The sequence below is a fragment of the Synechococcus sp. MIT S1220 genome, from assembly GCF_047303025.1.
In the GTDB taxonomy this organism is placed as follows: Bacteria; Cyanobacteriota; Cyanobacteriia; order PCC-6307; family Cyanobiaceae; genus Parasynechococcus.
The window spans coordinates 2,825,882-2,941,224 of sequence record NZ_CP138939.1; the positions used below are offsets into that span (position 1 = coordinate 2,825,882).

122 protein-coding genes and 2 pseudogenes (2 of these 124 running past the window's edge) are annotated in these 115,343 nt (G+C 54.7%); 71 read left to right on the forward strand and 53 right to left on the reverse strand.

The window, feature by feature from the left end; translation table 11 throughout:
• The 5 genes and pseudogenes from SIB64_RS14315 to rsmD all read left to right on the forward strand — a co-directional run.
• A protein-coding gene (locus tag SIB64_RS14315; protein ID WP_413440865.1) for a CAAD domain-containing protein crosses the window boundary here: on the forward strand, positions 1-55 show its 3' portion. The gene continues 581 nt to the left of window position 1, outside the view; the window shows 55 of its 636 coding nt (coding positions 582-636); its start codon lies beyond the left edge, outside the window; the stop codon is at positions 53-55.
• 53 nt (positions 56-108) lie between these two features.
• Positions 109-1,272 carry a GuaB3 family IMP dehydrogenase-related protein gene (locus tag SIB64_RS14320; RefSeq protein ID WP_413440866.1) on the forward strand — a complete coding sequence of 388 codons (1,164 nt, stop codon included), beginning with the start codon at positions 109-111 and terminating at the stop codon, positions 1,270-1,272.
• A gap of 177 nt (positions 1,273-1,449) precedes the next feature.
• Positions 1,450-1,773: a thioredoxin gene (gene trxA, locus SIB64_RS14325; protein ID WP_413440867.1), complete on the forward strand. Its 324-nt coding sequence runs from the start codon at positions 1,450-1,452 to the stop codon at positions 1,771-1,773.
• 11 nt (positions 1,774-1,784) lie between these two features.
• The gene (gene hisH, locus SIB64_RS14330; protein ID WP_413440868.1) at positions 1,785-2,435 is read left to right on the forward strand and encodes an imidazole glycerol phosphate synthase subunit HisH; all 651 of its coding nucleotides are present in this window, start codon (positions 1,785-1,787) and stop codon (positions 2,433-2,435) included.
• Position 2,436: 1 nt separating this feature from the next.
• Positions 2,437-2,919, forward strand: a pseudogene (rsmD, locus tag SIB64_RS14335) (16S rRNA (guanine(966)-N(2))-methyltransferase RsmD); the annotation flags it as partial.
• Positions 2,920-2,977: 58 nt separating this feature from the next.
• Here the strand turns inward: rsmD and petG are convergent.
• Complete coding sequence (gene petG, locus SIB64_RS14340; protein ID WP_071823076.1) at positions 2,978-3,094, reverse strand: cytochrome b6-f complex subunit V; 117 nt, start codon at positions 3,092-3,094, stop codon at positions 2,978-2,980.
• Between the two features lie 54 nt (positions 3,095-3,148).
• Between petG and SIB64_RS14345 the strand changes: the two genes are divergently transcribed.
• From SIB64_RS14345 to SIB64_RS14425, 17 genes are all read left to right on the forward strand, one after another.
• Entirely contained in the window at positions 3,149-3,556 is a 408-nt protein-coding gene (locus SIB64_RS14345) for a c-type cytochrome (RefSeq protein WP_413440869.1), read from the forward strand.
• Between the two features lie 47 nt (positions 3,557-3,603).
• Positions 3,604-4,356 (forward strand): RNA methyltransferase, encoded by a 753-nt coding sequence (locus SIB64_RS14350; protein ID WP_413440870.1) that lies wholly within the window; start codon positions 3,604-3,606, stop codon positions 4,354-4,356.
• 29 nt (positions 4,357-4,385) lie between these two features.
• The gene (locus SIB64_RS14355; RefSeq protein ID WP_413440871.1) at positions 4,386-5,609 is read left to right on the forward strand and encodes a serine hydrolase; all 1,224 of its coding nucleotides are present in this window, start codon (positions 4,386-4,388) and stop codon (positions 5,607-5,609) included.
• Positions 5,606-6,991: a DUF3370 domain-containing protein gene (locus tag SIB64_RS14360; protein WP_413440872.1), complete on the forward strand. Its 1,386-nt coding sequence runs from the start codon at positions 5,606-5,608 to the stop codon at positions 6,989-6,991. Before SIB64_RS14355 ends, SIB64_RS14360 begins: the two co-directional genes overlap by 4 nt.
• Complete coding sequence (gene bchI, locus SIB64_RS14365; protein ID WP_413440873.1) at positions 6,988-8,076, forward strand: magnesium chelatase ATPase subunit I; 1,089 nt, start codon at positions 6,988-6,990, stop codon at positions 8,074-8,076. Before SIB64_RS14360 ends, bchI begins: the two co-directional genes overlap by 4 nt.
• Positions 8,077-8,201: 125 nt before the next feature.
• Complete coding sequence (gene ruvC, locus SIB64_RS14370) at positions 8,202-8,666, forward strand: crossover junction endodeoxyribonuclease RuvC (protein ID WP_413440874.1); 465 nt, start codon at positions 8,202-8,204, stop codon at positions 8,664-8,666.
• A gap of 659 nt (positions 8,667-9,325) precedes the next feature.
• On the forward strand, positions 9,326-9,526 hold the full coding sequence (locus SIB64_RS14375) for a hypothetical protein (RefSeq protein WP_413440875.1): 201 nt from the start codon (positions 9,326-9,328) through the stop codon (positions 9,524-9,526).
• A 305-nt stretch (positions 9,527-9,831) separates the two neighbouring features.
• The gene (locus SIB64_RS14380; protein WP_413440876.1) at positions 9,832-10,077 is read left to right on the forward strand and encodes a hypothetical protein; all 246 of its coding nucleotides are present in this window, start codon (positions 9,832-9,834) and stop codon (positions 10,075-10,077) included.
• Positions 10,078-10,935: 858 nt separating this feature from the next.
• Positions 10,936-11,130, forward strand: coding sequence for a hypothetical protein (locus SIB64_RS14385; protein ID WP_413440877.1), 195 nt, complete (start codon positions 10,936-10,938; stop codon positions 11,128-11,130).
• A gap of 1,671 nt (positions 11,131-12,801) precedes the next feature.
• Positions 12,802-13,170, forward strand: a complete 369-nt coding sequence (locus SIB64_RS14390; protein WP_413440878.1) for an AbrB family transcriptional regulator — start codon at positions 12,802-12,804, stop codon at positions 13,168-13,170.
• A 311-nt stretch (positions 13,171-13,481) separates the two neighbouring features.
• On the forward strand, positions 13,482-14,090 hold the full coding sequence (locus tag SIB64_RS14395) for a 5-formyltetrahydrofolate cyclo-ligase (protein WP_413440879.1): 609 nt from the start codon (positions 13,482-13,484) through the stop codon (positions 14,088-14,090).
• Positions 14,091-14,109: 19 nt separating this feature from the next.
• Entirely contained in the window at positions 14,110-14,514 is a 405-nt protein-coding gene (locus SIB64_RS14400; RefSeq protein WP_413440880.1) for a hypothetical protein, read from the forward strand.
• Between the two features lie 8 nt (positions 14,515-14,522).
• Positions 14,523-14,945 (forward strand): SufE family protein, encoded by a 423-nt coding sequence (locus SIB64_RS14405; RefSeq protein WP_413440881.1) that lies wholly within the window; start codon positions 14,523-14,525, stop codon positions 14,943-14,945.
• A 60-nt stretch (positions 14,946-15,005) separates the two neighbouring features.
• The gene (locus tag SIB64_RS14410) at positions 15,006-16,322 is read left to right on the forward strand and encodes a homoserine dehydrogenase (protein WP_413440882.1); all 1,317 of its coding nucleotides are present in this window, start codon (positions 15,006-15,008) and stop codon (positions 16,320-16,322) included.
• Positions 16,323-16,445: 123 nt separating this feature from the next.
• Positions 16,446-16,673: a hypothetical protein gene (locus SIB64_RS14415; protein WP_413440883.1), complete on the forward strand. Its 228-nt coding sequence runs from the start codon at positions 16,446-16,448 to the stop codon at positions 16,671-16,673.
• A gap of 42 nt (positions 16,674-16,715) precedes the next feature.
• Positions 16,716-18,290, forward strand: coding sequence for an ABC transporter substrate-binding protein (locus tag SIB64_RS14420; RefSeq protein WP_413443040.1), 1,575 nt, complete (start codon positions 16,716-16,718; stop codon positions 18,288-18,290).
• The gene (locus SIB64_RS14425) at positions 18,290-19,309 is read left to right on the forward strand and encodes an ABC transporter permease (protein ID WP_413440885.1); all 1,020 of its coding nucleotides are present in this window, start codon (positions 18,290-18,292) and stop codon (positions 19,307-19,309) included. The genes SIB64_RS14420 and SIB64_RS14425 overlap by 1 nt, the downstream gene beginning before the upstream one ends.
• On the opposite strand, the gene SIB64_RS14430 is transcribed toward SIB64_RS14425, so the two are convergent.
• Positions 19,303-20,937: an alpha/beta hydrolase gene (locus SIB64_RS14430; protein ID WP_413440886.1), complete on the reverse strand. Its 1,635-nt coding sequence runs from the start codon at positions 20,935-20,937 to the stop codon at positions 19,303-19,305. The genes SIB64_RS14425 and SIB64_RS14430 overlap by 7 nt on opposite strands.
• A 65-nt stretch (positions 20,938-21,002) precedes the next feature.
• Between SIB64_RS14430 and SIB64_RS14435 the strand changes: the two genes are divergently transcribed.
• On the forward strand, positions 21,003-22,223 hold the full coding sequence (locus SIB64_RS14435; protein ID WP_413443041.1) for an MFS transporter: 1,221 nt from the start codon (positions 21,003-21,005) through the stop codon (positions 22,221-22,223).
• Between the two features lie 362 nt (positions 22,224-22,585).
• A complete protein-coding gene (locus tag SIB64_RS14440; protein ID WP_413440887.1) occupies positions 22,586-23,710 on the forward strand; it encodes a hypothetical protein in 1,125 nt (374 codons plus the stop codon).
• A gap of 345 nt (positions 23,711-24,055) precedes the next feature.
• Here SIB64_RS14440 and ychF read toward each other — a convergent pair whose 3' ends face one another.
• Positions 24,056-25,147 carry a redox-regulated ATPase YchF gene (gene ychF / locus SIB64_RS14445; protein WP_413440888.1) on the reverse strand — a complete coding sequence of 364 codons (1,092 nt, stop codon included), beginning with the start codon at positions 25,145-25,147 and terminating at the stop codon, positions 24,056-24,058.
• A 109-nt stretch (positions 25,148-25,256) separates the two neighbouring features.
• Here ychF and SIB64_RS14450 point away from each other — a divergent pair, with 109 nt between their 5' ends.
• Genes SIB64_RS14450 through polA form a run of 3 tightly spaced genes read left to right on the forward strand, consistent with a single transcriptional unit; the run spans position 25,257 to position 29,543 of the window.
• Positions 25,257-26,378, forward strand: coding sequence for an efflux RND transporter periplasmic adaptor subunit (locus SIB64_RS14450; protein ID WP_413443042.1), 1,122 nt, complete (start codon positions 25,257-25,259; stop codon positions 26,376-26,378).
• A gap of 14 nt (positions 26,379-26,392) precedes the next feature.
• Entirely contained in the window at positions 26,393-26,590 is a 198-nt protein-coding gene (locus SIB64_RS14455) for a hypothetical protein (RefSeq protein WP_413440889.1), read from the forward strand.
• Positions 26,535-29,543, forward strand: a complete 3,009-nt coding sequence (polA, locus tag SIB64_RS14460; RefSeq protein WP_413440890.1) for a DNA polymerase I — start codon at positions 26,535-26,537, stop codon at positions 29,541-29,543. The genes SIB64_RS14455 and polA overlap by 56 nt, the downstream gene beginning before the upstream one ends.
• Positions 29,544-29,807: 264 nt before the next feature.
• Here the strand turns inward: polA and SIB64_RS14465 are convergent, their stop codons facing one another.
• Together SIB64_RS14465 and SIB64_RS14470 are read right to left on the reverse strand one after the other, a co-directional pair.
• On the reverse strand, positions 29,808-31,025 hold the full coding sequence (locus SIB64_RS14465) for a hypothetical protein (RefSeq protein ID WP_413440891.1): 1,218 nt from the start codon (positions 31,023-31,025) through the stop codon (positions 29,808-29,810).
• An 11-nt stretch (positions 31,026-31,036) separates the two neighbouring features.
• Complete coding sequence (locus tag SIB64_RS14470; protein ID WP_413440892.1) at positions 31,037-31,306, reverse strand: hypothetical protein; 270 nt, start codon at positions 31,304-31,306, stop codon at positions 31,037-31,039.
• Here SIB64_RS14470 and SIB64_RS14475 point away from each other — a divergent pair.
• A complete protein-coding gene (locus SIB64_RS14475) occupies positions 31,283-31,720 on the forward strand; it encodes a hypothetical protein (RefSeq protein ID WP_413440893.1) in 438 nt (145 codons plus the stop codon). The genes SIB64_RS14470 and SIB64_RS14475 overlap by 24 nt on opposite strands.
• A gap of 127 nt (positions 31,721-31,847) precedes the next feature.
• Here the strand turns inward: SIB64_RS14475 and SIB64_RS14480 are convergent, their stop codons facing one another.
• Positions 31,848-32,066 carry a hypothetical protein gene (locus SIB64_RS14480; RefSeq protein WP_413440894.1) on the reverse strand — a complete coding sequence of 73 codons (219 nt, stop codon included), beginning with the start codon at positions 32,064-32,066 and terminating at the stop codon, positions 31,848-31,850.
• 16 nt (positions 32,067-32,082) lie between these two features.
• On the opposite strand from SIB64_RS14480, the gene cysS reads away from it, so the two are divergent.
• Positions 32,083-33,579: a cysteine--tRNA ligase gene (cysS, locus tag SIB64_RS14485; RefSeq protein WP_413440895.1), complete on the forward strand. Its 1,497-nt coding sequence runs from the start codon at positions 32,083-32,085 to the stop codon at positions 33,577-33,579.
• A gap of 23 nt (positions 33,580-33,602) precedes the next feature.
• Complete coding sequence (locus tag SIB64_RS14490) at positions 33,603-33,845, forward strand: hypothetical protein (protein ID WP_413440896.1); 243 nt, start codon at positions 33,603-33,605, stop codon at positions 33,843-33,845.
• Positions 33,846-33,858: 13 nt separating this feature from the next.
• Here SIB64_RS14490 and SIB64_RS14495 read toward each other — a convergent pair whose 3' ends face one another.
• Complete coding sequence (locus SIB64_RS14495) at positions 33,859-35,181, reverse strand: sodium-dependent transporter (RefSeq protein ID WP_413443043.1); 1,323 nt, start codon at positions 35,179-35,181, stop codon at positions 33,859-33,861.
• 84 nt (positions 35,182-35,265) lie between these two features.
• Between SIB64_RS14495 and SIB64_RS14500 the strand changes: the two genes are divergently transcribed.
• Together SIB64_RS14500 and SIB64_RS14505 are read left to right on the forward strand one after the other, a co-directional pair.
• Complete coding sequence (locus SIB64_RS14500; RefSeq protein ID WP_413440897.1) at positions 35,266-36,522, forward strand: 1-deoxy-D-xylulose-5-phosphate reductoisomerase; 1,257 nt, start codon at positions 35,266-35,268, stop codon at positions 36,520-36,522.
• Entirely contained in the window at positions 36,519-36,869 is a 351-nt protein-coding gene (locus tag SIB64_RS14505; RefSeq protein ID WP_413440898.1) for a (2Fe-2S) ferredoxin domain-containing protein, read from the forward strand. The genes SIB64_RS14500 and SIB64_RS14505 overlap by 4 nt, the downstream gene beginning before the upstream one ends.
• A 151-nt stretch (positions 36,870-37,020) precedes the next feature.
• Here SIB64_RS14505 and SIB64_RS14510 read toward each other — a convergent pair whose 3' ends face one another.
• From SIB64_RS14510 to SIB64_RS14530, 5 genes are all read right to left on the reverse strand, one after another.
• Positions 37,021-37,179: a hypothetical protein gene (locus SIB64_RS14510; protein WP_413440899.1), complete on the reverse strand. Its 159-nt coding sequence runs from the start codon at positions 37,177-37,179 to the stop codon at positions 37,021-37,023.
• Positions 37,180-37,311: 132 nt separating this feature from the next.
• On the reverse strand, positions 37,312-38,364 hold the full coding sequence (locus tag SIB64_RS14515; protein ID WP_413440901.1) for an alpha/beta fold hydrolase: 1,053 nt from the start codon (positions 38,362-38,364) through the stop codon (positions 37,312-37,314).
• The gene (locus SIB64_RS14520; protein ID WP_413440902.1) at positions 38,361-39,788 is read right to left on the reverse strand and encodes an NAD(P)(+) transhydrogenase (Re/Si-specific) subunit beta; all 1,428 of its coding nucleotides are present in this window, start codon (positions 39,786-39,788) and stop codon (positions 38,361-38,363) included. The genes SIB64_RS14515 and SIB64_RS14520 overlap by 4 nt, the downstream gene beginning before the upstream one ends.
• A complete protein-coding gene (locus SIB64_RS14525; RefSeq protein ID WP_413440903.1) occupies positions 39,788-40,093 on the reverse strand; it encodes an NAD(P) transhydrogenase subunit alpha in 306 nt (101 codons plus the stop codon). Before SIB64_RS14525 ends, SIB64_RS14520 begins: the two co-directional genes overlap by 1 nt.
• Positions 40,093-41,232 carry a Re/Si-specific NAD(P)(+) transhydrogenase subunit alpha gene (locus SIB64_RS14530; protein ID WP_413440905.1) on the reverse strand — a complete coding sequence of 380 codons (1,140 nt, stop codon included), beginning with the start codon at positions 41,230-41,232 and terminating at the stop codon, positions 40,093-40,095. Before SIB64_RS14530 ends, SIB64_RS14525 begins: the two co-directional genes overlap by 1 nt.
• Positions 41,233-41,356: 124 nt before the next feature.
• Here SIB64_RS14530 and SIB64_RS14535 point away from each other — a divergent pair, with 124 nt between their 5' ends.
• The gene (locus tag SIB64_RS14535; protein WP_413443044.1) at positions 41,357-41,935 is read left to right on the forward strand and encodes an EF-1 guanine nucleotide exchange domain-containing protein; all 579 of its coding nucleotides are present in this window, start codon (positions 41,357-41,359) and stop codon (positions 41,933-41,935) included.
• Between the two features lie 134 nt (positions 41,936-42,069).
• Here SIB64_RS14535 and SIB64_RS14540 read toward each other — a convergent pair whose 3' ends face one another.
• On the reverse strand, positions 42,070-42,246 hold the full coding sequence (locus SIB64_RS14540; protein WP_413440906.1) for a hypothetical protein: 177 nt from the start codon (positions 42,244-42,246) through the stop codon (positions 42,070-42,072).
• 150 nt (positions 42,247-42,396) lie between these two features.
• On the opposite strand from SIB64_RS14540, the gene SIB64_RS14545 reads away from it, so the two are divergent.
• The 3 genes from SIB64_RS14545 to trxB all read left to right on the forward strand — a co-directional run bounded on the left by SIB64_RS14545 (position 42,397) and on the right by trxB (position 45,641).
• Positions 42,397-43,788, forward strand: a complete 1,392-nt coding sequence (locus SIB64_RS14545) for a DEAD/DEAH box helicase (protein ID WP_413443045.1) — start codon at positions 42,397-42,399, stop codon at positions 43,786-43,788.
• Between the two features lie 96 nt (positions 43,789-43,884).
• Positions 43,885-44,127, forward strand: a complete 243-nt coding sequence (locus SIB64_RS14550) for a hypothetical protein (protein ID WP_413443046.1) — start codon at positions 43,885-43,887, stop codon at positions 44,125-44,127.
• Positions 44,128-44,246: 119 nt separating this feature from the next.
• Complete coding sequence (trxB, locus tag SIB64_RS14555) at positions 44,247-45,641, forward strand: thioredoxin-disulfide reductase (RefSeq protein WP_413440907.1); 1,395 nt, start codon at positions 44,247-44,249, stop codon at positions 45,639-45,641.
• Between the two features lie 15 nt (positions 45,642-45,656).
• Here the strand turns inward: trxB and infA are convergent, their stop codons facing one another.
• Both infA and SIB64_RS14565 read right to left on the reverse strand, forming a co-directional pair.
• The gene (gene infA, locus SIB64_RS14560) at positions 45,657-45,926 is read right to left on the reverse strand and encodes a translation initiation factor IF-1 (RefSeq protein WP_028952574.1); all 270 of its coding nucleotides are present in this window, start codon (positions 45,924-45,926) and stop codon (positions 45,657-45,659) included.
• Positions 45,927-46,231: 305 nt separating this feature from the next.
• On the reverse strand, positions 46,232-47,755 hold the full coding sequence (locus tag SIB64_RS14565; protein ID WP_413440908.1) for a hypothetical protein: 1,524 nt from the start codon (positions 47,753-47,755) through the stop codon (positions 46,232-46,234).
• Between the two features lie 185 nt (positions 47,756-47,940).
• Between SIB64_RS14565 and SIB64_RS14570 the strand changes: the two genes are divergently transcribed.
• Together SIB64_RS14570 and SIB64_RS14575 are read left to right on the forward strand one after the other, a co-directional pair.
• The gene (locus SIB64_RS14570; RefSeq protein WP_413440909.1) at positions 47,941-48,156 is read left to right on the forward strand and encodes a hypothetical protein; all 216 of its coding nucleotides are present in this window, start codon (positions 47,941-47,943) and stop codon (positions 48,154-48,156) included.
• 62 nt (positions 48,157-48,218) lie between these two features.
• Entirely contained in the window at positions 48,219-48,896 is a 678-nt protein-coding gene (locus tag SIB64_RS14575) for a pseudouridine synthase (protein ID WP_413440910.1), read from the forward strand.
• On the opposite strand, the gene SIB64_RS14580 is transcribed toward SIB64_RS14575, so the two are convergent.
• From SIB64_RS14580 to SIB64_RS14600, 5 genes and pseudogenes are all read right to left on the reverse strand, one after another.
• Positions 48,829-49,614, reverse strand: a complete 786-nt coding sequence (locus SIB64_RS14580; RefSeq protein WP_413440911.1) for a methyltransferase domain-containing protein — start codon at positions 49,612-49,614, stop codon at positions 48,829-48,831. The genes SIB64_RS14575 and SIB64_RS14580 overlap by 68 nt on opposite strands.
• On the reverse strand, positions 49,614-49,829 hold the full coding sequence (locus tag SIB64_RS14585) for a hypothetical protein (RefSeq protein WP_413440912.1): 216 nt from the start codon (positions 49,827-49,829) through the stop codon (positions 49,614-49,616). Before SIB64_RS14585 ends, SIB64_RS14580 begins: the two co-directional genes overlap by 1 nt.
• A gap of 47 nt (positions 49,830-49,876) precedes the next feature.
• Positions 49,877-50,840: pseudogene (locus SIB64_RS14590) on the reverse strand (NAD(P)H-binding protein).
• A 53-nt stretch (positions 50,841-50,893) separates the two neighbouring features.
• Entirely contained in the window at positions 50,894-50,992 is a 99-nt protein-coding gene (gene petM, locus SIB64_RS14595) for a cytochrome b6-f complex subunit PetM (protein ID WP_413443047.1), read from the reverse strand.
• 29 nt (positions 50,993-51,021) lie between these two features.
• Entirely contained in the window at positions 51,022-52,191 is a 1,170-nt protein-coding gene (locus SIB64_RS14600; protein WP_413440913.1) for a N2,N2-dimethylguanosine tRNA methyltransferase, read from the reverse strand.
• Between SIB64_RS14600 and SIB64_RS14605 the strand changes: the two genes are divergently transcribed.
• On the forward strand, positions 52,190-53,149 hold the full coding sequence (locus tag SIB64_RS14605) for an alpha/beta fold hydrolase (protein WP_413440914.1): 960 nt from the start codon (positions 52,190-52,192) through the stop codon (positions 53,147-53,149). The two genes, SIB64_RS14600 and SIB64_RS14605, sit on opposite strands and share 2 nt — an antisense overlap.
• Positions 53,146-53,676, forward strand: a complete 531-nt coding sequence (gene ilvN, locus SIB64_RS14610) for an acetolactate synthase small subunit (RefSeq protein WP_413440915.1) — start codon at positions 53,146-53,148, stop codon at positions 53,674-53,676. Before SIB64_RS14605 ends, ilvN begins: the two co-directional genes overlap by 4 nt.
• A gap of 20 nt (positions 53,677-53,696) precedes the next feature.
• On the opposite strand, the gene SIB64_RS14615 is transcribed toward ilvN, so the two are convergent.
• The 3 genes from SIB64_RS14615 to SIB64_RS14625 all read right to left on the reverse strand — a co-directional run bounded on the left by SIB64_RS14615 (position 53,697) and on the right by SIB64_RS14625 (position 55,705).
• Positions 53,697-54,410, reverse strand: coding sequence for a CAP domain-containing protein (locus SIB64_RS14615; RefSeq protein ID WP_413440916.1), 714 nt, complete (start codon positions 54,408-54,410; stop codon positions 53,697-53,699).
• Between the two features lie 63 nt (positions 54,411-54,473).
• Positions 54,474-55,163, reverse strand: a complete 690-nt coding sequence (locus tag SIB64_RS14620; RefSeq protein WP_413440917.1) for a peptidylprolyl isomerase — start codon at positions 55,161-55,163, stop codon at positions 54,474-54,476.
• Positions 55,164-55,168: 5 nt separating this feature from the next.
• Positions 55,169-55,705: a photosystem I assembly protein Ycf4 gene (locus tag SIB64_RS14625; protein ID WP_413443048.1), complete on the reverse strand. Its 537-nt coding sequence runs from the start codon at positions 55,703-55,705 to the stop codon at positions 55,169-55,171.
• A 189-nt stretch (positions 55,706-55,894) separates the two neighbouring features.
• On the opposite strand from SIB64_RS14625, the gene psbD reads away from it, so the two are divergent.
• The 8 genes from psbD to SIB64_RS14665 all read left to right on the forward strand — a co-directional run bounded on the left by psbD (position 55,895) and on the right by SIB64_RS14665 (position 64,255).
• Positions 55,895-56,950 carry a photosystem II D2 protein (photosystem q(a) protein) gene (psbD, locus tag SIB64_RS14630; RefSeq protein WP_413441370.1) on the forward strand — a complete coding sequence of 352 codons (1,056 nt, stop codon included), beginning with the start codon at positions 55,895-55,897 and terminating at the stop codon, positions 56,948-56,950.
• On the forward strand, positions 56,934-58,322 hold the full coding sequence (gene psbC / locus SIB64_RS14635; protein ID WP_413440918.1) for a photosystem II reaction center protein CP43: 1,389 nt from the start codon (positions 56,934-56,936) through the stop codon (positions 58,320-58,322). The genes psbD and psbC overlap by 17 nt, the downstream gene beginning before the upstream one ends.
• Before the next feature lie 155 nt (positions 58,323-58,477).
• A complete protein-coding gene (locus SIB64_RS14640) occupies positions 58,478-59,620 on the forward strand; it encodes a trans-sulfuration enzyme family protein (protein WP_413440919.1) in 1,143 nt (380 codons plus the stop codon).
• On the forward strand, positions 59,617-61,071 hold the full coding sequence (locus tag SIB64_RS14645; protein ID WP_413440920.1) for a PLP-dependent transferase: 1,455 nt from the start codon (positions 59,617-59,619) through the stop codon (positions 61,069-61,071). The genes SIB64_RS14640 and SIB64_RS14645 overlap by 4 nt, the downstream gene beginning before the upstream one ends.
• A 253-nt stretch (positions 61,072-61,324) precedes the next feature.
• Positions 61,325-62,311 carry a cysteine synthase A gene (gene cysK / locus SIB64_RS14650; protein ID WP_413440921.1) on the forward strand — a complete coding sequence of 329 codons (987 nt, stop codon included), beginning with the start codon at positions 61,325-61,327 and terminating at the stop codon, positions 62,309-62,311.
• A gap of 343 nt (positions 62,312-62,654) precedes the next feature.
• Complete coding sequence (locus SIB64_RS14655) at positions 62,655-63,170, forward strand: hypothetical protein (protein WP_413440922.1); 516 nt, start codon at positions 62,655-62,657, stop codon at positions 63,168-63,170.
• An 87-nt stretch (positions 63,171-63,257) separates the two neighbouring features.
• Positions 63,258-63,869, forward strand: a complete 612-nt coding sequence (locus SIB64_RS14660; protein ID WP_413440923.1) for a TMEM165/GDT1 family protein — start codon at positions 63,258-63,260, stop codon at positions 63,867-63,869.
• A 101-nt stretch (positions 63,870-63,970) separates the two neighbouring features.
• Positions 63,971-64,255, forward strand: a complete 285-nt coding sequence (locus tag SIB64_RS14665; RefSeq protein WP_413440924.1) for a hypothetical protein — start codon at positions 63,971-63,973, stop codon at positions 64,253-64,255.
• Between the two features lie 244 nt (positions 64,256-64,499).
• On the opposite strand, the gene SIB64_RS14670 is transcribed toward SIB64_RS14665, so the two are convergent.
• Positions 64,500-67,025 (reverse strand): heavy metal translocating P-type ATPase, encoded by a 2,526-nt coding sequence (locus tag SIB64_RS14670; protein WP_413440925.1) that lies wholly within the window; start codon positions 67,023-67,025, stop codon positions 64,500-64,502.
• Between the two features lie 39 nt (positions 67,026-67,064).
• Positions 67,065-67,418: a hypothetical protein gene (locus SIB64_RS14675; RefSeq protein WP_413440926.1), complete on the reverse strand. Its 354-nt coding sequence runs from the start codon at positions 67,416-67,418 to the stop codon at positions 67,065-67,067.
• Positions 67,419-67,508: 90 nt separating this feature from the next.
• Between SIB64_RS14675 and SIB64_RS14680 the strand changes: the two genes are divergently transcribed.
• The gene (locus SIB64_RS14680) at positions 67,509-68,564 is read left to right on the forward strand and encodes a hypothetical protein (protein ID WP_413440928.1); all 1,056 of its coding nucleotides are present in this window, start codon (positions 67,509-67,511) and stop codon (positions 68,562-68,564) included.
• On the opposite strand, the gene SIB64_RS14685 is transcribed toward SIB64_RS14680, so the two are convergent.
• The 3 genes from SIB64_RS14685 to SIB64_RS14695 form a co-directional block, all read right to left on the reverse strand.
• The gene (locus tag SIB64_RS14685) at positions 68,561-68,974 is read right to left on the reverse strand and encodes a hypothetical protein (protein WP_413440929.1); all 414 of its coding nucleotides are present in this window, start codon (positions 68,972-68,974) and stop codon (positions 68,561-68,563) included. The two genes, SIB64_RS14680 and SIB64_RS14685, sit on opposite strands and share 4 nt — an antisense overlap.
• 40 nt (positions 68,975-69,014) lie before the next feature.
• Positions 69,015-69,320 (reverse strand): hypothetical protein, encoded by a 306-nt coding sequence (locus SIB64_RS14690; RefSeq protein WP_413440930.1) that lies wholly within the window; start codon positions 69,318-69,320, stop codon positions 69,015-69,017.
• Positions 69,321-69,431: 111 nt separating this feature from the next.
• Positions 69,432-70,076 (reverse strand): DUF1345 domain-containing protein, encoded by a 645-nt coding sequence (locus SIB64_RS14695; RefSeq protein WP_413440931.1) that lies wholly within the window; start codon positions 70,074-70,076, stop codon positions 69,432-69,434.
• Between the two features lie 1,024 nt (positions 70,077-71,100).
• On the opposite strand from SIB64_RS14695, the gene SIB64_RS14700 reads away from it, so the two are divergent.
• Positions 71,101-71,751, forward strand: coding sequence for a carbonic anhydrase (locus SIB64_RS14700; RefSeq protein ID WP_413440933.1), 651 nt, complete (start codon positions 71,101-71,103; stop codon positions 71,749-71,751).
• Between the two features lie 72 nt (positions 71,752-71,823).
• Here SIB64_RS14700 and queA read toward each other — a convergent pair whose 3' ends face one another.
• From queA to lipB, 5 genes are all read right to left on the reverse strand, one after another.
• Entirely contained in the window at positions 71,824-72,924 is a 1,101-nt protein-coding gene (gene queA, locus SIB64_RS14705) for a tRNA preQ1(34) S-adenosylmethionine ribosyltransferase-isomerase QueA (protein WP_413440934.1), read from the reverse strand.
• Positions 72,925-72,931: 7 nt separating this feature from the next.
• The gene (locus SIB64_RS14710) at positions 72,932-74,290 is read right to left on the reverse strand and encodes a dihydrolipoamide acetyltransferase family protein (RefSeq protein WP_413440935.1); all 1,359 of its coding nucleotides are present in this window, start codon (positions 74,288-74,290) and stop codon (positions 72,932-72,934) included.
• A gap of 55 nt (positions 74,291-74,345) precedes the next feature.
• Positions 74,346-74,786: a YlqD family protein gene (locus tag SIB64_RS14715; RefSeq protein ID WP_413440936.1), complete on the reverse strand. Its 441-nt coding sequence runs from the start codon at positions 74,784-74,786 to the stop codon at positions 74,346-74,348.
• Positions 74,787-74,858: 72 nt separating this feature from the next.
• Positions 74,859-76,796 (reverse strand): AMP-binding protein, encoded by a 1,938-nt coding sequence (locus SIB64_RS14720; protein ID WP_413440937.1) that lies wholly within the window; start codon positions 76,794-76,796, stop codon positions 74,859-74,861.
• Between the two features lie 31 nt (positions 76,797-76,827).
• Complete coding sequence (gene lipB / locus SIB64_RS14725; RefSeq protein WP_413440938.1) at positions 76,828-77,523, reverse strand: lipoyl(octanoyl) transferase LipB; 696 nt, start codon at positions 77,521-77,523, stop codon at positions 76,828-76,830.
• A 10-nt stretch (positions 77,524-77,533) separates the two neighbouring features.
• Between lipB and hpf the strand changes: the two genes are divergently transcribed.
• The 6 genes from hpf to SIB64_RS14755 are packed head-to-tail and all read left to right on the forward strand — an operon-like array spanning position 77,534 to position 82,534.
• Positions 77,534-78,121: a ribosome hibernation-promoting factor, HPF/YfiA family gene (hpf, locus tag SIB64_RS14730; protein ID WP_413440939.1), complete on the forward strand. Its 588-nt coding sequence runs from the start codon at positions 77,534-77,536 to the stop codon at positions 78,119-78,121.
• A gap of 13 nt (positions 78,122-78,134) precedes the next feature.
• The gene (deoC, locus tag SIB64_RS14735; RefSeq protein ID WP_413440940.1) at positions 78,135-78,839 is read left to right on the forward strand and encodes a deoxyribose-phosphate aldolase; all 705 of its coding nucleotides are present in this window, start codon (positions 78,135-78,137) and stop codon (positions 78,837-78,839) included.
• Between the two features lie 50 nt (positions 78,840-78,889).
• Positions 78,890-79,141 carry a hypothetical protein gene (locus tag SIB64_RS14740; RefSeq protein ID WP_413440941.1) on the forward strand — a complete coding sequence of 84 codons (252 nt, stop codon included), beginning with the start codon at positions 78,890-78,892 and terminating at the stop codon, positions 79,139-79,141.
• A 5-nt stretch (positions 79,142-79,146) separates the two neighbouring features.
• Entirely contained in the window at positions 79,147-79,956 is an 810-nt protein-coding gene (gene recO, locus SIB64_RS14745; protein ID WP_413440942.1) for a DNA repair protein RecO, read from the forward strand.
• Complete coding sequence (locus SIB64_RS14750; RefSeq protein WP_413440943.1) at positions 79,953-81,332, forward strand: MFS transporter; 1,380 nt, start codon at positions 79,953-79,955, stop codon at positions 81,330-81,332. The genes recO and SIB64_RS14750 overlap by 4 nt, the downstream gene beginning before the upstream one ends.
• Positions 81,333-81,364: 32 nt before the next feature.
• Entirely contained in the window at positions 81,365-82,534 is a 1,170-nt protein-coding gene (locus SIB64_RS14755) for a glycosyltransferase family 4 protein (RefSeq protein ID WP_413440944.1), read from the forward strand.
• 17 nt (positions 82,535-82,551) lie between these two features.
• Here SIB64_RS14755 and proC read toward each other — a convergent pair whose 3' ends face one another.
• The 6 genes from proC to der form a co-directional block, all read right to left on the reverse strand.
• On the reverse strand, positions 82,552-83,328 hold the full coding sequence (gene proC / locus SIB64_RS14760) for a pyrroline-5-carboxylate reductase (protein WP_413443049.1): 777 nt from the start codon (positions 83,326-83,328) through the stop codon (positions 82,552-82,554).
• Positions 83,329-83,360: 32 nt separating this feature from the next.
• Complete coding sequence (locus SIB64_RS14765; protein ID WP_413440945.1) at positions 83,361-83,924, reverse strand: cell division protein SepF; 564 nt, start codon at positions 83,922-83,924, stop codon at positions 83,361-83,363.
• A gap of 78 nt (positions 83,925-84,002) precedes the next feature.
• Positions 84,003-84,659 (reverse strand): YggS family pyridoxal phosphate-dependent enzyme, encoded by a 657-nt coding sequence (locus SIB64_RS14770; protein WP_413440946.1) that lies wholly within the window; start codon positions 84,657-84,659, stop codon positions 84,003-84,005.
• A 5-nt stretch (positions 84,660-84,664) separates the two neighbouring features.
• A complete protein-coding gene (locus tag SIB64_RS14775; protein WP_413440947.1) occupies positions 84,665-84,931 on the reverse strand; it encodes a PipX family protein in 267 nt (88 codons plus the stop codon).
• Positions 84,932-84,946: 15 nt separating this feature from the next.
• A complete protein-coding gene (locus SIB64_RS14780; protein WP_413440948.1) occupies positions 84,947-85,855 on the reverse strand; it encodes an energy-coupling factor transporter transmembrane component T family protein in 909 nt (302 codons plus the stop codon).
• Between the two features lie 3 nt (positions 85,856-85,858).
• On the reverse strand, positions 85,859-87,226 hold the full coding sequence (der, locus tag SIB64_RS14785; protein WP_413443050.1) for a ribosome biogenesis GTPase Der: 1,368 nt from the start codon (positions 87,224-87,226) through the stop codon (positions 85,859-85,861).
• Between the two features lie 121 nt (positions 87,227-87,347).
• Between der and SIB64_RS14790 the strand changes: the two genes are divergently transcribed.
• Positions 87,348-87,731 carry a L,D-transpeptidase gene (locus SIB64_RS14790; RefSeq protein ID WP_413440949.1) on the forward strand — a complete coding sequence of 128 codons (384 nt, stop codon included), beginning with the start codon at positions 87,348-87,350 and terminating at the stop codon, positions 87,729-87,731.
• Positions 87,732-87,744: 13 nt separating this feature from the next.
• Here the strand turns inward: SIB64_RS14790 and SIB64_RS14795 are convergent, their stop codons facing one another.
• Positions 87,745-88,212 carry a DUF1823 family protein gene (locus tag SIB64_RS14795; protein WP_413440950.1) on the reverse strand — a complete coding sequence of 156 codons (468 nt, stop codon included), beginning with the start codon at positions 88,210-88,212 and terminating at the stop codon, positions 87,745-87,747.
• A gap of 6 nt (positions 88,213-88,218) precedes the next feature.
• Between SIB64_RS14795 and dusB the strand changes: the two genes are divergently transcribed.
• Positions 88,219-89,226, forward strand: a complete 1,008-nt coding sequence (gene dusB, locus SIB64_RS14800) for a tRNA dihydrouridine synthase DusB (RefSeq protein ID WP_413440951.1) — start codon at positions 88,219-88,221, stop codon at positions 89,224-89,226.
• Between the two features lie 12 nt (positions 89,227-89,238).
• Here dusB and cobI read toward each other — a convergent pair whose 3' ends face one another.
• Positions 89,239-89,970 (reverse strand): precorrin-2 C(20)-methyltransferase, encoded by a 732-nt coding sequence (gene cobI, locus SIB64_RS14805; protein WP_413443051.1) that lies wholly within the window; start codon positions 89,968-89,970, stop codon positions 89,239-89,241.
• Between the two features lie 47 nt (positions 89,971-90,017).
• Between cobI and SIB64_RS14810 the strand changes: the two genes are divergently transcribed.
• The 9 genes from SIB64_RS14810 to SIB64_RS14850 all read left to right on the forward strand — a co-directional run bounded on the left by SIB64_RS14810 (position 90,018) and on the right by SIB64_RS14850 (position 98,326).
• Entirely contained in the window at positions 90,018-90,602 is a 585-nt protein-coding gene (locus SIB64_RS14810; RefSeq protein ID WP_413440952.1) for a 1,2-dihydroxy-3-keto-5-methylthiopentene dioxygenase, read from the forward strand.
• Positions 90,599-90,997 carry a hypothetical protein gene (locus tag SIB64_RS14815; RefSeq protein WP_413440953.1) on the forward strand — a complete coding sequence of 133 codons (399 nt, stop codon included), beginning with the start codon at positions 90,599-90,601 and terminating at the stop codon, positions 90,995-90,997. Before SIB64_RS14810 ends, SIB64_RS14815 begins: the two co-directional genes overlap by 4 nt.
• Positions 90,998-91,103: 106 nt before the next feature.
• Complete coding sequence (locus tag SIB64_RS14820; protein WP_413440955.1) at positions 91,104-91,634, forward strand: hypothetical protein; 531 nt, start codon at positions 91,104-91,106, stop codon at positions 91,632-91,634.
• Complete coding sequence (locus tag SIB64_RS14825) at positions 91,634-92,155, forward strand: methyltransferase family protein (RefSeq protein WP_413440956.1); 522 nt, start codon at positions 91,634-91,636, stop codon at positions 92,153-92,155. The genes SIB64_RS14820 and SIB64_RS14825 overlap by 1 nt, the downstream gene beginning before the upstream one ends.
• A 59-nt stretch (positions 92,156-92,214) precedes the next feature.
• Complete coding sequence (rfbA, locus tag SIB64_RS14830; protein WP_413440957.1) at positions 92,215-93,156, forward strand: glucose-1-phosphate thymidylyltransferase RfbA; 942 nt, start codon at positions 92,215-92,217, stop codon at positions 93,154-93,156.
• A complete protein-coding gene (gene rfbC, locus SIB64_RS14835; RefSeq protein WP_413440958.1) occupies positions 93,146-93,736 on the forward strand; it encodes a dTDP-4-dehydrorhamnose 3,5-epimerase in 591 nt (196 codons plus the stop codon). The genes rfbA and rfbC overlap by 11 nt, the downstream gene beginning before the upstream one ends.
• Entirely contained in the window at positions 93,733-94,629 is an 897-nt protein-coding gene (gene rfbD, locus SIB64_RS14840; RefSeq protein WP_413440959.1) for a dTDP-4-dehydrorhamnose reductase, read from the forward strand. Before rfbC ends, rfbD begins: the two co-directional genes overlap by 4 nt.
• On the forward strand, positions 94,626-95,741 hold the full coding sequence (gene rfbB, locus SIB64_RS14845; protein ID WP_413440960.1) for a dTDP-glucose 4,6-dehydratase: 1,116 nt from the start codon (positions 94,626-94,628) through the stop codon (positions 95,739-95,741). The genes rfbD and rfbB overlap by 4 nt, the downstream gene beginning before the upstream one ends.
• The gene (locus SIB64_RS14850; protein ID WP_413440961.1) at positions 95,738-98,326 is read left to right on the forward strand and encodes a glycosyltransferase; all 2,589 of its coding nucleotides are present in this window, start codon (positions 95,738-95,740) and stop codon (positions 98,324-98,326) included. Before rfbB ends, SIB64_RS14850 begins: the two co-directional genes overlap by 4 nt.
• Here SIB64_RS14850 and SIB64_RS14855 read toward each other — a convergent pair.
• On the reverse strand, positions 98,298-99,572 hold the full coding sequence (locus SIB64_RS14855; protein WP_413440962.1) for a sulfotransferase family protein: 1,275 nt from the start codon (positions 99,570-99,572) through the stop codon (positions 98,298-98,300). The genes SIB64_RS14850 and SIB64_RS14855 overlap by 29 nt on opposite strands.
• A complete protein-coding gene (locus SIB64_RS14860; RefSeq protein ID WP_413440963.1) occupies positions 99,569-100,573 on the reverse strand; it encodes a hypothetical protein in 1,005 nt (334 codons plus the stop codon). Before SIB64_RS14860 ends, SIB64_RS14855 begins: the two co-directional genes overlap by 4 nt.
• Before the next feature lie 32 nt (positions 100,574-100,605).
• On the opposite strand from SIB64_RS14860, the gene SIB64_RS14865 reads away from it, so the two are divergent.
• Positions 100,606-101,325 carry a hypothetical protein gene (locus SIB64_RS14865; protein WP_413440964.1) on the forward strand — a complete coding sequence of 240 codons (720 nt, stop codon included), beginning with the start codon at positions 100,606-100,608 and terminating at the stop codon, positions 101,323-101,325.
• Positions 101,325-103,433 carry a rhamnan synthesis F family protein gene (locus SIB64_RS14870; RefSeq protein ID WP_413440965.1) on the forward strand — a complete coding sequence of 703 codons (2,109 nt, stop codon included), beginning with the start codon at positions 101,325-101,327 and terminating at the stop codon, positions 103,431-103,433. The genes SIB64_RS14865 and SIB64_RS14870 overlap by 1 nt, the downstream gene beginning before the upstream one ends.
• Here the strand turns inward: SIB64_RS14870 and SIB64_RS14875 are convergent.
• From SIB64_RS14875 to SIB64_RS14885, 3 genes are all read right to left on the reverse strand, one after another.
• Positions 103,409-104,329, reverse strand: coding sequence for a hypothetical protein (locus SIB64_RS14875; protein WP_413440966.1), 921 nt, complete (start codon positions 104,327-104,329; stop codon positions 103,409-103,411). The genes SIB64_RS14870 and SIB64_RS14875 overlap by 25 nt on opposite strands.
• 67 nt (positions 104,330-104,396) lie before the next feature.
• Entirely contained in the window at positions 104,397-104,576 is a 180-nt protein-coding gene (locus SIB64_RS14880) for a hypothetical protein (RefSeq protein ID WP_413440967.1), read from the reverse strand.
• The gene (locus SIB64_RS14885; RefSeq protein WP_413440968.1) at positions 104,549-105,313 is read right to left on the reverse strand and encodes a hypothetical protein; all 765 of its coding nucleotides are present in this window, start codon (positions 105,311-105,313) and stop codon (positions 104,549-104,551) included. Before SIB64_RS14885 ends, SIB64_RS14880 begins: the two co-directional genes overlap by 28 nt.
• A gap of 15 nt (positions 105,314-105,328) precedes the next feature.
• On the opposite strand from SIB64_RS14885, the gene SIB64_RS14890 reads away from it, so the two are divergent.
• Entirely contained in the window at positions 105,329-107,206 is a 1,878-nt protein-coding gene (locus SIB64_RS14890; RefSeq protein ID WP_413440969.1) for a rhamnan synthesis F family protein, read from the forward strand.
• 28 nt (positions 107,207-107,234) lie between these two features.
• On the opposite strand, the gene SIB64_RS14895 is transcribed toward SIB64_RS14890, so the two are convergent.
• From SIB64_RS14895 to SIB64_RS14920, 6 genes are all read right to left on the reverse strand, one after another.
• Positions 107,235-108,485: a sugar ABC transporter gene (locus SIB64_RS14895; protein WP_413440970.1), complete on the reverse strand. Its 1,251-nt coding sequence runs from the start codon at positions 108,483-108,485 to the stop codon at positions 107,235-107,237.
• A complete protein-coding gene (locus tag SIB64_RS14900) occupies positions 108,478-109,326 on the reverse strand; it encodes an ABC transporter permease (RefSeq protein WP_413440971.1) in 849 nt (282 codons plus the stop codon). The genes SIB64_RS14895 and SIB64_RS14900 overlap by 8 nt, the downstream gene beginning before the upstream one ends.
• 6 nt (positions 109,327-109,332) lie before the next feature.
• Positions 109,333-110,139: a hypothetical protein gene (locus SIB64_RS14905; protein WP_413440972.1), complete on the reverse strand. Its 807-nt coding sequence runs from the start codon at positions 110,137-110,139 to the stop codon at positions 109,333-109,335.
• Positions 110,140-110,188: 49 nt separating this feature from the next.
• Positions 110,189-110,719, reverse strand: coding sequence for a DUF1997 domain-containing protein (locus SIB64_RS14910; protein WP_413440973.1), 531 nt, complete (start codon positions 110,717-110,719; stop codon positions 110,189-110,191).
• Positions 110,719-113,496 (reverse strand): DEAD/DEAH box helicase, encoded by a 2,778-nt coding sequence (locus tag SIB64_RS14915; RefSeq protein ID WP_413440974.1) that lies wholly within the window; start codon positions 113,494-113,496, stop codon positions 110,719-110,721. The genes SIB64_RS14910 and SIB64_RS14915 overlap by 1 nt, the downstream gene beginning before the upstream one ends.
• Before the next feature lie 197 nt (positions 113,497-113,693).
• Entirely contained in the window at positions 113,694-114,716 is a 1,023-nt protein-coding gene (locus SIB64_RS14920) for a hypothetical protein (protein ID WP_413440975.1), read from the reverse strand.
• A 194-nt stretch (positions 114,717-114,910) separates the two neighbouring features.
• Here SIB64_RS14920 and SIB64_RS14925 point away from each other — a divergent pair, with 194 nt between their 5' ends.
• Complete coding sequence (locus tag SIB64_RS14925) at positions 114,911-115,231, forward strand: DUF3303 domain-containing protein (RefSeq protein WP_413440976.1); 321 nt, start codon at positions 114,911-114,913, stop codon at positions 115,229-115,231.
• Positions 115,232-115,239: 8 nt separating this feature from the next.
• On the opposite strand, the gene SIB64_RS14930 is transcribed toward SIB64_RS14925, so the two are convergent.
• A protein-coding gene (locus tag SIB64_RS14930) for a bile acid:sodium symporter family protein (RefSeq protein WP_413443052.1) crosses the window boundary here: on the reverse strand, positions 115,240-115,343 show its end. Its footprint extends 865 nt past the window's final position; the window shows 104 of its 969 coding nt (coding positions 866-969); its start codon lies off the right edge, out of view — the gene reads right to left on this strand; the stop codon is at positions 115,240-115,242.

Sequence of the window (115,343 nt, forward strand, 5' to 3'; positions counted from 1 at the left end):
CAAGAAAGTGTTTGATCAGATCCGCAGCAGCTGGAAAAGCGTGACTGGACGTTGATACCGAGCTCCTAAGGCCGGTTGTTAGTTTGTTTTGAATTAAACCAGTGTGCGGTGGACATTCAGCTCGGACGCTCTAAATCTGTTCGCCGGGCCTACGGAATCGACGAAATCGCTCTTGTCCCTGGTGGTCGGACAGTTGATCCGCAAGTCACCGATACCAGCTGGTCACTCGGAGGCATTGAACGCAGCATCCCGATCATCGCCAGTGCCATGGATGGTGTTGTCGATGTCGGGATGGCTGTGGAACTCTCCAAGCTGGGCGCTCTAGGCGTTCTCAACCTTGAAGGAGTTCAGACCCGGTACGACGACCCCAACCCGGTGCTTGATCGCATCACAGCGGTGGGAAAGGAATCCTTTGTTCCTCTGATGCAGGAGCTGTACAGCCAGCCCGTCAAAGAGGAGTTGATCCGGCGCCGGATTCAGGAGATCAAGCAGGGCGGAGGCATCGCCGCCGTCAGCGGTACACCCTTAGCAGCACTCAAGTACAGAACCACCATTGCCGAAGCAGGTGCCGATCTGTTCTTCGTGCAGGCCACGGTTGTTTCCACTGAACACATCGGTCCAGAAGGCCAGGAAACTCTCAATCTTGAACTGCTCTGCCGGGAGATGGGCATGCCAGTTGTGATCGGAAACTGCGTGACCTATGACGTTGCCCTGCAGTTGATGCGTGCAGGGGCTGCCGGAGTTCTGGTTGGCATCGGCCCTGGTGCAGCCTGCACATCCAGAGGTGTTCTTGGTGTAGGAATCCCCCAGGCCACCGCAGTTTCAGACTGCGCTGCTGCTCGTGAGGAGTATCAAAAAGAATCTGGAAAGTACGTTCCAATCGTTGCCGATGGTGGCATCGTCACCGGTGGCGACATCTGTAAATGCATCGCCTGCGGAGCCGATGCCGTCATGATCGGGTCTCCCATTGCCCGCGCATATGAGGCACCCGGTAGGGGATTTCACTGGGGAATGGCGACCCCCAGCCCGGTTCTGCCCCGTGGAACGCGAATTAATGTTGGCAGCACCGGCAGCCTGGAGCGCATCCTGAAAGGTCCAGCCCTGCTTGACGACGGGACCCACAACCTGCTGGGCGCCCTTAAGACATCAATGGGAACGCTGGGTGCACGGACAATTGCGGATATGCAACGGGTTGAGGTTGTTGTTGCACCCTCTTTGCTTACAGAAGGAAAGGTGTACCAGAAAGCTCAGCAACTGGGGATGGGAAAGTAAGTGAGCGTTAGGGTGAGGTGTGTGTTGGGCCAGCGCCCACACACTCCTCACACCCCCAAGCCCGAGGAATTCGGGCTTTCATTCTTCCTTTCCGACATCACAGTTCTCATCGGAAGCCCTTTCATGGGGGACTCTGAGGAAAGCTGTTGCTAAGTTCTCCCAAAATCATCAAGGCATATGTCTAGCGCCGCTGCTGTAACCGACTCCTCCTTCGAGCAGGACGTTCTGCAGAGTGACGTTCCCGTTCTCGTGGACTTCTGGGCACCGTGGTGCGGCCCTTGCCGCATGGTTGCACCGATTGTCGAAGAAATCGCCAAGGAGTTTGAAGGCCAAATCAAGGTCTACAAACTCAACACCGATGAGAATCCAAATGTTGCCAGTCAGTACGGAATCCGCAGCATTCCAACTCTCATGGTGTTTAAGGGAGGCCAAAAAGTGGATACTGTGGTTGGTGCTGTTCCCAAAGCGACTCTCTCGGGAACGATTTCCAAATACCTCTAATTCCGCAAGGTTTGACAACCCTGCAGCATCCAAAACTTGGTTTAATTGATTACGGAATGGGAAATCTCCATTCCGTAAGAAGAGCTTTTGAACGCTTTGGGTATTCGATCGTTGATATTCATCAACCCGAAGATCTTCAAACGCTTGATGCTCTCGTCTTACCCGGGGTTGGGTCGTTTGACCCAGCCATGGAGAATCTGATGGCGACAGGCCTGATCCCTGACCTCAAGGATTGGGTGAAGAACGGTCGCCCTTTGCTCGGAATTTGTCTGGGGCTTCAGTTGCTCTTTGAAAACAGCGAGGAAGGAAAGAGTGATGGCCTCGGCCTCCTTCCTGGGCGCATTGAAAAACTTCCAGCCCAAAACGATGAACGTCTCCCACATATGGGCTGGGCGCCTCTGAAAGTGGTTCACAACTCTCCGCTTCTTCATCACGATGATCCGGAAGCATGGGTGTATTTCGTGCATTCCTACGCAGCACATCCTTCCGACTCCGAAACATTGGCTGCCACGACCTCCTACGGGAACGTCGACATCACGGCCATGGTCTGGCGAGGCAATGTTGGAGCCTGCCAGTTCCATCCTGAAAAGTCATCGGATGCAGGAGCACTGCTCCTAAAACGCTGGCTGAATTGGCTTAGCGTCACGACCAATCCCGATTGACGTGCAGGGCCATCTCCGCTTGATCAGTGGCCGGAAACTCCTGAGTCCAAAAGGGCAGACGACCAGACCGACGACAGCCCGGGTCCGCGAAGCGATCATGAACATCCTGGCTCCACGCCTTCAGGGTTGCAGCTGGCTCGATCTCTTCAGTGGCAGCGGGGTCATGGGCTGCGAAGCCCTTGAGAGGGGGGCACAGCGCATCGTGGCCGTAGAGAACAATCTGCATGCAGCAGACCTTTGCAAACGCAACCTAGATAGCGTCAAAGAGAGCTGCGCATCCAAGGCATCTGTGGAGGTGATTAGGCGCGATTGCCCGAGCTGGTTAAGGCAGAAAAAAGGGGAATGTTTTGACTTGGTCTATTTGGATCCGCCTTATCAAAAGGCTCTTTACAAACCAGTTCTTGCAAACCTGGCAGTAGCAAATCTGATTTCTACATCAAGCCTTGTCATCTGCGAATACGCTTCCAAACGGGATCTGAAAGCTGATGATGCATGGGTCACCGTTGACAGGCGCCGCTATGGCACAACTGGGGTTCTCTTTCTCAGCCTCCGAGAGCGCTGCCACCACGGCGGTACTGATTCCATGCCGCCACAAAGAGACCCATGAGGGTCACAGGAATCAAACCCAGAACGATGCCGCACAGCAGAGGCTCAATCATCTCGTCACTCAGCAGAATTGATTGCCACAATTCTTCCATGCATCACCCGCTGCCGTGGCAGAGCCGACATCAACTGCTGCAACTCAGGCTGATTTGGACAGTCCTGTGGATGGAGGCCGCGGTCTAATCGCAGCCCTCGTGGTTCTCGCAGCTGCAGCCTGCGTCGTCCTTCTGATCTGGGTGATCGGAAATGCCCAGCAGGATCCCTACCTCAAGGCGACGTTGAGCCTTGAGGGGTCAGCAGACCACGGGGGGCAGCTGTTCCGCATCAACTGCGCCGGCTGTCATGGACTTGCAGGCCAGGGGTTGCTGGGCCCACAACTGACAGCGATCACCGATCATTACACCGATCAACAACTGGTCCACCAAATCGTGAGCGGAGAGACGCCCCCGATGCCAAGATTTGAGATGGAGCCTGGAGCCATGGCCGATCTCCTGGCCTACCTGCAGTCACTCCATTGACTCGCGTTCGGCCCATACGGTCGCAGTTGACAGATGGGTACTTGGACTTGGATTCACCGCTCGTGGTGGTTCTGGTTGAACCAACGGGTCCAATCAATGTGGGCAGCGTCGCAAGGTTGTGCGCCAACTTTGCGGTTTCAGAGCTTCGTCTCGTTGCTCCGCGATGTGATCCACACGCTGAAGATGCTGTAAAGATGGCGGTTCACGGCAAGAACCTGCTGACTCAGGCAAGCATTCATCCATCTCTGCTCGACGCCGTACAGGACTGCCGCCGCACGATCGCCACCTGCGGACGACTCGATCATGGAGAGATCCCATTGCATTCCCCTGAGGTCGGCCTGACCTGGTTGAACACGCCACCACTCGACAGGACTCTGAGTCAGAGCCCCATTGCCGTGGTTTTTGGACGCGAAGATCGAGGACTCACCAACGATGAACTACGTCTCTGCCAACGCGTGGTGACCTTGTACAGCGATCCCACCTATCCATCGCTGAACCTCAGCCACGCCGTCGCTGTGATCCTTCATGAACTCAAGCGCCTGCAAGCGACAGATCACAACAAAGGTCACGTGGCAGAGGTTGTTGCGGATCCAGCCCCAGCCGCAGACATGCAGGGCTTTCTCGAGGATGCACAAGACCTGCTTCTGGAGATCGGCTTTTTGCTCGAGCACACCGTTTCAGCTCGAATGGCGAAGCTGCAGAATCTGCTCCAACGAGCCAGTGCCCGGCGCGAGGAGGTGGCATTGCTTCGAGGGATGATTCGTCAGGTGCGATGGGCCATCCGAACCCATCGCACCTAACCTCATGCGAACGTCAGGACCCGACCAGGTTGACGAGCAGCCGACCATCACGACGCCCAGGGGGCTGGGGACGACCGCTGCGCCTGATGCTGCGGTTGATCCTTTTGGGCATTGGACTTGGTGTCTTGACTGGATCTGCACTCAAGGTGCTAGCCCCTCAGGTCCAGAAGCAGGACATTACCCTTCCCGAGTGGATCACTAATCAACCCTGGCTTGCCGAACAGCCCTGGTTGAAGTCGTTGAAAAGCACAACCCCTGAGAAAGATTCGGGGACTGCCGATTCCAGCAACACAACAATTCTCTCCAGCGATCGCAGGGGATTACCGCCAGGGCGATTTGAACCGAAACAGGAAATCAAAGCGCTCTCCACCAATTGGAAACAGCTCGCCGCCCCCTATGACGACCTCCAGGCAAGCGCCTACATGCTGCTTCTAGACGACGGACGTTTTGCCGAATTGGATGCACAACGTCCGATGCCTGCCGCCAGCTCCATCAAGACCCCAGTTCTTCTGGCAGCGCTGGAGCTCATCGACAACGGTGATCTGCAATGGAATGAGCCCCTCATCCTCACCAAGGAGTTGGTGGGAGGTGGTGCCGGATGGATGGCATCCAGGCCCTTGGGCAGTCGATTCCCCACCTATGAAGTTGCAACCGAAATGATCCGGGTGAGCGACAACTCGGCCACCAATCTGCTGATCGATCGCGTGGGTGGAAAAAAAGTAATCAATGCCCGTTTCCAGGCACTCGATCTCCCAGCCACGGAGGTGAACAACTGGTTACCCGATCTCAAGGGGACGAACACAACGAGTGCCCGCGACCTCAGCCGATCAATCGCCATGGTTGATATCGGGGAACGCCTGGGGCCCCGCAGCCGGGATCTCTTCCGTGAAGTAATGGCGACCTCTGTCACGAACACACTCCTGCCAAAAGGGTTACTTCAAGGACTCGGTGGAGCGCAGGGTGTTCCCGATGAGAGCCTGGCCCGAAAGGGCTACCGCGTTTACAACAAAACCGGCGACATCGGAATTGCTTACGCCGATGCCGGTCTGATTGAACTGCCAGATGGCCGCAGAGCCGTTGCCGCGTTCCTGGTGAAAGGCCCATTCAACGACCCCCGTTCAACAAACCTGATCCGAGCGATGGCAGCAGCGATGGCACCCCACCTCAAGGCCAAGCCAGCCCCTCCGCGTCCCAAACCGGTTCAACCAAATCCATCGCCCAAAGAACAAGCCGCTGCAACGACCTCGCCATGAGACCTTCTGCTGTGTTCACGGCAGCCCTGCTCAGTTTGATCACGAGCATTGCCATCCCTGCCGTTGCGGAAGAGCTGATCAATCGCCCCCAACAGGTGCGACCTCTGCCTGGTCAGCTGGACAACGTGCTGATGGTCAACGACAACAACCCAGAGTTGATCAAGGATGAAGGCATCCTGTTGTCCACCTTTCCCAACTCCGTTGAGGTTGGTCTGAACGTACCGCTCAGCGGTCGCTTCGATTTATTCAGCCACCATGTCTACGCGGGGAACGAAGACAGTCTCGATTCAACGCTGTGGATCGCTGTTCTCGCTGCACCGCTTGGCGACGGCAACGAGGACCTTCATCTACTGAGTGGCAGTACGGCCCTCTCCCAGGCCACTAAACCGGGACAAACGGCTGCACCGTTTCTCCCCCTCCCGCCGTTGATGCGCGAATCCACAGACGTGATCGCCGCTGGACCTGGCAGCCGGGTTGCCGGCGATCTGCTGAGTGGTCGCCGTGCCAAGGAACTGTCCAGGGAGCATTGGCCCCTCAAGCCAGGCGAGCCGACTGTTCTGATGGCACTGCCTATTCCCGTGCAAGGGCTGGATCCTTTGCTGAACGGCCGGAACCTGCAGCTTCGGTTTCAGAGTTCGGGGCCGGTGGCCATTGCAACCATTGCCGCCATTGGCTCGTTGGATCGTCCTCCAACAACCGAACGATGGATCACATTTCTGCGCAGCGGCAGGCTGAGTTCGAAGGAACATCAGCCGACCCCCAGAGGAGCCAAAGGGAAGATGATTTACTCCCGTGTCAGCGGGGTGCAGATTGGAAGCACTTGGCGGAGTCGTCTCGCCGATTCCGCCAGCGACATGCTTGAGGTTCCCCTTGAGCCGGTGTCTTGGCCAATCAGCAGCCTCGAGCGGGGCACACTCGGCACCGATCAGATACAAACAGCCGAACTGGATGGCTTCTATCCGGGCACGGCCTGGGCTGCCCATGGCAATTACGGCGTGAGCTATGACCTCACCCTGCCTTTGAAGAACACCCAGAAAGGGGTCATCAGCATCGAACTGGCCCTGGAATCACCAGTGAAGTCCGATGAAAATAGGGACAGCCTCAGTTTTCGTACGGCCCTCACAGGCCCAGTGATGTTCCGAGGACCCATCGAAGTGAGTGGCTTGGATGATCCTCAGGGTCAACCGCTCGGTCGGCAAAAGCTTCATCTGGTGCTTCGACAGGGACAACAGGGACCGGCCCTTGGACAACTCAGGCTCGCTCCCGGCCAAACGAGAAACGTCCGCGTGCGTTTCATTTATCCAGCGGATGCCACCCCTCCGCAGGTCCTGACGATTCGACCTGTGAAACAATCCAGGGCATCTTCAGGTCAGAGTCCGTGAGTGCACCCCGGAAGCGCAGGGTCTTCCCTTTCACGGCCGTGATCGGTCAGGAAGAGATGAAGCTGGCGCTCCTGCTCAACGTGATTGATCCACGCATCGGTGGCGTGATGATCATGGGAGACCGAGGCACAGGGAAATCCACAACCATTCGTGCTCTTGCCGACCTTCTTCCAGACATCGATGTGGTGGCGGGAGATCCATACAACAGCTCCCTCACCGATCCAGACCTCCAGAGCAGTGACGTGCGTCAGCGCCTCGAACAGGGCGAGGCCTTGACGAGTGAACCGCTCCAGGTCCCGATGGTGGATCTTCCACTGGGGGCGACAGAAGATCGTCTATGCGGGACCATCGACATCGAAAAAGCACTGAGTGAGGGTGTTCGTGCGTTCGAGCCGGGGCTGCTGGCCAAGGCAAACCGTGGCCTGCTCTACGTTGACGAAGTCAATCTTCTCGATGACCACCTCGTGGATGTTCTGCTCGATTCGGCAGCATCGGGATGGAACACCGTGGAGCGCGAAGGGGTCTCAGTGCGACACCCAGCCCGTTTCGTCCTGATCGGTTCCGGCAATCCCGAGGAAGGCGAACTTCGCCCTCAACTGCTTGACCGTTTTGGAATGAGCGTGGAGGTGCGAACGGTTCGCGACCCTGAGCTACGTGTACAAGTCGTGGACCAACGAACGACATTCGACAGCGATCCAGACGGATTCAGCACGGCGGTTGAAGCGAATCAAACGGCTCTCCAGCAGCGCGTTGTTGAAGCACAACAACGCTTGAACCAGGTCAGCATTGACGAAGACCTACGCCTGCGGATCTCGGCAGTCTGCGGCGAACTGGACGTCGATGGTCTGCGCGGCGACATCGTTACGAATAGGGCTGCCCGGGCCCTAGCAGCCTTCGAAGGTCGCACTGAAGTCAGCGAGGAGGACGTGGCCAGGGTTGCGTCCTGCTGCCTGCGCCACCGGCTTCGCAAAGACCCCTTGGAGCAGGTCGATTCAGGAAATCGCGTGGTGAAAGTGTTCTGCAAGGTGTTTGAACGAAGCGAAAGCGGGGACAAGAGTGAGTTCGAATTAGCGGTGGCGGCCTGATTGCAAGATCAAGACGAGGCAACAATCAGCCGTTGAAGTGCGAGTGAAGCTGAAGCAGAGTGAGATTCAAGCGTTAAGGAGAGAAGAATTCAGCATGCATCTAGCCAATTTTCCGGCCACAGTGAATGATTATTCTTGGAATTGACCCTGGCCTCGCCAGGGTTGGCTATGGAGTTATTGACACAGCTGGTGGCCGTCAACGCATGCTGGACTGTGGAATCATCAGGACAGATTCAGGCCAGAGCGACGGAGACCGTATGGTCGAAATTGCTCGCGACATGCGCCTGTTAATTCGAAATTGGAAACCCGAACTTGCTGCTGTTGAAAAATTCTTTTTTTATCGATCAAGTAACACAATCAGTGTTGTCCAGGCAAGAGGTGTCGTGATGATGACATTGGCACGATTTAAAATACCTACCGTGGAATTTCCTCCGATGCAGATCAAGCTGGCCCTAGCGGGCTTTGGCCATGCTGAAAAGGTCGAAGTTCTGGAAGCCGTGATGCGCGAACTGAATCTGAATGATCCACCAAGGCCTGACGACGCAGCTGACGCTTTGGCAGTGGCACTGACGGGTTGGTTCCAGCGCTAATCCGGAACGCAACAATGAAAGGAATCCCCCTCCAAGACTCCACAAATCATGCCCTGACGACTAAAAAGAGACCTTAAGAACCTCGAACCCCTCATGCATGCAACGCTGCCAAAACAGTGCAGGGGATCAAAATTGAAACTGCGAGCCGCCTCCACATGATTTTCGAAGCGGCAGTCGCTTTCAATTTGATGACAACGCTAATCCTCAAGATTTGGGGACTTGAGGTCTGAGGCATCAGTTCAAGCGATCCAGACCCCCGACGTGAGAGATCACTCGTTGCAGAATTGGCGTTGCAGCGAATTGTTCAGGAGCCAAAAGTCCATGCACTACCAGCTCGGGCAGCGAAACCGCTGAGCTGACTTGCATTCGTTCGTCTGACAAAGAATCATCGAGCCAGGCTGCTTTGCTGGTGTCGCCGAGATGCCTTACGACGAATACGGAGAAAACGATGGCTGGGAAGAGAGCGACGCAACCACTCCAGACTGCAGGTTGCGCTGGTCAACATGCAGCCATGGTGGATTAGGGAGGGCTAAAGCAAGCAGTCCAGAACTTCATAGAGCCATTTCCTCTCGAAATGATATACAGTGGCGAAGACTTAAAGGCGGAATTAGAGGAGAGGAAGCCAATAAGTCTTTCAACTGACAAGCACCAACGTTCCGATGACCTACGAACAGACTACAGCCGACCACTTAACACAGGCTGCTGAATACTATGGCCAAGCCAAAGCTCAGTCCGAGAAGAATGGCGATTATAATTTGGCTGGCACGCTTATTCTGAAAGCATTGCGAGAGGAGCGCCTTGCAAAAAGCACTGGGCCTCAAGTGATGGAGGTCATCAAAAAGAACTGGACGAGGAGCTAGAAAAACCAGCACAATTTTCGATACAGCGCATGCAAATATTTCGTTCGAATTAATAACATCAACACTTATTTAGCGATGCCGGAATACTCAAATATCTGAATTTCTTCATTGATTCCATCCTACAATTGATCATATTGCAACAAATATTTTCAGTATTTTAATACCTATCTTTCTTTGCAAGACCTCCTTTTCAACTGCCAACCTGGGATAGAACAAGGCATTACGAATAAAAACTGATCGACCTCTTCAAAGATGTCGATCAGTCTAGGATTCCTACACAATGCATTGATCATTGCCCTTAATTCATGCGTTATCAGCAATCCAAATTAATCATTGCTGTATGTTGCTCACAACAAATCTGCCCAATGGTCGGATTAAGTCAAGCCATTAGACACAAACAATTAGATCCGATACTTAATTATTTTGATTTCACGCCAACAACAAAGACCTTCCTTGCAACGACAGGAGATTCGTTGCAGGCAATCAGCATTTGCCCAGAAAAGTGGTACAAGATCACTATTTACAACAACTTCGGAAAAGAAAAAAAATGAGCAGAGGCAAGGCGTTTCTCCTAAAGACAACTAAAATTAATATTTTCCCTTTGTTGATGAATTGGTCAAGCTGTCAACTCCACAATTTTTTAAACAGCCTTGTATCAAATATAGGCGACTAAAAAACAACCTCAGCACAGCACGTCAGCGCAAAGATCCTCTGATTAGTTCCCTTAATCACTACAAGCACACTTGCCAATCAGTGCGATATTAAATGTCCCAATATGTAATAATACACCAACCGCAGGGACTGGGAAGCCTGTGGATGTTGTTGGAAAGAGCGTGCCGCTACGGCACGCTCTTTTTCTTTGACAAGAATCTTATACCCCGCTGGATAACAAGATCGTTGAACGAAACTTCTCGAATCGATCAGCTTCTTGGATCCAATCATAATTAAATGAGGAGGAGGAAGAGATCAGGTGTGACCTATAAGGGTACAAAGGCAATCGCACCGACCATCACTTAAAAGACGATTTGATTTCTGTTGCATAGCAAATAAAGATTGGGGTTCGTTCACGTCAAAAGCTGGTGTTGTCAAATTTGACTATGGCCAACCACAACAATCAAGCTGATCAAGGATCAATCGAAAAAGTTTGCTTCTACGAAGCACCAAGAGCTTAATAAAAAAGCTACGAAAGACATTCCAGCCATAGCAATAGCCCAGAACAGAGCTCAACCCTGACCAACCTCGATCGGTCGATCGAGTTAAAGCTAATACCAGAACTTTAAAGCTCCTCTTAAATTGCTTGATTCGAGAACGAATTGGATACTTTTTGTATTGCATGATACTTACAGGACATAACAGTCTGGGTGGGAACAAAACATTCACTTAGATTGATGTTAAGTGAAAGGGCAAGCATGAATTCTTCTCCCAACAAAGACGATTGGGTGAAAACACAGCGACGCAAATACAACCAGCCGATTGACATGGATTCTTTGATTTGGGTGCGAAATCACTTGATGCGTCTTGAAGCTGAGAAGCGCTGGGCAGACAGAATCTGCGTATTCGAAGAATTCTTTCCTAATGACGCGATGATTCCACGTATTGAATAGTCATCGCTATCCATTATTATCGCAGACTCAATACACTTGTCAAACGCAAATCTGCTTGAACAATACACTAATTCTATCAAATCACAGCTCAAAGAGAGAATCAAATCGCAAAAAAATTAAACGCACCTTAGCTCGAAGCAAAAGAATAAAGCCAAAAAATATGTACTCTTTCAACTTTGATCAAAATATTTGAATATTCGACCAACTAAAACGCCTCAAATCTTCGGCCAAAAATAAAGCTTCAACGAATTCAGAAGCACAGAACACGTCATTTTATGGCCATGCTTCGAGGACCTGGCAGGTGGCTTATCCTCTTCACAATGTTTCGCTTGAAAATAAAATAATTACTTACTACCTTCGCTTTTACCAAGCATTTAAGCTCCATAGGCTACAACACTCTTATGCTCAATAAATACGTAGAGGGCAATATGACGACTTTATCTTTAAAAATAAAGTCCCTCGATTATGCCTTTCACATACGCGGCAAACAATTACACGAAAGGTCGTACAATCTTCCATCGCACGCAACCTTTACAGCCTAATACCAATGAAACCAAAGGTCGCCAATTGATATCAAATCCCAGGACATGTACGAGAATAAATCGCAAAAAATTACCCGCAGACGCCGAGCACACTGGCATTCCGCTGGTTTTGCTTAAGCGCAGAAATAGACCCATGGACGTTGATCTGACATTTAATCCTGCTCGTCGCCAAGAGAGTCATATGGTGCTTTTCTCGCGAATGACGCCGTTTGGGAAGGCGAACATCATGGAAAATCAATCACCTTTCCATCCAAATCCTTCTACACACACACATTTAAAAAGTGGCACTTGATTGACTGCCTGACGCGACAATCAATTTCAAGCAGTCAAGTCATCACACAGCTTGAGACGAACCAAACCCGTTGACCGTCCACAAAACAATCATTCTGTATATTGACTGGATTCAGTCAAGAATGAGCTTGATCAGCGAAAGCTCGAAGCAAGCAGTTGCTTTCAGTTTTTGACTAAGGTGTTCTAAACACCTCTGGTGTACGTGGTAAGCCACGAAGGAATGTCTCTCAACCCTCTGTTTGATTGATCTATGTAGGGATCGTGGATGAGGGCGGGATGTGATAGTCATCCTCACGGAATCGCTCATAGATATCTAGGTCTCTGCCGCGATGAAAGGGAGTCATCCCATAGCCAGGTGAAGATTCGAGTGATGCATTCTCAGCCAACCATTAGGGACAAGCCTGTCGATCACACCCAGAGGAGCATGCGCTTGCAGCCGGCGATCCGCACAACTGATTTGGAAGAAAACCACGGCTCGAACGGAGCCCCTTCATAACCATTGATTTTTGAAGATCCTTGACTCCGTATCGACTCAGCCAAGCATTCAAGCGTCAAAAGCCACCTGTACGGCAAATCCAACTATGGCCAAATATTTTGAATGAGAAGGTAGTGGCTCGTTTTTGATTCAATGAGAACCACTGCGAATAAAGGGATTTGACGATATTTGTAACGGTGACGCCAGCAGTCAGTCAGCCAGCTGAACGCATATTTGAAGCCCTGCACCCAGCGACAGAAACCAGTCTTTGAAAGTTGGCAGGCTGTTCATTTAATGGGATTAATCGTTGACAGCATGCTCAGCAATCCGCTATGAATTAGACATCCATTGGGGATTTAATCAATGCTGACTGGTGCCGACCTCCTCGCAAAGGTGAAGGACTTGGGTGACGTCTCTAAGTCCGACCTTGTTCGGGCTTGTGGATACGTCTCGTCCAAGAAAGATGGTGGCGATCGTCTGAACTTCACAGCGTTCTATGAAGCTCTACTGGAAGCCAAAGGCGTTAACTTGGCTTCAGGTGGAGCGGCCATTGGTAAGGGTGGTCGCAAGCTCAGCTATACAGCCACGGTCCAGGGAAATGGCAATCTGCTGGTTGGCAAGGCCTACACAGCGATGTTGGACCTCAGCCCTGGCGATGAGTTTCAGATCAAATTGGGTAAAAAAGCTATTCGTCTGATTCCAGTTGGTGCTGAAGACGACGCTGAGGATTGATCACCCACTGATTCGGGAGGGTAGATCCAATGATTTTCCTCTAATTCAAAAATAAGTTCCATCCGACCCTGTCACCCTCGTGACAGGGTTTTTTGATGCTCAAGTCACGCCGTTTTCCCTGAAATCCATCAAGCTCCTAAATCTGCCTTCAGGGTGGGATCGAAAAACGCTTCCGTTCCATTGTCGACTTCAGCCAAGCTTGGAATCATTCGCTAAGCCCACCCCGGAAAAGCACAACAACACAACAACGCTTCACTGCAAAGTTTTGATGTTTCCACCCACGGAACAGTGTGATTTGAACTCACTTGTCCATGGCCTCTGAACAGACCCCTCTTATCTGCAATGACAGTTCCGTGATGATCAAGAAGGAGCTGCGCAAGCAGTACCGCGACCAACGACACAAACAGCCCTACCGAATCAATGCTCTTGATCGGCTCGTTCTTGACCAGGTTGGTCACTGGGCTTTGTCTGCCTCCTCTGAGGCTTGGCTTGGGCTGTATTGGCCATTAGCGGGGGAGATTGACCTTCGATTCCTCCGAAATCACTACAACATCGCTCTTCCCTTTTCCGGTCAGGACGGATCCATGGTTTTTCGTGAGTGGGGCCAATCAGCGTTGAAACCCGATGGTTGTGGCATCCCTGCTCCCTGCGGCGATCGAGATCTCTCCGCATCAGACCTCTTTTTGATGCTTGTTCCTGCGCTTGCGGTGGATCGCTATGGCATTCGTTTGGGGTATGGCGGCGGTTTTTATGACCGTCTACGCGCTCAACCTGACTGGCGAGCTGTACCAGCGATTGTTGTAATCGAAGCGGCTTTTTTGAGAGACACAGCGCTTCCCCGTGATGCGTGGGATGTGGCTTTTGATGGGTGGATCACGGAACAGGGAGCTGGCAGGCCCGGAATCCCCGCCGCATCATGAGCATTCAAACTGCCTTGCGATGCGATCCGTTCTTGCGACATTGCTGATATCAGCAGCTATCGGGGCACCATCCCAGGCCCACCAAATTGAAACTGCTCTGGGGTATTTGGAGGGTGAACTCGAGCTGAAAAGCGAATTCTCCAACGGAAAACCTGCCACCGGCGCTGTTATCAGATTGCTGAATGACGACGGAAGTCCTGGTCCTGAACTCGGACGCACTGACACCAATGGGCTGCTCCGGCTTGACCTCAGCGACGTGAAAGACGGACGCCATGAGCTTCAGGTCGATGGTGGCCCAGGCCATCGTGACTACTTGGAAATCCCAGTTAGCTCAGGACGTGTCCGAATCGATGAAGTCGTACAAGGTCCATTCATCATGGCGATGGTCGGCTTGCTGGTTAGCGTGCGACGTCGACGCATCTGATCAAAGCCATGGCCACCCAGACCGGCAGTGAGGCTTTGGACAAGATGGTGGAACGACTGGGCAGCACTGCAGACCCAAAACGACGCTACGAGTACGTTCTCTGGCTCGCCAAAAAACTCAAGCCCCTACCGACGGAGGAACAGACGGATGACATACGCGTCAGAGGATGCGTCTCCCAAGTGTTTGTTCGTGGAGAACTTGAGAATGGCGTTATGCACTGGCGCGGCGATTCCGATGCCCTGATCACCAAGGGTTTACTGGCACTCCTTATTCAAGGTCTGGACGGGCTCACTCCCGAGCAAGTTCAGGCCGTCGATCCGGCTTTCATTGAAGCGACAGGGCTACAGGCAAGTTTGACGCCATCAAGGGCCAATGGGTTCCTCAATATCCTGCGGATGATGCAAGCTCAGGCCCGAGCCCAGACCAGCTGACGATCGAGAGCCCACCGATTCATAGAGTCGGTGGGCTGTCAACAGTGCGGATCAACGGGAATGGTTTCAAGGATCGGCGTCGGGCTGCTGGGTCTGGGCACTGTCGGTGGTGGTGTGGCGTCAATCCTGTTGTCTCCCCAGGAGCGTCACCCTCTGGTGGCTGACCTTGAACTCAGACGCATTGCAGTGAGGGATCTCAGCCGCCCCAGACCGATCGAACTGCCTGCGGGACTCCTGACAACTGACCCCCAGGCGGTGGTTTTAGACCCCTCCGTTGATGTTGTAGTTGAAGTGATTGGTGGGATCGAACCAGCACGCAGCTTGATCATGCAAGCGATCAAAACAGGCAAATCAGTTGTAACGGCCAACAAAGCGGTGATCGCACGACACGGCCAGGAGATTGCGCAAGCGGCTGCAGAAGCCGGTGTCTACGTTCTGATCGAAGCAGCCGTCGGCGGAGGCATCCCGATCATTGAGCCGCTCAAGCAATCCCTTGGTGGGAACAGGATTGATCGCGTCAGCGGGATCATCAATGGCACAACCAATTACATCCTGACCCGCATGGCCAACGAGGGAGTGGCTTACGCAGAGGTTCTGGCCGAAGCGCAGCGTCTGGGGTATGCCGAAGCGGATCCGGCGGCTGATGTCGACGGCCTGGACGCTGCGGACAAGATCGCCATCCTTTCAACCCTGGCCTTCGGGGGAGCCGTTGACCGCAGCGCCGTACCAACAGATGGGATCAGCCAACTGCAGGGCAGGGATGTGGAATACGCAAACCAATTGGGATATGGGGTGAAATTATTGGCCGTTGCAGAACGGATGGAAGGTGCCTCCTCAGATGCGCCTCTGCCGCTGTCTCTGCGCGTGCAACCCACCCTGGTTCCCAAAGACCATCCTCTCGCCGGGGTGCATGGCGTGAACAACGCCATTCTTGTGGAAGGTGACCCGATCGGTCGGGTGATGTTCTACGGGCCAGGAGCCGGTGAAGGGCCAACGGCCTCTGCCGTTGTGGCCGATATCCTCAACATCGCGGGAATCAAACAGGCCAGTGCCGACGGCAGAGGCAGCCTTGATCCACTGCTTGCTGCGGGAAGCTGGCGCAATTGTGAACTGGTCGATTCCGACAAGATCCGCCAGAGGCATTACGTGCGTTTCAACACATCCGATACTCCCGGCGTCATTGGACGGATCGGAAGCTGTTTCGGCGATCGAAACGTCTCAATCCAGTCAATCGTGCAGTTCAACGCAACGGATGCCGGGGCTGAAATCGTGGTGATCACCCATGAAGTCAGTCAGGGTCGAATGAATGATGCTCTACAGATGATCAGAGAAATGCCGGAGGTCTCCGGACTGGCCGCTCATCTCGGGTGCCTTTGAACTCAACAGCCCTGCGCAGAAGGTCTGAAATGAACTCCAACCGAGCGATCAAAGTGTCAAGATCGATCAAGGTGCAGGTCTGTTGATTCAGAACTGTGCATTCAACGGTTCATACCGAACGCCATGCCGACGGTCGTCATTCAAGGCTGCAGCCTTTCGGACCAGCCTCCGATCATGAATCTGCATCAAGGTGACTGTGTCAACCTGCGCAGCGATGAAGGGACCTTTCAGGTGATCGGAATCGACGATCAACACGACCGTTGCTGGGTGCGTCGATGGCCAATCGACCCGAAGGGGGGTTCTCCCGTGTTCGAGATTCCGTTGGAGCAGATTGACCTAATCAGCTGTTAAATATCCTCTGTTTACTCGGACGGAGATTTGAAGTCCGATCAGATCCAATTTCAATGCGGCCTTCTGCGAGTTGCATCGACTCTTTTATTTGCTTTTGCCCAGGTGGCTTGCCAGCCGCCCGCTAATCAATCGAGGTTGACCGTCGCTTCCTCGGGAAAAATCAGTTCCCTCGATCCTGCACAGGCGAGCACGCTTGGGACCACTCAGCTGCTGAGTGCACTTGGGGACACCCTCTACAGACTTGATCAACAAGGAGAGTTAACACCACGTCTCGCCTCTTCTGCCCCGGAGATCAGCGACAACGGTCTCACCATCTCCATTCCTCTGCGCCGGGACGTTCTCTTCCACGACGGCAGCCATTTCGATGCTGAGGCAATGGCCTTCAGCATCCGCCGCTTTCTGGACATCGGAACCCTCAGTTATGTCGTGGGTGATCGGATTGCAGCGGTTGAAGTTGCTAGCCGCTATCGGCTGGTGTTGAAGCTGAATCGTCCATCCACTTCTTTAGAAGGCTTGCTCACTTCGGTGAATCTCACCCCAATTTCTCCGAAGGCTTATCTCAATTACAAAGATCGATTTCTGCACGATCGTTTCGTTGGGACTGGGCCCTACAAACTGACCAGTTTCAGCGAGCATCAACAACGCCTGGAGCCTTTTCAGAACTACTGGGACACGCAACCGAGTAACGACGGACTGGATCTGATCACCCTCAGCAACTCCACCGCTCTGTTCGGTGCCTTGACCAGTGGCGAAGTTGATGTGTTGTTGTCGGCCTCCATTGATGAAGACCAGCGGCACGCCCTGCACAACATGGCTCAGCGAGGGCAACTGCATGAAGGCCGGGGTCCGGCGATGGGAATTGGGTACGTGACTCTGCTTAGCAATGTTGAACCGCTGAACGATCGCAAGCTGCGGCAGGCATTGGCCCTCAGCCTCGATCGCCTGGAAATCAGCAAGCGTGTGAGTTATGGCCTGCGTCAACCCCTGCAATCGCTAGTGCCCCCCAGCCTTCCCGGCGGCAACCGCCCCAGCTGGCCCAGTCATAACCCCGAAGCAGCACGCAGCCTGCTGCGTGAAAGCGGCTACTGCAACGGCCGTGTCCTCAGCATCCCGCTCACATTCCGCACCAATGTTCCAGCCGACAAACTCTTCGCACTGACCTGGCAAGCACAGGTGCAACGAGACCTACCGGATTGCATGAACATCACATTGGACGGTGTGGAATCAACAACGGTGTACAGGCAGCTGGGAGAGGGGGCCTTCAAAGCCGTCATGCTCGATTGGCGAGGCAGTTATCCCGATCCAGAGGCTTACCTCACACCGTTACTGAGTTGCTTGAAGGCGAATGGCGAGATCTGCCTGGAGGGAGAAGCCGCAATCAGCGGAAGTTTCTGGTCGACCCCTGGACTGCAGAACACCCTGCGCAGCAGTGACGTCTTAAGGGGTAAGGCGCGCTTGGATCCCCTGCACCGTTTGGAAGATCTCACGGCCGAAGGATCGGCGTACATTCCAGTTTGGTTGGAGACACCCCGCGCCTGGAGCCAAACCTCGATCAGCCAACCCCGTTTTGATGGCAGCGGGCGAGTTCGCCTGAACCAGTTGAGAAGGATGGATTGATGGGACGCGCTCGCGAATTGGTGCGTTACAGCGCCACAAGGCTCGGTCTTGCGCCTCTGATGCTTTGGCTGATCGCCACCCTGGTCTTTCTGCTGCTGCGGGTCGCGCCCGGAGACCCGGTGGATGCCGTTCTTGGAAGCCGTGCTCCTGCTGACGCAAAAGCAGAGATGAGGGCCAGACTGGGCCTGGATCAGTCCCTCTTCGACCAATACTGGCACTACTTGCAGGGCCTTTTTCAGGGTGATCTTGGTCAGGCGCTGATCAACCAGGAGCCGGTGCGCTCGATCATCAATCGCACCCTCCCTGCGAGCCTTGAACTCAGCGTGATCGCCCTGATCGCTGCAGCCATCATCGGTCTGAGCATTGGCTTTAGCGGCATTGCACGTCCGGAGGGGAAGATCGATCTCAGTGGCCGGCTCTATGGCCTCGGGACCTATGCACTTCCCCCTTTCTGGGTAGCGATGCTTCTGCAACTCCTGTTTGCAGTGAGTCTTGGCTGGTTGCCTGTGGGTGGTCGCTTCCCACCGAGCCTTCTTCCGCCTGATGGAAGCGGTTTTTACCTCTTCGACTGCCTACGCAGTGGCGATTGGACAGGACTTCGAGGCACCATTCGCCACCTCATCCTTCCAGCAGGCACTCTGGCGCTGCTCTTGAGTGGGACCTTCACCACGGCACTCCGCCTGAACCTCAGAAGAACCCTGCGTAACGATTACGTCGAAGCGGCACGCAGCCGCGGCCTGACCGAACGTCAGGTCATTCTTCGGCACGGGCTACCCAATGCGCTCCTACCTGTATTGACCATTGCGGGAATCACTGTGGCGTCTCTTATCGGGGGAGCGCTGCTGATCGAGGTGACGTTCTCATGGCCAGGCATTGCGCTGCGGCTGCAAGAGGCGATCAACCAACGTGATTACCCTGTGGTGCAGGGAATTGTCGTGGTGATTGCCGCGCTCGTTGTGTTGGTGAGTGTGGCGGTGGACTTGCTTGTGGCAGCCCTTGATCCTCGGATCCGTTATTGATTTTCCCGAACCAGACGGGCGGCGTCTCGCCGATTGAGCCGGTGCCAGCGGATCGAGCCGGAACGCAAATGCCGGGAAGAACCCATCGGCTCAGCCGCTTCAACCTGCTGAAGAAAAAGGATCAGCTCCTCTGACAGCAACCGTTGAACCTCAAGAGGCTGGACACCGACCAGTTCCTCGCTCAACCGAAACAGATCATTGCCCGACCCTCCAGCCGATTGGCCTTCAACACGGATCGGGGAAAAATGGCTTGCGCCTTCGACAATCACAGCGCGACTGGCGGGATGCCCCCCTAGTGCTGACAACAATGCGAGTTGCTCACTGAGCGGAGGGGTGATCAGGTCCAACGTTCCACCCATCAGAAGCAAAGGCTGCTCAAGGTGTCCTGCCTGGAACATTGGCCAAACAAGACTTCCAAAACTGTTGATTCCGACGACAGCCCGCAACGAGGAGGTCAGGGGTTGAGCGGTCAACACCCCACTTGCCGCCAACTCGCACTGGAGCAATTGCGACAGGTTGGTGAGGGGCAAATCCTCCAAAGCGAGGTTGCAGCGCTCTCTGAGGCCATCCACCGGACTGACTCCACCAGCGAGAAGAGCCGTGAGAGCACCAAGTGAATGACCGATCAGGACCACCTGATCCCCCTCGACCGGCAGCTGACCGGAACGCTGAGCATGCAGCGCGATCTCCAGGTCCTTGATGCGTTCCAAAAGAGCCTGCTTACCAACGAATGGGCGACGTCCTTCCAGCAGCGCCTGAACGGCAGCCGCATCACTGCCGGGATGATCGAGCACTGCCACAGACCAACCCTTTGCCGCGATGGCGTGCGCCAACCAATGGAAATGCTCAGGGTCACCGCCCAGGCCTGGCATCAGAAGAACCCAGGAGCTCTGATCAGGCGACTCTGGGGAGCCGGGCCAGATCTGGACTCGCAATCCTTGCGGGCGATGGGGGGCGGAGAGCACCACCGTCCGCATGGCAGTGGTGTCCAGTTGCTCTCCAGCGGACGCTTTTGGCAAGAGCTGGGCCTTCGAGCGGGCCAGGCTCGCCGTTAGGCCCTGATGCCGTCTCATCTGACGTCGCCAACGACTGGCAGCCAGCACCAGAGCATCCAAATCCAAACGGACTTTCTCACTGGGCAACGCTTCAAGCACATCCAACACGGAAACACTCGGCTTGCTGCGCAGCAGATGCTCGAGAACAGCAAGCACCTGCTCGCTGCTGACCCGTTGGACATCTTCCACGCGCAGAAGATCTCCGAATGCATCCAGAAGCGGGACTGCCGCCCAGCTTCTCAACATCTGTTGTCCGAGGCTTCCCTGCGTCAGAACCGGGGCCTCTAGCAATCGAATCAAACCCTGCCGGCTCTCAGCATCCAAAAGCATCAACCAAGAGGTGAGCTCGGAGCGAGTTCGTCCGCCGGAGCGGACCCAGCGACCAAGCTCAGCGACGGTGATCGGGAGAACAACGCCATCGATTTCAACTTCCAGGCTCTCTGCTGCACGTAGAGGCCACAGTCCAAGGCTGAAGAGCAGCAGACTGCTCATCAATCCCATTGCGAGTCGTCGTCCTGTCGAGCGCCCGCGTAACAACGCTGAATCCTCTGCAGTGGTGGAACCAGTTTCCACCAGCTCTGAGAAATGTGACACAGCTTCGGCTTCTGGCGTCGATCGGAGCCGGTGGAGTGGTGTTCATGACACCGATGGTGTTCCACGCGATTGATTTCTCTGCAAGCCAGGTCGGTAGTGGCCTGGCGATATCAGCATTGGTGGGAACGGTCGTTCGTTTCCTAAGCGGGGCCTTGCTGGACCGTGGATTGCGGTGCTCTTGGCCGGTTCGTGCCACAACCCTCCTGGCTGTGATCGCCGACATCACACTGTTCCAATCGAGCAACTACAGCAGCTTCGTTGTCGGAGAAATCCTCTTGGGAGCTGCTGCGGGTCTGTACTGGCCCGCCATCGAACTTTCGGTTCCGCTCAGCTGTGGAGCCATGCCATCAGGACGGGGGTACGCCCTGGTCAGGAGTGCTGATGCACTTGGCTTCGGAATCGGCGCCCTCCTTGGCACCCTTGCAGCTGCAGCAGGTCATCTCCGCCTGATTTACGGAGTTGAAGCCGTCTGCATGATGTTGTTGCTGGTGTTGGTGAGCATCAAGCCTTTGGCCGATCAACGAACCTTTCAGAGGAATCAGAGCCGTCAATCCTCGCTTGAGCTTCGTCAGATCTTTTCTTGGCTGACACCTTTGCTGCCTGTTCTGGCCATCAGCATCGTGGCCACAGGCATCCTCTCGCTTGAGCAAAGCGCCCTGCCCATCGACCTGGTCCGGGGAGCTTTGGACCGACCAGGTCTATCAGAAAGTGTCAGCGGGGCCTTGATCGCTTTCCAACTCACCCTGCTTGTGTTTCTGCAGTGGCCGATTGGTCGTTGGCTGGCTGAGCGGAGTGTGCGTTTCGGCCTCAGTTTGAGCCTGAGTTGTTTCAGCCTGGCAAGTGTGCTCCTTGGGCTATCAGCTTTAACGAGGCATGGTGCCGTGCTGGTGATGCTGGCCCTGCTTCCCATGGCTCTGGCCCAAGCGGCTTTCCTGCCAACGGCTACGGAAGCGGTGATCGAGGAAACGCCTGCCGAACATCGCGGACTGGCCATGGCGCTGTTTTCTCAGTGCTTTGCGATTAGTGCTGTGGTGGCACCCCTCCTCGGAGGGAAACTGCTTGATCAACAGGGGCACGGTGTCCTGCTTTGGTTGCTGATGGCTCTGGCCTGCGTATTAATCCTGCCCACGGCCTACCGCCTGAGACCGCGTTTCGATGCCAGCGGACACGCTGCGATCCGACTTCAGAATCAGACTGCGCCTTCAGGGATCGACGTACAGGGTATCGATACTGTGGCAAGGGATCCAAGCCTGTTCAGGTCTTAGAGGTTTGGATTCACGGTCGAACAGGCGATAGAGACAGAAATCATTTTGTTGATCCAGTGATGGGCCCTCAACAAGAACATCAAGAGCTTTCAGGTCAAGGCGATCGCCTGCTTTATAGGTTGGCCTTTTTGACAACACCGATCCAGGACGCAAGGTGAACATCACAGCTTCTGCGGGATGAACGACCAGCAAAGAGAAAACTGAGCAGCCCAAGAGGACCAGAGCGGACACGCCATTGCGAGGCATGATCAAAGATCCATTCTTGAGAGGGCAACATAAAGCAAGGACCACGCTGCTTTAGACCCAGCCAGTCCAGGCGTGCTAAACCCAAACTGGTGACCTTTTCAGCGCGAAACCATCAGATGAAACGACGCTTGGTTATCCATGCTGGAACACACAAAACCGCATCAACTTACATTCAAGAACGCCTTCACAAAAACAGGCATCTACTCAGCGAACAGAATTACATTTATCGATATCCGTCGGATCACGTCACAACCTTCAAGAGCCTCGTCAAAGATATCTGCAATGAACGATGGAAAAAATTTAAAGATTACATCGACAAAAGCAGCGAAAGTGATAAGCACCTTCTTCTCAGCGCTGAACAATTTTCAGTCCCGCTGAACGACGCCAACACCCTAAAAAAGATCAAAGACATCGCCTCAAAAAAAGGATACGATCTAAAAATCGTGATCTTTATTCGCTCTCAACTCGATTACATCAATTCGCGCTATACCTATTCCTTACGACGCTTCTACCATCATTTAAGCTTCAATGATTTCCTTGATACCATCAAGGAGGGAAAGCTAGCAGGCGATGGGAAACAACGCGGTCTCATCCGCAAACGCGATCACATTTTTGACTTTTGGTCCCATTTTGGACCCCTCCTCGAAGCTAAACAAGCAGGGATTAACACAATTTTTCTTCCCTTTAAACAGAATCAACAAGATCCATTTGATCAATTTCTGGAAGCGATTGAGCTGCCGACGGAACTCAACTGGGCCCATTGCAGCAATCGCTATCTCAATCAAAGCCCAGGCATCCGAGGCGTATGGCTTTCCCGCCTACTCAGCGAACGCTTAAAGCAGGAAGGCATTGACCATCGAATGATCGAAGGGTCTTCAAAAATCATCCTCAAAGAAGAATCCTGGCGAGGCTGGAAAGATCAATCGTTCTGGGGATTCAACAAGCATTTAGCCAAATCAACCTACAAATTTTTCGAGAAACACAACGAATTATTTGCCCAGCAAGCATGGGGCAGCCCATGGCCTGACAATTTTCCAAATGACCCTGAATTAATCAAACGAAAACGATGCACCTACAGACCTCAGTCGATCCACGAAGAGATCGAAATGCACACAATCGCCGATCAACTTGTACGGAGGATTAACCATCAAATCAATCCAAAATCATGGTATTTTTTCACAGACAGCCTTGAACGCATAGCGTCAAGAATCAATCCCAGACTAGCACCAAAGACTGTTTAACCATATCAAAACCACCCAATACAGACGACTTTACCGGAACCTTAACGCGCGAAAGATGGACTCCAATCACGCATTGCTACATGTTCAGCACATCAATCAATCTTGACAGCTTTTACACGAAAATCATACATACCAACCAACGTAACAACACATTCAGAACATATCTTCAGGTCCAAACCATGGATGATGAACAGAACTACTGAAGTTCTATGGATCAAACAAATACCGGCCTGATAATATCCCTGATCCACTGAGATCATTGGTCTTTGATTGCGAGAATAACCAAAGGATCATTGGTTCAAAATGGTGCACTCGGCAAGAAAACCCAGCCGAAGTTCAGCCCTCTCAAACGTTAAACAGGAACTCCATGACGTCCCCTTCCTTCACCAGATAATCCTTACCCTCACTACGCAACCATCCTTTGGTGCGCGCTTCTGCAATTGAACCAGCATCAATCAGCTTCTCCCAACCGATGGTTTGAGCTCGTATGAAACCACGTTCAAAATCGGTATGGATCACTCCCGCAGCCTGCGGAGCTGACATCCCAGCTTTGAAAGTCCAAGCCCTGGTCTCTTTCTCTCCTGTTGTGAAGTATGTGCGCAATCCAAGCAGTCTGTAGGTGGCGCGAATCAAACTCCGCAACCCCCCTTCCTCGACCCCTAACCCCTGGAGGTAATCCTGGCGTTCGTCATCGCCGAGCTCGATCAGTTCGGCTTCCACCTGAGCGGAAATTCGAACCGTCTCGGCTCCCTCCTGAGCGGCCAAAGTGACAACTTCCTCACAGAACCCATTGCCCCCAGCCAGTTCCTCCTCGCTCACATTGGTGGCATAGATGATCGGTTTTGAAGTGAGCAGACCCAGTGGCTTGATCAGAGCGATCTCCTCATCATTAAGTTCAACAGATCGCGCGGACCCACCCTGCTCAAGAACTTCCTGAATTCGTTCGAGAGCAGCATCCTCCAGCTGAGCTTCCTTACTGGTTCGCGCCTGTTTCTTCAGACGTTCACGACGTTTTTCGATCTGGGACAGATCAGCAAGTCCAAGTTCAAGATTAATGACTTCAGCATCACGAGCTGGCCCAATTGAACCAGATACATGAATGACGTCATCGTCTTCAAAGCAACGAACCACATGAACGATGGCATCCACTTCCCGGATGTTGGCCAGAAATTTATTGCCCAGGCCTTCACCCTGACTGGCCCCCTTCACCAATCCCGCGATATCAACAAACTCCATCCGCGTTGGAATCGTCTCCTTGCTCTTGCTGAGGTCAGTGAGCTGTTCGAGGCGTTCATCAGGAACAGCAACCGTGCCGACATTCGGCTCAATCGTGCAGAAGGGGAAGTTCGCAGCCTGGGCCTGGGCATTGGCCACGAGCGCGTTGAACAGGGTGGACTTGCCAACATTGGGCAGTCCGACAATTCCGGCTTTAAGCATGCGCCGGAATCTACCGAGCGGGCGCGAGAATGTTGTGAAGTTTTGTGGGCCCATGGTGCTGATCGAAGAACGACCCACCAACACACCAACCCATGCCGCTCAATCGACCATGCCCACGGCCCTGCCTGCCCAGAAACCACGGAGGCGGTACCGGCTTCTGCTTCTGACGGCAGTGCTGGCGGCCTTTGGTGGAGTGATCTGGCGTTTCGGCTTCGCCCAAGGGAGCATGAAAGATCTAACCCCCTACACCGTGGAAGCCACGCAGGGGTCTCTCTCTGGAATCGTCACTGCGAGCGGCGAGCTGAAAGCGGTGCGTCGCGTGAATGTCAGCCCCCGTAATGGAGGACTGTTAGAGCAACTGCTGGTGGAGGAGGGCGACGACATCCAGGCAGATCAGGTGATTGCCGTAATGGATCGCGGCGATTTCCGTGATCGATTGGAGGAACGCCAGGCGCAGCTGCGTGATGCCGAGGCCCAGTACACAGCCAGTGCAGATATTTTCAAACGCCGGGAAAACCTTTATCGCCAGGGAGTTGTCAGCGCTGATGAATTCAGCCAATTCAGAAGCGACATGGTCTCGGCCCAGGCTCGCCTGCATGCAGCGCGAGAACGAATTCAGCAACTCCAGCAAGAGGGTCGACAGCTTGTGATCCGAGCACCTTTCAATGGAACCGTCACAGCGCGTTATGCAGAACCGGGTGCTTACGTAACCCCGACTACCTCAGCATCCACCAATGCCGGTGCAACCAGTTCATCGGTGATTGAGTTGTCGCAGGGTCTTGAGGCGGTGGCTCGGGTACCGGAAAGCGACATTGGACGAATCGCGATCGGTCAGAAAGCCGAAGTCCGGGTGGATGCCTACCCAGACGAACGCTTTCTGGCAGAAGTGAAAGAGATCGCACCCAGAGCGCAGAAACAGAACAATGTCACCTCATTTGAGGTGGAGTTAACCCTGATTAACCCCCCGAGCAAATTGTTGATCGGAATGACTGCTGATATCGACTTCGAAACAGGCCGAAGTGCGACGCGCACCCTTGTTCCCACCGTTGCAATCGTGACCGAGCTGGGACAACCCGGTGTTTTGCTCGTGGGACCAGAGCAACAACCCAGTTTCCAAGCTGTTGATCTGGGCAGCAGCAGCGGTGATCAGACCGCGATTTTGAAAGGGGTTGAACCGGGGACGAGTGTGTTCATCGACCTCCCTCCCTGGGCAGACCAGCAACGGGACTGAATCACCCTCATCCTGTGCCCCATCCACGCCCCCCTGGACCAAAGCAGCACGCGACCATGGAGCGGTTTCAGCCTGTCGCAACTGCCCGGATTCCGGCCGTGCTCCGTTCCGGCGTTCCGATTCCGAGCCGTCCTCCCCATCACGCCACCCCTCTGAATGACCGATCCGGCGATTCCCTCCAAGGTGTCCAATCCCGATGGTGGTGGGCCTGAACCGCTTCTGCTCCTGGTAGACGGCCATTCTCTGGCATTCCGTAGCTTCTACGCATTCAGCAAGGGAGGAGAGGGTGGCTTGACGACCAAAGACGGCCGACCAACCAGCGTCACCTATGGCTTTTTGAAATCTCTGCTGGATGTTGGAAAAAGCCTCAAGCCCCAGGGTGTGGCCATCGCCTTCGATACGGCCGAACCCACATTCCGCCACAAAGCCGACGCAAACTACAAGGCGCACCGAGACGTTGCGCCGGAGATCTTCTTCCAGGATTTGGACCAGCTTCAGCAGATCCTCAACGCACAACTGCAACTGCCGTTGTGCATGGCTCCTGGGTTTGAGGCGGACGACGTACTTGGAACCCTGGCCAACCGGGCCGCGGATCAGGGCTGGCGCGTGCGGATTCTCTCAGGTGACCGTGACCTGTTCCAGTTGGTGGATGACCAACGGGACATCGCCGTGCTTTACATGGGCGGTGGTCCCTATGCCAGAAACAGCGGACCAACCTTGATCAACGAAGAGGGTGTCCTGGGGAAGCTTGGCGTCATGCCCGAGAAGGTGGTGGACCTGAAGGCCCTCACAGGCGACAGCTCCGACAACATCCCGGGAGTGAGAGGTGTTGGCCCAAAAACTGCGATCAACCTGTTGAAGGACAACAACGATCTTGATGCGGTGTACGCCACTCTCGAGCAAGTGGAAGCTGAGGGTCCAAAAGCAAGTCGTGGCGCGATCAAGGGAGCGCTCAAAGGAAAACTTCGCAACGACAAAGACAACGCCTATCTCTCCCGCAAGCTGGCCGAGATCCTCGTGGACATCCCCTTGCCCCTGGAGCCGTCACTTCCGTTAAAAGCGGTTGATGCCGATGGGTTGAGCGAACGACTCAAAGATCTGGAACTGAACAGCTTGCTTCGGCAGGTCGGCGGGTTTGTTGCAGCATTTTCCGAAGGTGGATACGGCGCGAACACTGAACAATCACCTCCAGCCACACACAGCAGCACTGCTGACAGGGCATCGCAGCGCAACGCATCAGCAGCTGTTGGGCCTGGAGAACCCTCGCAGGTTTCATCAGACACAACTCCTGCACTGCGTCCTCAATTGATCCAAAGCACAGCTGAGCTGGATGGTCTGGTATCGCGGTTGATGGCCAGCACCAACACCTCCAGCCCAGTGGCGGTGGACACCGAAACCACAGACCTCAATCCGTTCAAAGCTGAACTGGTGGGCATCGGCGTCTGCTGGGGAGAGGCCCTGGACGATCTGGCTTACATCCCCATCGGACACAAGACGAAAGATGACAGCAGTCCTGAGCAGCTGCCTTTGGAAACCGTGCTCGGGGCTCTCGCGCCATGGCTGGCCAGCAACCACCACCCCAAAACGCTTCAGAACGCCAAGTACGACCGCTTGATCCTGTTCCGTCACGGCGTTGCCCTTGAGGGTGTCGTGATCGACACCCTGCTGGCGGATTACCTGCGCGATGCAGCCGCCAAACATGGTCTGGAGCTGATGTCCGAACGCGAATTCGGGTTCCAGCCCACCCCCTTTACGGATCTGGTGGGCAAGAAACAAACCTTCGCCGATGTACCGCTGAAGCCCGCCAGCCTGTACTGCGGCATGGACGTTCATGTCACCCGGCGGCTGGCTCTGCTGCTGCGCAGTCAGCTGGAGGCAATGGGTCCCCAGCTGCTGCCGTTGCTTGAACAGGTGGAGCAGCCGCTGGAACCGGTGCTGGCCCGGATGGAGGCCACCGGCATCCGCATCGATGTGCCCTATCTCCAGGGCCTCTCGGAGGAGATGGGCAGCACCCTGCAACGACTGGAATCCGACGCCAAAGCAGCCGCAGGGGTGGAGTTCAACCTGGCCTCGCCCAAGCAGCTGGGAGAACTGCTCTTCGACACCCTTGGCCTGGATCGAAAGAAATCCCGCCGCACCAAAACCGGTTTCAGCACCGACGCCACCGTGCTGGAAAAACTGGGCAACGACCATCCGGTGGTGCCCCTGGTGCTGGAACATCGGGTGCTCAGCAAGCTCAAGAGCACCTACATCGACGCCCTGCCGCAGCTGGTGGAAGCGGAAACCGGGCGGGTCCACACCGATTTCAACCAAGCCGTGACGGCAACGGGACGGCTGAGCAGCAGCAACCCCAATCTGCAGAACATCCCAGTGCGAACCGAGTACAGCCGACGCATCCGCAAGGCCTTCCTGCCGCAGGAGGGCTGGACCCTGCTCAGCGCCGACTACTCCCAGATCGAGCTGCGCATCCTCACCCACCTCTCGGGCGAAGAGGTGCTGCAGGAGGCATACCGCACTGGCGATGACGTGCATGCGCTGACCGCTCGGTTGCTCCTGGACAAAGACGAGGTGAGTGCCGATGAACGTCGACTGGGCAAGACCATCAACTTCGGCGTCATCTACGGCATGGGGGCCCAGCGCTTCGCGCGGGAAACCGGCGTAAGCCAGACCGAGGCCAAGGAGTTCCTGGCCAAATACAAGCAGCGCTACCCGAAGGTGTTCGCCTTCCTGGAGTTGCAGGAACGACTCGCGTTAAGCCGCGGCTACGTGGAAACCATCCTCGGCCGCAGGCGACCGTTCCATTTCGACCGCAACGGCCTGGGCCGACTGCTGGGCAAAGACCCCTTGGCGATCGAACTGGATGTGGCCCGCCGCGGCGGCATGGAGGCGCAGCAACTGCGGGCCGCCGCCAACGCGCCGATTCAGGGATCCAGCGCCGACATCATCAAGGTGGCGATGGTGCAGCTGCAAGCAGCCCTGCAGAACCAAGGGCTTCCAGCCCAACTGCTGCTGCAGGTGCACGATGAGTTGGTGCTGGAAGTGGCACCCGATGCCCTGAAGAGCACCCGAGATCTTGTGGTGCAGACCATGGAGAACGCCGTGAAGCTCAGCGTGCCTCTGGTGGCGGAAACTGGGGTGGGGGCGAATTGGATGGAAGCCAAATAAGATTTTCAGAAAAACCGTGAAAACGAGCCATATCAAATATTTAGCCTTGAACGAAACAAACCTTATAATCAAATTCTTTGACAACAAGGCAGAAGACAATTTTTGCGATTAGATCACTTTTTACATCGCAAGAACTATCTGATTATGAGATCTTAGACGCCATACAAAAACGTCAGCATCTGAGAATTGCCTATGTCCAACGAGACGCGGATCCCTCCGATCATGCCTATTATCTTATTCCAATTAAAGAGCCAACCTTTCAGCCTATGCAGAATGGGTGCCGTCGTCATGGACGGGATCAAACTCATTATCATTGGCAAGATGTTCAGCCAATGTATGCAGATGCCCAGGAGCTAACATCAACGGCAGAGAAGCGATAACGTGAAAATGGCTATAATTATGATTGTGCAAAACATCCGTAGCACGGTCATCATTACCATGCTCATGCTCATATTGATGATTATGTCGCAACAACATTGCCAAACCTAATTCAGGAGCGCTGAATGCACCGGAATGAGTGCCATCGTCATGAATGGGATCAAAAGATTGATCCTCACTCAAATGCCTTCCGATCAGATGATCATGCCCAAAAATACCTCCAGGATAGCGGTGTTTGTGGTCATAATTATGCTCATGCAACACTGGAGCCCCGCCATCCGGGCCACCATGCGTATGCTCATAGGTGTGATTATGGTTCCGATTAATAATCTTTGTTAGGCCTAACCCCAGCTCAAAATCACTGCTGTCATCCCCAGAATGGGTTCCATCATCATGATCAGGATCATAACCAAGGTCATTCGCCAAATGTCTGTCTAAATCATGATCGTGATCTTCCCCTTTGAACATCACATGTGAATGGAAATAGCGATGGTCATGCTCCTGAGGAGAACCACCGTCATCATCCCCATGGGTGTGGGTATAGGCGTGTTCATGCTCAACAGCGGCAAGCTGTCCTGGGCGCAGGCCAAGTACAGACAGCTTTGAACGCGACAAGCCCTCCAGAAAACGCTCAGGCAACAAACTGACGCTGTCTTGGCTTAGCTTGGACAGCTGCTTTCGTGTGACTCCTTTCGCCTGCGCCTTTCCGCAGCCGGACAGAAATCCTTGATCCAGTTCACTGAACACATCAGGATCGATGGCAGTGATCTGCTTACGATTGAGACGTCCCACAACGCTGGGGGAGAAGGCATTGATTTGATCCTCCGACATGGATTTCAACATCGAAGGATTGAGCCCTCTGACCTGCTTTTCATTCATTCCAGAGAATGCTTCAGGCTGAATAGCCTCGATCTGATCACGATCCAATTTCCTTAAAACTTTCGGTCTCAAATTTCCGAACTGTGTGGCATCAAGAGCCCCGATCGCATCATCTTCAAGATGGACAATCTGCTTGGCACCCAAACCCCTAATCGCATCAGGGTTGATGTGTCTGACGTGGGAAGATTTTAAAGCCCCAATGTGATCAGAGTGAAGCTCACCCATCTGAGCCGAATTCACATTTTGCAGCTGCTTTTTATTTTTGAAGAAAGAGTTTCCTCCAAAATTTTCATCTCGAGATCCGCCGCCGCCTCCCTGCGGTCCCTGGCCGCCAGGCTGTGGGCCATGACCGCCAGGGCCATGTTCATGCCCTCCTTGGCCTCCAGGCGGACGACCTCCAACTCCGTGCTCAGGCTTTTCGCCGCCTCCTGCTTGATCGGGCCCTCGGCCGCCTCCTCCCTTCGGTCCCTGGCCGCCAGGCTGTGGGCCATGACCACCAGGGCCATGTTCATGCCCTCCTTGGCCTCCAGGCGGACGACCTCCAACTCCGTGCTCAGGCTTGTCGCCGCCTCCTGCTTGATCGGGCCCTCGGCCGCCTCCTCCCTGCGGTCCCTGGCCGCCGGGCTCTTGACCATGCCCACCAGGGCCATGTTCATGCCCTTCTTGGCCTCCAGGCGGACGACCTCCTCCCCCGTGCTCAGGCTTGTCGCCGCCTCCTCCCTTCGGTCCCTGGCCGCCTCCTCCCTTCGGTCCCTGGCCGCCAGGCTCTTGACCATGCCCACCAGGGCCATGTTCATGCCCTTCTTGGCCTCCAGGCGGACGACCTCCACCTCCGTGCTCAGGCTTGTCGCCGCCTCCGCCTTGCGGACCTCGGCCACCTCCTCCTCCTTCTTGAAGCTGCTTTGGATCAGGCTGGTTAGAAGGAGGCATGGGGACAGGGAATGTCAATTGCTAAAAACTCAGTCCCAGTGCCCCATCCGGCCCCAAAAGCAAGGGACTAAGAGCATGGCAAAAGGTCTACTTGTCGTATCGATAACAAAAACAAGCTCAATCGAAATCTTCACCGCAAAGAACTAAATTATTTCTTCGCATATCGACAACATTGCTGGAAGCAAAAGCGTTTTCATTTATGTGAACAATTTTTGAAGGCATTCGATCCACTGAAAATCCGTGAACCGGCTCAAATACACGCAACAGGCTTCCTGCATAGCGAGCAAGTGGATCAAAACGAAGAGGGACTTTTTGCAAGGCCGTAACCTCCTTCAAGAGCCTGATCAGACCTTTGCCCCTGCGCCTCACGAACAGCCTGAGCAATCGCACCGAAGACTTCGTGCCACTGGAGGCCGGAAAGGCGATGATCTATTGCTGTGGGGTCACGGTTTACGACCTTTGCCACCTTGGCCATGCACGCAGCTATATCAACTGGGATGTCTTACGGCGTTATCTGATCTGGCGTGATTACGACGTCACATTTGTGCAAAACTATACAGATATCGACGACAAAATACTAAAGAAGGCAAACTCCGAAGGGTCCACAATGCAAGAGGTAAGTGAAAAAAATATCAAGGCCTTTGAAATCGACATGGCTCGCCTTCATATTCTGCCCGCAGACAAAATGCCTCGGGCAACATGTTGCATCCCAGGCATTCAAACTCTGATCGGGGAACTTGAAAATAAGGGAGCTGCCTACAGCTCTGATGGCGACGTGTATTTCGATATTTCCAAAGCAAAGAATTATGGTCAGCTTAGTGGGAGAGACCCTTATGAACAACAGAAGGGAGCCAGTGGTCGCACCAATGAAGGAGAAGAAGAACGCAAGCGACATCCTTTTGACTTCGCACTCTGGAAAAAAACCAAGGACGGAGAACCTGGCTGGGAATCACCCTGGGGCCGCGGGCGCCCCGGCTGGCACATCGAATGCTCAGCCATGGTTCGAGAGGAATTTGGAAAAACAATCGATATTCATCTCGGTGGAGGAGATCTTGTCTTCCCGCACCATGAAAATGAGATTGCACAATCCGAAACAGCCAATGAAGCGCAGCTAGCCCGCATCTGGATGCACAACGGCATGGTGAATGTGGGTGGCACAAAAATGTCAAAGTCCCTTGGCAACTTCACAACAATCCGTGCACTCCTCGATAGCGGCGTCTCAGCAATGACGCTGAGACTCTTTGTGCTCCAGGCGCACTACCGGAAACCGCTGGATTTCACAGCTGAAGCTCTCGAGGCCGCAAGCACAGGATGGAAAGGCCTGAACACTGCTCTCGGCCTTGGCAGTCAATTTTTTGAAGTCTTGAACTGGCCCAAACCTCAATCTCTGCCATCAGGAGCCATGAATGCCCTGAACTCGGCTGTGGATGAGGTCTTACTTGGCGCGCGCGACCGTTTCACCGATGCCATGGATCAGGACCTCAACAGCTCTGGTGCCCTCGCGGTTCTTTTTGAACTGGCCAAACCACTGAGGTCCCTCGCCAACCGACTGGAACGAGGAGATCAACTGAATCAAAAGGATGAGCTCACCGCTTTTCATCAGCGCTGGCAGTTGTTTCGCGAGCTCGCAGCGGTTCTGGGGCTGCGACATGAGCCTTCGACACCGATGGAAGAGGCCCACGCGGGGACAGAGGACACCGACGCCATCGAAGCAGCGATCTCTGCGCGCAAGGCCGCAAAACAAGCCAAGAATTTTGCAGCAGCTGACCGGATTCGTGAACAACTGCTCACTCAAGGGATTGAACTGATCGACAAACCTGGAGGAGTCACGGACTGGATTCGCACCTGATCCAGTCAGACTGCCGCCACTTCGTGCCTTATCGGATGCTCTGGCTCAAGCGCTTCAACTTCATGGAGACGGCGAAGCTGGAGATGGAGCTGATGAAAGCCTTCGAGGCAGGGGAAAATCTGGACGCCAAATTGGCTGATCAGGCCGAACTGGCCTCTGGCGGTGATGCCGAACAGATCTGGAAACTTGAGGTGTGGCAAAAAATGCTGATCCGGATCCGGAAGATGCAAACGCTGATGCAAGACAAACCGGATCCAAAAGCCTGATGAGGAGATGGATTCAGCCTTTAAGCAGATCCGCAACGCTGATAGCCAGACCAATCGCAACAACCGGCGGCGACACCCAGCGGAGCATGACGAGTAGAAGTTGGCCGAGTTGAGGTGATGTGCCTGAGTTCTTGAGGTCTTGCCGGAAGCGATCCGGTACAACCCAGCCCAAGAGCACTGCCAAGAGCAGGCCACCGAGAATCAGCAACAATCCGCCGAACACCGAATCCATCCAGCCCAGAACGTCGGTTGACGTGGCAGCGGGCAAGCCAGCCACGAAAATCAATACCGTAGAAACCCAAACTGCACGCGTTCTGCTCCAGCCGAGACGGTCAATCAGACAGGCCACCGGCACCTCCAGAAGAGACACTGCTGAGGTGATTGCAGCAATCAAAGCCAGACCAAAGAAGAGAATTGCAACCAGCTGACCTGCCGATCCGAGCGATGCCAAGCCCGTTGGCAAAGCAATGAAGATCGTCCCAAGCGTGGACGCACTAATAAGTCCCTGAAGATCAAAACTCATCACAACGGGGAAAGTGACCATGCCAGCGAGGACGCCAACGGCCGTATCCATCCCGACAACGGCGACCGCTTCCCTTGGAAGGCGAGCATTGCTATCCAGATAGGCCGCATAGGCAAGGATGCAACCGATTCCGGTTCCAATCGAGAAGAACGCCTGGGTAAAGGCATTGCGAATGGTGGTGAGATTTGTGAACTGAGAACTGTCCCAGCGCAGCAGGAACGTTCGATATCCCTCACCAGCACCGTCTAGTCCCGCGGCCCAAATCGCGAGGCCGACCAAAAGCACGAAGAGAAGGGGCAGCCCCCAGCGAGAGAGTCGCTCGATGCCACCCCGAACTCCTGCCGCGACGACTGTGGCCGTTGCAATCAAGCTGAGAGATTGTCCGATCAGGGCAGACCTACCTCCACTCAGCCCCTCGAAGAACTCCTTCGCCGCCAGTTTGTCTGCGGGTAAGCCCTGGCTCAGGGTTTGTACGAGCGTGGCACCAGTCCAGCCCATCAGAACGGCATAAAACGCCAAGATTCCCGAAGCTGCCAGCACGAATAGCCAACCGAGTGGCATCCAGGTGCGACCAGCGGCCTGAACCGGCGCCAGGAGAGGGCTCTTCCCGGTACTGCGGCCCAGCACCATCTCTGCAACAAGCACCGGCAGGCAGACCACCAACACGATCAGGACGTAAAGAACCAGAAACGCACCACCGCCTCCCTGGGAGGCGCGATAAGCGAAGCCCCAGAGATTGCCCAGACCCACTGCGCTGCCCGCTGCGGCGAGAACAAACCCAAGCCCCGAGCGCCATTGCTCCCGTGCCGCCATCGCAATCCACCAACCAATCCTGGAGGGCAGCTTGCCAGTGATCGTCATTCTTGATGGGAGACTGTTGCGACTTGCCGTTCCCCTGTGAAAGCCATCAGCGTGCTGGGGTCCACCGGTTCCATCGGAACCCAGACACTCCAGATCGCCGAGGAATTCCCAGAACAGTTCCGCGTGGTGGCTCTTACGGCAGGTCGCAACCTGCCGCTCCTCGTTGAACAAATTCAGCGGCATGAGCCGGAACTTGTAGCGCTGGCAGACGACAGTCTTCTTCCTGAACTAAGGCAAAGGCTGAAGCATCTGGCAGGGGATCAGAAACCTGCACGTGAACCACACCTTGTTGGTGGAGCTGAGGGCCTCAACATCGCCGCCTCCTGGGACACCGCCGACCTCGTCGTCACCGGCATCGTTGGATGTGCCGGGCTTCTGCCGACCTTGGCGGCAATCCGGGCCGGCAAAGATCTCGCCCTGGCCAACAAAGAAACCCTGATCGCAGCAGGGCCGGTTGTGCTGCCAGAACTGAAGAAGAGCGGCAGCCGGCTACTGCCTGCGGATTCGGAGCACTCCGCAATCTTCCAGTGCCTGCAGGGCACCCCGTGGGCCGAAAATGCACGCCTTTCCACCGGTGTACCAACACCAGGACTGCGACGCATTCAGCTCACCGCATCCGGAGGAGCCTTCCGCGACTGGGATGCGACGGCCCTTGAGCGAGCCACGGTGGCCGATGCCACCAGCCATCCGAACTGGAGCATGGGACGGAAGATCACCGTGGATTCAGCGACCCTGATGAACAAGGGCTTGGAAGTCATCGAGGCGCACTATTTGTTTGGCCTGGACTACGACCACATCGAGATCGTGATCCACCCGCAAAGCATTATTCATTCCATGATTGAGCTGGCCGATTCCTCGGTGCTGGCTCAACTGGGGTGGCCGGATATGAAACTACCGATCCTGTATTGCCTCTCCTGGCCATCGCGGCTGGAAACACCATGGCCACGCCTTGATCTCACCCAGGTGGGACAGCTCACATTTAGATCGCCCGATACAGCGAAATATCCCTGCATGGAATTGGCCTACGCCGCTGGTCGGGCCGGTGGAACAATGCCCGCCGTTCTGAATGCAGCCAATGAAGAAGCGGTGGCGCAGTTCCTTGAGGAACGCATCCATTTCCTCGATATTCCCGATGTGATTGAAGCAACCTGCGACAAACACAAACAGGAGCTGATCAATCATCCACAGCTTGATGATGTGCTCGCTGTCGATCAGTGGGCGCGGACCACAGTTCGGGAAAAGGTGAGGCAAGGAACCAGCCGAACCAGCGCCCTCCCAGCAATGGCAGCATGATTGGCCTGAAGGTCAGCCATCATTTACTTCTTTGTGCAACCCCTACAAAAGCCAAATGCTGCGACCCGACTGTAGGCGCAGAAAGCTGGTCAGAATTAAAAAGGATGGTGAAAGAACTTGGTCTTGAAAAGCCTGATCGTCCCGAAGGGATTGTCTTAAGAAGCAAAGCTGATTGCCTACGCATCTGTGAACGAGGACCCATTCTTCTCATCTGGCCGGAGGGCGTCTGGTATTCAGATGTAACACCCAATAAAATTCAAGTCATCCTCAACGAACACATAATCAATCAAAATCCGGTTCAAGAATGGGTTCACAAAGAAACTCCATTTAGGCACAGAAACGCCTAAAGCCCATAATTTAGCCAACTTTATGATCGCCACATTTAATTAAATTCAGAGGAATTCTTTCATCCAAACCAGACCCCCCAAAGCTTTTAACGAAAAGTCGTCGAAGAGATCCAGAAATGATGCATCCAAGCTTCTATCAACAAACAGCAACTCAAGGATCGTCTTCCTTTCTAGGATTTAAAATTGTTGGAGCCCAGCCAAGACCCTCAAAATACTTCACAGCGATACAATCTAGTGACACCTTGAGAATCTGCAGATCATCAACAGCCATCAACACACAACTCTCCTGCGGATCACTTTCAACCCCCATAATTAGAAGGGACTTCGAATATTTAAATTATGACTTTTTAGCCTCTCTTCTCAATAAGCAACATGTGAATACTGCCTGAAAGGATGATGAACGTCCCTGTTTTGGATGCATTCGCAATCACACGAGGCACCCTCAAGCTGAATCAAGGACCAGTGAAGACAACCACCCCGCCGCCAGCTGATCTCCCCAGCATCCACCGCGGCCATGGAAACCGTTATGTCCCCCCTTCGACGTAATCACCACCTGCACTTGTGATCGCTCCGGCAGAGACTCAGCCAAACCCATCGCTGCTGTCGCTGGAACCCATGGATCATCCAGAGCCTGCAACAGGAGGGTGAGAGGGAATCTTCCTGCGGCCCCTCGCAACCGCGTTAGGGGCGAAGCGGATTGGTAGTAGTCCTCAACATCGCCATATCCCCAGCGTGGTGCCGTGATCGCAGTGTCGAAGGCACGGATCGTGTCGGGGGGAGCGTCCCCGCAGAGGCAACCTCGTTCCGTCGTGGAAATACCGAATGGATCTGAAGCGGTTTGCCGCACCAGCCGCTGCAGCAACCAACGCTGATAGATCCGATTGCGAGGTCGTTGGATAGAGCCACTGCAAGCAGCCAGATCCAGGGGGCTGCTGGCGCAGAACAATCCATCAAGGGCACCTTGCTCCTGCAGGCAGGCATTGAGCAACATCGTGCCCCCCAAAGAAATCCCCGCCCCAAGCAGTGGTTTCCCAGAGGCCAGAGCACGGGCCTTGGCGATCACCGGCAGCAGATCGCTGTTGCAGGAGGCGGCGTAGGTTCCTCCTGAAAGATGACGACCGGGATCAGCACCGCGCAGGTTGAGACGAAGAACGGAAAAACCAACGTTTTGAAGCGCCAAACCCATACGTCGCAGGCCCTCACGCGAGCTGGAGCCACCCAGACCATGCAGCAACAAAACCAAGCCCTGCGACGGGCCTTCGGGATGATCGAGCAGGGCCAGCAGCTGACCAGCCTCAGCGGCTCCACTGGTTAGCGCTGGTACATCGATCAAAACCGGCTCCCCGGTCTCTGGCGGCAACTGAACCGGTCGAAGTGTGTCCCGCAAGGTCTGCAGGTCACCACCCAGCCATGGCAAGCGCTCTTCAAACGATGAAACCCCCAGCCGCTTCAGCAGCTGGGGGTGACCGGAAACGCTGTTACCGCGTTGACTCACTTTTTCCCAAGGCCAAGATCCTTCAGTTCTGTCAGCAGGTCACCAAGCACCTTTTTCGCGTCACCAAACACCATCGACGTATTGGCCAGATCGAACAGGTCGTTTTTGATGCCTGAATAACCGGCGCTCATCCCACGCTTCACCACAAAGACAGTGCGCGCCTCCTGCACATCCAAAACAGGCATCCCGTAAAGAGGTGAGGTCGTGTCGTTCTTGGCTTGAGGATTCACCACATCGTTCGCGCCCAGCACCAGAACCACATCGGTTGCTGGGAACTCCGGATTGATCTGATCCATCTCTTTGAGCTGCTCGTAGGGCACATCCGCTTCCGCCAGAAGCACATTCATGTGTCCAGGCATTCGGCCTGCCACAGGGTGGATCGCGTAGGCCACATCAATTCCAGCTGTTTCCAGAACCCGTGTCACTTCCCGCAGCGTGTGCTGGGCCTGTGCAACGGCGAGGCCATAACCAGGAACGATTACCACCCGTTCCGCTGCTTCCAGGGTGAGAGCACACTCCTCCGGGCTGCAACTTGTGATGTTGGTGTATTCACCGCCACCACCGCCGCCGGACGCAGAGGCTCCGAGGGCACCTCCGAACAGAACGGAGACAAGCGAACGGTTCATGCCGTCGCACATCACCTGGGTCAGGATGAGTCCAGCTGCACCGACCATGGCACCGGCCACAATCAGCAGCTGGCTGCCAACAACGAATCCAGCTGCAGCTGCAGCCACGCCTGAGTAGCTGTTCAGCAACGAGATCACAACAGGCATATCAGCACCACCAATCGGCAGCGTGACCCCTATACCCAGCAAGCCGGAGGCTACCACCAGTAACCAAAGGCCCGTTGCTCCGCCGGACGTGCGCAACATCTCGATTGCACCGACGAGGGCCGCCACGGCCAGGGCAATGTTCACAGCGTGACGCAACTTGCTCTGCATCCAATCGGGCGTGGAGAGCCAGCCCTGCAACTTGGCCATCGCCACAATCGACCCAGTAAATGTGATCGAACCCACAAACACCGAGACAACAATTGATACCAACGCCACTGCACCGGACGCCTCGAGGGCGGCGGGGTAAAGGGCTGCAGCGAGGGCAACAAGAAGCGATGACATGCCGCCGCACCCGTTGAAGAGCGCCACGGTCTCCGGCATCGACGTCATCGGAACCCTTTGGGCCGTGATTGCACCCAACACACCACCGACCGCAGTTCCCAGCAGGATCCAAAGCCAGGCACCAGCAGCAATGCCAGTGGTCCCGAGGTAATTGATCAATAAACCAATCACGGCCAGCCCCATCGCCACCGCCGCCAACTGATTCGCCCCACGAGCGGAGCGAACCTTCGACAGGCCCTTGATGCCCAAGGCAAGCAGCAGAACAGCGATCAGTTCGATCGCGTATTTCGTAATCAGGGAAGCGGTCATCAGCGGTTTTCTTTGCGGGCAGGCTTGCGGCTGAACATGGCCAGCATCCGATCGGTGACAAGAAAGCCACCGATCACATTGAACAGAGCGAATCCAAGCGACACCGAGCCCAAGACGAGCAAAACGACGTTGTCGCCAGCTTTGATGATGGCGGTGAGCGCCGCCAGAACCGTGATCCCCGACACGGCGTTAGCACCACTCATTAGAGGGGTATGCAGCGTTGGAGGGACCTTCCCGATCAGTTCCAGCCCGAGCAGGCTGCCCAGCAGCAGAACCCAGAGAAATTCAACAAAGGTGGAATCCATCACTTCACTCCTGGAGTGAGAACATCACTTCGGCGAATGCTGCCGTCCTGACTGATCAAACAGCCGGCGATCAGTTCATCCTCGGTATCCAGATTGATAGCACCCTCCTTGAGGACAGGTTCCAGCAAGGCAATCAGATTGCGGGCATACAGGGCACTGGCATGGTTCGGCACCGAGCAGGGAAGATCATTGCCCGCAATCAATTTCACACCCTTGCGATCCACGGTCTGATCCACAACGGTGCCAGCGCAGTTGCCCCCCTGGGCCACGGCCAAATCGACCACCACAGCCCCTGGTCGCATGCGATCGAGCATGTCCTCACTGATCAGCCGAGGCGCCTGGCGGCCAGGAACCTGAGCAGTGCAGATGGCCACATCGGCCTCGGCCAGCTGATCGGAAAGCTGCTGTCGCTGCGCAGCGAGGAAGGCATCAGAAGCCTGCTTGGCGTATCCCCCGGATTCGGCGGGTTTGTCATCCATCTCCGGTGGGTCGATGAAACGCGCCCCAAGGGATTCGACCTGTTCCTTCACCGCCGGACGGATATCGCTGACATACACCACCGCTCCAAGACGACGCGCCGTTGCCACAGCCTGGAGTCCTGCAACACCTGCTCCCAGGATCACGACTCTGGCGGGTTGAACGGTGCCAGCCGCCGTCATTAGCATGGGGAAGTAGCGGTCTAGAGCGGATGACGCGAGCAAGACCGCCTTGTATCCGGCGATGTTGGCCTGTGATGAAAGCGCATCTGCCGACTGAGCCCGACTGATCCTTGGCAGAAGCTCGAGAGCCATGGCAGACAATCCACCGGCTTGCAGGCTGTTGGCCAAGTTCTCGTTGCTGTAAGGAGAGAGAAGACCGGCCAGCACCGCCTGACGCTTCATGCTGGAGAGCATTGCTGGTGCCGGTGTCTGCACACAGAGCACCAGATCAGCCTGACGCCAGACGCCCGGATCACCGGGGCTGCTGAGCTCAGCACCAACGTCGGCATAGGCCTGGTCGAGGTAACCGGACGAGGTGCCCGCACTTCGCTCGACAACCACCGAGCAACCGAGAGACAGAAATTTCTTCACGGTATCCGGTGTCGCTGCGACGCGGGTTTCCCCCGGCAACGCCTCCACCGGTATGAGAAGTCTTGGCAAGGTGCAACAACCTCCGACGAAGCGAGATTACGGGGTCGCCTGCAACGGTTCAGGAAGTTTTCTGAAGAACGACTGGCAAAAAGGATCCATCTGGCTACGTCAGATACAACCCGTTTCGATCCCCATGGGTCTTACTGCGATTGAGTGTCCTGATGGCGTATGCCACAGCCACCACGGAGGGCATGCCGTGGAGCGCTCCACGATGCAGGCTTCTCTTCAGAACCACGGCAGGGATTGGTGTGAACGCCTCGCGGAACGGATCTATGAGATGTCGGTCGACACGTTCTCCCAGAGTGTGATGCCAAGCCTGCACGCAGCGGGATGGCAACGGCGCCATTTGGATTGGGAGTTCAAGCTCAACGACCTGGAATCCGAACCAGACCGCACCCTTGTGGACGGCATCATCAATGCCACTGAGAGCTTCCTCCGCAGTAGCGAGGTGCACCGACTCTTCATCCAGGAGCTGGTGCAAGGCACCTTCGATGAAGCAGCCGCGGATGACCTGCGGACACAAGCGGTGCGAAACCTGGTGGAGAAGGAAATCGTTGCGATGTTGGAAGACAAGCGCCAGGAGATCCTGGACAGGCTTGCTCAAAGTCTTCTCGTTACAGCCAAAGGAAATGCCGAAGCTGCCAAAAAGGCATCAGAGGATGCCTTGATGGAGGTGGAACGCTTGGTGGTGAATCACGCTGAAGCGCTCTAATCCAAAACCTTTTTGGGAAACCTCCAAACAGGTGGGAGCCATCGCCTCCACCTGTTTGGTGATTAGTTGGACTCACATCGCATCTGAGCTTCCTGTGCGAACACAGAAGGAGATGCCTCGCAACCGGCAGGATTTCAAATGACCGGTTGCATTTCCTGCTCAATCCCTCTGGCTTGATGCAGACGGCCCTGGCGGTTCAACAGACGTCTGCGAAGGATGAGCGGATCGATATCGCATTCCATGGTCCAGCATCGATCGAGGCGACGTCTCCACGTCACCAGTACATCGTTATGGGATCGGCCTTTGTCCATGACGGAAGGCGGGTTTAAGCCCGAATTGGGCTGATGGCCGGACGGTAGAGATGACTGAGCGCAAATGAATGGTTAAAAAGACTCATCTTCGATCGTTGCATCATCGAGGCTCCTTCCTTCAACCTGCCTGAAACACGCCGCCTGGCAGACATCAGACCGCGTGAGTGGCAGCGACATTTGATTCAGATGCTGCGTCGACGCCTGGCGCCATCCCCCTCGAGTAGCCGGGATGTGTTGGTCTTCGCAGGACCTGGAGCCGGAAAGACCCTTGGAGCTTTACTCGCTTACAGGAGCCTGAAACAGCAAGGGGAACTCAACCGTTTGGTGGTGTTCTGCCACCGCATGTCGATCCAGGAACAATGGAAAAAGACTGCCGAGTTGCTGGAGATCAAGCTGCGGGAGTGGCCGAACGACGCGACCGAGATCGCCGATGCTGAAGGCCTCTTGGTCACCTATCAGGGAGCAGGACGCCAGCTGCAGCGCTTCATTCACACGTTGGATCGGTGGGATCTCAATCGCTGCATGGCGATTGCCGATGAAGCGCACCATCTCGGCGTTGCCCCGGATGAACCGGAGTCCCCTGCGTGGGGGCAGACGTTTCAGCTGGCCAGCGCAAACGTTCGCCTGCGTCTTGGACTGACAGGCACTCCATTCCGCGCCGACAACCTGGCGTTCTGCTCAGCACGTCGGATACGTCGTCTTCAAGACGGCGTTCCCATTGAGCAGATCGTCCCCGATCTCTGCGTCGAGCCGAGGGCGTTGATCGAAGCCGGTGATGTACGTCCGCTGGAATTCCACTTTCAGGACGGCTGGGTCGAACACAGCAGGGAAGGACTCCCGGACAGGGATGTTTCGCCCTTGTCATCGGAACAACGAGAGAGTTGGCGTGCTCGCAATCTCAGGCGTGCCATCCGATTGGCCGATGGCAGCAGCATCGGTCAGCAGGTGCTGCTGAAGGCGCAACAGAAGCTGAACGACATCCGAGCCAAGCACCCTGGAGCAGCAGGTCTGGTCATCGCCAGGGACATTAACCATGCCGAGTCAATTACGCGGATCCTGCAGGAAGACGGCAACCGCGTTGACCTTGTGCATTCCCAGGACAGGGATGCAACGCAACGATTGCACGGCTTTCAGTCGGGAAAGGCGCAGTGGCTGGTCAGCATCGACATGTGCTCCGAAGGGTTCGACGCTCCGCGACTTCGTGTCGTGGCTTACATGACCACTGTTGTGACACGGAGTCGATTTCTGCAGGGGATCACCCGCGCAGTACGGATGACACCAAGCCTTGCCCAAACCGAACCGATACCCCGCCGTCCCTCATACGTCTTTGCACCGGCTGACCCTTTGCTGATGCAATACGCCCAAAGCTGGTCCACCGCTGAACCCTATGTGATCCGAACAAGCGCAGAAGAGGCAGAGGACGCCCCCGCAACATCCTCGAGCTGGCGTGGTCTCAGCCTCCCCCTGGAAGCAATCAACGATGGAGCTAGCGACATTATCGAGCTGAAAGCGCCGGAACTTCCCTCTTTTTTGCAGCGCTGACAACATCTTTTTTGGTAGAAAAATGCGAACTTCTGCAAATCGACGCCGTAATTGGCACCTCGAACCCCCAACCTGATGCGCAATGGAGGAGAAGCTATGGACGCTGCGATGGAACGACGAGTGACCGTTGCAACAGGCTGGGCTTCCACGAGGATTGCAGTCCTCGACAGTGATGAGCGTTACGAGGACAGTTACGCGATAGCCCAGGAATTTCAGGAATGGATTACGTGTATCGGCGAAAACCAAAACATGCTTGAAAACAGCATTCAGGCTGTGCCACGGATGTCGAAACGATGGCTGCACCTCAGGCGGGACATGGCCAAAGATTCACAAGCCTGAATCTAAAAACTTTATTAAACTCGAATGTATTGATTGCGACATCATTTGGAGCATTCCAACGCAACAGCTGATACGAGACCGCTTTAGATTTAATTCATAGTCAATCCGCATTAAATCCCATGTCACATGGTGCGACGGCTTCGCACGAGCAGGGATCTGTTGAAAATCTCGTAATCGTTGGCTCTGGACCTGCCGGATACACCGCAGCCCTCTATGCAGCCCGCGCCAACCTTCAACCACTGCTCATTACTGGTTTTCAGCGCGGCGGCATCCCTGGAGGCCAGCTGATGACCACAACCCATGTGGAGAATTTTCCCGGCTTCCCCGACGGCGTGCTTGGACCAGATCTGATGGATCTAATGAAGGCACAGGCTGTTCGCTGGGGCACCCACCTACTCGAAGCCGATGCTGACGCCATCGACCTGAGTCAGGCCCCATACAAGATTCAGGCCGATGGGCAGACCATCCACACCCATGCCGTGGTGATCGCCACAGGTGCCAGTGCAAACAGGCTGGGGCTTCCCAGTGAAAATCGGTTCTGGAGCCTCGGCATCAGTGCCTGCGCCATCTGCGATGGCGCTACGCCTCAATTCCGCAACGCCGAACTGGCGGTTGTGGGGGGAGGTGATTCGGCCTGTGAAGAAGCGGTTTATCTCACCAAATACGGAAGTCATGTCCATCTGATCGTTCGCGCCGACAAGCTGCGTGCCAGTGCGGCGATGGCGGATCGCGTTCAGGCCAACCCATCCATCACGGTCCATTGGAGCAGCACCGTTCAGGATGTCGACGGTGATGCGTGGCTGGAAGGCTTAACCCTTAAGGATCTGAATTCGGGAGAGACCAACAGGTTGGCCGTGAAGGGCTTGTTTTATGCGATCGGGCACACTCCCAACACCGAACTCCTGCGTGGCCAACTCAATCTTGATGCCAAGGGATATCTTCTAACCGAGAGCGGCCGTCCGGAGACCAGTCTTGAAGGTGTTTTCGCAGCCGGAGATGTGGCGGACGCCGAATGGCGGCAGGGAATCACTGCAGCCGGCAGCGGTTGCAAAGCAGCCCTGGCTGCCGAGCGTTGGCTCACCGAAAAGGATTTAGCGCAGCGGATCCAACGCACCAGCGTCGAACCCGACAGGGCTGATGTGCCGACAAACATTGAGACAACCACCGAGGAGACCTACGACCCCGAGGCGCTCTGGCAACGGGGAAGTTACGCCCTACGCCGCCTATATCACGACAGCCGCAAGCCCATTCTGGTGATCTACACCTCGCCCAGCTGTGGACCGTGCCATGTGCTCAAACCTCAATTACGGCGAGTCATTGAAGAGCTCGGTGGAGAGGCGCAGGCCGTGGTGATCGACATCGAGGCCGATCAAGAGATCGCCGAACAGGCCGGCGTGAATGGAACGCCCACTGTTCAGCTGTTTCACAACAAGGCCATGGTGAAGCAATGGCGAGGCGTGAAACAACGCAGCGAGTTCAAAGAGGCGATCGAAGCGCTGAAACTGCCAGCCTGAACGACCCACCCAGGCTCAGCGACGCCTCGGGCCTCCGGGGCGGTTGCCGCCTGGGCGTCCACCCGGTGATCCGGCATTCCGTTCCCTGTAGGTGATCCGCCCACGGGTCAGATCGTAAGGGCTGATTTCAACGAGAACCTTGTCCCCAGCGAGCAATTTGATCCGAAACTTCGTGAGCTTGCCCGCAGCCCTGCACAGGCACTGGTGCCCAGCTGGCTGCTCAAGGGTGACCAGATAGAAGCCATTGCCCTGTTCCTTTTCGATCACTCCCGAAGTTTCGATCATGGGGTGTTTTTTCTTCGCGGAATTGAACAGATTTCATTTTACGAGCCTGGCAGCTGGGGCTCCTCGCTCCTGGGTCAAAGCACCTAGGCTCTGATTCATCTTATGGCTATGATGATTTTCCCCTCTCTCTCCATGAACATCGGCCTGCTCTTGATATCGATCGGCGTCGTGAATCTTTGGAGAACCCGTCAGAACCAGACTTAATTAAGCCAGGAGAATCAACAGGCTCCAGATCTCTTGAATTCAATGAAAAACTTAGCTCAAGGGGAGATTATTAAATCTCCCCTTGAGCTAAGTTTTCTTATTTACGAGAGAGGATCCACTAGAGAGGCCATATCGATCGGTTCAGCCTCTCTTCCAACGGCTCGAAAGCTTGGTCCTCCTCGAGGTCCTTCTCGATCATTACATCCAATATTTTTGTTGTTATCGAAATCAAAATCGATTTTCTCTTCGTAGGAGCAGAGTTTTTTGGCTCTGCGAGGTTTACCAAAAGATCTGAAAGTTCCACGTCTTTCCCTGAAGCCCAGTTTTGTAAGACGCCCATCAGCCTGCTGTTCCAGCAAGGCGAAGCCCCTCTTGATTGGATAAATTCCTACAACTTTCCCACCAGGGTAAGGCTGTCCTGAACGATCAAGAATTGCTTCCTCTTCGAACGGAGTTTCCCCAGGGCGAAGATCCCTTTCCGCAAGAATCAAACTATTATCATTCTTGATTTCATACAAACCCTCAAATTCATCGTTGCCAGGGAAGATCGTTCTCTTGACCTCGATATCCACATCAGTGTCGACGTCACCAATCAATTGATCACCATTGAAATCTTGATCAGCTTCAATTTCATAATCACCAATTTTTTTTGTGATGTCATATGTTTTGCCATAGGCCTTGGGACTCCTGCTCCCCCACTTGAATTTCTGCATGGTGAATGATTCACCCTGCTTCATGATCGCTGCAAACCCACGCCGCATCCCCATCAATCCAACAACGTCTGTCGCGTCAAAGGGCTTACCGTCAGAAGCTTTCAATGGGTCGACATCCATGGCAGGCAGCCCAACATCAGCCTTTCGTTCGCAAAGAACAAAAGCTCCGTTGGTTAATCTGCAAAGGGAGCGATCAAAACCATCTCTCGACCCTTTCACGAGAATTTGAGACACCTCAAGATCTTCAAAGCCGTCCTCCCCAATCTTTCCATCACCATCAACATCTTTACTCAAACGGTCTTCAATTTTGTACTTCTGTTTGGTGACATTCCTAAGTGAACCTTTGGCCCTTGGCCCACGGTTACCCCAGGAGAAGGCTTGCTGCTCCACAACGCCATTGTTGGCATAAACAATGGCAAACCCATCACGAATTCCGTACAAACCTGCAAGATTGACGGTTTCAATCGGGTTGCCATCCTTGCCACTAAGAACATCACCCTCCATGGGCACATCGTTGACGTCAAGACCCTGCTCAGCAAGCCAAACCTCACCGCCTTTCATTTTATAAATTGACCGATCCATCTCTCCATCTAAGTTGTCGTAGACGACAGATTCAATAACAGCTTCTTCTTCAAGTTTTTCTGGCTCTCCAATGAAACCATCATTGTTGAGATCATCATCGGCCATATTTTCGATCGCCCCAATCTGATTCGTTACATCCTGCGTAGAGGCAGACATCACAGGCCCTTGATTCCCCCAGGCATATTGCTGCTGCTTGAACAACGCTCCCTCTTGGATGATGAAAGCTCCACCCATTCTCGTATGAATATGACCCTTCACACCAGCAGGCGCCTTGTAATAGCCCCCACCCTGAAGTCTGATTTCCTCGTAATCAATCGGCGTTTGTCCCACTGACAATCCCTTGTTGGCAAAGGCCGTATGGCCATTGGACAAGGTGTAGAGAGCACGATCCCAATCCTTGTTGCCGGCCCACGCAACAGAGGAAATCGTGACGTTTTCAAAAATGGGATCTTCCCAGACAGGCTCCTGGGGGCCCATGTCCTGAGGGGGCTCCGGATCCGGCGGCGGGGGCGGTGATGACCACCCACCATCCGGCGGTGGCGGTGGGGGCGGTGGAGTGGAGGAACCGCCATCCGGTGGCGGGGGCGGCGGTGGAAGCTGACTGCCGCTGTCCATCGGAGGAGAAGGTTGGGGTGGCCGTGGTGGTGGAGGCGGTTCTGTATCAAATGCGATATCGAATCCAAACGATGGCTGGACCAAGCTCAAATCTCCTTGAATTAAATTCAATGTAGCTTCACCAGTCAGTACTCACAGATTGTGTTGCAACAGTGCAGTTAAACGAAGCAACACAAGTTTGACCCTCGTTCTCCTCCACAAACCCTTTGGAGTGTTGAGCCAGTTCACCGCCGAAGCCGGCAGTCGTTGGCGAACTCTTTCCGAACTGATCGATCTGCCCAAGATCTACCCAGCAGGGCGGCTGGATGCTGATAGCGAAGGCCTCCTGCTGCTCACCGATAACGGCCTGCTGCAACAACGCATCACCGACCCACGCTTCGGCCATTGGCGCAGTTACTGGGTGCAGGTGGAAGGGACTCCAACATCGCAAGCATTGGAACTGCTTCGCTGCGGGGTGATGGTGCAGGGCAAACGGACCCTCCCCGCTCGCGTCCGCTGGTTTCGAGGCAATGCACAACCAAACCTGCCGGAGCGTGATCCACCGATTCGCTTTCGCAAAACCATCCCAACCCATTGGCTGGAGATCGCATTGCAGGAAGGACGAAACCGACAGGTTCGACGGATGACTGCCGCTGTAGGTCTGCCGACCCTGCGGCTGGTGCGCTTTCAAGTCGATCTGATGGATCGAAAGCCCCCTTTGGACCTGGGTGAATTGCAGGCGGGTGAGTGGCGCTTCACAACAAACGAAGAAACCAAACGAACACAACACCTGCTCCAACGGCCGCGATTCAGCAGCACGTCCCGCCGCCGACTACGCCAGGCAACTGGCCAACCAACGTCACCGCGTAGAAGTTGATCGACTCCACAACCCGCCAGGGCTCCGCGTTTCGATCAACGTATCGAACCTGCTCGAACCCGAGCTGTTCGAAGGCCTTCAGGAATTCATCCTCTTGCCAGGCACCACTGATGCATCCACTCCACAGATCAGGATCCTTCTGAAGATGAAGGGGCACAGGGCGGTCGCAAACGATGTCGCTGATTGCAACCCGGCCCGAAGGAGCCAGAACCCGTTTGATGTTGTTCAACAAGCGTGAACGTTGATCAGGATTGACCAGATTGAGTACACAATTGCTCAACACCACATCCACGCTTGCAGCGGCCACTAGAGGCCGAGCATCAGCGTCAGATGCATCAAGGGCTTCGATGGCACCCTCCTTGAACTTCACATTCGCGTAGCCGATGGCCTCAGCGACTGCCGATGAGGCTGAGCGGGACAGAGAGAGCATGTCTGCATTGCGGTCAATCCCCGTCACCGATCCGGAAGCTCCAACGACCTGAGCACAAATAAAAGCGTTTTTTCCGCTGCCACTGCCGAGATCAAGAACACGATCACCGCAGCGAACCCAACGGGTTGGATCACCACATCCGTAATCCCGTTCAACCACTTCTGAAGGGATCACCTTCAGGAGGGTCGGGTCGAATCCGACCGGTGTGCAAAGGCACGCTTCTTTTTTAAGAGCTGCAGCGCCATAGCGACGCTGCACGGCATCCCGCTGATCCAATTCGCCTGTCATCAACCGACGACCTCCTGCAGTTCACGCACCACATTCCATTGGCCGTACCAATAGTTCGCTTCAGCGCGACGGGATGGATCTTCAAGACCATCGATCGCGTCAGGGCCAAGGCTTTTCCAGAGCTCATGGCCGCATGCCCGGGTTAGACCCTGCTCTGCTTCATCCGACAACAGAAGCAGGCGTCGCTGGAGATTTTTAACTTGCGCGACAGACATGGAAATCCAAAACTCCATTAAATAGTACAAATCAACTACACGATTCGCTAGAACGGCAGCTTTTTCTTCGCATCCTTGTCCAGATCAGCCTCCATCTCCCTCAGGCGCCGCAGAATGGTGTCGTAATACTCACGGATGTAACTCTCCATCGTCGTGCAGTCATCGGGTTCAAGATCGAACGCTGCATAGCTTGACTCCATATCGGCATCCAAGGACTGCCCCCCACCTGTGACGTCCGCAAAGGCCAGGCGTTCAGCAACATTCACCGCCGGTTCAAAAAAACGACGCCACCCCCTGCATGAGCTGAATCAAAAACGGCGGCACACGAAAAACACGGGCCGTTTTGCCACTGCACCGTTCACAAAGTTGAACGAGTTCACCGGTGTTCCAGGCTTTCGGGCCCACAACCGGGAAACTGCCTCGAATCGTTTCCGGCCGATGAAGCGCCGCTACGGCAAAACGTGCCATGTCCTGCGTATTCATGTAGGCGATGGCGGTGGGGGTTCCACTGACCCAAACCGTTTGGCCTTCAAGCACTGGAATTGCAAATTGGCTGATTACACCCTGCATGAAGGCAGCTCCTTGCAGGATCGTGTAATCCAAATCGGAGGATTCAAGGAGAATTTCACTGCATGCCTTGATGTCCATCAAGGGCACATTGCGATGACGGTGCGCGTTGAGAAGTGAAAGAAAAACAAATCGCTTCACTCCGGCACGCTCAGTGGCGCGAAGCAGATTCAACTTCCCATCCCAATCGGTGACGTAGATGCTGCGGGGATCCGTCGGCCTGCTTGTGGCCGCATCGATCACCGCATCCATCCCCTCGAGGGCATAGTCCAGGCTGTCGGGCTCAAGCAGATCACCCCTGGTGAGCTCACAGCCCCATTCCTGGAGGAAGGACGCTTTCCGGGGCATGCGCACCATGCAGCGCACGTCATGGCCTGCATCAAGGGCTGTGCGGGCAATCTGCCGGCCGAGTGTGCCTGTGCCGCCCACCACCAGAATCCGCATCAGTCCTCACGCACCAGTGGGGGAGCCTAGTGGCCCTTGGACAAGGCCGAAGATCAGTCGCCCTGGAGTTTGAGCAACAGGGCTCCACCAATAAGACCGACAGGGATCAGCACCCAGAAAACGGCAGCAATACTGAAGATCTCCTGGGCCATGGTGACGGGCATCGCGTTGTGAAATCCATTTAAGGCCCTTCTCCACCTACGGTGCTGCAGAGCTGTAACAGCATCTGCAGATCTGCATTGGTGCGGATCTGCCCTCCCATCACTCCGCTAACGGATGCCAACTGACCGGCATCGCGCAGCGCCTGGACCAAGGCTGAAACGGAAGGCGGCCCCGATAATCCGAGACGGCTTGCCAACTCAGCTGTCGACCAGACCCTGGCTGGGGATCCAGAGTCAGCCAGCAGTCGATGCAGCAAACGACCTGTCGCCCCGGCAACGGGAACCGAAGCATCGCTGAGACGCCTGAGAAAATCCAATCCCTGCAATGGTCCCAACCAAAGAGGGCCATGAATCAGCAAATGCTCCGACCCGGATGGACACAGACAGGCCTCCCAGGCCCGTAAACGGAGCAATGACTGAACCTGCTGGTTGCCACAGACGTCACAACGGGCCAACAGACCAAGGCTGTTCAATTCAGCTTCAGCATGATGAGGAAGCAGCCTCACCGCCGTACGGAACGTACGACCGTCACTGAAACTCAGCAGCGGCTCGAGGCCATGGCCAAGCATCCAGGCCTGACGGGCCACGAAGCCGATTTGATGACGCAACGCCAGCTCCCAGCTGGCGGGATGAACCCGGGCAGCGGCCCCCAATCGGCGAATGGCACCGCTCCGGTCATGCCCTGTAGGAGAGCGTCCATCCGTGCTGGCAAGAAACAGCACACCCTCGGGCTGAAGTGCCTTCAGAGCAGGCTGAACCAAAGCCGAAGGACTGCCGAACGCGTCCAGATCGATCAGATCAAATCGATCGCCGTCCAGCCAAGCGCGTGTGAGCAAACGCTCGGCGGATTGCGCGAACAAATGCAGAGGACACCCCTTCTGCTCCAATCGCTTCATGTTGCTTTTCAGTACAGCTGAGCGATCTGGGTCAGCGTCGTTCACCCAGATCTCCGGTGAAAAAGCACATCGACCGGCCGCTTCAAGCCCCCAGCGCAGAGCACGGATTCCGCACCCGGCCATCAGATCCAACCAGCGAAGCCCCCGCTCCTGGCCCACACCGCAGGCCTGATCAGCGGCAAGGAGAACAGAGAGATCTCGAGCCGGACGCGATTGTTCACGAAAGAAGCCATCACCAAGCTCCAGCTCAGCCGCCCCTTCGCGATAGTGACGCTGTGTCCGGGTCAGAGCCATGTCTGCTTCTGCAACCCAGACTGCCCACTGGGGTGAACACAGCCACTGGACATGGCAGGGATTCCGTTGCCACTGGCGGGTGCTGGGACCTGGCCATGGACCGGCCATCGTTCTGTTGCATGGCTTCGGTGCAAGCAGCGCACACTGGCGACGCTTGGCACCGTTGCTTGCAAGCAGGGATTTTCAAGTGTATGCCTTGGATCTGATTGGCTTCGGCGACTCAGATCAACCGCGCTGGAATCGGCAACGCCCCCTCGACAACCGCCTCTGGGGACGACAAACCGTGGCCTTTCTTCGCGAGGTGGTCGGTCGCCCCGCGGTGCTCGTGGGCAATTCCCTTGGTGGGCTCACAGCGCTAACTGCGGCTGTGTTGTGTCCTGAACTTGTGCAGGCACTTGTCGCTGCTCCCTTGCCGGACCCTGCCCTGCTGCGACCTGTCCCAAAGCGTCGTTCACCCATACAGCGCCAACTCGAGCGTCGTCTAATTCCTCTAGTAATGCGGTTGCTGCCGCTTGAGCTGCTTCTTTTTCTGATCATCCGCACACCCTTACTTCGATCCGGACTGCAGGGGGCTTACCGAAAGCCCGTGCATGACGATCGCGAACTGCTGCAGCTCATCGCCAAACCAGCCAGGCGCCGCACGGCGGCACAAGCCCTCAGAGCCATGAGCATTGGCATGGCGCTGAGACCGCGGGGGGCCACTGCACCTGAGTTGCTCAACCTCCTTGCCGGGCGCCGATCGCTTCTTCTGCTGTGGGGTAGCGAGGACCGATTTGTTCCGGTGTCGATCGGTGTTGATCTGGCGCGGCGCTACCCCTGGATCCACCTGGACGTGATCGATCAGAGCGGGCATTGCCCCCACGATGAGACAACGGAGACGTTTCTTTCGGGGATGCTGCTCTGGCTGGACCGTAATTTGGGTGAAAGCAGCCCAGCAGAGACAGGACAGCGGAGATGAAGCACACCCTCTCGGTGCTGGTCGAAGACGAATCCGGAGCCCTCAGCCGTATTGCCGGACTGTTTGCACGCCGTGGCTTCAACATCGACAGCCTGGCAGTCGGCCCCGCCGAAACTGAAGGTCAGTCACGCCTCACGATGGTGGTTGAGGGAGATGATCAGACCCTGCAGCAAATGACCAAGCAGCTCGACAAGCTGGTCAATGTTCTGCAGGTGCTCGATCTGAGCCAGGTACCTGCTGTTGAGCGGGAACTGATGCTGCTGAAGGTCTCAGCACCGGGGGAGACGCGAGGCGCCATTTTTGATCTGGTGCAAGTGTTTCGCGCCAAGGTTGTCGATGTCGCTGACGAGGCCCTGACCCTGGAAGTGGTTGGCGATCCAGGAAAACTTGTGGCCCTCGAACGACTGCTGAAGCCCTACGGGATTCTTGAAATCGCCCGTACAGGCAAGGTTGCCCTCGAAAGGGCTTCCGGTGTGAACACTGAGCTGCTCAAAGCATCAACCAGTGGAGGGCGTGTCCCTGCCTGAATCGGAGCGGAAAACCCAGATCAAGAGGGTGCTCCGAACTTCTGAATCCAGTAGGTGCTTCCAGTTGCATCGTCCACAGCGAAACCAATTCCGATTTCACTGATGTCATCGGAGAGGATGTTTTTACGATGCCCAGGACTGTTCATCCACGATCGAACAACCGCTCGGGCAGACCTCTGACCGCTGGCAACGTTTTCACGGATTGAACGCCAATCGTACCCAGCCTCATCAATGCGGTCCTGAAAATCCCTTCCGTCGCTGCTTTGATGACCGAGATAGCGACCGACACGATCCATATCGTCAGCGTGTCCCTGGGCAGCAAGGTTGAGCTGGGGATCAGCCCTTAGACGACTCAACCCGTTTTGACGCCTCCGCTTGTTGGTGAACCGGATGACGTCGTCCCTAATCGCGTTCAGATCGCCGAGATCCTCCAACTTCAGCTTGAACGCTCCGGTGTGACCGGCTTGCATGGAGACCCTGGCGACAAGACCGTCGCCCTTGATCTGATCAGCATCGATGAAACCCGTTTCAGCAGCCCTGCTGTTGTAAGCCGATGCGGAACGCACCATCTCACCGGAGCGCGTTTCCAGCGAAACCATTGGCCACACCCCTTTTGCCGATAGCTTCAGGCTGAAATGGTGATCATCAGGTACATCTAAATCAAAAAGTTTCTCCTCACCAGAGGTTTGCAAACGTCCCTTAACGCGCCGGCCTGAACGGAGTGTGAAAGTCATCTGTCTTTCATAAAGGAACCAAGTCGCCCTGGCCCCCGACAATCAGACGTTTTTCAGCTCTTCTCAGGGAGTTTTCAGAGAGGCCTTCTTGATCCGATCACCCTGGCGAATGGCATCGACCACCTCAAGTCCGTCGGTCACCTGACCAAACACCGCATAGCGACCATCCAGTTCGGGCAAAGGGCGCAGGGCCACATAAAACTGAGCGCTGGCGGAATCGGGTGCCTGGGATCGAGCCATGGCAACCGCCCCGCGATCGTGGCTGAGTTCAAGATCGGCCAGTTCACTCGGATTGGATGTGATTCGGTTGTAACGCGGGGTTTCTTCTCCCTTGAATTTCACTTCCAACGGAATCTTTCGCTCCTGACCAGTGTCTGGGTCGACGAATCCACCAGTACCGAGTTGGCTTGTAAGGGTGGAGCGATCACTGGATTGAGGATCGCCCCCCTGGATAACAAAAGGGACAGGTTCGCGAACAACCCGGTGGAACTGGGTGTCGTCATAGACGCCGCGACGCACCAGATCAACAAAGTTCCCGGCCGTGATCGGTGCTGCATCACCATCAACGACAAGAGTGATGTCACCTTTATCAGTGCTGATCAGAACTGAGGCCTTGCCCTGCAGACAAGGCGCAGCAGCCTGCTCACAGCTCGTGCTAGCGACTGCACCCGTCGACGACCCACAACTCACCATGAGCGGGACGATCAGGAAAAGAGCCCAAACAAAAGGGCGACGGAAAAAAGTGAAACGCATGCTGATCAGAGCCCTTCGAGGTTGACGCCAAGGAAACGAGCCAGCTCAGCGCCTTCCTGCTCAAGTTGAGCGAGAGGCAATGGCTCTCCAACCCTGGTGAGCGGGAGGTCGCGCCGTCCCTGGATGCGGAGTGAAACGCGACGACGGGCGTTGAAACCGTCCCGAACCTCCACTTTCACAGCTTTGACGTCTTTGAGAGGAATATCCACACGGATGGGTTTGCGGAACCCGCGACGGCTGATGGTCACCAGCTCAGCATCTTTGTCAAAACGGTTCACACCAGATCCAACATCCACAGCGATCACGTACCAGAGGTAGATGGCGAGCAATGCAGCAGCGAGGCTGTAAAGGCCCATGACCAATCCCTGCGGAACAAAAATGAGTGCAGCCGGATGGCCGAGGGGCAAGAGATCGCGACCCAGGTAACTGGACAGGGAGGCCAGCAGAAAACCCAGGCCTCCGGTGCTCACAGCAGCAGCCACGAGAACATTGGATAAACGTCGTGAGCCGAGCACCGGTTGCTCAAGCACTGCTGCGGACATGACCGAGCCAGAAAGAGTGGCCATTGTGGATCGAGGCAGGCCGCCGTCGCAAAACACAAAGAAATCCCGAAGAAACAAAGCGATACAACGGGTTTCAGGTGCAGCAAACCTGGCCCGCGAGCCCCTGTGAAATTGTTAAGGTCGCGGGCGTATCCCACAGCCTGCGGGTTCTCCGCACCGTTCACCCTCATGACGATCGCTGTAGGACGCGCGCCTCAGCGGGGATGGTTCGACGTCCTCGATGACTGGCTCAAGCGCGACCGCTTCGTTTTTGTCGGCTGGTCCGGCATCCTCCTTTTCCCCACGGCCTATCTGGCCATCGGTGGCTGGCTGACCGGCACCACCTTTGTCACTTCCTGGTACACCCACGGCATTGCCTCCTCGTACCTGGAAGGTTGCAACTTCCTGACTGCAGCTGTCTCCACCCCCGCTGATGCGATGGGTCACAGCCTGCTGCTGCTCTGGGGCCCTGAAGCCCAGGGCGATTTCGTCCGCTGGTGCCAGCTCGGCGGCCTCTGGGCCTTCGTGGCTCTCCACGGTGCCTTCGCTCTGATCGGCTTCATGCTGCGTCAGTTCGAGATTGCTCGTCTCGTCGGCATCCGCCCTTACAACGCCATCGCCTTCTCCGGCCCGATCGCGGTCTTCGTCAGTGTCTTCCTGATGTACCCTCTCGGCCAGAGCAGCTGGTTCTTCGCGCCATCCTTCGGTGTGGCTGCGATCTTCCGTTTCCTCCTCTTCCTTCAGGGCTTCCACAACTGGACCCTGAACCCCTTCCACATGATGGGCGTGGCCGGCATCCTCGGCGGCGCACTGCTTTGCGCCATCCACGGCGCCACTGTGGAAAACACCCTGTTTGAGGATGGTGAACAGGCCAACACCTTCAAGGCGTTCGAGCCGACCCAGGAAGAAGAGACCTATTCCATGGTTACCGCCAACCGCTTCTGGAGCCAAATCTTCGGAATTGCGTTCTCCAACAAGCGCTGGCTGCACTTCTTCATGCTGTTTGTGCCTGTGATGGGCCTGTGGACCAGTTCCATCGGCATCGTCGGCCTTGCCCTCAACCTGCGCGCCTATGACTTCGTCTCCCAGGAGATCCGCGCAGCAGAAGATCCCGAATTCGAGACCTTCTACACCAAAAACATCCTTCTGAATGAAGGTCTGCGTGCCTGGATGGCACCGGCTGACCAGCCGCACGAAAACTTCGTCTTCCCTGAAGAGGTTCTGCCCCGTGGAAACGCCCTTTAATGCTGGTCTTGTCGCCACTGGCGGCAAAGACCTCGACTCCACTGGCTACGCCTGGTGGTCTGGAAATGCCCGGCTGATCAACCTCTCAGGTCGTCTGCTTGGCGCCCATGTGGCGCACGCCGGCCTGATGGTGTTCTGGGCCGGAGCCATGATGCTGTTTGAGGTGAGTCATTTCACCTTCGACAAGCCCATGTACGAGCAGGGATTTCTCTGCATGCCTCACGTCGCCACCCTTGGCTACGGAGTAGGTCCTGGCGGTGAAGTCACTGATCTCTTCCCCTTCTTCGTGGTTGGTGTTCTGCACCTGATCAGCTCTGCTGTCCTTGGCCTTGGCGGCCTGTATCACGCACTGCGTGGCCCTGAAATTCTCGAGAATTACTCATCCTTCTTCTCTCAGGACTGGCGTGACAAAAACCAGATGACAAACATCATTGGTTATCACTTGATCCTTCTTGGTGTCGGCTGCCTCTTGCTGGTCTTCAAGGCCATGTTCTTCGGCGGCGTCTACGACACTTGGGCACCAGGCGGTGGTGATGTTCGTCTGATCACCAATCCAACGCTTGATCCAGGCGTGATCTTCGGTTATCTGTTCCGTGCTCCCTTTGGTGGAGAGGGCTGGATCATCGGTGTGAACTCCATGGAGGACATCATCGGTGGCCACATCTGGCTGGGTTTGACCCTGATCTTTGGTGGCATCTGGCACGCCATCACCAAGCCTTTCGGCTGGGTGCGCCGCGCCTTCATCTGGAATGGTGAGGCCTACCTGAGCTACAGCCTTGGCGCTTTGAGCTTCATGAGCTTCATCGCCTCGTCTTACATCTGGTTCAACAACACCGCCTATCCATCGGAATTCTGGGGACCCACCAACGCTGAGGCTTCCCAGGCCCAAAGCTTCACCTTCCTGGTGAGAGACCAGCGCCTGGGCGCCAACATCGGTTCAGCCATGGGCCCAACAGGCCTTGGTAAGTATCTGATGCGCTCACCAACTGGTGAAATCATTTTCGGTGGTGAAACCATGCGTTTCTGGGACTTCCGTGGTCCCTGGCTCGAGCCCCTGCGTGGTCCTAACGGTCTGAGCCTTGACAAGCTGCAGAATGACATTCAGCCCTGGCAAGTGCGCCGTGCGGCTGAGTACATGACACACGCTCCCAACGCCTCCCTCAACTCTGTCGGCGGCATCATCACCGAGCCCAACTCGGTGAACTACGTGAACCTTCGCCAGTGGCTGGGTGCAGCGCAGTTCGTTCTGGCCTTCTTCTTCCTGGTGGGCCACCTTTGGCATGCAGGTCGCGCCCGCGCAGCGGCGGCTGGATTTGAAAAGGGCATTGATCGTCAGGCTGAGCCTGTTCTGGGCATGCCAGATCTCGACTGATCCCTTCCGGCTCTCAGTTCAAACGATCGTCATTCAGCCCTCACCTATCGGTGAGGGCTTTTTGTTGTTCTGAAACGATCAACGCACCGCCAACCAACAATCCAGAGATCGACAAGCCAACGGTTTCTTAGCCTTGCCATATCGCTTCAGCGGCAGTGAACGAAGGCCTGAACACCCGGGTAATCCACCACGGTGAGAGCTTCGCGGGGGACACAGGCACAGTGATGCCGCCGATCTTCCCCAGCTCCACCTTTGCCCACGGAAACGCTGGAGGATTCGATTACACGCGATCCGGCAATCCCAACTTCCGCATTCTCGACAGCGTGCTCGCCTCGGTGGAAGGCTGCGCTCACGCCACCGTGTTTGCCTCGGGCGTCAGCGCCATCACCGCTGTGGTCTCCCAACTCAAACAGGGAGATTTGGTGCTCTGCGAAGAAAACCTTTATGGCTGCACCGTTCGGCTGTTTGAACAGGTGTTCGCCAAGTTCGGCCTGCGCACTGAGTGGGTGGACTTCACCCAGCCAGACGCATTGGATGTGATCCGCAATCAAATCCCAGCCATGGTGTGGCTAGAGAGTCCTACCAACCCTCTGCTGAAGGTCATCGATCTTCAAGCGGTTTGCTCGATCACCGAGCCCCTTGGGATCCCTGTTGTGGTGGACAACACCTTTGCGACGGCGCTGGTGCAGCGCCCCCTGGATCTGGGTGCCACCCTCTCCCTGACCAGCACGACCAAATACATCAACGGTCACTCGGATGCCCTGGGTGGAGCGGTTTGTACCAACGACCCCGACTGGCAACAGAAGATGGTCTTTTCCCAAAAGGCCCTAGGCCTGCAGCCATCTCCCTTTGATTGCTGGCTGATCACCCGAGGCATTAAGACGCTGCCGCTGCGCCTGAAGCAGCAAGTGGCCAATGCCGCCGCCCTCGCTGATCAATTGGCCGAGCATCCAGACGTGAATTGGGTGCGCTATCCCCATCGCAAGGATCACCCCCAACACGCGGTGGCCGTCAAACAGATGAAAGGTGGTGGTGCGATTGTGACAGCAAGCTTCAACGCCAGTCAGGAACAGACCTATGCGCTCTGCAAACGGCTGCGCTGGTTCACCATGGCCGAGAGCCTTGGCGGCATCGAAAGCCTGATCTGTCACCCGGCCACCATGACCCATGCCGCCGTTTCAGCCGACGTGAAAGCCAAGCTGGGAATCGACGCTGGTTTGGTGCGCTTCTCAGTGGGCTGTGAAGACCTGACCGATCTGCAGGCCGACCTGCAACAGGCTTTGGAGCTGCTGGTGTGAGCGCCCGCGATCTGCTCCGTGATCCAGCCTGGCAGAGCTCGGATCTCGGACATCCGCTGCCAGATGCCCCCCATGCAGTCTCGGTGGCCCTGCCCCGCTGGCAGGACGTCATTGCCTATGAGGAACACGATCCTGCCTGCCGAAATGCTCTCAAGACGATCTATCCGCGCTTCGGCCTGCACCCTCTCGTGCAACAACTGGCCCAGCGAGCGGCGAAGCCGGGCTGGACGGTCTGGCCCTACCCCACCGAAGCCGCTGCGCAGGCGGCGCAAGCCCACTGCCAACGCAAGGCACCAAAGAGCAGCGCAGCGCTCATCCCTGTCGCCGGGTGTGTTTGCCTTAGAGCTGATGCAGAGGCAAGCCCCCACGCCAAAGCCTTCTGGCAGCACACCGGGCTGGGGCTCTCCTCACGCCAGGCGGCGATTGCCCTTGATCACGAGGAAGCTCCCAATGCCGTGGATGGCCAAAAGGCCCGCCACACTGTTCGTCAGCGTCTGGCCGAAATCCATGTAACCCGTGCAGAGCAGATCAGCCTGCACACCGCAGGCATGGCCGCGCTGCATGCTGCCCTCCGCGCCGTGCAGACCCTGCGGCCCGGAAGGGTCACACTGCAGCTGGGCTTTCCCTACGTGGATGTACTCAAGCAACCGCAAGTGGTCTTCCACGGGGGTGAGCTGCTTCAACCGACGAGCCTGAGTGATGTGGAGGCGGCACTGGATCAACTGGATCCAGCTGCTGTGATTGTTGAACTGCCCAGCAACCCGCTGCTGTGCTGTGTCGATCTGCAGGGTGTGGCTGCCTTAGCCCACGCTCGCGGCATTCCTGTCATCGCCGATGACACGATCGGCACCGGGCTCAACCTCAACGCCTTGCCGTATGCCGATCTGATTTTCACCTCGTTGACCAAAAGCTTTGCCGGCCGTGGCGATGTGATGGCTGGCAGCCTTCTGGTGAGTCCAACCTCAGCTTGGGCCAACAAATTATTGGACGAGACCTCCTCGACTGCGAATCTCAGCGATGCCGATGCCATCGCCCTGGAGCAAGCCAGCCGCGATGTGCGAGAAAGAGTGCCACGCCTCGATGCCAACGCCCTAGTTCTCGCTGAGAGGTTGGAGGCCCATCCCGCCGTGGCAAGGGTGCTGCATCCGAAGAACTGTCCGAATTTCCAAGCGTTGATGCGGCGCGGAGCCGGCCATGGCTGCCTGCTGTCCTTCGAACTCAAGGGAGGAGGCAACAAAGCTCGCGTTGTTTATGACGCGCTGCGTGTGAGCAAAGGGCCCAGTCTGGGCACAGATTTCAGCTTGGCTTGCCCCTACGCCCAGCTTGCTCACTACGACGAACTGAGCTGGGCGGAGACCTGCGGTGTTCCACGCCATTTGTTGCGCATCTCCGTCGGGCTGGAACAACCGGAAGAGCTCTGGCGCCGCTTTGAGCAAGCTCTCAACGCCTAGTGACTGATCCCCCCGGGGGCCTTTGCCTTTCTGCATGCGAAATACAGCTCTCCGGATGATGCAGCCATTCAGACCACACCTCAGAACTTTTCGGCTGAAACGCTAACGATTGCAGAAGACCAAATCGTTGCCCGTTGGATGCCAATCGATGCTGGCACCGCATTCATCAAAGTCTGAACAAGGGGTTAAAAGGCGAACTGAAGATCGCTGGATCTTCCTAAATTGGTGAACTTGGGCTTCCTGCGTTCTCCACATGTCCCGCATTTACGACGACAACAGCCTTGCCATCGGCAATACACCTTTGGTGAAGCTGAACAACGTCACCAAGAACTGCAAGGCTACGGTTCTGGCCAAGATCGAAGGCCGCAACCCTGCCTACAGCGTCAAATGCCGGATCGGCGCCAACATGATCTGGGATGCGGAGAAAAGTGGTGACCTCACCAAAGACAAGGTGATCGTTGAACCAACCTCTGGCAACACAGGCATCGCTCTGGCTTACACAGCAGCGGCGCGTGGCTACAAGCTGATTCTCACCATGCCCGAGTCGATGTCCATTGAGCGTCGACGCGTGATGGCCGTTCTGGGAGCTGAGATCGTGCTCACAGAAGCCGCAAAAGGCATGCCAGGGGCAATCGCCAAAGCGAAAGAGATCGCTGATAGCGATCCATCGAAGTATTTCATGCCAGGTCAATTCGACAATCCGGCCAATCCCGATATTCATTTCAAGACCACTGGACCTGAGATCTGGAACGACTGCGACGGCGCAATCGACGTCCTCGTAGCGGGCGTGGGCACGGGTGGAACCATCACTGGTGTGTCCCGTTACATCAAAAATGAAGCAGGAAAAGCGATCGAATCTGTGGCAGTGGAGCCAACCCACAGCCCGGTGATCACCCAGACCATGAATGGCGAAACCGTTAAGCCTGGCCCCCACAAAATCCAGGGAATTGGCGCTGGTTTCATCCCCAAGAATCTGGACCTCTCCGTCGTGGACAAAGTGGAGCAGGTCACCAATGACGAATCCATTGCCATGGCACTTCGTCTTGCCCAGGAAGAAGGGCTTTTGGTGGGAATTTCCTGTGGTGCAGCAGCAGCTGCTGCCATTCGGCTCGCCGAACAGGATGCTTACGCCGGAAAAACCATTGTCGTTGTGCTACCCGACCTGGCAGAACGGTATCTTTCTTCTGTCATGTTCGCGGACGTTCCCACTGGCATCATCGAACAACCAGTTGCTGTTTAGGGATCAATCACACGAGAGTATTTCATTCACTAATCATTACAACCTCGCCTTGCAGCGAGGTTTTTTATTGGCGTTGAAAAAAGAAAGATCAAAAAGCATAGTCACCTAATCCCCTCGCAAGAGAATCTTTAATCCCCTAATGCGTTATACCTTCAAAGACTTTTCGACACTCTAACTAATCATCGTTGCGTGAACCCTCGCCAAGAATCTAAAGAGTTGAAAGCAAAATCACATGAGACGAGTTCAAAAAACTGTTCTAAGCGTGAATGTCAAGCCAAGTAGCCCAAGACAAACATCACAACAGTGCCAGTGTGCGGGATGATAGTTGCAATAGCAGCTGATCATGAACTCCAACCAGGTCGTGAGCCTCGGTTCTCTGGAAGCAGACCTCGGACTCAGTCGGGTTGACCTGCTTCTGATCATTCGTGAACTCGGGATCGAGCAGATCAAACAAGGAATGCGAACATGGATAAGGCAGGAAGAAGCAAACCGTCTTTACCAGCATCTAGGCAAAAGCAACCCAAGAGAACCACTCGTTGCAGAAGTCGTACCCATCTCAACGCCTGATGATGCAGCAGCACTGACAACAACGACGGGAAATGAAACAGGGGATGAAGAGCTAAGAAAATACTCCAAACTCAAGCTTTTACGAGAGCGCATTGAATTATTGGATTTACTTCAATCAACGGAAGTTGAGCTTGCCAGCCAAGAGATCTGCACCGTACTTGACATGAAACGACTCCCTCCAACGGATGACCTCGGTAATGACCAAGAAGGATTCCGGAGAATGGGGCTTAAATTTATCCGTATCAAACGAGACAAACATCGCACATCCTGGAAAGTAAGGCGATCAAACTGAACACCAATCAAATATCAGAACCTGCTAACCGATACAACAACCAATCAACAAGTCGTTTAATTTATGAAGGATCTATGATTTCCATGCGTGGCAGGCTTCACCACTGCTTTCGCCACTGTTGCAATCGCCGGAATCGGGGATAAGTCATTTCTAACGGCGCTAGCCCTTGCTGCCTGTCACAAGGCTCGCTGGGTTTTTACCGGCTGCATAGCTGCACTGACGTTCGGAACAGCGCTGTGGATTTTGATTGGCGCATGGATGAGCACAATGATTCCCGTTGAGGCGATTAAAACAGTTTCAGGAATTACCTTCATCTTCTTCGGCTTAAAGGCCTTGTCTGAAGCAATGTCAGCGAAGATGCGACCAAAGAAGATCGAGCCTGAAAACAGCTGCCATCAGAAAATTTTAAATTCACACCATCCAACATCTGCGAACGCGGTAATTCGGAATTCTTTTACAACAACGTTTATCGCCGAGTTTGGAGATCGCACCCAGCTGGCACTGCTAGCCCTCGCAGCTGGACCGAACATTTCAGCAGAAGATATATTTACAGGAGCAACCGCTGCCAATTCAATACTTTTAATCCTAGCAGTGACTTCAGGGAAATTCATGAAAAGCTGGCTTTGCAAAAAGAAAATTCTGCTAATAAGCGCAGGCCTATTCCTCATTCTCGGTACAAAAATATTATTATTTTCATGAAAGAATTCAACGAAAACTTTTTATTTTTCCAATTTATTTAAACAAATTTTCAAACCTTTTAATACCTATTATTAGCCAGTCATAGGAATTAGATTGCCTGAATGAAAGGACGCCTGAGTGCGATGGCCATATCAAAAATGATTGTGGCTAGCATCAAAACCCAAAAGCCAGGCGTTAAAGGCAAAAACAATCCAAACAGGCCGATGAGGAAAAGCAACAAGGAGAAAAAGAGAAGCGAAAATGAGATCGACATCGACAAAGCATTAAAAAGCATGCGAGACAAATTCTGGAAACGCAACCCTGTGCCATTGAAAACCTGTTCCACAACCTCTGTTTGGGACAAAGGTATTTCAGAGATAGACAAGCTTTGCTTATTAAGCTCATGAACTAGCCTATCTCTCACCATGAATGTCGTGATTTTCGAAGCATGACTACCACAGATTTTATAAGTAATCACGATGGAGCTGGCTATCGAATTCAGCCTCAACGACCATAGCGAACAAGGGAATGCAGAATCGATGTCTGCTGCAAGTTTTATCCAATCTAGTTTCTTTGAACTATCGAGTTTGAATCTCCAACGATGACTTGTATGGTGAACTAAATTAAGCGAAGCTGCCATGATATCTATATTTACGCAGCATTGACAGCATTATAGATATTCATTTCTTTGCAATACATCCACCCAAAACCTTCAGGATCATGACCTGAAATCCAGGTTGTAAAATCAACTTGCTTGCGACGGGCAGAAATCTTTTGATAGCTCAAGCCCACCCTTTTTGACAGTTCAGAGAGGTTGAGTTGTTGATTCAATGGTTCGGGATAGGTACTAGTTGATCCATTTTCATTGTTTTGCAGACTCTCAGAAGGAAGTGTATCTTCTTGATCTGGTGTAGAAGATGGTAAAGCTTTAGCTTTAAAGCCAACAGCACGAATAGCGTTAGCTGCTGCAACCAGACAAGATCCGTTGTTTAAGAATACAGCAGCAATGGGGCTGACGGGCAAGAACGTACCTATGACAAGCGCTGAAAGATTTGGAACGCCAACGATGCCAATATTTTGTTTTACAAGGGCAAATGTGTGTCGTGCTAAATCCTGAGCGACAATCAAATCTGATACGCGGTCGTTGGTTAAAACAATGTCCGCAGTTTCTCGGGCAAGATCGCTTCCAGAGGCAAAAGAGACTGACACATCTGCGTAAGCAAGTGCTGCAGAATCATTGATTCCATCACCAACAAAGACGACTTTCTTACCCTGAGATGTGAATTTCTGAACTAATTCAGCTTTCTGGTCTGGCAAAGCGTCGGCATGCACTTCATCCGGTGTCAGACCAATATCTCTGGCAACTGCATGCGCAACTGCTGAAATATCGCCAGTTAGCATATGGGCCTCCATACCGCGACGATGTAATTCAGAAATCATGTCACGCGTATCTGGTCGAATCTGATCAAGAGCGTAGTGAATACCAACGAGTTGTCCGTCTTGAGCAAGATAGATCGGCGTCGCTACGTTTAAAGATTGATCTGCTTCAAAATCAGGGATGAACACTCCTTCATCGTCAAGGAGTTTGGAATTACCCAGAAGGACCTGTCGGCCATTGACTGTGGCACACACACCTCGGCCAACTCTGTAATCCCAACTATCACAATCAATAACATCAGCATTCTCTCGTTCTGCAAAATCTCGAATCGCCTTGGCAATGGGATGATTCAACCCTTGCTCAAGAGAAGTTGAAAGCTGCAGGAGTTCATGAATACGTTCTTTTGAGGGATTTGAAAGAACTTCTCCATGATCACCAAAAATTGCAAAATGAACAACAGAAGGGTGACCCTCAGTAAGAGTTCCAGTTTTATCAAAAACAACAACATCAATATCAACAAGTTGTTCCAAAGCACGTCCGCTACGAATCAGTAATCCCTGGCTTCCAGCGCGAGTAAGAGCAGCCATAATGGCCGTCGGAACAGACACACGAAGTCCTGTTCCAAGATCGAACATCAAGAGAGAGGCTGCTTGCGCAATATTTCCTGCACTAAGGAGAAGAGAAACCCCTGCCAATACCAAGGTAGGTATAACAAATCTGTTAGCGATATTTGCTGCGAAATTGCCAACGCGTGTATCGAAGACAGGCGCTGATTCAATCATCTTTGTAATTTGACCAACTCGTGTGTCGTCCCCTACTGCAGAAGTTGTAACAATAATGTTGCCTTCCAAGACGATAAATCCAGCCAAGATCTCATCACCTGGACCCGAATGACGAGGAACAGATTCGCCGGTGAGTTTTACAACATCAAGGGAAGCTTCTCCAGTTTCAATAACACCATCAATTGGTATTTTATCGCCAGGCAAAAATGCAACGCGGTCGCCAGCATTCAGATCATAACTTGAAACAACAACTTCTCCATTATCTGTAAGCAGTCTGACATCTGATTGCAAACTCGATACAAGATCGGTATTAGAGGAATGGGCTATGCGTTGGGTTGCATCACGAACAGCCTCGCCACCTTCAATCATTGTAATCATCATCGCTGGGCCCAAAAGAAATCCTTCTAGGCTGTGGAGAAGAACCGCTAAACCATCAAGGAAGTCAACATTGATTTTGCGCTCTTTTTTTAATCCGTCCCAGGCACGTTTGAAGCTCAGATGAGCAGAAATGATGATAAAACCACCGACAGCTAAAGGCGGTAGGGAGAGAGGGCCTGATAAAATAGCTAGTCCGAGAGAACAAACAGGGAGGATTACTCTTGAAGGTACGAATTTTTCATCTTCTTCGTCGACAACGAGATCGCCGCGCGTCTGCACAGCTGCTGATTCATCAATGAATGGAATATGAGGGATATCTTCTACTTTTTGCGGCACAGAGCCGAGCCATTGGACAACATCAATGGTCGATTCCTTCGTAAAAGCAATGATGTAACAGCCAGCCCATTGATTAAATCTTACTCGTTCTACTCCACTCAAATTTTTTAAATGACGCGCAAAGTTTTCAGGATCCTTTAAAGAAGAAAGAATGCTAAATCGTAGACGACGCGTCGATGCATGGAGAATCCGGTCAACAAAACTGGGCATTCCCCGTTTTTTTTGCACTTGCGCCTCTTTCCGATTTCCCTCGATGACATCAAAACCTTTGCTTGATGCTTCGAACTGATAAGAGGCAGCCATGAGTGATAAAAACAGGAGGATTGGAAGGCTGGAGGCCTTTTATTCGACAGTGACTTCAGTAATTGTGGAAGAATTATCCTTGCCGGCGCTTGAGTTTGTCTCCGAAGAAGAGCTGTCATCAATTTCGTCCGAACTTGATTCGGATTTCGCCTCTTCAACTAGATCAACGAAAGTTTCAGCGACTTCTGCTGCACCTTTTGCTACACCACGTACAACTTTCGAGGCAGCACCTGCTGCAACGATGCCAACCTTGACACCACTTTTTGCCATAGTTCGACCGGCCTGCCCCATAGAGTCTCCGAGTTCTTGATTACCCATCTTTTTGACGACTGGAGCCATTGCCATGAGAGCTGCCCCCGCACCAAAGGCAACAATCATCTCAAACTCGAACATGGCATCATTCCAGTGGGTGGTACTTTACCCCGAAAATTGTGATTTGATGGGTCGGTATCACCAAGGACGTACACTTCTGGCAGCGGCTCCGTGATTCGATTTATCAGCAGCGATAGGTATAGCTCATTACACTTTTTCGTTCAAAGTTTGGTGCATTGCCTGAAAGACACCAAAATCATCCAAGTCGTTGATTGCACAGGTGAGTTGCAGTCAGAACAGTTCATCGATCTGCCCTGTGAATTTAATCAGATCAACCAAATTGAAACGATCAATGTACTGTGGAGCGAATTAAACCCCCACGCGAAAGAGTGGTGGTCTCTCCTTGATATAGCAAACAAGCAAGCCATCGAATTACCAGACATACCAGGCCTAAAAGACATCATCATACTTTTGGAAATAGCCAGAATTATTGACAGCTTGAGCACCAATAAAGAACTCATTTTTATTTTTCCAGCTCCAGTCCAAGCCAGTCGGCTGTTTGAAATGGCACAATCAGGTCCTCGATTGCTCGAAAGCTTTGTTGAACCAGTTTTAAATTGGTGGGACAACACAAAAAAGTCGTTATCTGCGGTTGAAGCACTACTCCGATTGAAGTTACCCGACTCTCAGCAATTACGTTTCAACGCTGTATGGAGCAAAAGATTAGAATTATTACAAACAATCAGCACCAATCGAGATCTTCACCATTTGATTATGATCCTCGACGGTCTCAACTCCTCTTCTGAATTTATTAATCACCGCCTTTGTCTTTGTGGTCTGCATGCAGCTGTGCCCACTCATCTTCTTCTTTGTAGTGGGACCAAGGATCTAGATAAACAAATGCAAAAGACCATACGTCCGGAGTGGATGTATTTTTCGCCCTTAAATCTTGACCAATCGACATTCGATATCGAAAGATTCAAAAACGAAGAAAAGCTTGTCAGCAGTCAGCCTATTTTTGATAGCCATAAAAAAGCATTCTCAATTTTTTTACCTGGCATCATTAAATCATGTTTATCAATCCAGCAGCTCGATGCCATAATCTATATTATTTATTCGGGAAAAAAACGAGCCATCGAATTACCTAATAGTTTTAAAGATCTTCACTGTCTTAAGGCCTCAGTGGATGGATGGACATTACACATGACATTTTCAACGGCAAGTTAGTGCTTGGAGCCTTTGGGTCTCCAACCCAATGCCCACGCGATTAGAAAGAAGGGTGTACCTGGCATTACAGGTAAAATCCAACCTAAAAAAGCCAAAACAAGCATTGCTTGAGCGCTAAATTTTTTTGTATTTAGAACTAAAAGATCAACTTTTGTGGGAGGACGAGCTGGACCAAAGGCTTCTACTTGTTGAAAATAGTTATTAAACCATTGCAAGAACTCATCAGCATTCAGTACTTCACTAGATACTGAAATCAAAATACAACCATGGAAATTACTTGATTTCGTCAAATTAATTTTTGGATAAACATAATTAAACGAAAATATCATTACATCAAACTGATGACGGGTTAATTTTTTTCGAAAATCAAATCTAATTCGAAAAGGCAAAAGGTGTTTGATAACTGTCAAAAGGGGAACCTTATTGCCAATAAAAAACGTTCACCAAAACTCAGGACTTTGCTGCTGGTTTGATGCTTGCTTTTGGTTCAGCCAGGTCTGCCTTTGCTTCAGCAAGGATATCTCCAAAACTTTCTCCAACTTCATTCAAGCCTGACTTAATACCTGAAAACAAACCCGAAAATTTGGAACCCACAACAAGACCAAGTTTCAAACCTTGTTTCGTTAAACCACGGCCTGCACCTGAGATCCCTTTGGTAATTGCACTTTCTCGGCCAGCCACTGATGCTGCTACGGGAGTTAAAGCAACCAATCCAGCGCCAATGCCAAAGGCAACAAGGTACTCAAGCTCGAACATGATTAGACTTGAATGACCCTATTAGCCTAAGAAGGGATAGCCTTTTTGTGAAGCCCTATTCTCTGCCTATCAAGACAATACGTTGATTTGCCAACAACAATTTTTTGTTGGTCATACTTGCGTGATGATCGCCAGGATCATTGACAATACAGTTGAATAGAATAAGAATGATGCGATACAGTGGATAATGACAATTCTTCGCAAGAATGAATCTTCGATGCTGCAATCAGTCATAGAATAAGTTAACCCTATGCTGTAAGAGACATAAATAAAATCACTGAAACATGGTTCTTTGCCTTCAAACACGAAAGCCTGCTGATCTTGCCCTTCCAAAAGAGGAGATCGATTTAATTCATAATAACATTTTGCGTAGTAAATCGCGAATCCATTATGCAATTGAAGCCATGTCAAAAATAATGCCAAGAAAGTAGTGAATGTATGGATAGATTTGGGAAGTACACTGTTTGCATGCTGCAAATCTGAAATGCAGAAACTTAGCATTCCAATACTCATAAAAACCAGCGCAATTGTTCGAAACGCTATAAAGGACTCTTTCGATTCCCACCGATTAAAAATCTGTCTAGTCTGATCAACTTTCAGCAACCATGTGCGTCGAAACAAAGCAACAAAGTCCCACGCCAATGCAAGTGTTACAGCGAGAGTAAACGATTCCTTATAACCAAGAAATTGTATCGATATGAGATAAACAACAGTGCCAACTAGAAAGGATCGAATCAAACGATAACGGTCAGTCAAAAAACGGGGATGTAACATTATCTTTCCCAAAGACTAGGAAACATATTGTGGCCCATGAAGAATGTCGAGTCAGAAACATACAAAAATCTTTTATAAATCGGCGTTGTTCTGCGGCAAAGGAGCTTTAACAACAGGTTGATGCCAAAATCAATGGAAAAAGAATTCATGTTCATTCCAAATAATCAGAAATACTGATGCCGATAAGAGCTATCAAAGAAAATCAAACCAATATTAGGATCAATCGTTTTCATACGCTACAGCAAAACCAGAATCTGGCTTTATGGGGCAGCAGCGAAACAGATTTTGGTATTCAAATGAACAGAACTAAAATTCACAACCGTGCATTTGATGATTTTTCGAGCATGGCTTAGATGAACGAGACTCTTTTAACCACCAACACACTTGCAAAAAAATAGGGGAAAGCTCCACACATTGGTCGCGATGAGCGAGATGGTTGGAATGACTCATCATTCAATCTCCATTTCACAAGAAGAATAAACGATGATTAAAAGTCTTAGCTTATTCTAATCCATTTCGTCAAGCAAGTCCGTTTGACCACCAGGATTGTCAAGACACAGTGCTCCATATCCATTAATGGATGAGAATCCAAAATACAATTCTTAGAAAAAAAGTGACGATTTGATCAGCTTAAACACGTTAATTGAATAGAATTTATCTATTATTGATCACAGAAGATAATTCCTTTGTTAGCTAAAATTCTTGATTACAGAAATACGCAATGACTATAGTTTATGAAAAATGTTCTAAATGATCAATCGATCGATAAAGCAAAAACAAGCGTTGATACACCTCCAGGCCTTATGCTCTTCGTCTCCCTAATGCAGAAAAATATCATAAATAAATGAATTTGTTTCAGAACAGAGCATAAAAACTCATGGCGGTGGTTATAACTGTTGAACAGCCCTGGAAAGAATGAAATCATATTCATGAGAAAATGCTGACAATCTAAACAGCTGTCAGGAGCAAAAATCAGTGGTATAAAGCAGGAAACACCAAATTGATCATGGCTGTCAATGATCAAACCTATCTGGATTCCGATGATAAAGATTATCTTGATCCACCGGGGATCCTAAATGAGTTAAAAAAAGGTTTGCAGAGGTTTCTTGATGGCACATCTGCCCACCCCCACGCAACAGAGGCAAGACGACACCAACTGCTAGGTGGGCAGCATCCTCAAATCGCTGTGCTTGCCTGCTCAGATTCACGTGTTCCTGTTGAGGTTATTTTCGATGCAGGGTTTGGAGATTTATTCGTAATACGTAATGCAGGAAATACAAATACATTTGGATCTGTAGGTTCAATTGAATATGCCATCGAAGATCTAAAGATCAGGCTTTTACTCGTAATGAGCCATCAAGGCTGTGGTGCTGTGAAAGCGGCTTACTTAAGAAATCAAGCTTTTTCGCCATCACTAACTGAACTGGTGAACGATATCAAAGGTGGGTTGAACCAAAATGGCCTCGATACAAACGACGAAACAAGTTACGAGCGAGCATGTGTACAGCATTCCATGATCACCGCTCAATCATTAATTCAATCGAGTAAAATTATAGAGAGAGCAGTTTTAGAAAAGAACTTATTGGTCCAGCCAGCTTTCCTGCACATTGATCCACTCTCAATCGAATGGCTGGACACCTTCTACGGAAAAACTTGATTTGTTTCTAGGCAACAAGATATTAAAGAAGCTGGGCTACCGCGATTGCAGGTTTAAGTCGTCATAATTAAGTTATCTATTTGCTATCAAGGCTGTCTTTAAAATGGACGATTGATCGATCCACATCGCATCTCCATATGAAAAAAAACGATATCGAAGCTTGATTGCTTCAGCGTACAAATCCAAAAGTTTTTCCCTTCCAATCAGGGCGCTTACAAGCAGGAGCAGTGAGCTTTTCGGGAGATGAAAATTGGTCAACAAGCCCTGCACCACATGAAATTGATAACCCGGCTGAATGACAAGATTCACGGTCCCTATGAATGGCTTGAGCATACCGCCGTGGGCTTGAGCGGCCCCTTCCAAGGCCCGCACACTCGTGGTGCCTACCGCGATCACTCGGCCTTTACATCGAGACACCGCATCCACAACGGTCTGGTTCACTTCAACCCACTCACTGTGAAGCTGCAGATCCCTGAGATCTTCAACCTCAACCGGACGAAACGTTCCAAGACCGACATGGAGGGTGATGCATGTGAGCTGAACCCCTTTGCGTTGCAGAGCAGCCAGTAGTTCGTCGCTGAAATGGAGCCCCGCCGTAGGAGCAGCAACCGCTCCGGGACGATCGGCATAACGCGTTTGATAGCGCTCTGCATCCTCAGAATCATGCCGTTGGATGTACGGCGGCAACGGCACTTCACCGCATTGGTTCAACAGGGACTCAATCGTTTCAGCATCCCTGCAATCACTGGGGAACTGAATCACACGTCCACCAGTTGCACTGTCTTCAGCTAACACAGTGAGCGCAATGGATGTGCCGTCAATCGTGACGACGTCACCGGGACGCATCCGCTTGGCTGGCCTGGCGAGACAGAGCCACTGACCATCACCACGAGGTTCCAATACCAACAGTTCTGAACGCCCGCCTCCTGAACGCCGCACCTTCAATCGAGCTTTAAGCACGCGCGTGTCATTCACCACCAGCAAATCATCGGCCTGAAGTTCATCCAATAAATCCCAGATGCAGCCATGCCTGACCGCTTCCGCAGTTTCACCAGACGGGGGCACCATCATCAATTTGGCACTGTGCCTTGGTTCCACTGGAACCTGAGCGATCCGCTCAGGTTCCAGTGGATAGTCATAACTGCTGAGGTGCTGGTCTCTGTGGTCAGGCACTGAGCCCTCAGAACGCCAGACTTTCTGGCCGTATTTCGATCAGCTCGGCCAGATCCTTGAGGAAGGCGGCACCATCTGCCCCATAAATCACCCGGTGATCGGCAGTGAGGTTCACCTGCATCTGCCGCTTCACGGAGATCGAACCATCCTTCCCTGCGACCACGGTGGGACGGGACGCGGCCACCGCCAGTATTGCTCCGGTGCCAGGCGGCAAAATCGCATCAAAGCGGTCGACGCCGAACATTCCCAGATTGGACAGGGTGAATGTTCCAGTGCTGTATTCCTCAGGCTGCAACTGTTTGCTGCGAGAACGCTTCACCAAATCCTTCCACTGACGAGACATCTCATACAGATCCGTCCGATCAGCGCCGCGCAGCACCGGAGTGATCAAGCCGCCGTCTTCCATCGCCACAGCAACGGCCACATTGACATCAACGGGATAGGCCATACCGGCAGCTGTGGTGGCGGCATTGACCTGTGGGTGACGCGCCAGGGTGACGGCCACAGCTTTCGCGAGCAGGGCAGTCATGGTGACTCCCTTTGGCTTCACCTGTTTGTAGAACGCATCCAGCTTGTCGGTAGTGATCGTGTAGCCGACACGAAAACACGGCACCGCGAGACTGGCTTCCATGTTCCGGTTCACCGCTCCCTGCAACGTGTTGAACGGCACTGTTTCACCTGGGCTGCCAAAGCTGTTGCCGGCTTGAGCCGATCCCGACCCAGGCGATGTCGGAGCTCCTGAAGGCCCCCCATGAGCTGAAACAGCTGGGGCTGTGCCTTCAGCGACACGAGGTACGGAGATGGGCTGCCCTTTGGCCTTCTCCACATCCTCGGCCTGGATACGACCGTGAGGCCCACTGCCCTGAATCGTGGCGAGATCAACACCCAACTGGCTTGCAAGCTTCTTGGCTCGGGGGCTGGCGACAATGCGTTCACTGTTCACCACAGGTGCCACTGGCGCAGCGGGTGCCGAAACCGCTGGTGCAGGGGCCGGCGGTGCTGACGGCGCTGGAGCTGGAGCTGCAACTTCAACTTCGGGTGCCGGAGTTGGAGCAGGTGCAGGGGCTTGAGCAGGTGCAGCTGCTCCACTTGGTGCCTTGGCTTGGGCCTCGGCGATCTCTGCCTCGCTCTCAACAATTAAACCGATGGTTTCTCCCACAGGTGCTGTGCTGCCAGCAGGCATCAGCACAGCCGCGAGATAACCGTCCTGAAAGGACTCAACATCCATATCAGCCTTGTCGGACTCAACAACGAGAACCGATTCACCGCGACCGACCTTGTCGCCAGGTTGCTTCAGCCATTCCACGATCTTGCCCTCAGTCATGGTGGAGCTGAGGGCAGGCATGAAGATGTCGTGGGTTGCCAAAACCGTCTCCTGATGGGCAGATCAGGGGAGTTTACGAGTCAACTGACAGCTGGGTTCAGGCGCCTTCGATCGCCTCAACAACACCATCGCGAACGACGATTGCAACCTGCATCTTCTCGACGAGGTTGTCCCCCACCTTCAACTCACAGGTGCTCTCCAGCTGACCCTGTTCAACGATCTGATCCATTTCGAGCTCCCGCACCTGGGATTGCTGCTGCAAGAAGGTGCGTTTCTGTTCCTCCAGCTCTGCACGCTTCGCTGCAACCTGCTGTTGGATCTGGGCAACCTGATCCTGCACGCGGGGGTCGAGGGGATTAGCGCTCTGACGACGGACCTCCTCAACCACCTGCTGTCCTTCCTGCTCAAGCTGACCGAGTTGCTGGTCGATGCCGGCGATGCTGTTGCTGATCTCCCGTTCTGCTTCCTCCTTCCAGGTTGGTGTGACCACGGCGCGGACGGTGATCGGGCGTTTGATCGTTAGGGAGCCGTCAGACATGGAACTGAAGAAGTCGCGCCAAGCGTCTCAGCGACAGCCTCAACGGTCAATCGCCGGAGAACCGGCCAAGCATCAACGGTGATAGATCGCAGCGATCAATGACGCATCACGAGCTGTGATCCGATCGCGCCGCTGCTTCAAGGTCTGCGTCAGCAAACCGTTGTCAATGCTGAAAGGATCCACGAGCACAACACCAGCCAGCCGTTCATCACCCCGGGCGCCCACCCGCTGCTTCAGGAGACGGTTGCACTCCCGCATCAGTGCTTTGAGCAGAGCCGGATCGCCAGGCTGACCGCCCAAATCCTCAGGGAGCCTCAGGCCCTCTGTAGACGCCCAGCGCTTGATCTCCTCGGTCCGCGGCACCAGGAGAGCACCAAGCTGACGCTCGTCCTGGCCCACCAGCATCACCTGCTCGATCAGAGGGCTAGCGACCAGGGCTTCCTCCAATGGACCCGGTTCAATGTTTTCTCCACTGCTCAGAACAATCGTGTCCTTGGCACGACCGGTCAACGCCAGAGAGCCATCCGGAAGCAGCATCCCCAAATCGCCGGTATCGAACCAGCCATCCGCATTTAGCACCTTGCTGGTGGCCTCGGGTTTGCGGAGATACCCCCCCATCACCTGCGGTCCCCGCACGAGAACACGACCCCGCTGCCGAAAGCCGAGAGCCGAGCCCGTTTCCGGATCAACAATCCGAAATTCGGTTTCGGGCATCGGGAGGCCGGAACTCCCACGGATGTTCCGCCAGGGACGGCGGCAGCTCACAACAGGGCTTGTCTCCGTGAGGCCGTACCCCACCAGCAGTTCAATCCCCACAGCTTCAAAAAAACCATCCACATGTGGAGCGATGGCACCACCACCACTGATCGGGTAAGCCAGTTGTCCCCCACTCAGTTGGCGCCGCAACTTTGGCCAGAGCAGGGCTGAGGCAAGAGCATGCAATGGCCAGCGAAGGAGTGCTTCGAATGATGCCGAAAAACGCCCAAGTACAGGGGTCGATTCCAGAAGCAGGTTGCGTGCCGTTCGCCATGCCTTGCGTTGGGCAGCGCTGTTGGCCAGAGCGGCTTGAAGAAGCCTCTGACGGAAAGGAGGGAAGGTTTTGACCACATCATCAAAGCCGGCCTGAACCGCCTCCCACAGACGGGGGACCGTCGCCATGGCGATGGGGCGGACCCGGGGCAGGTCTTTTTTGAGTTGCTTGATCGTGGTGTAGCTCTGCGTGCAGCCACAGGAAAAGAAGTAGTAGCTGGCACTCCGTTCGTAGGCATGCCAGATGGGCAGAACGCTCAGCACCGGTGCTCCGGCTTCCGGGTAGGCCACACAGGCCAGCGAACGCATCTGATGCAGCAGGTTGCTGTGACGAAGGGGGACCCCCTTCGGCTGGCCCGTGGTTCCCGAGGTGTAAAGGATCGTGGCGACGGCGTCGCCCGACACATCGAAGCCAACACCCGAACGCCTGGAGCCGACATCAAGCATCTCCTCAAACCCGATCAATCCGTCCGCAGGCTTTCCCTCAAGCTGCACCACAAAACGCAGCTCTTGTTTCTGCTCTGAGGTCAGCTCCAGCCGGTGCCACAGATCAGCGTTCTGGACAACCAGCGCTGCGGCCTGACAGTCCTCAAGGATGTAACGCAACTCCTCCACCGGTGCGGAAGCCCCTCGCACCGCATCGGCAGCACCAGCGCGCATCAGTCCCTGATCAGCCACCAGCCAGCGGGGACTGTTTTCCGCGAACATCGCCACCACATCACCAGAACGGATTCCCAGGTCATGGAAAGCGGCGGCAGCCGTTTCAATGCGCTGCGCCAGCTCCCCGTAATTGAAACGCTCCGGGTGGGCAGCATGCGGTGCATCAACCGCGGTGACAGTCCCGTGATGAGCTGCCAGCCACGACCAGATCCCATCAACACGGGTGAGCCCAGCGACATGGGAATGACGCTCCAAGGCCTCTCGCTCCCGAGGAGCGGGTGTCCAGCCACTCGTGGCCACAACAGCACTAGGGGCGCTCATGAAACCGGGCTCGGATCTGTCGACAGGCCTATCACGGTTTGTCCAGCCAGGCCAACCCGAAGCGCTGCGCAATAGCCCTTCGCATCAGTGGTTGCACCTGATCAACTGTCAAACCGGGAATCCAGTCGGAAAGGCGTCCCACTGGCTTCCCCTGAAGACCGCAAGGGGTGACTGCGGCGAAACCGCTCAGATCACAGTTCACGTTCAAGGCAAGACCATGTTGGGTGACCCAACGGCGACACCCAATCCCGATCGCCGCCACCTTGCGCCCCTCGAGCCAGAGCCCCGTCAGGCCTTCAACCCGCTCTCCACAAAGGTCCAGCTCTGCCAGCACATCGATCAGCGCCTGCTCCAGCTGCCGCAAATACCAGTGCAGGTCTGGGGTACGGCGCTGCAGATCAAGCACCGGGTACACCACAAGTTGACCGAGGCAGTGATAAGTCACCTCCCCACCACGGTCGATGCGATGCAGGGGTGCGGGCGGCCCAGCCGGATCGAAGTGAACATGCTCGAGGCTGGCGCCGCGCCCGAGGGTGTAACAGGACGGGTGCTGCAACAACCAGACAGCCTCGTCTCCACCAGGGACATCGATCAGGCTCTGCTGCCAGCGCTGCTGATCAATCCAGGCGCGATCAAAAAGCACTGGATCCTCAGGCTCAAAAAAAATCAACTTGCAGGGGTGTGCCGGGAGCCCAACCGTTCCTAGTTTGCTGTTACTAACCGGCAAGGAGTGACTGATGAAGTTGCTGATCCATGGTCGCAACCTCGAGATCACGCCGGCCCTCAGGGATTACACCCAGACCAAACTTGAGCGGGCCGTGCATCATTTCGGCGACGTGGTGAGGGAAGCGGATGTGCACCTGTCCGTCGCCCGCAATCCCCGAGTTCCCCAGCAGACGGCAGAGGTGACCGTTTTCGCGAACGGCACGGTCATCCGTGCTCAGGAGCGCAGCGAGAACCTCTACGCCAGCATCGATCTTGCAGCTGGCAAGCTCTGCCGCCAGCTCCGTCGCTGGAAAGATCGCCACACTGATCATCATCACAGCCACGGACATCGGGCCAGCGTGACGCCCAGTACTGAGGATGTCAGCGACGACAGCCAAGTCGACGCATCACTCGTGCAGGGGCGGCAGGTGAACCTCCCTGATCCGGGGGTGCGACGCAAATATTTCGCCATGCCACCCATGAGCCTGGATGAAGCTCGCCGACAACTGGATCTGATCGATCACGATTTCTACCTGTTCCGTGATGGAGGCAGCGGCGAACTCCAGGTGATCTATCGACGCAACCATGGGGGCTATGGCGTGATTCAGGCCAAGGAATGATCCGTTCAAGCTGATGGCCGGGCCCACCAAGGACCTTCCGGATCTGCCCCCGCTGCTTGATCAGGCTGTACTCGACCCGCTGCTCACCAATGAACAGCTGATTGAGGGTTGTGACGCCGGCCGCCAGGAGAGGGTTCGGGGAATCTGCACCACACTGCAGCACGTACCGACACTTAGAGATCGACTAGGAGGAAAAGACGGACCTTGTCTGATCGCGACAATCGGATTTCCCTTCGGAGCCCTGCCCCAGGAGTTGAAGCTGAGCGAAGCGGAGTGGGCCGCAGCCCATGGAGCTGATGAATTAGATGTAGTTCCAAATTTCACAGCCCTCATCAACGGTCAATCGGGTGTTTTCGCAGAAGAACTGGGCTTGATCTGCGGCCTTGGGCTACCGATCCGAGTGATTCTCGATATGGCCCGGATGCCGACTGAGCTGCTCGCTGTCGCCGTTGAAGCAGCGATCGATGCCGGAGCGGCTGGTGTTCAGACAGGTAATGGTTTTGGGCCAGCTGCAAACCCGGAGCAGATCGAGGCACTGAAACCCCTTTGCCGTGGTCGTTGCGCCATCAAGGCAGCTGGGGGCATCCACAGCCTGGAACAGGTGTTGGCCCTGATCGAGGCAGGGGCAAGTCTGCTGGGCACGAGCAGCGCACCACAGCTTCTGCAGAATCTGCGGCGTCCCAACCACAGAAACCAACAGGGCGATCCCACTCACTAAGCACTGTGATTCCTTGGCTCGACAGTCGTCCAACCGAACTGACCGCGCGGTTGTCGTCACTGAACCATCAGTTCCAACTGCTGCGATGCCTGGTCGATTTCTGCGACCGCATCGTTAAGCCTCTCGACGGCCCGATAGAGCTCAGCCCAGTCATTTTTGAGCACATCGCTCCCAAGGGTTCTGGGCTGACTGAATCTGCCCTCCTGCAGTACAACGCGATTGCACGACTTGGAATCCGCGCCCATTTCGGCCGGATTCGAGCTGAAGCGAGTAACGATTCAGCGCGCGAAGGGAAGGACTGAAGGCAATGGGCGATCGAAGAATCGAGGGGCTGGCGCTCAAGGTGGGGCCACTTGGCGAACACGACCGATTGCTGACGTTGCTCAGTGAAACCGAAGGGGTGACCCGGCTGGCAGTACCGGGCGCCCGACGGCCGAGAAGCAGCCTGGCCGCAGCGGCACCACTCACATTGCTCGAACTACAGGTGGGAGGACGCCGCGGCCTGGCACGGGTGCGGCAACTGAAGGTGCATCGCAGCTTTGCCGCCCTGGGCCGCCATCTGGAAACCCTTGCAGCAGCCCAATCGCTGACAGATCTCTGCCTTCAGCTGAGTGCCGATGAGGATCCGATCCAAGGTTTGCTGCCGATGCTGATTCTCCATTTGGAGCGGTTGGAGGCTCTTTCCGGGCACAGGGACGCGGTTTTGGCCTCAGCGGTTCAGGGATCGATCCATCTGCTCACCCTCGGCGGATACAGCCTTCCTCTGCAGAGCTGCTGCCGCACGGGTGAACCTCTCAACCCACCAATCGGTCAATGGCATTGGCGCTGCAGCCTGCTCCCTGAAGACGGCTTTGCCATTGGCTCCCTGCCTGAAGCACGATTGAAGCTCAACCCCTCTGAACTAGCGCTGCTTCAGCGCCTGAGCCGCTCAGATCTGCCTCGCCGACAGGATGGAACGCTGATGGGTCCGGTTCGGGTGTGGCTGCGACTACTCACTGTTGTGGAGATCTGGGTGCGAACGCACCTTCCGAGACGTTGCCGTGCGCTCGCCATGCTCCATGAAACCTTGACGATGCCCGGATTGAGCGATCATGACCGCGACGCAACGGGGTCTTGAAGGGAACGAGACTGAACAACCCAGAACCAACCCTTCCGATCAGCGGCAACCCTGACGGAAGCCGTGGGCTGCAGGCGGTGCTTCAAATCAAGGATTTCCGCTGTCTCTGGATCGGGCAGATCTTCTCCCAACTGGCGGATAAGTTCTACATCGTGCTGATGGTTTATCTGATTGATCAGCATCTGCTTCTACAGGCTGGCAAGTCCGATGCATTGGCTGGAGTTGCCTCCGCCATTCACCTCGACATCAGCACAAGGGCCCAGGTCATCACGCTTTTAGCCACTGGCATCTTTGTGGCCAACACAATTCCGGCCATGTTGCTGGGAACCGTGGCCGGTGTGTGGTCCGATCGTTGGCCGAAGCGACCAGTGATGGTGGCCTCCAATGCTCTGCGGGCAGCAATGGTGCTGCTCGCTCCCTTCTGCCTCATTCCAGGGCCGATATGGCTCGGATTGCCCTGGGGATATTGGGGTCTGGTGCTGATGACGTTGCTGGAATCCATCCTCACGCAATTCTTCGCACCTTCCGAACAAGCTTCGATTCCCCTTCTGGTCCCAAGCGAGCAACTTCTCGCCGCCAATTCCCTTTACCAGGCGACCAGCATGGGAGCCACGATCGTTGGATTCGCACTTGGTGAACCGATCCTTCGAAGTCTGCACGAGCTCGCGTCCAGAGTCGGTATGAACGGGGGTGAATTCATCCTCCTACCGCTTTGTTATGGCTTGGCGGCCGTCAGCCTGTTGAAGATCCAGCTGCGTGAACCCGTCCGGTCCAGCACGGAAACCAGTGTCTGGGAGGAGATCGGAGAAGGCTTGATGGTGCTCCGCAGGGTCCCAACGGTTCGCGGCGCCATGCTGCATCTCGTCCTGCTCTACAGCCTGCTCGCGGCTCTGTACGTTCTGGCTCTCCAGCTGGCCGCTCTCATCAGCAGTCTTGGCCCCTCCGGTTTCGGCATGCTGCTGGCGATGAGCGGAATCGGCATGGCTTTTGGAGCTGTCGTCATCGCCCAGATCGGGCATCGGTTCAGTCGAAGACGCCTGACGGCTGGAGGATTGGGAACAATCACCTGGTCGCTCGTGCTGCTCAGTCAGATCAAGGGGTCCCTTGGATTCACCCTCACGTTCTGTGGAGTTCTCGGCATCGGTGCTGCTTTGGTCGCCATTCCCGCGCAGACCACGATCCAGGAGGACACACCAGAAGCCGAGCGCGGCAGAGTTTTTGGGCTACAGAACAATTTGATCAATATCGCCCTGAGCCTTCCGCTCGTCCTCGCGGGGACTTTGGTGAGCAGCATTGGCCTCAAACCTGTTTTGATCCTGCTCGCCGTCCTTGCTGCCATGGCGGCACTTCTGGAGAGACCTTGGAAGCGCTGCTAATTTGCCCTTTCACTTGAGGGGGGCTGTCTCGGTTGGTGCAGATTGCCTGGCTCGGGAAGAAGTCGCCCTTTTGCGGGAATGTGTCCTATGGGTTGAGCACCACAGAGGCTCTCCGCGAAAGAGGTCATCAGACCCATTTCATTCACTTCGATAACCCACGAAATCCAGTCGGCCAGAGAACGTCCCTGCTTGCCAATGATCCCGATGTCAGCCTTCCTTACTTAGTCAAGTCGCAGGTTTACACCATCCCCTCCCCCAGAGCTCTGCGGGAGTTGAGAGATTCCCTGGCCCGGCTCAAGCCGGATGTCGTTCACGCCAGCTTGACGCTGTCTCCTCTTGATTTCCGACTTCCAGATCTCTGCCAGCAACTCGGCCTCCCTCTGGTCGCAACGTTTCACCCTCCGTTCGATGCAGGGCTGCGCAATCTGACGGCAGGAACTCAACAACTGTCGTACCAGCTCTACGCCCCTGCACTGGCCCGCTACGACCGCGTCATTGTGTTTTCCAAACTGCAGGCCGACATCCTCGAGCGATTGGGGGTCCCCCGGGAGCGCCTGGCGGTGATTCCCAACGGCATCGATACTCACTACTGGAAACCCGCAGCCGATGGAGAAACGAGCTCGGTTCTCCGACAGGTCAAACAACGGCTGGGCGAATCGAGGGTGTTTCTCTACATGGGCCGGATTGCAACGGAGAAGAACGTTGAGGCGCTGCTCCGAGCCTGGCGGTTGGTATCACCGGAGGGATGTCGGCTCGTCATCGTTGGCGATGGACCCCAGCGCATGGTGCTCCAGAACACGTACGACACCCCTGACGTGCTCTGGTGGGGGTACGAGGAGAATGAGAATATCCGAGTTGCCCTCCAGCAGTGCGCAGAGGTGTTTGTGCTGCCGAGCCTTGTGGAAGGACTGTCCCTGGCCCTACTCGAAGCGATGGCCAGTGGCACAGCCTGCGTGGCAACCGACGCCGGTGCCGACGGCGAGGTTCTCGATGAAGGTGCAGGGATCGTGATGAGCACACAGGGGGTGACAACGCAGCTGCGCACCCTTCTGCCTGTTTTGAGGGATCAACCGGTTTTGAACGGGGAACTCGGCAGGAGAGCACGCCAAAGGGTCCTTGAGCGTTACACCCTCAGCCGGAACATCGATGCAATCGAAATGCTGTACGCCGATCTGCTCGAACAAACCCCCATGGCCGCTTGATCAGCGCAGCAAGCTCATTAGGCCAGCTCCCGGCTGCGTTCCGCTGCAGCAACAACAGCCTCGAGAACAGCCGAGCGCAGCCCACTCTTCTCCAGACAGCGGATTCCGGCGATCGTGGTGCCTGCCGGCGAACTCACCATGTCCTTGAGCTGAGCTGGATGAAGAGCTCGTTCATGCAGCAGAGCTGCGGTCCCTGCCATGGTGCGGTTGCTCAGGTGCAGGGCAAGATCCCTGGGCAGGCCGGAGGCCACGGCGCCATCCGCCAATGCTTCAGCAACGATCGACAGAAAAGCCGGACCTGAGGATGTGAGCGCCAGGAACGGATCAAGCTTCTCTTCCGGAAGCTCAAGCACCTCACTCACACCACTGAACAAGCTCCTCACCTGCGACTGAAGATCAGCACCGACACCCTCACCCCAAGCGAGAGCGGTCAGTCCCGCACCCACGAGGGCAGGGGTATTCGGTACCGCACGCACACAGAGATGGAAGGGGAAAAGCCTCTGTAATCGCGCAAGGCTGACCCCCGCCAAAACGGAGATCAACAGAGGTGAGTCATCAACAGGCTGCACCCTTGTGGCCACAGCATCGAGCTGTTGTGGCTTGACAGCCAACAGTTGAACAGGAGCTGTCCAGACGTCTGCCGCACCCGAATCGGACGAGGCAAAAATCTGCACGTCTGAGGGGAAGTCGGCCCGAAGCTGTTGCGCACTAGTGATGGATCCGACAACAGCCAAAAGTTCGCTTGGGTCGATCTCTCCTCGGTCGATCAGAGGGTCGATCAGAGCCCTGGCCATACGACCGAGACCGATCACCCCAAAGGCAGGGCTCACAGAGCGGAGGTGCCCCAGGCTGGTGAAGGTGCAGCAATGGGCTCGTTCTCTGCCGTGTCGGACTCACGCGTCACCACGGTTGGAGCTGAAGTCTCTTCATGGCTGGCATTGGTGACGGTGACGCAGCTGGGGGCGAAGAGAAAAATGCTTTCTCCAACACGTTCCTGGTGGCCGTCGATCGCGAAGGTGCCGCCTGCCACGAAATCAACCGCACGCTGGGCCTGATCAGGCTCCATCATCGTGAGATTGAGAATGACCGTCTTGCGCTCGCGAAGGGCCTGAATCGCGCGGGGCATTTCATCGAAACTTCTCGGCTCCATCAGATTCACTTCGGCAGTCGCCGTGCTGATCCCGGGCATCCCGATCACATTCGAAGATGAGAGGTTGTCTCCAAGTTCGAAAGGGTTGCTTTCTCCAATGGTGGCCAAAGCCCCTCCATCGGCATGAACAGCACGCTGATCGTCTTCCTGCTGGTCGTCCTCGTACGCGAAGTCATCAAGCTCGCCATCGAGATAGTCGTCACCGGCGACGACGGCACGTAGACGGGAAATCAGCGACACCTTTGGATTCCTCTCGGGCTGAGACTTAATTGGGCCTTGACCCTGAATAGCGTTCCAGCTTGCTACAAGCAAGCCATTTCAGCCGGGAAGACTGGCTGGACGAGGTCCGAAGAGGGCGGACCCCAGACGGATCCAGGTACTGCCCGCCGTGACGGCCTCCCTCCAGTCGCCGCTCATCCCCATGGAGCACTCCTGCAGTTCGAGCTGATCTTTCAGGGCCGCGCACTCCCGAAACAGCCTGAGACGCTCATCGGAAGCCAGTCCCTGCGGCGCCATGGTCATCAGTCCACGGATCCGCAATGAAGGCAGGGACAGCAGCCGTGGCCATACATCGAACAGCTCCGTCTCAGACCATCCACCCTTGCTGGGGTCAGGGCGCAACTTCACCTGAAGCAACAACTCCGGGGTCCGCCCCTCCTCAGCCGCGATGCGCGAAACCCGTTCAGCCAGGGACCATGAATCAATGGAATGGATGACGGGGAAGGCACGCACAACACCCCGCACTTTGTTTTTCTGGAGACGACCGATGAAATGCCACTCCAAGGGCAGATCAGCGAGTTCAGACTGTTTCGGAACAGCCTCCTGAAGACGGCTCTCACCAAAGGCCTGCTGACCAAAACCAGCCAGCTCACGCACGGCCAAGGCTGGATGACCCTTGCTCACAGCGAGCAACCGCACTCGAGCGGGGATCTGGCTGGTCAGGGCACTCCAACGTTCAGAAGCGGAGCCCTGCACTGGAATCAGATGAAGGTTTGATCAAAGAGCTGTCTCCAGTTTTCAACCTCGGATGGTGCTTCACGACGACAGCGGTTCAGATGAACTTCGGCATGGTGCCGTGCGTCCTGATAGGGGATCACCTCAAACTGGGCTCCCCGCGGCTGAAGGGTGACCAGGAAAAACATGCGCTGGGCATACAGCGTTGCGTAAACATCTCGTCCCTCGCCCGCAGGAGCAACGCGATACAGCATCCCGAACGTGGGGTGATTGAGGTAGCGCTCGGCACTCATCTACGCCAAGGACATTTACTGGGCACCGAACTTACTCCTGATCGCCAAGATCGCCAGCAGAAGCGTTGCCGCCAGGACGTTGAGGCCATGACTTGGACGCTCACGAGGCAGTCGGAAATCGGCGGGCTCGAGCACACGCCCGCCGCGGGCGAGGAGGGCGTCTGCACCCTGCTCAGCTCTGAGCAAAATGTTGGCGAGCAATCGTTCACCCAAGGCGAGCACAAGGCCGAAAGCTGCCTTGAAACCCAGTCGTTTCAGACTGACCGCCCGACTGATCAAAGAGCGCAGCAGGTTCTGCAACTCCTCCTGAACAAGCGGCAGAAAGCGCAGCGCTAAGAGCAGCTGAAACCCAAGGCGATCGATGGGCAGCCCCAGGCGCTTCAGGGGGCTGAGCGTCCAGGAGAGCGCCCAGACAAGATCTTCAGGAGTGGTGGTAATCAAAACCAGGTTCACGCTGTGAATCACCGTGAAAATCAAGGTTGAAGTGCGAAGGCCCAACAGCGCGGACGCGCGATCCACCACCAGCGGCCCAAGGGTCAATGAACCGAACTGGATCGGGCCTAGCCGCAGCAGATCCCAGGACGGCCCCTGAGCAACGACTCCGGGGAGCTCCTCGCTGGGCCGTAGGGAGAGCGCCGCAGGCGGATCAACGGTCGGCAGCAGCATCGACAACATCCCGACGGCAGCCGCCAGCAGCACCAGCACCCCCATGGAACGCCACCAGAGTCGGACGGGCATTCCGCTGAAGGCAGTAAGCAGCAACAACAACAGCACCAGACCGACACGCCAGACCGGTCCAGCCAGAACTGGTGTGAGCAGGAACATCAGCGACCAAGCGAGTTTGAGCCTTGGGTCAAGCCGTCGCAACCAGCCTTCGCTGCCATCGACGTACTGACCCATCGGTATCTGACGGAGCCAGTCCATGGCTCAGCTCTGCCGGTTCTGTTGACGGGCGAGATCGCGTTCTGCGTCCCGCTGCTGCTTGCCCCGCCAGAACAGCTTCACCGGCGTTCCATCGAACCCCAATCCCTCCCGGATCTGACGTTCCACATAGCGGCGATAGGTTTCGCCGAACAATTTCGGATCATTGACGAACAGGGTGAACGAGGGCGGTCGGCTGGCGACCTGGGTGCCGTAGTACAGACGTCCCTGACGTCCACCACGGGTGGTCGGCGGGCTCCGCCAACTCAACGCCTCCTTGAGAACCTCATTCACCACTGAAGTGCTGACACGGCGCCTGTGCTGTTCAACGGCAAGGGTGGCCAACGCAAAGATGCTGTCCACACGCTGACCGGTCAGCGCTGAAGTGAAGAGCATCGGTGCCCAGTCAAGGAAATAAAGCTTGGCTCGAAGCTCCTTTTCCATGGCCGTCATGGTGTGGCTGTCCTTCTCAACCGCATCCCACTTGTTGACAACCAACACGCACGCCCGCCCGTCCTCCTCGATGCGCCCGGCGAGACGCTGATCCTGCTCGGTTACACCATCGAGAGCATCGATCACAAGCACGCAGACATCACTGCGCTCAATCGCCTTGAAGCTTCTGTTGATTCCGAAGAACTCAGGTCCGTAGTTGACACTGCGACGACGGCGGATGCCAGCTGTATCGATCAGCCGCCAGGGACGATTCTCACGTTCGATACGCGTGTCGATTGTGTCGCGTGTGGTGCCGCGGATCGGACTGACGATGGCCCTCTGCTCCCCGCAGACGGCATTGAGAAGACTGGACTTCCCCACATTCGGGCGGCCGATGATCGCCAATTGAATCGGCTCTTCATCGTCGCTCTCCTGATCCTTCGGGGGCAGATATGTGAGCACCTGATCGAGCAGATCTCCAGTCCCAGCACCATGAATCGCTGAAATCGGATGCGGTTCACCCAAACCGAGGCTCCAGAACTCAGCAGCCATCGCCAGGCCCTGTTCTGGAGATTCGCACTTGTTGACTGCCAGCAGCGTGGGGCAGCGATGGTTTCGGAGAAACTCCGCAATCGATTCATCGGCAGCGGTGACTCCCTGCTTCCCATCCACGATCACGAGCGCCACACTCGCCTCTTCCAGCGCGAGAACAGCCTGTTCGCGGATCTCAGGGAGGAATTCGCTGTCATCGTCGAAGACCAAACCACCCGTATCCACGACCTTGAACTCACGATCAGCCCAGTAGCCGTCCTGATAGGTGCGATCGCGGGTCACACCCGGTTCGTCATGCACGATGGCTTCGCGGCTGCGACAAAGCCGGTTGACCAACGTCGACTTTCCGACGTTGGGACGTCCGATGATCGCGACGACAGGACGCGCCACGGCTGTGGCCTCCATTCAATTCCTGACGATACAGAGCAGAGGAAACAGAAAACTTCTGCAATGAGACGCATGGGTCTCGCGTGAGATCGCTACGTGATGTTGCAGCTGCAACCATCTCGCCATGCTCGAGCTCATCGCAAGCATCGTGGTCGATTTATCCGACCAGAAGCTGACCGCTTACAACACCAATCAGGAAGTGATTCGGGTCATCCGTGTCAGCACGGGAAAAGCTTCCACCCCGACCCCCATCTTCGACAGCAAGGTCTTCACCAAATACCGTTCAACAACGATGTACGGCAGGACCTACACGGTCGCGGGGGTGCCCTACACGATGTGCGTCAGCGCTAACGAAGCAATCTGTATTCACGCGGCTCCCTGGCAGGAAAATGCAGGGCAAGCCTTCGGAGTCCCCCGTAGCAACGGCTGTGTACGTATGCCAATGGCAGGGGCCCGGTGGTTGTTCGAGAACACCGCCCCCGGCACTCCTGTCTCGATCCAAGCCTGAGAGATCAAGCCGATCAAACCACAGGCAAGTCCCCGGGGTGGCCAGCGACCGGATCAGCCGGTGTCGGCAGCTCTGGGGCCAGAGGCCCCTGGTTTGGTAACGGTTCGTCGTGCTCAACCAGCCATGCCAAAAGCCAGTTCACCGCTGTTGCACGACGGGTGCGCCTTGGGTAAAGCTCGCCGATGCGGTACCCCGCAAAGTTCATCTGTTGCTTCAGCAACTGCTTGTGGGGCTTTGAAATCGAGCGGGTCAACCGTACGGAAGCTGGCCGGCTGGCAATCAATTCCGGAGCCACCGGGAAAGCCTCAGCCCATGCGGCAGGGGTCTCACACCCCGCCAGCCAAACCGAACCGGCTTGTCGGTAGCCAAGCCGCTCCCAGATCCTTTCGCAGACGAAGCGATCACTGCAACGGTCCTCAAGGATCTGCTCCAGCAGGACTCGGCTGAGGGGCCAGAGGGCGGTCACATCACTCGGCAGCATGGGCCCATGCTTGCCTCAAATCCTCTCCAACTTCCAGGACGTGGCACGCCTCGTCAGCTGCACTGCCGTGTTCTGCAATCCCCGCTGGCAGGAGTCAGCGACAGCATCTTCCGAGGTCTGGTCCGGCGATGGGCCCCGGATGCGCTGCTCTTCACCGAAATGGTCAATGCCACGAGCCTGGAGCTGGGCCATGGTCGTAACAAGGTGGAAGAACTGACCAACGAGCAGGGTCCGATCGGGGTCCAGTTGTTCGATCACCGCCCTGGGGCCATTGCTGATGCCGCTCGGCGAGCCGAAGACGCAGGGGCATTCCTCATTGACATCAACATGGGCTGCCCGGTTCGCAAAATCGCCAGAAAAGGGGGCGGATCAGGCCTGATCCGAGACCCTGATCTTGCCTCTCGCATCGTGGAGGCGGTCGCAGAGGCCGTTCAACTTCCGGTCACCGTCAAAACCCGGCTGGGTTGGTGCGGCAGCGACGCGAATCCGGTGGCCTGGTGCCGACAACTGCAAGACGCTGGCGCCGAACTCCTGACCCTTCACGGTCGTACCCGTGACCAGGGATTCAAAGGGCAGGCCGACTGGCTAGCAATCGCAGCGGTGAAAAGGGCTCTCACGATCCCCCTGATCGCCAACGGAGACATCAACGACCCAGACGCAGCGCTGCGTTGCCTGAAGGAGACCGGCGCAGATGGGGTCATGGTTGGTCGCGGCACGATGGGTGCTCCCTGGCTGGTGGGACAGATCGATGCTGCGATCCGTGGCGAGACGGTCCCGATGACCCCCGGCCCAAGGTTGCGAGTCGAGCTGGCACGGGACCAGCTGCTGGCGCTTCTCGCCTCCAAAGGGGAGCACGGTCTGCTGATCGCGCGAAAACACATGAGCTGGACCTGCACAGGGTTCCCTGGAGCCTCTCAACTCCGCCACGACCTGATGCGCGCCCCTACCCCTCGCGAGGCCCTCTCCCTGCTGGACGCAACGCTTACAAGCCTGAGCGCAGGCGGTTCGGACTAATCGAAAAGCACGTCAGGGCAGGACAGAAGGCCAGCTCTGACGCACCAGCAGCAGCGAGAAGTAGGGGCGTTCGACAGCTGGCACATCTGCCGCCGGAGCAAGTTCCTGGTCCGGCCAGCCCACCCGTTCTGCGAACAGGGCTCGCTCGAGAATGCCGCGCACCTCAAGCCGTGGCTTGACCCATTGCCATCGCCGTCCGAGCTTCAGCAACACCAGTACGGAACGGTCCTGTTCAGCCCGATCAAGGAGGGCATCGAGTTCAACCTCCTTGGACGGGCACGGTGTAACAAGCAGCTGATCCTGCTGCAACGCCAGTGGCCATCCCATAGCGGCGGCCGCAGCTGAAAACGAGGTAATCCCTGGAATGACACGCCATCGACAAGCAGGATGCCGCTGCTGCATAGCAAGCAGGACATAACTGGAAGTGGCGAACAACGAGGCATCCCCCTCACAAAGCAGCACCACAGACTGCCCAGAAGCAATGGCCTCAGCCAGAGCATCGGCGGCGGCATGCCAAGCCTGACGCCTCGGGGCATCCTCCTCAACCATTGGAAACAGAAGAGGCATCACCGTCTGGTGAGAACTGATCCAGCGATGGGCAATGGTTGCTGCCATGCTTGACGCCCCAATCTGCGTCACCGGGCAAGCAATCACGTCCGCTGTCTCGATGGAACGCACGGCGGCAACGGTGAGAAGGTCCGGGTCACCGGGACCAACCCCAACGACCGTGAGACCGGGGGACAGCTGCTGATCAATGATGGACAGAGGATCTGTCGTCCGGGAGCCAGACGGTGAGTCGACTCAGCATCTTTCCAGAAGGCGCGAAGCAGACGGATTCCGACGCTGCTGTGCCGCTGCTCGTGAGTGACGACCCAGCAGTGATTCAGGGGGAATTGGCCCGACGCGGCATCGGCTTCGAACGATGGCCAGCGACCCAGAGGCTGGCGGACGGTGCGGACCAGTCAGACATTCTTTTGGCGTACCAGGCCGATGTCCGGCGCATTCAGACAGAAGGCGGCTACGCCACCGTTGACGCCATCCGTATGACGCCGGAACACCCGGATCGGGCGTCCCTCCGTCAGACCTTTCTCTCGGAGCACACTCACGCCGAAGACGAGGTGCGTTTTTTTGTGGAAGGCCGCGGGCTGTTTTCCCTGCACATCGGTGATGAAGTCCTGGTCACGCTGTGCGAGCAGGGAGATTTGATTCGGGTCCCCGCAGGGACCCGCCACTGGTTCGACATGGGCAACTCCCCCGCTTTTTGTGCGCTGCGTTTCTTCAACAACAGCGAAGGCTGGGTTGCACAGTTCAGCGGGGACCCGATCGCCGAGCGCTTCCCGACCCTGCAGGCATGCTCCAGAGCGCAATGTCGATGACCTTCGCCTCGATCCACCGATGGCCGCCGATCCTCCTAATCGCACTGATCGGCCTGGTCCCCGCCCGTCCCTGGCAAGCACAGCCCAACAACGGTTCGACCTCACCCACCGCGCGGAAGGTCGCCCGGATCGAGCTGGCGAGAAGCATTCGCGCATTTGCCACATCCACCCTGGCGAACGGGGACTGTCTCGTCAGTCGGGGACTCCTGAGCCGCTCCCAGGCAAACCAGGCGATGGGGATTGCACTGAGGGAAATGGGGATCAGTCCAGAGGTGCTGAGCAATCCTCAGGTGCTGAAAGCCGCCGGACTGCTTTTGTTCGATCTTGATGAAAATTGCAGCCTGAACAACCTCGATCAGGACAAAGCGCTGAAACTGGTGACCGACGAGCTGTGAGACCCGGTCCCGCATCGCGTCCAGGAGGAGACAGCTGAACAACCGACTTTTCCTTTTTTGAGAGGAAAAAGATCTCCATACCGTTCGGGCTTCTGCAAAACCTCCGATGGTTTCGGCCCGCGTGCTCGCAGCCACCATGCTTTGCCCGGTACTGCATGGAGCGGCTGCAAGCGCTAGCGAGCTCGCTGCCCTGCAAAGCCACGAGACGATCCTCGTGCTGGAGCGCACATCCCGCCAGCTCTCACGCACCCACGATCCGATCTGGACGCTGCGGCTTGAAACGCCAGGAGGACAGCCTCACCATTTCGATGCGGTGAGCGGTCGTGCCCATCGCCAGCAGGCGGATCGACATCGCACCGGCACGCGGGCGCCATTGCCGATGGGTCGCTACAGCCTTGGCCCCGTTGAACAGCTGGGCCCCGAAGATCCCGCTGAACTCGGCCCCATCTGGATTGGCATCGAACCCCAGTTTCCCACTGGACGTGGGCATCTCGGCATCCATCTCGATCCCAGCGCAAACCGCAACGCCAACAGCGGCACCCTTGGTTGCGTCGGACTGATTCACCGCAATGACATGGTTCGGCTGGCTGACCTGGTCCAACGCCATAACGTCAAAGCGCTGGTGGTCCAAAACTGATGTTCTCCGGATGGGGGCTGAGCTGGGGTGGATGGATTGACAACCGCCGAGGCGAATGGTGGCTGCTCGCCCAGCTTTCACTGATCACAGCCCATTTGCTTCCAGCCTGGCCCGCTGCCGCCACCTGGGGGCTCTCCGTCTGGCCCCGCAGCCTTGTCTGGGCAGGAACGCTGTTAGTGCTCAGCGGCGTCTTCATGGCACTACAGGCGTTCTGGGTCCTTGGGACCAGTCTCTCCCCCCTGCCCGCCCCCAAAGACGGCAATCTCTTGGTGCGTTCTGGGCCCTACAGCCGATCTCGCCACCCTCTGTATCAAGCCGTCCTGATCTGCTCTTTCGGCCTGACCATTGCCATCGGCAGCGTTCTGCATCTCCTGCTTGGGCTCGCCCTTGCAGCGGTGCTGCGAGGAAAGGCCAAACGAGAAGAAGCGGAGCTCAAGGTCCTCCATCCCGATTACGCCGCTTATCAGGCTTCAACGCCAGCGATTGTCCCAAGGGTCGCTCCCCTCGACTGGCGGCAGTGAGTCTGACCAGCCAGGTGCGGAAACCGTTCATGCTGAAATGACCGGGCTTTTCAGGACGTATGACGCCCAGCCCTGTTCATCGCAAGGGGATCATCCTCGCCGGCGGCAGTGGCACCCGGCTCCATCCGATCACACAGGCAATGAGCAAACAGCTCCTGCCTGTGTACGACAAGCCAATGATCTATTACCCGCTGAGCACATTGATGCTCGCTGGGATCAGGGACGTGCTGATCATCACCACGCCCCACGAAAAGGAGGCATTCATCCGGCTGCTCGGGGATGGATCCCGCTGGGGAATGCGGATCCACTACGCCGTCCAACCCAGCCCTGATGGACTGGCCCAGGCTTTTCTGATCGGCGCCGACTTTCTGGCCGGGGCTCCAGCAGCTCTCGTGCTCGGTGACAACCTGTTCCACGGCCATGACCTGGTTCCCCAACTGGTGTCAAGCAATCAACGCGATCGTGGAGCCACCGTGTTTGCTTACCCCGTAAGGGATCCAGAACGGTATGGCGTTGCCGAATTCAACGCCGACGGCACAGTGCTCAGCATTGAAGAGAAACCACAACATCCCCGCAGCCGTTATGCGGTGACCGGGCTTTATTTCTACGACCAAACCGTCGTTGAACGGGCCCGTCAGGTGCGCCCCTCAACGCGAGGCGAACTTGAAATCACCGACCTGAACCGCTCCTATCTCGAAGAGGGAGAACTGCGGGTGGAACTGATGGGCCGTGGCATGGCCTGGCTCGATACGGGCACCTGTGATTCGTTGAACGATGCTGCCGGATACATCCGCACCCTGGAACATCGCCAGGGTCTCAAGGTGGGCTGTCCGGAAGAGGTGGCATGGCGCCAGGGTTGGATTGATGCCGATCAGCTGAGACACCTGGCTCAACCGCTGCGTAAAAGCGGCTATGGCACCTATCTCCTTCAGCTGCTGAAAGAGAACATCAGTGATCACGCTGCGCTGCAGAGCAGCCTGGAGGTTCCCAGTGGACGCTGAACAACTCACAACGATCCACGGTCAAACCCTGGAAGGGCCACTGCTGATCAAACCGCGCGTGTTCGGCGATGTTCGTGGTTGGTTCTACGAGAGTTGGAACCTGCGGGCCTTCAACCAGGCTGTTGGCGAAGCGGTGGTTTTCTCCCAGGACAACCACTCGCGCTCGATCCGTGGGGTGTTGCGAGGATTGCATTACCAACTCTCTCCTGAGCCCCAGGCCAAACTTGTCCGGGCCAGCGTCGGAGCGATCTTTGATGTTGCTGTGGATCTTCGCCGTTCATCGCCAAGCTTCGGCAAGTGGATTGGCACAGAACTGAGTGAAGAGAACAAGCATCAGCTCTGGATTCCGGAGGGTTTCGCCCACGGGTTTCTGACCCTGAGCCCAACAGCGGAAGTGCAGTACAAGGCGCGAGGGTTCTGGAACCGCAGCTGCGAGCGGGCCATCCGATGGGATGACGAACATCTCGCTATTCAATGGCCAAAGCATGCTTTACACGGCGAGAAGGTCAGCCTTTCAGGGAAGGATGCTGAGGCGCCGTCATTCAGCGCCGTTCAATCCACAGGAGACCTGTTCCCATGAGGGTGCTGCTGACCGGTGCCGCGGGACAACTTGGGCAGGCACTTGTGGCCTCGGCCCCTCCAGGGATTCAACTCATCGCCACCAGCCGCGTTGAACTGGATTTGGCTGACTTTGCCGCATGCCGGAGCGCAGTTGCCACCCATCAGCCCGCATGGGTGATCAATGCCGGTGCATACACCGGCGTCGACTTGGCGGAAACCAACCAGGATCTCGCCATGGCAGTGAACGCCGGAGCACCTCGGGCCTTCGCCGAAGCCCTGGCGAACACAAAGGGGAAGGGTCGTTTGCTGCAACTGAGCACGGATTTCGTCTTCAACGGATCGCAGGGAACCCCTTACAGAGTCGACCAAATGCGGGATCCACTCGGCGTCTATGGACGGACCAAAGCGAAGGGAGAGGAAGCCGTTGAAGAGGTTCTTGACCCAGCGGCAGCTGTAATCCTCCGCACCAGCTGGGTGATGGGACCCGTGGGCCGCAATTTCGCCCTCACGATGCTCCGCCTGCATCAAACCAAAGACGTGATCAGCGTGGTGGCGGATCAGGTGGGGTGCCCCACCAGCACCCTCACTCTGGCCAAGGCCTGCTGGCGTGTTGTCGAGTGCGACGCAGATCCCATGCCACCGGTGCTGCACTGGAGCGATGCCGGAGCAGCCAGCTGGTACGACGTGGCTGTCGCCGTTGGAGAACTTGGACAGGAACTGGGTCTGCTGGAGCATCCAGCAACAGTGCAACCGATCTGCACTGCCGAATACCCCACCCCCGCGCGCCGACCGGACTACTCGCTGCTGGATTGTGTTGGCAGCCGCAAAGCCCTCGCTCTGGATGGCCAGCACTGGCGTGTCGCCCTGCGCAGCGTGCTGATGGCCATCCCTCCTCAATCAACGCAACCATGACTGACGTGATGTCCTCAGCCGCTGAACTGCTGGGTTCCCGCTGCCGTGTGCTCGTCACCGGCGGAGCGGGTTTCATCGGTGGCGCTGTGGTGCGACGCCTGCTGAACGAGAGCGAGGCGATCGTGTTCAACCTCGACAAGATGGGATATGCCAGTGATTTGACCAGCATCAACCAGGTGCTGGTGAGCCTGGGTCCGGAGGCTGCAGACAGACATCAATTGCTCAAGGTTGATCTTTGCGACGCCGAGGCGGTCGCCCAGTCCGTCAAGCGGGCTGATCCTGACCTGGTCATGCATCTCGCAGCCGAGAGCCACGTCGATCGATCGATTTCCGGGCCGGGGGTCTTCATCGACAGCAACGTGACGGGCACCTACAACCTCCTGCAAGCCGTTCGCCTGCACTACGAGGGGTTACCGGAATCACGACGCGGTCCGTTCCGGTTGCACCACATCAGCACCGATGAAGTGTTTGGCTCGCTTGGAGCCCACGGCCGGTTCGAGGAAACCACCCCCTACGACCCGCGCAGTCCCTACTCAGCCAGCAAAGCGGCCAGTGACCACCTCGTGAACGCCTGGCATCACACCTTCGGCCTGCCTGTTGTGCTCACGAACTGCTCCAACAATTACGGGCCATGGCAATTCCCGGAGAAACTGATTCCGGTGGTCACCCTGAAAGCAGCGGCTGGAGAGGACATTCCCCTGTACGGCGACGGCCTCAATGTGAGGGACTGGCTCTACGTGGAAGACCACGTGGATGCCCTTCTCCTGGCCGCCTGCAAGGGCGAGTCAGGTCGGAGTTACTGCGTCGGCGGCCACGGCGAACGCACCAATCGCGAAGTCGTTGAAACGATCTGTCTCCAGCTGGATGAGCTCAAGCGCAGTGCAGCTCCGCATCGTGATCTGATCCGTCGCGTCACCGATCGCCCGGGGCATGATCGCCGCTATGCCATTAACCCTGCTCGAATCAGCAGCGAGCTCGGCTGGAAGCCACGCCATGACGTGAGCACTGGATTCCGCGAAACCGTCCGCTGGTATCTCGATCACCAAGACTGGTGCAGCCGTGTGCGTGAACAAGCGCACTACGACGGAGGGCGCCTGGGAACGGTGACGTGATCAATAACGACGCTCAGCAGCACTATTTCCAAGCCCGATTTCGATCGGATCTCGGCGTCTTAGCGGCTTACCAACCCATCCAGGTCAGCCGAGGAAAAGACACGATGCTTCTCTTTCCACCGATAGGAGAGGCAGCAGTCACTCTGGAAGGCGAGCCCGAGGACTACAACTTTGCAGTCCCAGGGCAAGATCTTGAGGGAAAGGAGCTGTTTGAGTTCCGCAAGCAGTTGAGCGCTGCCATCACGATGCTGGATCTCAGTCAATGGCTGTTTGATCGAAGCTCAAGGGTCAACACACCGCACAGCTGCGCCCAACTGCGCCTCAACGACGAACTGGAGACCGAAGCGCTCTGCAGCAATCTGCACACGATCTACCTGGACCATTTGCAACGACCGGATGCTCCATTTGAACTCCGCTGCCGAATGTCAGCCAAAGGGAGCGGGTCCTCCGATGTTGTCGATCTGGCCCGAGCCTGCAGAAACCTGCACCGAGCGGCCCAAGCGGTTGGCGCCATCGGCTCAGGGCAGGGTCAGCCTGTCGACATCATCATCCCCACCTATGGACAGCCGATCTTTACCCTTCGCTGTCTTGCATCAGTGTTCAAGGACCTCCTGATCAACCGTCAGATGATTCATGGACGGTTCGATGTCAATCTTCAGGTGGTTGACGATGACCACCCCAAAAAAGACGGCCATATCGTTCTGCATCGACTTAGCCAACAGGGATGCCTGGAGTTCCATGTCAATACAAACAATCTCGGCTTTCTAGAGAGTTGCAATCAGGCCGTTTGCCGCAGTCGAACTGACAGCCTGGTTGTTCTTCTCAACAACGACATCGAAGTTCTTCCTGGCTGGATCCAGGGCCTCGCGGAAACATTCCAGCAAGAACAAGGTGTAGGCCTAGTGGGATCCAAACTGATCTACCCGGATGGTCGACTTCAGGAAGCCGGGGGCATTGTCTGGAGCGACGGATCCGCATGGAATCTTGGTCGACTCAAGCGACCCGATCACCCTGATTTCAACTACGCCCGCAGCGCCGATTACATCTCTGGTGCGTCGATCATGGTGCCTCGCTCCGTCTGGGATGCGGTGGGCGGATTCGATCGTCGCTATATCCCCGCTTACTACGAGGACACAGACCTGGCCCTGATGATTCGTGAACATGGACTGAAGGTGATCTACCAGCCCAGCTCGCAGGCCATCCACCACGAAGGCATTTCAAATGGCACCGATTTAGGCCAGGGAACCAAGGCTTTCCAACTGAAAAATCAGGTGAAGTTTCTAGATAAATGGCGAGAGCGCTTAAGCCATTACCAACCGAATGGAGAAAAGTTAGCCAAGGCAAAACACCGCGGAACGGTGGGATCAATTCTTGTTCTAGAAAATCTTTTACTTGATCCGGAAGGAGATGCTGGCTCACTATTCATGATGAATTATTGCCTCGCCCTCAAAGAACTTGGATACGCGATTTCCTATGCTCCTATGGACAACCTCTGTCGACTCGAAGACAAAGCACTGTTGATGGGTTCAAGGGGAATCCAGGTTTTGGCCCATCCCGAAATCGAATCAATTCACGACATTTTCATCAAACAGAGTCTCGAATTCAATCTTGTTCTAATTGCACGGCCTGGCAATTACCGGCATCTGGAAATGCTCCGGAAGCTTGCTCCGGCTACACCAATCGCTTACTTCACACATGATCTCCATTTTCTACGCACAGACAGGACAGCCGCGAATCTCACCAGTACGGACGAGAAAAAGAAGCTTTTGAAAAAGTCAGCGAAGCTCAAACAACTTGAAACCAGGATTTTTAGAGAGGTCGATCTGGTTCTTCACATCAGCGAGCAGGAAAACCAGATTGCTCAGGCATTGCATGCACACACTTCCGTGGTGCTTCCACCAGTTGTTTCAACAACAGATGCTGCTTTCACTCCACAACAGACCACCCCTTCAGGTCAGGTTCTGTTTGTTGGCAATTTCGCGCATGCTCCGAATGTGACTGCAGCCCAATGGATGGTGGAGCAGATTTGGCCATTGGTCCAGGCGCAACGGCCTGAGCTTCAGTTGCTGATTGCCGGCAAAAATCCACCTGCGGGCCTTGATCAAAACCCCAGCATTCACGTTCTTGGATACGTGGAGAATCTGAGCGAGCTTCTGAATCGCGCCCACGTTGGCCTTGCACCTCTGCTGGAGGGAGCTGGTGTGAAAGGGAAGGTGCTGAGTTCTCTGGCCCATGGTCTACCGATCGTGACCACTTCCATCGGCGCGGAAGGAATCATCAGCGCAGAACGAAGCTGTGATGCCGTGCGGGTGGCCGATCATGCTGAAGGCCTGGCCGCGCTGGTTGTGGAGCTGAGCGATTACTCGCCGGAGCAGCGGCAGGCGTTGTCGGCCGTTGGTCGCGGCTTCATTGCTGACCATTTCAGCCCAGCAGCACTGATCAGCAGCTTCAAGCAAATGCTGGGGCTCTTGCAGCTCCCGAGTCAGAACGTGACCAGATCATTCCAGCCCTACCAACCCCGCAGCAGTGATCTTCGCTTCGACCAGAACAACAGCTTCAGCCACTGGTCTCACCCACTTGCGTAACTGCATCCATCTGCTGGTGGAGAGAGGCGGTATCCGCAGGGTGATTCACCAAAATGTCGTGAATCGCCATTGCCTCATCCAGCAACGGTGCCACCTCGTTTGACACGTCATCCATTCGCTCCTCTTTTCGCTGCCGTTGCAAAGACGGATCGATGAATCCAGCGGCCTGAGACGTGAGGCCTGCATCCGTATCGTCTGGATGCGTGATCTGCCGGCACTGGGCGAGGACGGCATCCGGCTCCTGCAACAAGTTGTTGAAGCTGAGAATCAGCCGTCGTTGACCACGCGTCTCCCGTTCCGCCTCTCTTACGTGGGCGATCCAAAGTGCCAAACCTCTGCCAAGGCTTGTTCCCTGTGCTGTCTGCAGCGATCGAGCCACCTCCATGGGGTGACGGACAGGAATGAAGAAGCAGAAATCCACAACAGCTGCGTTGAACAGCGGACGCATGCCAGCCATCAGAACGCACATCCTTGGATCCTTGATGACCGGATGATGGGTGCCGCGGCAGGTCTGGGTGAGCTGGTGAATCAGTTGTCGCCTCCACACCACAGCTTTCTGGGTCGTCCACCAGTTCAGCGGCAGCTGATCGCTGCTGGACCAATGCAGGCCCAGATCTTCAAACAGGCGGTCGTTCACTTGCATTAGGCCCTCCGATTCCCAGTACCCCTTGAGATTGATCACGTCATCGGGGCGATCCATCAGGTCGTCGGGCACATCCAAACCCGCCTGAGCGAGCATCCCCGTAAGCGCCGAGGTGCCGCTTCGATGCATCCCGAGCACCACCGCCAGCCGTGGTGGTAATCCTCCATAGGCAACAGCTCTGTGCAGCTCCATCTGAGCGACCAGCACATCGGGAAGAGCCCGCAGGGCAGCCTCGCGCACTGGCGCAACCGATCCTCCGATTGCGAAGCAGTCATCCGATCCATCACCGGCTTGATCCAGAACCGTCATGGCAGTGTTGAGGTGTTGAGCGGCTTGCTCTGACCGGTCCAGCAGGAGATATCGGCAGGCCTGCACCAGATGCTCCCGAATCAGCAGCAGAACAACCCTGACGGACGCATCACATGTCCCAGCCCAGTCGGCAACGGCTCCAGCATCTGTCTCCATCGGAGCCGGCATCCGCTTCAGACCATCCAGAAGTGGTGGCTGCGCCAAATCGGGCACCGATGAAGGCTGGACGGCATCACCCCAGAGCCCATCCATCCAGCGTTCAACGGCAACTGAATACCGAGAATGCAGCGTCATTGGAACGGGGAATCCGATCGCCGATCCAGCATCAGGTCCGTGATCAAATGAACCGAAGCACTGGATGCACGCGCTAAAGCTTCCTGCTGGAGGGTCTTGAATCTGATCTCCTGTTCGAGCTGCTCAATCTCCCTTCGATGCTGCTCAGTGGCATCCCTGAAGCTTTGCGCATGACTGAGCTCCAGAGCATCAAGATGCTGTTTGAGTTGATCCCGCTCCTCGATCAAAACGGAGCATGAACCATTCAACTCGCGCCGGGTCTCATCGAGCCTCTGATCCGCAAAGTCCTGAACCCTGGCCAGCTCCTTGGCGTGCGTTTGCTGTGCGTCCTCGAGGGTTTGAGCGAGCTGACGGCGCTCGGAGAGCTGCTCATCGCGCTCCTGCACCAGAGCAGCCCGCTGATCCTGCAGTCTCTCCACCAGGGATCGCAACATCTGCAACCCGGATCTCTGGAAGAGAAGGCCGTCGTCCTGACGCCGAAATCCAAGCGGTTCAAGCTGGCCGGCCAGTACCCCAGCCCAGTGTTTCTCTGCCTGGGGGCTGAGCACCTGAACGGTCTGAAACAAAGCGGCCCAATCACCACATCCAGCAATCGCGGCAAGGGGATCCCCCTGGCGCATCAACAGGCAACCGGTCTGATGTTCTTCCAACGGAAGAGCGGCCTCATCCAGCAGTGCCGCCAGAGTCTGACCAGTGCGTGTCTGCTGGTGAAGGCATCGCAAGTTCCCTGCCCCGCTTGTCCAATGTTCGGGGGCAAGCACACCATCGAAGCGGCCGTCACTGAAGCTGAACCAGGGCAAGAGTTGCCCTGGTTCAGCACTGACCACCGCGCAGAGAAGCACACAGGGGAAAGAGAAGACCGCTGCGTTCTCCTTCAGGTCACTGGCCAGACGATCCAGCTGCGTCTGATCAGCGTCGACAACCAGAGCAGGCCCGTGGGGGAGGTGATCAGCCAACGTCGGAGCTCCGATGAGCACATGGAAGTGCTTGGCTGGATTCATCCGATTGACCTGCACCTGGCCAACTTAAGGTCTTGGCGCGTGTGGGACTACGCGTGAGCCACTGGTTTTCTCCCTTCCCTCTCGATGCTGAACTGCTCAGACTGTTGAAAGCGGCTGGACTGCGCCGCCACAAGGGCGATCCGGCGGCAGCGGAGGGGGCACTGGTGCTGATCTATCGACACCCTGCAGCCTTGTTGCAGCACTGGCAGAGCAGTGATGCGGGACCGATTAGTGCCAAAACCCTTCAAAAAAAATTCGACCAGCTTCTGAGCCACAGGAACCGAGGTCCACTGGTGGCCGATTGGCGTCTGCGGGGACTGGAAAACGATGACCTGTCTCGATGGATCGACGGAGATGGAAACCCCAAAACCATTGCGACGGTCCCAACCATTCCGCCACTGAACCGTCTGGTTCTGCTGGAACTGTTTCGATCACTGCCGGATCTCTACAGCGCTTACCTGGATCTCGAAGTGCAAGCGGAACTGTTCGGCGGTCATGCAGATAGCGACCTGATGCAACAGCTTCAGCACAGGGGAGACATCGACAGCTTGCTCAAGGACTGGTGTTCTTCAAGCCAAACCCAAGGGGATTGGACAACAGACGATGAGCGAACCCGGCGACTGGAAGCTGAACTCGAGCACTACTTACTGTTGAGCCGTGAACAGCAGAAAATGCTGAAAGAACAGAACACGATTGGCGATCGGGCTCTGCAACTGGCGAGTGCGACGGCTGATGCAGCGGCCTCACCCTGATGGTTCACGGGCCGCTGCTGGTTCTCTACCGAAAGCACCTTGCTGAAGCTGATTTCAGCGGGGCCAAAACCGTTCTCGACACAATTGAACAGCAATACGCGCATCGTCCGTTTTTTGCGGAAATCGTGGCTGGCGAACGTGAGCGACTGGAGCGACACGGCCTGGTTCTAGAGCCCAGCCACAGCAGCCGCGACCATCTGCCCACCCAACGCGCACCCAGTCCAGGGATCGATCGCGAACGTCATCAGGAGGACCACAACTGGTACTTCAATGACGAACTCGAAACCTGCCTGAACAGCTGGTGGTCCTGCACCTCACCAGCCGAAACAGCGTCAGCACCTCGTTCGCTGCTGGTTCTGGGCAACAACTTCAGCCTCAGCACAGGGGTGTTCAGGCCGATCTCCCACTACCTGAATTTCCTGCATCACCTCGGCGGCATGCGCTTGCATTCCGTTCAGCTTTCCGACGATGCCTGCCCGGACTTGATCAGACGCCTGATTGATCAACACGACACCGTGCTGATCAATGGTCTTCAACAGATTTGCAATGTCAGGCACCTGGCCAAGGCCGTCGCGGAAGCCGCCACGACATCCGGACGAAGTGTGCACGGTTATCTGCATGAAACGGCATGGATTCTTGATCGACTTCCTGAAGATCAGAAACAACGAATTCGCAACATCATTCCCCACCTCGATTTACTTCTATGTTGTCAACGTCAAAGGGACGATTTTGCACCCTATGGCTTAGCCAAAAGCCATACAATCATTCGCAATCCGACCCTTAATATCAATTCGGAGGATCCAACACAACGAAATCGACGTAACAGTTCAACAGTGTTGATGGTTGGCACAGTCAAAGAGCGCAAGGGGGTGGCCTTGTTCAACAGCTGTGCTTCACAAATGACACCGCAGGGGTTCCGTTTCAGTTGGGCTGGACAGATCAGGGACAAATACATCAGCCTGGGACCCGATGTGCTTCACCTCGGGCACTTGGGCAGCCAAGCCCTGCAACGAATCCTGTCCAAGACAGATATTTTCTTTCTCTCATCCCTAGAGGACACCTTTCCTCTATCTGCTGTTGAGGCCTATCTCCATGGCTGCAAGGTCTTGCTTCCATCCACAACAGGGCTGGTTGACCTGATGAACAATCGCAGTGGTGTTCTGATCTACGACCACCATGATGTGGATGCGGTTGAACCACTCCTTAAAACCCTCCGCGATCAACCTCCACCAACACCGTCAGATCGCCGTGCCATTGCCTCATGCCTGGGTTTGGAAGCCTTCATTGATCGGATCCACCGTCCACTAATCACAAACACCCTGGCAACCCATCGATCTTCAACAGAAAGCAACTGGCCTGGAATCGCAGTTGTTGCTCACCTTTATTACACAGATCTTGTCTTTGAACTGTCAAAGCAACTTCAATCTGTCGCAGGTCCCACCACAGACCTCTACATCACTGTTCCAACCCATAAGCAGACACCCACTCTGATCAGTCGACTGGAACGGATGTTTCAACCGCGTTTTCGCAGCGTGCAAATCATCAGCGTGCCAAACCGTGGCATGGATGTGGGTCCATTCTTTGAAGTGATTCGCAGGATCCAGGTTGCCGATGCCAATCCCGCGGATCTAATTCTCAAAGTCCACACCAAGAAATCGCGTCGTGCATCGGGAGCCGACAAAGGCAAGCGATGGCGCCGCGGACTCCTGAACGGTCTGCTGGGCAACCGCGACAATGTTCAATCAATCATCAACTGTTTCCTCCACAAACCTGATCTCGGTTTATTGGCGCCAGAGCAATTTCTGATGGTTCGGAGCCAAAAGGATCGAACCACCGGCGCTAACGACATGTTGGTAAGGGAGCTGCTGGAGCGATACCAACTTCCCGTAGAGATTGAGCAGCCCTTTGTCCGCGGAACGATGTTCTGGGCCAGATGCAGCACCCTGATGCAAGAACTGCAGCGCAGCCCGTTACCCGAGCTGATTCAGTTCGAACCAGGACATGCCACCGATGGGTCCCTCGCCCATGCCTATGAGCGGCTTCTTCCGTACCTTTTGCAACGCCATCAGCCGGTTCACCCGCATCAGCCTAGTTCCATGTTTCCCTGATCAGCGACAAGCTCGCTTGACAGCCGTTGTTCCAGCAACGCGAGGCGCCGCCGATTGAGTTCGAGACCCACCCGCTGATCCAAAAGCTCAGAGGCCAGAGGGTCATTTTTTACTGCACCCAAACGTTCGCGCAGGCAATGCTCGAGTTGACGCCTGCAAACCCTGAACTCCGGGTCATCAGTGATCGCCTCAATCATTAACCGTTCCGCCTTGTCCTGCGCGGAGCGTTTTCCTGCCAGCAACCTCTCCACCTTCTCCATCAAGGCGTCGCGTTTCCATTGCCGATCAGAACGGTTCAGGTTGCTCTGAATGCGCGGATGATCCAAACCAAGCTTCTGAGCACGACGACCGAGCGCAACCACCAACTGGTGGTTGCCCTGCTGCCGTTGCAACTGCATCTCCTTGGCACAGGCCAGTTCAATGCCATCGCTGAGGTCATCCAGCAGGACAACAGGCTGAATCTCCGCTTTCTGGAGAACCTTGCGAAGTGCAATCAAGGGATCAGGACGAGGGCGCTGGATGGCATCTGGCCCGACTTCCGGAAGGCGGGAGTCTTCAAATCCCTGATGCTGTACTGCGTAGAGAAGCCGATTCCTGACATCCTGACGACCTGCATCACTCAAATCCTGGAGTTCACGCAACAGAAGATCCACGGGAGTTTCACCGTGAGCGGGTTGTTGATTCAGATAACGCGGATCCCATCCCTCCTTGCGACAGGCATCCACCAATGGCTTACGACGCAGCGCTGTGTTGGGCATCCCCCGCTTCGTCAAAACGTTCAGAGAAGCGTACGAGGTGTTGAAAGATTGCAGGCTTAACTGACGATTCGTGGAGCGGCGCTCATGGTCAACACCTCCGATCGATTGAAGGAAGCGCTCAGCCTCAGTGCAGGCCAAGGCCAGCACCGCCCACTGCTTCGGTTGTTACGACGCCATCGCCGAGACCCTCTCGATGCCGACGAACTCAGCGACGGTCTGGCGGGACGCCATCCGAACCTCGAGCGGCGATTTCTGCATCCAAGGCTTCTGCCTGCCGAGCTTCTGGTGGCCCCGGAGAAATGGAGGCCGGAGCACGCTGGCCTTCACCTGCAAGCCCTGCTCGCCAGTCATCCTGACCTATCCGATACCGACCAGCTGATCGCATCGGGAGTCCTGAACAGGATTCTTCTTGGGGAGCTGCCGCTCTATGACGACCTGCCGGCTTTGGCGATCGATGCCTATGCACTCGAGCTGAAACAGCCCCATCGCGCAATCTGCAAACAGGAGCAGCTTTGTGCCCTTGCTCACCTCAGCAGCTTCGGGCGGGATGCGTTTCAGCGGAACCAACCCGTCGCAGCTTGTCTGGATCTTTACAACCACGTCCCACCGGTTCAGACCGACATCCCTCTCCTTCGGCCCCGCCAGCGTCCCCAACTGGTTGTGATGGATGCTGATCCGCGGCAGGCCCTGCGCATGGGACGAAGCGCCGGATGGGAAACGGTGCTGGCCGCCCCACTTCGTAAGCCTGCTGTGCTGTGGAAGGCGATCAGCGCGATGGCTCCCGAGACGCCAGTGAGCTTTTGCCACCACAGCGATCAATTGCGTAAAGACGCCCTTGACCAACTGAGTTCCTGTTGGCACAACCAACCGGATCTTGCACTTTGCAGCAGCGATGAACTGATCGCGTGGAATCCAACGGACCCGACCCAAACCGGTCATCCTCAATGCCGAGTTGCAGCGACGGCTGCTCGGCTGATCTGCCGGGGTGGTTTCGGCGGCCTTGTGACCATCAAAGCCAAGCATCTGCAACAACTGGTCCCACCGCAAGAGATGCAGTCGATGCACGAACTGCTTGTCAATCTCGCTCTGCAGGTTCTGGCCAATGGAGGACGAAGCGGTCATTGCTCAGAGACGTTGTTGACCAGAACACCCTTCCGCAATCCATCACTTCTTGATATTGCCTCTCCCATGGAACGACAAGTCTTCCATGACAAACAGATCGCAGCGCTGAACAGAACGCTGGCAACGCATGCCAAACCCTTTCTCGCTGAAGGTGGTTGGCTGGAGCCACACGACGAGATTCCAGGCGCTCAACGATGTCGCTGGAAACCTGAAACATCAACCATCGTCTCGATCGTCATTCCATTCAAAGACCAATCGGAAGTCACGCAGGCTTGCATCGATTCAATCCGCAGATACGCAGGAGAAATCAATTATGAAATCATTCTGATCAATAATAATAGCCTTGAGCAAAAGACGTTTGATTGGCTTTCAACTTTTGATCACGAACGCGACATTACGATTCTGAACATCAGCAGTAAATTCAATTTCGCTGCACTGAATAATGCTGGCCGCAGGAGTGCCCGTGGCAATTTCCTATTGCTTCTGAACAACGATATTGAATTTCATTCAGCCAAGACACTCGAACACCTTCTTGCACCCTTTGCCTTCAAAAGCACCGGTGCAGTTGGAAGTCGTTTGCAGTATCCAAACGGCAGCCTCCAACATCAGGGAGCCATCATGATTCGAGGGGAGCGAAGGGCGTTGCTGGAACCGGGCAAAGGGATTGCAGATTCTGCCATTCTCAATCGATTAACTCCTTTACGGGTTGAGGAAGAGTTCAGTGCAGCATCCGCGGCATGTCTCATGATCAAGACAGATGTCTTTAATGCCATCCAGGGATTCAATGAAGATTTTGCAGTGACGTTTAATGACGTGGATTTATGCCTGAGGTTGCGGCAGAAAGGTTACAGCGTGATGGTGACTCCTTATCCCAACATCATTCACCACGAAGGGAAAAGTCGTGGCAAAGATCTTGAGGGACAGGCCTTTGCTAGACAGCAAAAAGAACAGGGGTTGCTGCGGCATAAGCACGCAAAGATCTACCAGCACGGCGATCAACTCACCAGCCGCCACCTACACCCACATTCAAGAACATTCGCGCTGAAGGAGAATTCACAACAGCTGCCGAGACGATTGGTTAGAGAACAGATTGTGCATTGCTGGCAACGCGATGACTTCAAAAACAGACGCTCAAGAAAAACACTTCTTTTTTTCGCACATTACGATCACAACGGAAATATTCGAGATGATTTATTCGACCTTCTAGAATCCTATCGAAAGCATGCAGATCTTGTATTGATCAGCAGCACTCCCGAACTCAGCGAGAATAAACAGATTCTTCAGCGCCTGAAAAGACGCTGTGATGCAGTGATCATTCGCAATAACGAAGGATACGACTTTGGCAGTTGGATGACTGGACTCAGATTCTTAGCAACGAGACTTAAAAACTACAATCAAATTGTTTTGACAAATGACAGCCTTTGGGGACCCGTTAGACCACTGACCTCTTTATTTGAGCGCATCAATGAATGCGACGCAGATGTCATCGGATTGACCGACGATTTGATGTACGACTACCATCTGCAATCGTCATTTCTTGTGTTTCGAAAGAGCGCCCTGCAAAGCAAGGCCTTTCAAAGATTTTGGCAATCTCTGCAAGTGTTGCCTACAAAACGGGAATTAGTCAAAGCCTGCGAAGTAGGACTCTCGCAACAGCTCCACCACGCAGGATTATGCCTCAAAAGCCTATATCTTCAAAACAACAATGGGAATGCTCTCCATTTTTACTGGAAAAATCTAATTGAAGAGCAAGACTTTCCTTTTCTCAAAGTCAGCCTACTAAGAGACAATCCAACAGGACAAGACCTTACTGGATGGCAAGAGGTTATTTCAGCTGGAAACAAAAAACTAGCTAAGAAAATATTGAGCCAAATTCAAGAATTACATGATTAAAAAATTGCTTTATTGCTAGCCAGTAAAATCAATTCTTACGGATTGCTGCCAACAAAAAGCCACCGGCAGCCCATGAAACAATCACAATCCCAACAGAGGCTAGGAAAAATTGCCAACGCCAATTCATATCTTCTTCAATGGAAAGCTGTGGCTTACTCAACATTACAATGAATTTTAATTGACGCTGGCTTTCCCTTCGACTGTTATCTACAGCAATTCGGGCCGCATCAAGGGATTTCGATGCAAACTCAACATCAGATTGCAGACTTGCTGACTGCGAGGTGAGCTTGTTTAAATCTCGACCATTGGGGCCGACAGCTTTACGGCGCTCCTCCCGAATCTGTCGTTCTAGTTCCTGAACCTGATCGGAAACATAGGCAACTTCAGGTGAAGACTGATCAATGTATCGACGCCTTAACGTTGCCAATTCAACCTTAAGATCAACAAGATTAGATTCAAGCTGTGCGATAAATGACGATGTTGTTTGCTGCTCGACTTCAGGGCTCAATTGTCCATAACGATCCTGAAAAGCTTGCAGCTTTTGCTTTGCCTCTTCCAAATTATTTTCAGCAATATCAAGTTCTTTTTCAGCAAAAATCTTCTGATCTGCACTTATAGATTGATTGACTTCATTCACAAACTTCTGTGATTGGCTCAAAAGCATTTTATTGAGCTTAAGAGCCTGCTCTGGCTGAAAACCAAAGGTACGTATAATGACTGAGCCAGTCATTGGTTGTGACTCGATACTAATCTGACGACGATAAAAATCTAATTGCGTATCTGCCGTACTATCAGGCTGAAGACCAGAAAAAATATCAGGTCGTTCGGGTGCATAAATCTTCTCCAACTCCTCAGGCTTTGGGTACAACTTATTTTTAATATCGGGAGAAGCAAGAAAAACTTTGAGATACTGCCCGTCCAACAATGAATTCATCATCTGGGGAACAGAAACTCCAGAGCCGAAGATGGAGGTCGCCGCCGAGTTGACAGGAACTGGCTGTTGTACATAAAATTCAGAAACAGAACTATATCGACTTCGACCGATATTAAATGCATATAAGGCGGACAGACCCACGAAGCCAACTAGAAAGGTGCGTGGGGAGAACGCTGACTTTAAAAATCGACTTACTCCAGATCTCCAAGTGGAATCAACTTGTAAATTGGACGGCGTCTGTAAAAACTTTTTTGGGAAAACGAGTGCAGACTGTTCGGTTCCAGGCTTACCGGAATCATCGGTATTTCCAGCCTGATCGCCGCTATTCGAAATAGACTTAATCATCGTTATCGGCGATCAGCATGGATTCGTTGACCCTATACAAAATCAGAGCAAAACTAGCACACATCAAAGAGCAAATCAATAAGTATCGAAAAGAAATTCCTGGAATCGGATAAGAATCATTAATTGAGTAGCGAAAAATTTCAACGCCATGAAGAATTGGGTTCCAAGTAATTAACGGTCTCACCTGAGCTGGAAGCTCGAAAGTGGCAAAGAAAATTCCGGATGTCCATATGATTATGCGCTGCATGAACCTCTTGACTATTGATTTAAGTGCGGGTAAGAATTTACCAACAAAAAGAATACAAACACCAAACCCTACGGCCATCACAACTGTCAATAGATAAGCGCTTATTGCAAGTCCAGGACGATCAAATCGAAAACTCCAGGTAAAGCCCCAACCAAGTACAAGCGTGAACACTGATAAAAAGGCCAGTGCCCTCACATCATTCAAGGCAGAGGCCAGCAAGATATCCATCGGACTAACCCTTGAATAAAACAATGGCGCTTTTAAACGCAATCCATTGATTGACTTCAGAGCGACAGTACGAAAAAGAAATACGATGCACAATCCAGTCACTAAAAAGATGACCGGATTAAAAAATAAATCAGTACTTACAACTCCCATCCGAGGAAGAGTCATTCCTCCGCCACTCATCAATGACCGTAAACCAAGCCGAATCAGCAACAAAAATGCGAGCATTTGCAAAGGTTGAAGCAAAGAGTCCCACGAGCCAAAGGGACTACTTGCAGCCTTTCGATTGCGTTCATAGACTGAAATAGCCAAAATCACAGTAATCTGTGATTGCAACTTAGAGAGAGCAACGCTTAAAGAACGAATCATATTAAATCAAATGATGTCATAGAGACTTGGATCAATATCTTCATTGTCTAATTCCTTGCTGAAAGAACTTTCGTCAACAGAATCATCAGCATCAAGTGTTGGAGCGTTATGAGATTTTAACCACGCAAAGCAGTCTTCCACACCCCCTTCAAAAGCGATCCCACCTACATTGTCAATGACGAGGCCCCGGTGACAGTACTGTTTAAGAAACTTTCTGTTTACACTTGTCGTGATTAGACATTGATTCTCAATTCTTGCATCGAAGACCTTCTTAAAGTACTGATAAAGCTTTTCCTTTTCATTGCCCTGTAGGAAAAAAGCTGAAGGGAGTAAAAACGTTTCAAAAGAAAACGCAAGCGAAACCACCATAAAAAACAACCTTTGATCCTTGGAGCGAAGAGTTTTTAATGGCTGATCAGCAGATAGATTTAAAACTTGCAAAAAAGCTGCAAGAAACCGGTCCCAATCCAGTGGTGCCAAGCGGTCAGGATACATACCAACTAAAAATCTCATATTTTGCTTCAGTGTTAATTTGCTGTCCAACCCACCCTTTAATCCCAACGGCCAACTAACGAACCCATGAGAAATTATTTGCCCTGATTCGGGCTTTATCAAACCGTATAGCAAACTTATGAATTGACTACGAATTTTTCGGTTCGACGAAATCAAAGCGACCCTTTCGCCCTGTGAGAATGTTGTTGTCCACGGTGGGGTTAAGAACGTAGAGTCTCTAAGTGCACATTTAAAGACGACATCTTTAACTTCAATTGATGGGATCTGGGCATTAGCAACAATCAACGGAAAGGTAACCATCCAAATTGATCATACCATCGATGGCATGAAATCCATGTATTGTGATCATTCAAGCCAAACTTGATGCTCGCTGAACCCAGCGAACAGCCGATTTTCTCAATCTCCGTTGGCATCGTTCTTCCAGCCTTTTGAAAACAATGTTCAGAGCTTTTCTGCCAAGACGAAGCCAAACGGCATCAGGTACGAATGCGGTAAGAACGGTTTTTGTCAGCTTTAAATCAGCTTTTGCTACAGCTTCAAGACCACCACTCACCGGACAAATTGTCGCTGTACAGGAAAAGCAGAGGGATTTCTCAATGCCACCCAAACCAGCAATGTCACAACTTTCAAAAACAATATTTAACTTCTCAGCACCCCAATGAACGACAAAAACAACCTGAGGTTGAATTTCAAATGTAAGCAAACGATAAGGTCTTGATGCATATAAAAAACGATCATGACCCAATTGTCTCAGGTTTTTAGGATCGAGCAGTGCCCGCATGATCCGGTTGGAATCCGATAAGAACGTCTTCAAGTCATCGACAGTTGCATCAACGCAATCAATGCGGGTTATTTTTTCTCCAGAACAGTGGAGGAGCATTAGGCAGCGCGCTCAGTAGCAGGGTTCATACCAGAGGGATTTTTCATCAGATCGTCCGATTCGCAAACCGGAAATCGATTGATCGCAGCAAGAGCCTGACGAGAATGTCCACGCAACTGCTCACTGATCGCCTCGCAGTATGGAACCTGGGCAAGAAGATCAACGGTCCGGCGCATGATGCGCACTACGTCGCCCTCATCCAACGACGTGTTCGCGATCAGGTCATTCCAACCTGTGCCGCTGGCCCACGACTCAACGAGTCCCATCAACTCCTGATCCCACCATGCCGGCACCACCACACCCTCTCGCTCCTGGGCTCTGAGCAGATCACGTCGCAGGCCTGAAAGAGCATTCAGAGCTTCCTCCGCTGCGGGAGGGGGAGGGAAGCCGCTCCAGAGATCTGGCCGATTGACCTCCGTGCTGATGGCTTCAAACACACCTGCTAGATCCTCAGGTGGCAAGGCATCGAGGTGGCCACTCATCAACGCCAAACCCAACCAAAGCTCGTTGTCACCCCGTAAGGCAGCCACAGTCCTGCCAATTTCCGTTGGCTCAAGATCATCGAGACAGCCGAACTGTCGCAGGATCTCGATCAGCGACAAAAAAGTCTCCCAGTGTTTATTGGCACGGTGATGAAGCTGTTGCTGCCGGGCCTCAATTTCCTGTTCCAGTTCCTCCATGCGCCGGCGGTGCTTCTTCAGTTGTTTGCGATCCCCCCAACGGTGCGCAGGATGCAAGTCCTGCTCTTGCTCCAGCTGATGGACAAGACGCGCCTGTTGGAGAACTTCACCGGCAAGGTCGTACTGAGGCGTGTTCATGTCATGGCGGCGGGCCATATGCGCCACAGCCAGAGCGAGACCTCCACTGGCTTGGTCACCATGGCGAAGTTCACCGGAACGCTGAAGTTCAGGTTCGGCCACGCCGCTCACCTGCAGACAACTGAGCTCTGCATGCAGACTCACCACAGCCTGACAAGGCAGTAGCACCCATACATTCTCTTCCGTAAGACAGAGCAGCAGAGGGAACTGACCTGCCCCCTTAATTTTGTCGACGATCACAGCCGGGGTGACTCGGCCCCGCAGCTGTGGAGCTTTCAGACTCACCAAGGTACCGGCGCTGGCGAACTGCAGTGCCAGCGTGAGTTCATTCGCCAGTGTTTCCTCAGCCTGTTGCTGCAGGATGCGCAGCAGGCGCCGTTCCTCCCGCAGGCGGCCGCGCAGTTTCTCGTACTCCTCGAAGTCTTCCCATGGCACATCACCTGCAACGCCTTCAAGCTGACTGAGCTGAAGCCTGAGTTGTGACAACAGGTCTTCATCTTCAACAAGATCGAGACTGGCGAGGTATCGACCAAAACTGCGTTCCACCAATTCGCGAGCCTTGGCCAGGTCATGGCGTTGCAACAGGTTGAGCACCATGCCGTAGCTGGGAGTGAACTGGCTCACCAGCGGATCGGCTGGGCTCGTCGCCAGTTGTCCCGCTTCACGCACGCCTTCGAAGCGGCTCTGCACCGTGACCACGTAGCCCCTGGAATCAAGACCGCGGCGGCCGGCTCGACCGGCCATCTGCAGAAACTCACTTCCCATGAGAGGACGGTGACCTCGTTCCGTTCGCTTGGACAGAGAGGCAATGACCGTGCTTCGAGCCGGCATATTGATGCCGGCAGCAAGCGTTTCCGTGGCGAAGACCACCTTCACCAGGCCTTGCTGAAACAGCTCTTCGATCAGTTCCTTCCAAGCTGGCAAGACGCCTGCATGATGAGCGGCGATGCCCCGCAGCAGCGCATCCGCATGCAACCCATCCCGGACCGCTTCGGGATTTTCCGCGCTGTACGTCGCTAAACGCGCTTGGAGACGTGCCTGCTCTTCCCGAGTGACGAGGCACTGAACGCCCAGGTCGCGTACTGCCTTATCGCAACCTCGCCGGCTGAAGATGAAATAGATGGCAGGGAGCATGTCCCTCTCTGCCATCTGTGCCACAACAAAACTGATCGGAGGTGGCTCCGGCTGGGGAGGTTTGGGAGAACGCCCCTTGCGTTTGTGCCCCTTCGGAGCACGCCAAACCTTGCAATTGGGATGGAGACCCGTTCCTTTTTCATTCAACAAGGGATGCAGACCTTTGGCGCTGCAGAAACTGAATTGGAGCGGGACCGGCCGGTAATCGCTGGTGATGAGTGTGGTGGGACCGTGCACCTTCTCAATCCAATCGGTGAGCTGCCCCGCATTGGCCACCGTTGCCGAGAGAGCCACCAACTGCACCGAAGGAGGGCAATGAATGATTGATTCTTCCCAGACGGTTCCCCTCTGGGAATCATTCATGTAGTGGCACTCATCGAGAACCACAGCTTCCACATCTGTCAAAGGGTCGTCGAATTGATCCGCTTCGGCATAAAGCATGTTGCGGAAGATCTCTGTGGTCATCACCACAATCGATGCATCGCGGTTAACACTGAGGTCCCCTGTCATCAGACCAACGTTCTGGTCTCCGAACTGATTTCGGAAATCCCGTAGCTTCTGATTGGACAGCGCCTTGAGAGGTGTCGTGTAAAAAACCTTCTGGCCGTGCGCGAGGGCACGGTGAATCGCATACTCACCAACCAAGGTTTTACCGGACCCGGTTGGCGCGCTCACGACGACAGAGTGACCCTGGTTCAGGGCATCAACTGCTTCGAGCTGAAACCCATCCAGAGGGAATGGAAAAATTGCAGCAGGATCTAGAACCTTGGCTGGCGTCGCTTCTACGACGTCGGAAGAAGCTGGGTCCTGCGCCGATTGGCTCATCTCGTAATTCTAAAGACAACTGGTCAATCGCAACGAACGAAAGCCAGTTGCTCGAAGGAAGAGCTAGAACAACAAGGATTGTGAAGTTCCATGACGACACTTGATCTGCTAACGATCCTGCTTTCGTTCAGCCTTGCCTGTAGCGGGTTGTGGCTTTACAGACTAATTACAGAGGAGCCATCACAAAGTTGAGTTGTTTAATCGCTTGATTCAAAGGCCTGCGGTTTCTCGGCTCGGATATCTTGAATGACCAAATCGACAGCTTCCTGCATCAAATCGATTTGATTCGAATCATCAAGATCAGCTAATTCAAAACTTTTTTGTGAACGGTGAGGGAACCGATAAACATCTTCCCAACTTTTACCCCAAACCTTCTGGGCGAATTGATCATTGCCATTCTTGTAGAATGTTCTTATAATGTTAACTCTTTTTTGATCGAACCCATAATATTTTTCTTTATGCCATGAATTTGCCCGAACGTATTTATCGATAAAACGAGATTGTCCTCGAACATATTTACAGTTTGCATTGATCGCCTCCAGGCGCTTCCGAACCTGCCTCGCCAGCCAGACGCCCTTCACTCCGGGCTGATCATTGATGATTCCAGCACTCGCAGGATTCCAGCCCTGCTTAGATCGCCATCCCTGAGAGTCCATGAAGCTGTCAAATGGGTCGATACCTCCTACACCAAAAGGAATAAATTGAGCACGAATTTTTGGGCGATCAATCAAATCTGAGAACATTAGATTATAGTTAAATCGATCGTTTAATTTTCGCATACAACGTTTTGAATAACGCTGGATGTCTTGAGCATGATAAAGCCTCTTTATTTCCTGGATGTACAAAGAATTGATGTAATCAGGTTGATCTCTCAGAAAAAAGACAACTCTCAACCTGAAACCCGACCGCTTCACTGCATACAACAATCCATCCAGCAATTCCTCCTGTATCAGAACTTTGGTGAGCCTTTCATCACTGACGACAACCTGGCGAATATCCTCAGGAGTTGAATTAAGAATCCTGGATACCCTCCGAAAACTTTTTTCCTTGAGAAGCGTCGCTAATTTATAAAATCGACCAACCTTTTTTGTTTCATGCGAAAGAACGAGGACTTTATTCTTCCTCAAAATCCCTTGATTGGCGCCCAGCCTGTCCTGTATGTAAGTTGTCGCTGTTTTATGTGTTCCCGCATGGACCACTAACAGCTTTTTAGGGCTCACTCTTCGTTAAATCGATTCAAAGACTTTAAACCTAAAAACATTCCTTCGTCAAACCTCCGCACAGCCAAGCCTTCTAGTCGCGATGCCGCCAACAATCTCAAAGATCTTAAAGCCAAAAAATAAGATTTTATTCAAGCAAAAAGGCTTCAGATTTCACTGTCAATGCTTTAATAGAGTGTTGACACTTTCACATCATGCAGCTTTACCTGGTTGACTGTCAATTTGAAGATATAGAGCTCCAAAAGGCTGCCTACGCCCAGTTCATTGAACTGTGGGAAAGCGGAGCTATGGCCAAAGAGGACAAGTTTGATGGGTTTGAACTGCTCTTCCGCGTTCACGCTCCCGGAGAAGGGCGTGTTGTCGTTCTCTGCAGGGCCGATGGGGACAAACAGTTGTTTACCCACTTCGCACCCTGGCGTGCCCAATTTGGCATCGTCATGGAGATTACGCCCGTGATCAGCTGCCAGAACGTAGTGGATTACCACAAAGATCTTTTTGCCAAACTCGGAGATTGATCACGTCGTCAATCCTGATAAACCTGCTCAACCCCGTCACGGACGGGGTTTTTTTGTGCCGACTCGCGCGACCTCCATATTGCTGCCAACGCACTCCCGATCATGCAGTGCA

Coding starts and splice junctions, on each gene's coding strand:
- trxA (WP_413440867.1), top strand. CDS start 1,450: ATGTCTAGCGCCGCTGCTGTAACCGACTCCTCCTTCGAGCAGGACGTT.
- petG (WP_071823076.1), bottom strand. CDS start 3,094: ATGATTGAGCCTCTGCTGTGCGGCATCGTTCTGGGTTTGATTCCTGTG.
- SIB64_RS14360 (WP_413440872.1), top strand. CDS start 5,606: ATGAGACCTTCTGCTGTGTTCACGGCAGCCCTGCTCAGTTTGATCACG.
- ruvC (WP_413440874.1), top strand. CDS start 8,202: ATGATTATTCTTGGAATTGACCCTGGCCTCGCCAGGGTTGGCTATGGA.
- SIB64_RS14375 (WP_413440875.1), top strand. CDS start 9,326: ATGACCTACGAACAGACTACAGCCGACCACTTAACACAGGCTGCTGAA.
- SIB64_RS14380 (WP_413440876.1), top strand. CDS start 9,832: ATGCGTTATCAGCAATCCAAATTAATCATTGCTGTATGTTGCTCACAA.
- SIB64_RS14385 (WP_413440877.1), top strand. CDS start 10,936: ATGAATTCTTCTCCCAACAAAGACGATTGGGTGAAAACACAGCGACGC.
- SIB64_RS14390 (WP_413440878.1), top strand. CDS start 12,802: ATGCTGACTGGTGCCGACCTCCTCGCAAAGGTGAAGGACTTGGGTGAC.
- SIB64_RS14395 (WP_413440879.1), top strand. CDS start 13,482: ATGGCCTCTGAACAGACCCCTCTTATCTGCAATGACAGTTCCGTGATG.
- SIB64_RS14400 (WP_413440880.1), top strand. CDS start 14,110: ATGCGATCCGTTCTTGCGACATTGCTGATATCAGCAGCTATCGGGGCA.
- SIB64_RS14405 (WP_413440881.1), top strand. CDS start 14,523: ATGGCCACCCAGACCGGCAGTGAGGCTTTGGACAAGATGGTGGAACGA.
- SIB64_RS14410 (WP_413440882.1), top strand. CDS start 15,006: ATGGTTTCAAGGATCGGCGTCGGGCTGCTGGGTCTGGGCACTGTCGGT.
- SIB64_RS14415 (WP_413440883.1), top strand. CDS start 16,446: ATGCCGACGGTCGTCATTCAAGGCTGCAGCCTTTCGGACCAGCCTCCG.
- SIB64_RS14425 (WP_413440885.1), top strand. CDS start 18,290: ATGGGACGCGCTCGCGAATTGGTGCGTTACAGCGCCACAAGGCTCGGT.
- SIB64_RS14435 (WP_413443041.1), top strand. CDS start 21,003: ATGACACCGATGGTGTTCCACGCGATTGATTTCTCTGCAAGCCAGGTC.
- SIB64_RS14440 (WP_413440887.1), top strand. CDS start 22,586: ATGAAACGACGCTTGGTTATCCATGCTGGAACACACAAAACCGCATCA.
- ychF (WP_413440888.1), bottom strand. CDS start 25,147: ATGCTTAAAGCCGGAATTGTCGGACTGCCCAATGTTGGCAAGTCCACC.
- SIB64_RS14450 (WP_413443042.1), top strand. CDS start 25,257: ATGCCCACGGCCCTGCCTGCCCAGAAACCACGGAGGCGGTACCGGCTT.
- polA (WP_413440890.1), top strand. CDS start 26,535: ATGACCGATCCGGCGATTCCCTCCAAGGTGTCCAATCCCGATGGTGGT.
- SIB64_RS14465 (WP_413440891.1), bottom strand. CDS start 31,025: ATGGGTGAGCTTCACTCTGATCACATTGGGGCTTTAAAATCTTCCCAC.
- SIB64_RS14470 (WP_413440892.1), bottom strand. CDS start 31,306: ATGGCCCTGGTGGTCATGGCCCACAGCCTGGCGGCCAGGGACCGAAGG.
- SIB64_RS14495 (WP_413443043.1), bottom strand. CDS start 35,181: ATGGCGGCACGGGAGCAATGGCGCTCGGGGCTTGGGTTTGTTCTCGCC.
- SIB64_RS14505 (WP_413440898.1), top strand. CDS start 36,519: ATGATTGGCCTGAAGGTCAGCCATCATTTACTTCTTTGTGCAACCCCT.
- SIB64_RS14510 (WP_413440899.1), bottom strand. CDS start 37,179: ATGGGGGTTGAAAGTGATCCGCAGGAGAGTTGTGTGTTGATGGCTGTT.
- SIB64_RS14520 (WP_413440902.1), bottom strand. CDS start 39,788: ATGACCGCTTCCCTGATTACGAAATACGCGATCGAACTGATCGCTGTT.
- SIB64_RS14525 (WP_413440903.1), bottom strand. CDS start 40,093: ATGGATTCCACCTTTGTTGAATTTCTCTGGGTTCTGCTGCTGGGCAGC.
- SIB64_RS14535 (WP_413443044.1), top strand. CDS start 41,357: ATGGGTCTTACTGCGATTGAGTGTCCTGATGGCGTATGCCACAGCCAC.
- SIB64_RS14540 (WP_413440906.1), bottom strand. CDS start 42,246: ATGGACAAAGGCCGATCCCATAACGATGTACTGGTGACGTGGAGACGT.
- SIB64_RS14550 (WP_413443046.1), top strand. CDS start 43,885: ATGGACGCTGCGATGGAACGACGAGTGACCGTTGCAACAGGCTGGGCT.
- trxB (WP_413440907.1), top strand. CDS start 44,247: ATGTCACATGGTGCGACGGCTTCGCACGAGCAGGGATCTGTTGAAAAT.
- infA (WP_028952574.1), bottom strand. CDS start 45,926: ATGATCGAAACTTCGGGAGTGATCGAAAAGGAACAGGGCAATGGCTTC.
- SIB64_RS14570 (WP_413440909.1), top strand. CDS start 47,941: ATGACCACCCACCATCCGGCGGTGGCGGTGGGGGCGGTGGAGTGGAGG.
- SIB64_RS14580 (WP_413440911.1), bottom strand. CDS start 49,614: ATGACAGGCGAATTGGATCAGCGGGATGCCGTGCAGCGTCGCTATGGC.
- SIB64_RS14585 (WP_413440912.1), bottom strand. CDS start 49,829: ATGTCTGTCGCGCAAGTTAAAAATCTCCAGCGACGCCTGCTTCTGTTG.
- petM (WP_413443047.1), bottom strand. CDS start 50,992: ATGGCCCAGGAGATCTTCAGTATTGCTGCCGTTTTCTGGGTGCTGATC.
- SIB64_RS14605 (WP_413440914.1), top strand. CDS start 52,190: ATGTCTGCTTCTGCAACCCAGACTGCCCACTGGGGTGAACACAGCCAC.
- SIB64_RS14600 (WP_413440913.1), bottom strand. CDS start 52,191: ATGGCTCTGACCCGGACACAGCGTCACTATCGCGAAGGGGCGGCTGAG.
- ilvN (WP_413440915.1), top strand. CDS start 53,146: ATGAAGCACACCCTCTCGGTGCTGGTCGAAGACGAATCCGGAGCCCTC.
- SIB64_RS14615 (WP_413440916.1), bottom strand. CDS start 54,410: ATGACTTTCACACTCCGTTCAGGCCGGCGCGTTAAGGGACGTTTGCAA.
- SIB64_RS14620 (WP_413440917.1), bottom strand. CDS start 55,163: ATGCGTTTCACTTTTTTCCGTCGCCCTTTTGTTTGGGCTCTTTTCCTG.
- SIB64_RS14625 (WP_413443048.1), bottom strand. CDS start 55,705: ATGTCCGCAGCAGTGCTTGAGCAACCGGTGCTCGGCTCACGACGTTTA.
- psbD (WP_413441370.1), top strand. CDS start 55,895: ATGACGATCGCTGTAGGACGCGCGCCTCAGCGGGGATGGTTCGACGTC.
- cysK (WP_413440921.1), top strand. CDS start 61,325: ATGTCCCGCATTTACGACGACAACAGCCTTGCCATCGGCAATACACCT.
- SIB64_RS14655 (WP_413440922.1), top strand. CDS start 62,655: ATGAACTCCAACCAGGTCGTGAGCCTCGGTTCTCTGGAAGCAGACCTC.
- SIB64_RS14665 (WP_413440924.1), top strand. CDS start 63,971: ATGAAAGGACGCCTGAGTGCGATGGCCATATCAAAAATGATTGTGGCT.
- SIB64_RS14670 (WP_413440925.1), bottom strand. CDS start 67,025: ATGGCTGCCTCTTATCAGTTCGAAGCATCAAGCAAAGGTTTTGATGTC.
- SIB64_RS14675 (WP_413440926.1), bottom strand. CDS start 67,418: ATGTTCGAGTTTGAGATGATTGTTGCCTTTGGTGCGGGGGCAGCTCTC.
- SIB64_RS14690 (WP_413440930.1), bottom strand. CDS start 69,320: ATGTTCGAGCTTGAGTACCTTGTTGCCTTTGGCATTGGCGCTGGATTG.
- SIB64_RS14700 (WP_413440933.1), top strand. CDS start 71,101: ATGGCTGTCAATGATCAAACCTATCTGGATTCCGATGATAAAGATTAT.
- SIB64_RS14715 (WP_413440936.1), bottom strand. CDS start 74,786: ATGTCTGACGGCTCCCTAACGATCAAACGCCCGATCACCGTCCGCGCC.
- SIB64_RS14720 (WP_413440937.1), bottom strand. CDS start 76,796: ATGAGCGCCCCTAGTGCTGTTGTGGCCACGAGTGGCTGGACACCCGCT.
- hpf (WP_413440939.1), top strand. CDS start 77,534: ATGAAGTTGCTGATCCATGGTCGCAACCTCGAGATCACGCCGGCCCTC.
- deoC (WP_413440940.1), top strand. CDS start 78,135: ATGGCCGGGCCCACCAAGGACCTTCCGGATCTGCCCCCGCTGCTTGAT.
- recO (WP_413440942.1), top strand. CDS start 79,147: ATGGGCGATCGAAGAATCGAGGGGCTGGCGCTCAAGGTGGGGCCACTT.
- proC (WP_413443049.1), bottom strand. CDS start 83,328: ATGGCCAGGGCTCTGATCGACCCTCTGATCGACCGAGGAGAGATCGAC.
- SIB64_RS14775 (WP_413440947.1), bottom strand. CDS start 84,931: ATGAGTGCCGAGCGCTACCTCAATCACCCCACGTTCGGGATGCTGTAT.
- SIB64_RS14780 (WP_413440948.1), bottom strand. CDS start 85,855: ATGGACTGGCTCCGTCAGATACCGATGGGTCAGTACGTCGATGGCAGC.
- SIB64_RS14790 (WP_413440949.1), top strand. CDS start 87,348: ATGCTCGAGCTCATCGCAAGCATCGTGGTCGATTTATCCGACCAGAAG.
- SIB64_RS14795 (WP_413440950.1), bottom strand. CDS start 88,212: ATGCTGCCGAGTGATGTGACCGCCCTCTGGCCCCTCAGCCGAGTCCTG.
- dusB (WP_413440951.1), top strand. CDS start 88,219: ATGCTTGCCTCAAATCCTCTCCAACTTCCAGGACGTGGCACGCCTCGT.
- SIB64_RS14815 (WP_413440953.1), top strand. CDS start 90,599: ATGACCTTCGCCTCGATCCACCGATGGCCGCCGATCCTCCTAATCGCA.
- SIB64_RS14820 (WP_413440955.1), top strand. CDS start 91,104: ATGGTTTCGGCCCGCGTGCTCGCAGCCACCATGCTTTGCCCGGTACTG.
- SIB64_RS14825 (WP_413440956.1), top strand. CDS start 91,634: ATGTTCTCCGGATGGGGGCTGAGCTGGGGTGGATGGATTGACAACCGC.
- rfbA (WP_413440957.1), top strand. CDS start 92,215: ATGACGCCCAGCCCTGTTCATCGCAAGGGGATCATCCTCGCCGGCGGC.
- rfbD (WP_413440959.1), top strand. CDS start 93,733: ATGAGGGTGCTGCTGACCGGTGCCGCGGGACAACTTGGGCAGGCACTT.
- rfbB (WP_413440960.1), top strand. CDS start 94,626: ATGACTGACGTGATGTCCTCAGCCGCTGAACTGCTGGGTTCCCGCTGC.
- SIB64_RS14855 (WP_413440962.1), bottom strand. CDS start 99,572: ATGACGCTGCATTCTCGGTATTCAGTTGCCGTTGAACGCTGGATGGAT.
- SIB64_RS14860 (WP_413440963.1), bottom strand. CDS start 100,573: ATGAATCCAGCCAAGCACTTCCATGTGCTCATCGGAGCTCCGACGTTG.
- SIB64_RS14870 (WP_413440965.1), top strand. CDS start 101,325: ATGGTTCACGGGCCGCTGCTGGTTCTCTACCGAAAGCACCTTGCTGAA.
- SIB64_RS14880 (WP_413440967.1), bottom strand. CDS start 104,576: ATGCGATCAGCTGGTCGGTATCGGATAGGTCAGGATGACTGGCGAGCA.
- SIB64_RS14885 (WP_413440968.1), bottom strand. CDS start 105,313: ATGACCGCTTCGTCCTCCATTGGCCAGAACCTGCAGAGCGAGATTGAC.
- SIB64_RS14895 (WP_413440970.1), bottom strand. CDS start 108,485: ATGATTAAGTCTATTTCGAATAGCGGCGATCAGGCTGGAAATACCGAT.
- SIB64_RS14900 (WP_413440971.1), bottom strand. CDS start 109,326: ATGATTCGTTCTTTAAGCGTTGCTCTCTCTAAGTTGCAATCACAGATT.
- SIB64_RS14905 (WP_413440972.1), bottom strand. CDS start 110,139: ATGGTTACCTTTCCGTTGATTGTTGCTAATGCCCAGATCCCATCAATT.
- SIB64_RS14910 (WP_413440973.1), bottom strand. CDS start 110,719: ATGCTCCTCCACTGTTCTGGAGAAAAAATAACCCGCATTGATTGCGTT.
- SIB64_RS14915 (WP_413440974.1), bottom strand. CDS start 113,496: ATGAGCCAATCGGCGCAGGACCCAGCTTCTTCCGACGTCGTAGAAGCG.
- SIB64_RS14925 (WP_413440976.1), top strand. CDS start 114,911: ATGCAGCTTTACCTGGTTGACTGTCAATTTGAAGATATAGAGCTCCAA.